The following is a 113,718-nucleotide window of genomic DNA, read 5'->3' on the forward strand; positions in this document are numbered from 1 at the left end:
GCGCGCTGGGCGATCCCGTTCGGGTTCCAGGCTTCGGCGGCGTCCAGAGACTTGAGCTCCGGCGGCGTCACCGGGAACAACGCCAATGCCGGAATCCCCAGCTCGACCCACTTGGCCGCTTCTTCAAGCAACAGATCGATGGTCAGGCGCTCGACGCCCGGCATAGACGCCACCGCTTCGCGACGGTTTTCACCGTCCAGCACGAACACCGGCAGGATCAGATCGTCGACGGTCAGAACGTTTTCACGGACCAGTCGACGCGAAAAATCATCACGGCGATTGCGACGCAGGCGGGTTGCTGGAAACAAACGGTTGGCGGGGGTAAAGCTCACGGCAGACTCCTGAGCCCGCGTTGGCGGGCGAGCGTGACAGTTATAAGCGGCCATTATGACGAACACATGACAGTTGTGCTTAGCCCTGTGACACGTAGCCGCATTCCATTGTCCTTGTAGGAAATGTTCACGTCGAGACACATTTGGACACTTTCATGAATGTTCCCGAAGGGTTAGGCTGCGCGTTCATTTCGCCAGCATCCAGACAATGCTCCAACAATTTCTTCAGGAATTCGGCTACTTCGCCCTCTTTCTCGGCACGTTTTTCGAAGGCGAAACCATTCTGGTGCTCGCGGGCTTCCTCGCGTTCCGCGGATACATGGACCTCAAAGTGGTCATGATCGTGGCGTTCCTCGGCAGTTATGCCGGTGATCAGCTGTGGTATTTCCTGGGGCGCAAGCACGGCCGCAAGTTGCTGGCGCGCAAACCGCGCTGGCAATTGATGGGCGACCGGGCGCTGGAACACATCCGCAGGCACCCGGACATCTGGGTACTGAGCTTCCGCTTTGTCTATGGCCTGCGCACGGTGATGCCGGTGGCGATCGGCCTGTCGGGCTATCCGCCGGGACGTTATCTGCTGCTCAACGGGATTGGTGCCGCGATCTGGGCCGCGGCGCTGGCCGCCGCCGCCTATCATTTCGGTGCGGTGCTCGAAGGCATGCTCGGCAGCGTCAAGAAGTACGAGCTGTGGGTACTCGGCGCCCTGCTGATACTGGGCTTTTGCCTATGGCTGCGCCGTCGCTTCAAGAACGCCCGTCTGGCGAAGAAGATCTACGCCGACGAGCAGGCCTTGAAAGCTGAACAAGCCAAAACCAACGAACCTACGACGCCAGCCGAGTGAAACGGTTTCTGCAACAGTAGAGACCGATACCACTGAGCAGGCTGTAACTCAGCAGGCCGACCCAACCTGCCGCGCTGGCCGGCCACAGCCCAACGACCGGCGCCAGCCACACCAGCGGCACATTCGACGCCAGGCGCAGCAGTTCCAGCTTCAGCGCCCACGGGCGATTCTCCAGGGCCACGCCCAACGTAAACAAACCCAGCGCCACAGCACTCCAGCCGAGCACCAGCGCGGCGGTTGGCAAACTCTGCTCCAGGTTCATCAAGTAGCTGCCCAGCGCGATGTAGACGCAGAACTGCAACACGACGTAAAGCTGCTGACGCCCGTCCAGCGGCACCTCGAATTTACGGAACTGACTCAGGTCTGGCTTGTTCATCGGGTACTTGGCCGCCACATCCACCGGCCGCCAACCGGTGCGCATGAACCAGATGCGCAGCTTGTCCCATTTGCTTTGCGCACGCCGCGCGTCATCCCACAGCTGCGCGTAGAACTGCACGTTCGCCCACACCGGATTCCAGCTCGCGAGAGGCGTGGTCACGCCGAAAATCACCGGTTCGTTGTCGTCCTCTTCCTGGAACGAGCCAAATAGACGGTCCCAAATAATGAACACCCCGCCGTAGTTGCGATCCATGTAGAGAGCGTTCTGTGCATGGTGAGCCCGATGATTGGACGGCGTGACAAAGAACCACTCGAACCAGCCGAGCTTGGGAATGTGTTTGGTATGCACCCAGAACTGGTACAGCAAGTTCAGCGAAGCGACGCTGATGAATACCAGCAGCGGCACGCCGAGCACGGCCATCGGCAGATAGAAAATCCAGCTCAACAGGAAGCCGGTACTGGTCTGGCGCAGCGCCGTGGACAGGTTGTAATCCTCGCTCTGGTGATGCACCGAATGCGCCGCCCAGAGGATGTTGCGTTCGTGGCCCATGCGATGCAGCCAGTAGTAGCAGAAGTCGTAGAGGACAAAGGCAAATACCCAGACCCAAACGCTGTCAGCCGAGAGCTCGAACAGCGCCAGGTGCTTGAGGGCAAACGCATACGTCACCAGGCCGACGCCTTTGGTCAACAGGCCGGTGGTGGTCGACAGCACGCCGGTGCTCATGCTGTTGATCGCGTCAGCCACACGATAATTGCTCACTCCGCGCCAACGGTCGGCCAGCAGTTCGACGGCAATCAGCACAAAGAAAAACGGCACCGCATACAGAATGAAGTCCATGACGCGCCCTGATCGGAATCTTGAGGACAGATCCTAGGTGTAGCCGCGAATTAACCCTATGGCAACGAGTGACAAATTAGTGGACATTTAACGCCATGAATCTGGAGAAAAGCCCATGAGCAAAAAAATTGCAGTGATCCTATCCGGCTGTGGCGTGTACGACGGCGCCGAGATCCACGAAAGCGTGATCACCCTGCTGCGTCTGGACCAGCGGGGGGCTCAGGTGCAGTGTTTCGCACCGAACATCGCGCAGCTACATGTGATCAATCACCTGACCGGCGAAGAAATGCCCGAGTCCCGAAACGTGCTGGTGGAATCGGCGCGGATCGCCCGGGGTAGTATCAAGGATATCCGCGAAGCGGACGTTGAAGACTTCGATGCGCTGATCGTTCCGGGCGGTTTCGGGGCGGCCAAGAACCTGTCGAACTTCGCCGTCGAAGGCGCCGGCTGCACCGTGCAACCGGAAGTCCTGGCACTGGCTGAAGCCTTTGCCGAGGCCGGTAAACCGGTCGGGCTGATCTGCATCTCGCCGGCGCTCGCGGCGAAGATCTATGGGCCGGGCGTGACCTGCACCATCGGCAACGACGCCGATACTGCCGCCGCCATGAACAAGATGGGCGCTACACACGCAGACTGCGCGGTAACTGACATCGTTGAAGACAAAGCACGCAAACTGGTCAGCACCCCGGCGTACATGCTGGCGCAGAGCATCAGTGAAGCGGCTTCGGGTATCAACAAACTGGTCGACCGCGTTCTGGAACTGACCCACGAGAATGACGTGTAAACACGGACAAATGTGGAAGCGAGCCTGCTCGCGAAGAGGCCGTTACCTTCAACGCCTATGTTGACTGTCAGGCCGCTTTCGCGAGCAGGCTCGCTCCCACAAGGGGTTCTGTGTCTGGCTCAGGTTTTGCGGGTAAGTCGCGTGAGGATCCGGTCCAGCGCATTGGCAAACGCCTGTTTCTCACGCTCGCCAAACGGCGCTGGCCCGCCGCTCATCTGCCCTTGTTCCCGCAGATCGGTGAACAGGTTACGCACCGCCAACCGATCGCCCATGTTCTGCGCATCGAACTCTTTGCCCCGTGGATCCAGCGCCGCAACACCCTTTTTCACCAGACGGTCGGCCAGCGGCACATCGCTGCAGATCACCAATTCGCCGGGGACCGCGTATTCCACCAGATAGTCGTCTGCGGCATCCGGACCGCTGGGCACCACGATCAGCTTCACCAGGGCCAAACCCGGTTTGATCTGTGGCTGTCCGGCCACCAGCACCACTTCGAACTGGCGCTTGAGGGCGAACTTCACCACCAGATCCTTGGCCGCCCGAGGGCAGGCGTCGGCATCGATCCACACACGCATTGTGTTGTCCTCTTCCAAAAAAAATCGCAAGCAAGCTCGCTCCCACAGGTTATACGCAATCCTGTGGGAGCGAGCTTGCTCGCGATTGTGAGCGAAGCGAATGCTGTTTAAGAAACCTGCACCCGCCGCTTCTCAGCCAGCCGACTACGGCTATACAGCACGATGATCGCGATGATCGCCACCGCCTGCGCACTCAGCGAATACGCATCAGCGTGGATCCCCAGCCAGTCGAAGTCAAAGAACGGCACCGGCCGGGTGCCGAAAACCCCGGCTTCCTGCAACGCCTTCACGCCATGCCCGGCAAACACCACCGACAACGCACACAACAGACCGGCGTTGATACTGAAGAACAACGACAGCGGCAGTTTCGCCGAACCGCGCAGAATCACCCAGGCCAGACCCACCAACATAACCAACGCCGTCGCACCACCCGCCAGTACCGCGTTATGGCCCGCTGGACCCGCCTGCAGCCACAAGGTCTCGTAGAACAGAATCACTTCAAACAGCTCGCGATACACCGAGAAGAACGCCAGCGTCGCAAACCCGAAACGCCCACCGCCGCCCACCAGACTGCTCTTGATGTAATCCTGCCAGGCCGCCGCGTGACGACGGTCATGCATCCACACGCCGAGCCAGAGCACCATGACGGCGGCAAACAACGCTGTCGCCCCTTCCAGCAATTCGCGTTGCGAGCCGCTGACATCAATTACGTACGCCGCCAGCGCCCAGGTCGCCAGACCCGCCAGCAGCGCCAGACCCCAACCGACGTTGACGCTGCGTACCGCCGATTGCTGGCCGGTATTGCGCAGGAACGCGAGGATCGCTGCCAGCACCAGAATCGCTTCCAGGCCTTCGCGCAACAGAATCAACAAACCTGAGATGTAGCTTAGGGACCAACTCAAGCCATCGCTGCCCAGCAGGCCGGCGGATTCCTTCAACTTGGCCTTCGCCGCGTCCAGGCGCAGTTGGGCCTGGGCCACCGGCAAACCATCCTGCAACGACTGACGGTAAGCCATCAGCGATTTCTCAGTGTCTTTGCGTACATTGGCATCGACGTTATCCAGAGAACTTTCGACCAGTTCGAAACCCTCCAGATAAGCCGCCACTGACAGGTCATAGGCCTGATCGTGATCACCCGCACGATAGGCAGCGATGCTCTTGTCCAGCGTTGCGGCCGTGTAGTCGAGCAATTGCGCCGGGCCACGCTTGACTTGCGGCGGTTGCGCTCGCTGCGCACGGAAGGTCGCCGCAGCTTGCGGCCCCTCGGCAGCCTGCACTTCTGCGGGAGTCTGACGGGCCAGGTCGCCGATGTTGTAGGTTTTTTCGGATTTTGCAGCCGCCGGGTCGGCGCTGAAGCTGGCGATGTAGGTCGCCAGGTCCCAACGCTGGCGATCGTCCAGTTGATCGGCGAAGGACGGCATGTCGGTGCCTTCCACGCCCATCCCCAAGGTGTTGTAGATCGCGTAGAGGCTCAGTCGGTCCAGTCGCGCAGCATCGCGCAGATTGGCTGGCGGCGGCGTCATGCCAACGCCTGCCGGGCCGTCACCGGCGCCCGCGTCGCCGTGGCACACCGAGCATTGCTGTGCATACAGCGGCGCACCACGGGTCGGATCTGGCGTAATGATCGGCGCCTGGCTGACTTCATAAGCCACCGCCAGTTTCGCCCCAAGCTGCCGAGCCTGGTTGGCGACGTCGGTGCCGTCCTTGCGCGCAGCGATTGCGCTGCGCAAGCCGCTGACGCCCTGCTCCAGCTCCGCGCGCTCGGGCCTGGCCGGCAATCCGGCGATCACGTCTTGCAGAACCCCGAGAAACTCCAGTTGTTCGCGGTATTCCGACTCATCAATGACCTTACCGGCCCGGACCGTTACCGGGTAATCGGCGCCAATGTAGTCGAGCAAATGCAGCGCCTTTGGCGCGCCTTCCGCCGTTTCGGCCAGCGCGTTGAAGCTGCAAAACGCAATAACAGGCAGCACTAGCCATGCCAGAAAGCGGGAGGAGGCAATCATGAACGAATCTCAAATGGAAATACGAAGTAACACATTGTTCACTTCCAATGCGTTTCACTCAAGCTTTGTTGATATTTCCTGCACGACAGCGTGCAAAGTCAGCGTGTCTAGTCCTGAAAAACAGATCAGAAGGTGTAAACCTTATTCAGGACGCAACAGCGACAAATAAAAAAGGCGACCTGAAAAGGTCGCCTTTTTAGTGCCTGACGGTTTTACACAGCCACTTTGCGAAGGGTCGCCATGAATGCCGCCGCACCAATGAACAGCCCGGCAAAGGTGCGGTTCATGCGTCTCTGCTGCTTGGGCGTGCGCAACATCCGCAGCACCTTCGATGCAAGTCCGGTGTAACCGGCCATGACGATCAGATCAACGCAGACCATGGTCACACCAATGATCAGGTACTGGATCAGCAGCGGCGCATGCGGATCAATGAACTGCGGCAACACCGCCAGCATGAACACCAGCGCCTTGGGGTTGCTGATGTTCACCAGAAAACCGCGGAACACCAGGGCCATCGGCTTGCCAATCTGACGCACGGCCGCGCCATCGCTCATGTCGCTGGGCAGCGCACGCCATTGCTTGATCGCAAGGTAAACCAGATAGGCGACACCGAACCATTTGATCGCATAGAAGGCCGTGGCCGACGCCGTGAGAATCGCGCCAACACCGGCACCGACAATCGCAATCTGCACCGCCAGACCCAGTTGCAGGCCCAAGGCGTTCCAATAACCGCGCCAGAATCCGTATCGCAGACCGCTGGACATCGACGCAATGGCGCCGGCACCAGGCGACAGACTGATCACCCAGCAGGCGGCAAAAAACGCCAGCCATGTTTGAAGCACCATCGCACACCTCGACTCAGACTCGTGACAGACGTCTAAGCTAATGCGGCTTTGGGCCGATGACTACCGATTTTTTGCAGGACAGAACAGCTGCCGACCAGCGTGGTCGGCGTTTCGGCTACTTTTCGAAACCGCTGGAAGGGAATACATCGCTGCCGCGCCAGCGTCGAACCGAGCGCTGGAAGAACAGGCTATTGGGCACTTGCACCATGGCGCTGCCGGTGCCGAGCTCTTCGGCTTCGATCAGCGTGGTGTAGAGCAGATTGATCGCAACGACCCGGCCTTTGACGCCAGGCTTGTCGGTTGTGTCCACCAACTCGACCACGTCACCGATGCGGAATGGGCCGACGGTGAAGATCAGGATTGCGCACAACAGATTCGAGAGCACGCTCCACATGGCGAAGAACGCCACTGCCGCTACCGCGACAAACCCGGACAACGCGGTCCAGAGCACCGTCGCCGACACCCCGAGGCGTTCCAGCACGAAGATCAGCGCACTGCCCATGATCAGCCAGCGCAGACCACCGCGCAGCGGCATCAGCAATTGCGGCGGCAACGGATAACGCTCACCCAGGCGAGTCAGGCACCTGGCGACGCAGCGTTGGGCAACATATCCCGCCAACAGGATCAGCAGGATTTGCACGAAGAGCCAGATCGGCTCGATCCACACGGCAGGCAATGGCAGCTTGAAGGCTTCCATCAAGACAGCGCCTCCAGCTCCGCCTGCATGCTTTCGAGCAGTTCCAGCGCTTCCATCCAGGCTTCTTCCAGCTCGGCTTCACGGACCTTCAGCTTGGCCTGTTCGGCCAGCAGATCACGCAAGTCGTTCTTGCGCGCCGGCTCGTATATGTCGCTGTCGCCGAGGCTGGTATCGATCTTCGCCAGTTTCTCGTGCAGCTTGCCCAGCTCGGCTTCGAGCTTGTCAGCCTCGCGCTTGTGCGGTGCCAGTTGCTGACGCAACGCGGCCGCCGCCTGGCGCTGGGCCTTCTTGTCGGTCTTGTCCGGATTGACCGGCGTATTGCTGACCGGGGCGTTGCGCTGACGGTAGTCCACCAGCCAACGGGTGTAGTCTTCCAGGTCGCCGTCGAACTCCTCGACCTTGCCGTCCGCCACCAGATAGAAATTGTCGGTGGTGCTTTTGAGCAAATGGCGATCGTGGGAGACCACCAGTACCGCGCCGCTGAATTCCTGAAGAGCCATGGTCAGCGCCAGGCGCATTTCCAGGTCCAGGTGGTTGGTCGGTTCGTCGAGCAGCAGCAGGTTCGGCCGGCCCCAGGCGATCAACGCCAGCGCCAGACGAGCCTTTTCGCCACCGGAGAAGTTCAGCACCGGCTCATCGATCCGCGCACCGCGGAAGTCGAAACCACCGAGGAAGTCGCGCAGCGTCTGCTCGCGCTCGGTCGGCGCCAGGCGCTGCATGTGCAGCAACGGGCTGGCCTTGGAATCCAGAGAATCAAGCTGATGCTGGGCGAAGTAGCCGACGACGGTGTTCTCGCCACGGGTCAGGCGGCCGGACAACGGCTCAAGTTCACCGGCAAGGTTTTTGATCAGGGTCGATTTACCGGCACCGTTCGGGCCAAGCAAACCGATCCGCGCACCGGGGGTCAGTTGCAGCTTGACCTTCTCCAGCACGGCTCGTTCGCCGTAACCCAGTCGGGCGTCGGAGAGGTCAATCAACGGGCTGGAGATTTTTACTGATTCGCGGAAAACGAAATCGAATGGCGAATCGACGTGGGCGGCGGACAGCTCTTCCATCCGCTCCAGCGCCTTGATCCGGCTCTGGGCCTGACGGGCCTTGGTGGCTTGGGCCTTGAAGCGGGCGATGTAGCTTTCCATATGCGCACGTTGCACCTGCTGCTTCTCGTAGGCCTGCTGTTGCTGGGCCAGACGTTCGGCACGGGCGCGTTCGAAGGCACTGTAACCACCGCGATACAGGGTGATCTTGCGCTGATCGACGTGGGCCACGTGATCGACCACGGCATCGAGGAAGTCCCGGTCGTGGGAAATCAGCATCAAGGTGCCGGGATAGCTTTTGAGCCATTCTTCGAGCCAGATGATGGCGTCGAGGTCCAAGTGGTTGGTCGGTTCGTCGAGCAACAACAAGTCCGAGGGGCACATCAAAGCCTGCGCCAGGTTCAGACGCATCCTCCAGCCACCGGAGAAGTCTCCTACCTGACGATCCATTTGCTCGTTAGTGAACCCAAGCCCTGCCAGCAACTTGCGGGCCCGGGCGTCGGCGGTGTAACCGTCGGCACTGTCGAGTTCCGAGTGCAGGCGGGCCTGAGCGGTACCGTCATGGGCCGCTTCGGCTGCCGCGAGGTCGCGTTGCACCTCGCGCAGGCGCAGGTCGCCATCGAGCACATAGTCGACCGCCACCCGATCGAGGGTGTCGATCTCCTGGCGCATGTGGGCGATGCGCCAGTCCGCCGGCAGGAAGCAATCACCCGAGTCCGGGTGCAGGTCACCCAGAAGCAAGGCGAACAGGCTCGATTTGCCGGCGCCGTTGGCACCGATGAGGCCGGCTTTGTGGCCGGCGTGCAGGGTCAGCTCGGCGTCTTCTAGCAGACGTTGAGGGCCACGCTGTAAAGTCAGGTTCTGAAGTCGAATCATAATGGCGGCGGAGTCTACCAGCTTCGCTCGCAACTGGCGCGAGTAGCACTATGTCCTCTGACCTGTGGAGCTTTTCCCTTAGTACTTACGCCCGTCCCGGCGTTGAACCCGCATGCCTGCAATTGCAGTCGGCGGGTATCAATGTGTGCTTGCTGCTCTGCGGGCTGTGGCTGGGAGAACGTGGCGTCGCCTGTAACGAACACCGATTGCAGCAATTGCGTAGCGTGGCCGAGCCGTGGGACGCAGACGTGGTGCGACCGCTGCGAGCCTTGCGGGTGAATTGGAAAGCCGTTGCCGCCGACGATGGCGAACTGAATGCTTTGCGCGAGCAAGTGAAGGCACTCGAGCTGGAAGCCGAGCGACATCTGTTGGTGCGACTGGAACGATCGGCGCAGAGTTGGCCGCAAGGTGAGGCGACCGATCTATCGGCCTGGCTGGAAGGTGTAACGGCAGGCGCCGCCCACCTGGACCGCGACGCGCTGCATCAGCTGCGCGTCGCGGTAAGCAGCACTTAGGAAGCGCTGGTTGGGGTGGTTGCTGCGATCGATGCGGCGGCCGGCGTTGGCGCTGGCGTGGCTGTCGAGGTGGCTGCTGCTAAAGCAGACGTTGCTACCGGAGCCGGGTTGGCTGGCTTGGCAACTGGCGCGGCGGCCGGCTTGGCGGCAACCGGTTTTTTCACTGCTGGTTTTGCAGCTGGCTTGGCGGCTGGTTTTGCAGCCGGTTTGGCAGCGGCAGGTTTGGCTGCTGGTTTCGCTGCGGCAGGTTTTGCAGCAGCAGTTTTGGCAGCCGGTTTGGCTGCAGCTTTTGCAGCTGGCTTGGCAGCAGTTTTAGTCGCGACTGATTTCGCGGCAGGCTTGGCAGCAGGTTTCGCAGCGGCAGTTTTAGCCGCTGGTTTGGCAGCCGGTTTAGCCGCTGCAGTTTTCGCCACCGCCGGTTTGGCAGCAGCAGTTCTTGCAGCCGGTTTAGCGGCAGCTGTTTTAGCAGCGGCTGGCTTGGCGGCAGGTTTGGCGGCGGCTGTTTTTGCAGCCGGTTTTGCAGCGCTAGCAGCGACTGGTTTTTTTGCCGCAGGTTTAGCGGCAGGTTTTGCTGCGGCTTTCACCGGTGCTTTGGCAGCCGGTTTGGCGGCAGACTTGGCCGGTGCTTTTGCAGCAGCCGGTTTGGCAGCGGCTTTCTTGGCAGGAGCCGCAGCAGGCTTGGCCGAACGCAGGGACAACGCCTTGCCGACAGCCTCTTGTACACGACCGACGCCCTGGGCCAGTTTCAGGCTTTCTTGAGCATCGCGCTTGAGTTGCAGAATGTAGCTGCGAGTTTCGGATTGACGATCCTTGAGGGCATCGAGCAAGTCCTCAAGCTCCTTCACCGCGCCCTTGGCTTTGGCTTGTGCCTTGGCCTTGCCGGCCGCCGCAGCGTCCTGCAATTTGGTACGGGACTTGTGCAGTTTTTCTTGCGCTTTTCCGCGTTGCTTTTCCAGTTTGGCGAGCAGTTTTTCAGCATCAGCCAAGGCTTGGGAACAAGCGTTTTCCAGATGCTCGAGCAAGCTGCCCGAGAGTTGTTGGAGTAAGTGCAACGGAGTATTTACAGGCTTCTTGGTGGCCGACATGATTTACCTCCTGGCTGACGTGGGTGCGGCTCATACTAGACCTCTGCTGCTACCGCCGCTAGGGCATGTTGACAGTATCCAAAGCGCTGCGTTGCAACGGATTGAAATTCTTCTGCGCTTGCGCAAAACCAGTTCACCGTCGAGCGCATTCACACTGGCATAATCCCCCGCATCTCAGGTCGGAGAGTGCCCATGTCGCGCTACCTTTTTTTATCACTGTGCGTGTTTTTTTCCGTGGCCCAGGCCGCCGAAAAAACCAAAGAAAATGACACTCATGATCTCTCTTACAGCCTGGGCGCAAGTCTCGGCGAACGCCTGCGCCAGGAGGTTCCCGATCTGCAACTTCAGGCGCTGATCCAAGGTTTGCAACAAGCCTATCAAGGCAAACCCCTGGCGCTGAAAGATGAGCAGATCGAACAGATTCTTGCCGAGCATGAAGCCCAGGTCGCCTTGCAACCGAGCACGCCGCAAAGTGAAATCGCCCTCGAAAAAGAGCAGGCCTTTCTCGCCGAGGAAAAAGCCAGACCGGGCGTTCGTGAGCTGGCCGATGGAATATTGCTAACGGAGTTGGCGCCAGGCACTGGTGCCAAAGCTGGCCCCAACGGCAAAGTCCAGGTGCTGTATATCGGTCGCCTTCCCGACGGCACGGTGTTCGATCAGAACAGTCAGCCGCAGTGGTTCAGTCTCGACAGTGTGATCAGCGGATGGCGCAGTGCGTTGCAGCAAATGCCGGTCGGTGCGAAATGGCGTCTGGTGATTCCATCGGCCGAAGCCTATGGCGCCGAGGGTGCCGGCGACCTGATTGCGCCGTTCACACCGCTGGTATTCGAAGTCGAATTGCGCGGTGCCACAAGCTGAATACCGGAAATGAAAAACGGCGCGCATAGCGCACCGTTTCTGGAGATCTTGCAGGAAAGGGGTTCAGGCCTGAACCGGATCCTCTTCCTTGTGAGCGGTGTGCAACACTTCGATCAGGCAGTCTTCCAGTTCGAAGCGCTCGTGCAACAGGCCACCCAGCTCTTTGAATTTCTCTGCCACGCATTGACCTGCATCACACAGGTCATTGAACGCTAGCAGCTTCTCGGTGATGACATCGATGCGAGGGTAGATAGTCTCGGCCAACTCAAGCCCGCGAGTGTCACCAAACGCTTTGGCTTCACCGGTCAGCTGTTCGTAGATCTCGAAGTGCCCGGCAGACACGTAATCGACCAGCACGCCGCAGAATTCCTGCAACGGCTTACGGTTCTCACCCAGTGCCTCAGGCTTGGCGCCGAGAGCATCATAGGCCCGAACCAGCTCGTGACGCTCCTGCAACCAGCGATCGATCAGCAGATGCACTCCACCCCAACGTTCCTGAGCATTCTGACAACTTTCGAGCATGGTGATCTCTCTTCCCTTGTGGGTCATGCTGCCCTACACCCGTCGCCACACTTGAAGGTCAAGTATCGGCCAGGCAGAGCGTCATTCGAGCAACATAATTCCAATGACACGTGCGGGCCAGATTATGCCCGCGCGACAATGGCTTCAAGGTACGCAGGAGATAAAGTTCATACAAGTGTTTAATCACCCGCCAGCGTCCGGTGCGACGAACCGCCGCTGAGCGGTCGCTGACAAGCTTTCCAGACAAGACGCAGCAACTGATAAATACCTAAAATCGTCATCGCCATGAAGAGCAGCAGACTCCATTCAGGAATGCTCAGGTCGAACAGTGTCCAGGAAATCTCCGCGCACTCCGCCTCCCCTTTAAACATCTGCGTGACCTGACACAACCAGGGCATGTCCACGTACTGAACTGCCAGATTGGGCGAGCACGTCAACAGCTGATGCGTTGGATCGCTCTGCAGCAATACCTGCCGCCACGCCGTGACCGTACCCGCCAGACTGCAAAACAGCCCGAGCATCCAATACAGGAAAGAGCCAAAGCGGCCCGGCCCATGAACTGAAGCTGTCAGGCAAATACCCGTGAGTAACGCGAGGCAAGATCGCTGCAACAGGCACAACCCGCAAGGCTTGAGGCCGACCGCATATTCCAGGTAATAGGACACGCCCAGGGCCAGGGCACCTGCAATGAAAGCCATGAAAAACAAGGAGCGTGAGCAGGCCAAAGACATGGCATTTCCGTAACAGTAGAGACAGGCGGTTACGGTAGAGGAAAGCGCGGCAGCCTTTCAAGGCAGGCTAGCGGGGACACTTCAACAGAGGTGTAGGGAATTCCCGACAGGAACGAGAGGATTAGGTGTAGTCCCCTGTAGGATTCTGCCGTTGACGGACTACAAAGGTAAAATCCCGACAGTTTGCAGGCGACTGGATCGCTCGTTCGAGCGACCCGTCATCCACTCTTCAAGCGTGAACAGGAACCGGCAACGGTGCCGCCAGCAAGCGCTCGTCCAGCAAGCCCAAGCCCTCCTGGAACAACTGATTGCTGCGCTCGGTGTCACCCAACTGCGCCAGCAGCCGCGCCAGTTCCGCGCAGGCTTCCGGGTTGCGCTGCACGCGCAAGCTGCTTTCCAGATAGTCCCGGGCCTTGCCCCAAAGGCTGCTTTGCAGACACAAGCGCCCCAGAGTCAGCAGCAGGCTCGGGTCGGCCGGATGTTCCTTGAGCCAGCTCTCGGCGGTGTGCAGTTGACGTGCCGGATCACTGCCGCGAACGAGTCCGTAGAGGCGCGCCAGATGACTGTCGTAGTTGCGCTTGAGCGCCGTTCGCAGGATCTCTTCGGCCTCGACCTGAGCACCCAGTTGCCGAAGTTGCTCGGCATAAGCGAGCACCAGTTGCGGCTCCTGACGCTGAGCAGAGGTCAACTGCTGCCAGGCGCGATTGAGCGATTGCAAGCCGACCGTCCCGTCTTCTTCCTGATGCGCCGCCAGAGACAGGTTCTCACCCCAAGCCCGGCGTTCCAGTTCCGCCAGCTCGGCCGGTGGCAGGACCTTGTCCTTGCGTAGCTCCGGCAGCAGGCGAATCACCGCCGACCAGTCGCCCCGCTGTTGGTGCAAGCGCTGCAACTGGCGCAAGGTCTGGACGTTATGAGGATGACGCTCGTGCATGGCTTGCAGGGTCACCAGGGCGCCTTCGGTATCGCCGCGGTCAGTCTGTAATTGCGCGTGGCTCAGGGCAATCGCCAACTCTGCCTGGGGCTGTCGCTCAAGAGCGCGCTCCAGCAGGTTGTCGCTTTCCTCGTATTGACCTTGTTCGTTCGCGGCCCGGGCAGCGCCGAGGTAGTAAAGCAAAGGCTGGCGCTCGGCTTCCGCTGCCCGATGCAGATGACGTTGCGCACTGGCCCAGCGACCTTCGGCCAGATCCAGTTGACCGTGTTCAATCGCCACCTGCACCCGACGGCTGCGATTGCGCCGCGACCAGGGATTGACCACGCCGCTGGAGGTCGTCACCAATTCGATCAACGCCTTGATGCCCCAAAACACCAGCCACAGCACGGCGACCAACGCCAGGGTTGCCCACAGGCTCGATTCGTAACGGAAGCTTTTGTAGGCGATCAGCACGTAACCGGAATGCTCGGCAATCGCCAGCCCCAGCGCGGCAGCAGCGGCGATCACCAGGAACACGATCACATAGAGGCGTTTCATGGCGTCGCCTCCTGAGCGGTGTCCGCGGCAGGTTTGGCCATCGGTTTGATCGAGTCCTCGGCGTTGACATTACGCCGCTCCAGATACCCCTGAACCGCACTCAGCGTGCCGGTCAGGTCTGGTGTGACAACGGTGACCGGTTGCTTGCTCAACTCGCCAACCTGCTCAAGCATCACTTTGCTCTGAGGGTTGTCCGGGTTGAAGTTGCCCTTGAGCACGTCCCGCGCTTCGGCCAGCGCCTGGGTATAAACCGCGGCCTGGCCATTGAGCGCGGCCCATTGCGCCTGCTCCAGCGCCAGGCTCAGGGCCAGGCGCACCTGGCTCAGGCTCTGCCCGGCCAGCAACGGACGCACATTTTTGTCGGCGTTGAAATCGATGCGGATGTAGCGCGAGACCTGATCCCACCATTGCGCCCAGCGACTGGCGCCGTCGCCATCGGCGGTGAGCCCCAACAGGGATTCGCCACGGTCCTTGTACTCAGGTGCCAGCTCGGTGAGGCTGATGACCTGATCGCGCAGCGCCCCCAGTCGCAGGAACAAACCGGTGCGATCCGGCTGTTGGGTGCTGCGCAATGACACCAGCGTTTTGGCCACTTGCTCGCGAGCGGCAAAGGAACCCGGGTCGTTCTGTTCGCGCAGAATTTCATCGGCGCCCTGCACCAAAGCCTGGGCACTGCTGATGTCCTGCAACGCGGAAAGACGCAGGCTGGCCAGACGCAGCAGGTGCTCGGCCTCGGCCAGACGCCAATCCTTGCGGCTGGCGCCGAGAACCGTTTCCAGACGCTGATTCAAGCGTTGCTGATCGCCTTGAAGTTGAGTGACCAAACGACTGCGCGCGTCGAGCTCGGCGGCGGCAGGCATTTGTTCCAGGCGAGCAGTCAGGCGTTGTTCATTGAGCTTCAGGTCCTGTGCCTGATCGTTCAATGCCTGGACCTGGCTCAACTGCAGTTGAGTATTGGCTTGCAGGTGACGCACCTGCCAGACACCCCAACTGCCCACGGCGACACCGGCAGCGCCCAGCAGCAGCGCGACGATTGCCAGCCCATTGCCTCGGCGCTGCTCTGCAGCAGACCCTGTTTCAACCGGTGCTTCAACCGGTGCATCGAGCACTGGCTGGACGTCATCTTTAGGCAAGGCTGTTTCGCTCACGTATCCATCCTTTGCATTAGAGAACGGGTCCGGGATGCTCCCGTAACGCCGTCAGCAAAGCCGCGGCACTGGCGCCACGACAATCCACAACTGTTTGGGCCCCGGCGGCACGTGCCAGCTCGGCGACCCTGGGGCTTGGAACAAACAACGGCAACCGCGCCAATTGCGGCCAGGCATCGCCGGCCAATTGATGCAGGTGCTCAAAACCCTGTCCACTGCTGACCACCAGCCCGTTCAAGCGTTCCGCTTCGATCAGGTCAGGCAGCGCTGCCGGCGGGTAGTGCGGCAGGTCGCGGCGGTACAACTCCAGATACTCGACACTAGCACCAAGCTCGCGCAAACGCTCAGCCAGCAACTCGCGCCCGCCCTCCCCGCGCAGAATCAGCACGCGTGGGTCGGGCCGCGCGATTGCCTCACGTAACTGAGGAAGTTCAAGCAAGGCTTCGCTGTCATCGCCATCCACCGGAAAGCGGATGTCCAACCCGCGATCCTCGAGGATCTGCGCGGTGGCTGCACCCACGCTGAACCACTTCAAACGAGGGGGCTGCGGCCGATACCGGTCGAGCAGATCCACAGCAATTCTGGCGGCCGGCTTGCTGACCACGATCACCGCGCAATAACGATCCAGCCCCTGAATCACCTCGCGCATTGTGTCAGAGGCAGGAATCGGCTCGATCTCCAAAAGCGGCAAACTGCTGCTGAAAATCCCCTTTTCAGCCAAAAGACTGCTCAGCGCCGCCGACTCATCCGCGGGACGCGTCAGCAGCAGGCGCCAACCCGTCACTCGTGACCTGCCTCGCCGTAAACTGCTTTCAGAATGTCGTTGGCGCCTTGACTCAGCAGGTCTTCAGCCACTTGCACGCCCAAGGCTTCGGCGTTGCTACGTGGCGCACGAGCCTCGGCGCTGAGCAGCAGACCGCCGTTCGGATCACCGACAAGACCACGCAACCAGATCTGCTCGCCTTCAAGCACGGCATAGCAGGCGATCGGCACTTGGCAGCCGCCATTCAGATGTTTGTTGAGAGCACGTTCGGCCGTCACGCGGGTGGCGGTGTCCTGATGGTGCAGCGGTGCCAACAGCGCGTGAATTTCGCTGTCGACGCTGCGGCATTCGATACCCACCGCGCCTTGGCCACCGGCCGGCAGACTGTCGTCGACGCTGATGGCCGAGGTGATCCGATCTTCAAAGCCGAGACGAATCAGGCCGGCAGCAGCGAGGATAATGGCGTCGTATTCGCCGGCATCGAGCTTGGCCAGGCGCGTGTTGACGTTGCCGCGCAGGAAGCGAATTTCCAGGTCCGGACGACGGGTCAGCAACTGGGCCTGACGGCGCAGGCTGGAGGTGCCGACGATGCTGCCTTGCGGCAATTCGTCCAGGCTGGTGTAGGTGTTGGAGACGAAGGCATCACGCGGGTCTTCTCGCTCGCAGATGCAAAACAGACCGAGGCCTTCAGGAAAGTCCATCGGCACGTCTTTCATCGAGTGCACCGCGATGTCGGCTTCGTTTTCCAGCAGCGCAGTTTCCAGTTCTTTGACGAACAGGCCCTTGCCGCCGATTTTCGACAGTGGCGAGTCGAGCAACTTGTCACCGCGACTGACCATGGGCACCAACGTCACGAGCAGACCCGGATGAGCCTCTTCCAGACGGGTTTTGACGTATTCGGCCTGCCACAGGGCGAGTGCACTTTTACGGGTGGCGATGCGGATTTCGCGAGAGGACATGGATCAATCCGTACTGAATAGATACGGCGGATAATAACAGCTCAGCCAAATCCACTTTGACTTGTATCAGAAACTGCGTGGCCTCCCTGGCCTCAGACGTCCAGCAATCGGGATGAAACCCGCCCGTAAATGACGGATTAAAGCTGTTGCATCATCTTGCGCACGCCGGCCACATGCCGTCGGCTGACGATCAGGGCGTCGCCGTTCAAGCCTTTGAGGAACAGCTGAAAATGCCCCAGAGGCGTGCGCTGCAGGCGTTCGATGCGTTCGCGGGCGACCAGCGCGTTGCGGTGGATTCGCACGAAGCGGTCGCCAAATTCATCTTCAAGGGCCTTGAGCGGCTCATCCAGCAGCACTTCGCCGCCTTCGTGGCGCAAGGTCACGTATTTGTGATCCGCAATAAAGTAGACCACCTGACCCAACGGGATCAGTTCGATACCTTTACGGGTACGGGCGCTGATGTGGCTGCGCGGGCCGCTGCCACTTTCGGCGGCGGGACGGGTCAGGGCCGCAAGCTGGACGCGATTGGGCCGCTCGGCTTTTTTCAACGCTTCATGCAATTGTTCTGTACGCACAGGTTTCACCAGATAGCCTACGGCGCTGGCCTGTAAGGCTTCCACGGCAAATTCATCGGGCCCTGCGCAAAACACCACGGCGGGTGGGGTTTCGCGTTCGCACAATCGTGCAGCCACTTGCAGGCCATCGAGGCCTGGCATGCCGATATCGAGCAGCACGATATCGGGTTTGTGGCTATCGATCAGAGCCAACGCCTCATCGCCGTTCGTGGCGCTAGGCTCCAGGACACTGTATCCCTCGAGTTCGCCAACCATTCGGCTCAGGCGCTCGCGGGCAAGGGGTTCGTCATCAACGATCAGGACATTCATATTGCGCTGGATTCCTGCGTGAGTCTCGCACAAGGATAGCGTAGACAGGTGAAGTGACGTCCGTCACCGCGATCCACGCTAAGACTAGCGCGAGGGCCAAAAAGTGCCGCCCGACCGACGGCTAAATTTTCATCTGTCGTGCGTTTGGCGGCCCAGGCCCGCGTTGGCGAGGCATCGCCGTAGGGTTTGTTGATACACAATATGAACACCCCCCTCTTCTTATAGTCAGCCGCAGCGTCTGGAAGTGCGCTGATCCTACTGTCCAACTGTAGACGGTTGCCGGCACGATATTGCTCAATTGAAAAATATCGTTGCGCAAATCCCCTCGGCGTTGACTCGAGTATGGACCGTCGCCTGAGAAAAAAACGTATCGACCAGTGCCAGCGACAGGATTGGCAACCCTGTTATTATCCGCGGCAGCTTTCTACGCCATCTTTCTTCAGCCGACACGAGCGAATTCATGAGCACTGACAAGACCAATCAGTCCTGGGGCGGCCGCTTCAGTGAACCCGTCGACGCCTTCGTCGCCCGCTTCACCGCCTCCGTCACTTTCGACCAGCGCCTGTATCGCCACGACATCATGGGCTCGATCGCCCACGCCACGATGTTGGCCAAGGTCGGCGTGCTGACCGATGCCGAGCGCGACAGCATCACCGATGGCCTGAAGACCATCCAGGGTGAAATCGAGGCCGGCCAGTTCGACTGGCGCATCGACCTCGAAGACGTGCACATGAACATCGAGGCGCGCCTGACCGACCGCATCGGCGTCACCGGTAAAAAGCTGCACACCGGCCGCAGCCGTAACGACCAGGTCGCCACCGACATCCGCCTGTGGCTGCGTGACGAGATCGACCTGATCCTGAGCGAAATCACCCGCCTGCAAAAAGGCTTGCTGGAACAGGCCGAGCGCGAAGCCGGCAGCATCATGCCGGGCTTCACTCACCTGCAAACCGCGCAGCCGGTGACCTTCGGGCACCACATGCTGGCCTGGTTCGAGATGCTTAGCCGAGACTACGAGCGTCTGGTCGACTGCCGCAAACGTACCAACCGCATGCCGCTGGGCAGCGCCGCACTGGCCGGCACTACCTATCCGATCGACCGTGAATACACCGCCCAACTGTTGGGCTTCGACGCTGTTGGCGGTAACTCACTGGACAACGTGTCCGATCGTGACTTCGCCATCGAGTTCTGCTCGGCCGCGAGCATCGCGATGATGCACTTGTCGCGCTTCTCCGAAGAACTGGTGCTGTGGACCAGCGCGCAGTTCCAGTTCATCGATCTGCCGGACCGTTTCTGCACCGGTAGCTCGATCATGCCGCAAAAGAAAAACCCGGACGTTCCGGAGCTGGTGCGTGGCAAGACCGGCCGCGTATTCGGCGCGCTGATGGGCCTGCTGACCTTGATGAAAGGCCAGCCCCTGGCCTACAACAAGGACAACCAGGAAGATAAAGAGCCACTGTTCGACGCCGCCGACACCTTGCGCGACTCACTGCGGGCCTTTGCCGACATGATCCCGGCGATCAAACCCAAGCACGCGATGATGCGTGAAGCAGCCCTGCGCGGTTTCTCCACCGCCACCGACCTGGCCGACTACCTGGTCCGCCGCGGGCTGCCGTTCCGTGACTGCCACGAAATCGTTGGCCATGCCGTGAAGTACGGCGTGGAAAGCGGTAAAGACCTGGCGGAAATGAGCCTGGAAGAGCTGCGCAAGTTCAGCGACCAGATCGATCAGGATGTGTTCGCAGTGTTGACGTTGGAAGGCTCGGTGAATGCCCGTGACCACATCGGCGGGACTGCGCCGGCACAGGTCAAGAAGGCCGTGGCTCGCGGCCAGGCATTGCTCGCCAGCCGCTAAACCGTCAAAAGCTTCGTCGGAACGCCGCCCGGAGCAGGCTCGCCCCCACATTTGGAATGCGTTCCCCTGTGGGAGCGAGCCTGCTCGCGAAAGCGGTCTTGAAGACGCGGTAAAACCTACTTCTTGGACGCGACCATCGCCAAAAACGCTGGCATTGCCGCGTCCTTGTCCTTTGCGATCCGCTGCACATTCGGATTTTTCCCCAGACGCTCCAGCAGCGCCTTGGCCGCCGGCATCTCAGCCAGCAAATCCAGGTCAAACAGCTTCTGCGCCACCGCACATGCCAACGGCACGCTGTAGAGGAAATACAAATCCGCAATGCTCAGGCTGTCACCTGCCACGTAAGGGGCGAATTTTCCGTGCCTGCCCAGGGACGCAAACCCCAGCAGCAATTCAGCCTTGGTCTTGTCCTTGATTGCCTCCGGCACCTGCATGCCGAAAAATGCTTCGGCGTAGCAGGCACGCCCCGGCAATTCGATATACAGCTCGATTTCCTTGGCCAGTGCCAGGACCTGCGATCGCTCAAAGGGATCGCTCGGCAACAGCGGCGTGCCTTTCTGGCTTTGTTCGAGGAACTCGAGAATCACGCTGGTTTCGTTGACGAAACCCTGTTCGACGCCCAGCACCGGCACCTTCCCGCGCGGGCTGATGGCTAATGCCTCGGGACTCGGTCCCGGGTAAAACAGCACCTCTTCAAACGGCAGTCCCTTCTCGAGCAGCGCCAGCTTGACCATGTTGTAGTAGTTGCTGACGGAGAATCCATAAAGCTTGAGCATCACATAGCCTCCAGGCCGTGCGGGGTTGGCAGGTGCCTTTTATAGAACGCCGCGACGTTTCTTGCCAGCAGCATCACAGCGCTGAATGCAGGTAAACTGGCTGCCTTAACTTGAGGAGCCTGCCATGAGCGAGCCAACCCCCGGCATCAACGACGACGACATCGACGAAGAAGAGTTCGCCGAAAACACCCTGGTCGAAGCCATCGAAAACCAGATCGAAAGCGACAACCCACCGGCCGCCAAGGCGACCTTCAACAAGCTGACGTTGGTGGGTTACGAACGTGAAGAAATCCTCAATCTGATGGCCCACGTTCTGGCGGTGGAAATCGACGCGATCCTCGAAGAAGACCGCGCGTTCAACACCGAATGGTACGAAGCTGCGTTGCGCGCATTGCCAGAGTTGCCACCCGAAAAGAAATAACTCCGACCTGAAGGGCGCAGGCTTCTGTGGCAATCTCCATAACCACAAAAGCCCGCTCCACACAGATTGTCACCAATCAGTCCCGCCTTCCCCCAGACCCTGACTACACTGGTACGCACCCCGCTGCCGCTCCACCCACCGGGGAATGCTTCCCAAGGCGAAAAAACCCTGTCGCGAGCACTGGACATGCCGCCCGAGTGGGATCACCTTAGGGACGCTGTCGTCCAATTCCTAGAAAGTCTGGAGTCCTTATGTCGCTTACCCCTGAGTTGGTTGCCGAACTGGAAATCCTCGCACTCTTCAACCTGGACAGTTCCCAGGAAGGTTTGAAAATTCATCAGACCGCTGCCCCGAAAGCCATTGCCGCCGCCCAACGCCTGTTCGACAAAGAACTGATCACTCAGCCCGATGGCGGTTATCTGACCAGCCTGGGCCGTGACGCCGCGCAAAATGTACAAACCGTTCTGACCATTTTGACCGTAGAAGAAACAGCCTGAGCATTACCGTAGCGCCCACGGAAACCCCTGCTACGGGATTTCCGCGGGCACATTTCGTTACCTGCCTGTTACCTGCCGTCGCCCCGTGATAAAAATCTGACGCCAGAAAAACAAAATCAGCTTAAAAGTCCTGGAGCCGAGGCGCTAAACTGCCCCTCATACGCAGACACCCACGTCTGAGCCCCGCGAGCCGGTTTGAGCTGACATGACCCGCACCCATGAAATCCGCCCCGATCTGGACGAGGGAATCGACCGCAAGGTTCTCAGCCAGCTGCGCGCACGTTTTCTGAAGCTCAACGAAGGCCGTATGGCCCGCGCCATGGAAGGGTTGTCGACCCGCCAGCAAGCGGTGCTGACCCTGTTGCCGCTGTTTTTCCACGTCAATCATCCGCTGTTGCCGGGGTACGTTTCGGGCAGCACGCCGGCCGGGCTGTCGAATTACGAGCCCGACGCCAACACCCTCGCCGAAGCCCAACGCCTGACCCGCTCGTTTTCCTATAAGCCCCGCCACGGCAGTAATCCGCCGCGACCGATTCACGGCCTGTTCCTGATGGGCAGCCTCGGAACCCTCGCCCAGGCCGACCAGAGCGACATGGACGTGTGGGTTTGTCACGGGCCGGACTTGAGCGAAAGCGAGCTCGTTGAACTGCGCAAAAAATGCCAGCTCCTCGAACTCTGGGCTGCCAGTCAGGGCGCCGAGGCGCATTTCTTCCTGATCGATCCGACCCGTTTCGTACGCGGCGAGCGTGATACGCAACTGAGTTCGGAAGACTGCGGCACCACCCAGCACTATCTGCTGCTGGACGAGTTTTATCGCACCGCGATCTGGCTGGCCGGACGCACGCCCGTCTGGTGGCTGGTGCCGGTCTACGAAGAAGCGAGCTACGACCGTTACACCCACACGCTGATGTCCAAGCGCTTCATCCGTGCCGACGAAACCCTGGACCTGGGACATCTGGCCTATATCCCGCCTGGCGAATTCATCGGTGCCGGGCTCTGGCAGTTGTTCAAGGGCATCGAGTCGCCGTACAAATCGGTCCTCAAACTGCTGCTGACCGAGGTCTATGCCAGCGAACACCCCAAGGTCCATTGCCTGAGCCTGCGCTTCAAGCAAGCGGTGTTTGCCAATCGGCTCGACCTTGATGAGCTGGATCCGTACGTCGTGGTCTACCGGCGCATCGAGGAATACCTGACCGCCCGTGGCGAGCCAGAACGGCTGGAACTGGTACGCCGGGCGTTGTACCTGAAGGTCAATCGCAAACTCACCGGCAGCAACAGTCGCACTCAGAGCTGGCAGCGTTCGTTGCTCAAACGCCTGGCCCACGAATGGCAGTGGGATCATCGTCAACTGGCCCTGCTCGATAGCCGCAGCCAGTGGAAAGTCCGTCAGGTCGGCTCTGAACGCAGGGCCTTGGTCAATGAGCTCAATTACAGCTATCGCTTCCTGACCCAGTTCGCCCGCAACGAACAGACCGCCAGCCTGATCAACAAGCGCGACCTCAACGTGCTGGGTCGACGGTTATACGCGGCCTTCGAGCGCAAGGCCGACAAGGTCGAGTTCATCAACCCTGGCATCGCCCCGGACTTGGCCGAAGACACACTCACGCTGGTGCACGCGCCGAACAAAAAAGAGTCGGGGCAAACTCAGTGGGGTTTGTACAACGGCAGCCTGACGGCCCTCGAGTGGGAGCATTTCGCACCGATCAAGCGCGGCCGCCAATTGCTGGAACTGCTGACCTGGTGTCACCGCAACGGCGTGATCGACAGCAGCACTCGCCTGGCCTTGCATCCCGGCAGCAGCGACCTGAGCGAGTTCGAACTGTTCAACCTGCTCGGCAGCCTGCAACAAAGCATCGTCCTGCCGCTGACGACTGTCGCCGAAGAACCGTTACTGCGCGCCAGTGTGCCGAGCGAAGTGCTGATCCTGGTGAACGTCGGCGTCGATCCACTCAAGCACCACCGCGACCTGAACATTCTGATGACCACCGAGCGCACCGATTCCCTGAGTTACGCCGGCGTCCGGGAAAACCTGGTGCTGACCCTGGATCAGGTCACGCTCAATAGTTGGAACGAAGTGCTGGTCAGCCGTTTCGACGGCCCTCACGCGCTGCTCGACTGCGTGCGCGATTACCTCAACAACCTGCCCGGCGGGCTACAACAGCCCACGTTGCGGGTTCGTTGCTTCTGCCACAACCGCGCACAGTTCATCGCCCGGCGGGTCGAAGAGATCCTCGACACCGCGCAGAACCTGCTGTTGAGCAAACTCAATCATCGCTACCTGATTCAGGTCCAGCAGCACTACCACGTACTGGAACTGGTGCCCGGCCAGGTCAATCATGTCGCCCTCGCCACGCTGCCGGCGCTGGTCGATTACCTGGGCGAAGAGCTGGCAAGCTACAGCCCGCTGCACCTGGACCCGATGGCACTGGAAGACCATGACCTGGCGCTGGTCCTGCCGATGGGTCAGCCCGAGTGCATTCAGGTGTTCTACCGGATCAACGAATACCACGCCGACCTGTACGTACTGGATGAATTCAATGCCCTGTGGCAGCAGCGCTTGCCCTACCACGATGAGCAAAGCCTGCTGGTGCCGGTGCAACGTTTCCTGCAATCGATCCAGTACCGGCGCGACGCCTTGCTGCCGATGGACGTCGCCCAGCCGCCGAGCCTGGACATCTTGTATTACCAACTGCTGCCCTCCGGCCCCGTACGGGCGCGTCGGGTCGAAGCTCGGCCAGCGCCGCAAACCCCGGCCAACAAACCGTTCTACGACGTGCAGGCGATTGTCGGCAAAGCCGCACCGGGGCAGGTGCAGGTCACGTTGTATTGCAATCAGCGGGAGTTTTCAGAGCTGGAACATGGCGACCGATTGTTTAGCGTGGTCGCCCGGGAAATCGTCGAGCAGCGCCGTGAAATCGAACGCTATCGCTGTTACATCACCGACCTGGACCTGTCGGGCCTGCTCGGTGATGGTCAGAGTTCAAGCATTTTGTATTTGCGCTACAAGGCTGACCTGGAGCGCGCATTGAACGAGGCGCTCGAGCAGGTCTGAGGGGACGTCATTCCGGGAAGGCCCCGCCATTGGCAGGCTGCGATTCGACTTCCAGCAGAGTCAGTTTGAGGGTCTTGCCGCCCGGAGCCGGCCAGTCGATGTGTTGACCCACCTTCATACCGAGCAAAGCACTGCCCACTGGCGCAAGAATGGAAATTTTGCCTTCGTCGGCATTGGCTTCCTTCGGGTAAACCAGCGTCAGGTGATAGTCCTTGCCGCTGATCTCTTCACGGCAATGCACACGGGAATTCATGGTCACGACATCGGCTGGCACGTCTTCGTGACCGACCAGGGTATCGGCGCGGTCCAGTTCGGTTTGCAGCGCGATAACGCCCGGCAGCGTGTCATCCAGGCTGTCGATCAGGCGCTCCAGACGTTGCACGTCCAGACGGGTAAGGGTAATTGAAGGTGCGGTCATGATTTGGGCAGACTCCTTTCTTCTGCACAGAAAAAGCAAAACCCCGCCAGAAAAAGGCGGGGTTTTCACGAGCCTCGATGGGTTGAGGCGTTTCTCGACACTATCACAGCTCAATAAATATACAAGTCAGGCCCCGCCGACCTGTTTGCGCTGTGCGGCCTGGGCGCAGATAACCCGACGCCGATCGTCATCGGCCGAGCGCCATTCGCGGATGTCTTCGACATGGCGAAAACACCCAAGGCAGACCTTTTGCTCATCCAGCCGACACACACCGCTGCACGGCGAAGCCACCGCCGGGCTGACATTGCTGTAGAGCGGTTTGGGCGGACGAACGGGCGCAGGCTGGGTCACGATCTCACAGACCTTCGAAATCGAGTTCGGCGTCAGCTTGCTGCTTGACGATGCGCTCGAGCATTTCGCCGAGTTGTTCGTCGCTCTTGTCACACATCCAGCGCTTGCTCTCTTCGTCGTAATCGAAGTGGAACCCGCCGGACACGGCCGCCAGCCACAGTTGCCGCAGCGGCTCCTGACGACTGAAAATCAACTGGCTGCCGTTTTCGAACTTGACGGTGAGCACACCGGCCGAGCTCTCCAGATCAATATCCAGGTCACACTCGTCAAAAATATCCTCCAGCGTCTGCTGGGTGGCATCGACCAGATCGTGGAAACGGGCTTCAGTCAAACTCATTGCGGGAACCTCAAAAAGTGTCTACTCACGCTCAAGCGCCGCAAGATACGGGCGAGCCCCGGTGATTGCAAAGGATAACGACCAAGGGCCCAATAGCGTTACGAAATATCCGTGTACGGCGCAGGATAAGTTACCGCGCCACGGTCCAAGCCCCGCCGGACGGGAGCCCCGTCGCATAGGCAAGCTGCCGGGTGGCCGGTATACTCCGGCGCAATTAACGCATTTTCAAGGATTTCGCCATGAAGCGCCTGATCTCTTCCCTTGCTGCGCTCGTCGCGGTTGCCTGCCTTGTGTCGGCCTGTGGTCAAAAAGGCCCGCTGTACCTGCCTGACGATAGCCAGGACCCTGCCGAGCAAGCCAAGTCGTCGCAGAAGTCTCCGTCGAAAGCACACAAGCACGACGTCTACCAATAAGGGAACGCCATGGACGCTTTTAACTACCGTGACGGCGAGCTGTTCGCGGAAGGTGTTGCCCTGTCCGCCGTCGCCGAACGCTTTGGCACACCGACCTACGTCTACTCCCGTGCGCACATCGAAGCCCAGTACCTGGCTTATGCCGATGCGCTGGCCGGCATGCCGCACCTGGTCTGCTTTGCGGTCAAGGCCAACTCCAACCTGGGTGTACTGAATGTCCTGGCCCGTCTCGGTGCCGGTTTCGACATCGTCTCCCGTGGCGAACTGGAACGCGTACTGGCCGCTGGCGGCAGCGCCGACAAAATCGTGTTCTCCGGTGTCGGCAAGACCCGTGACGACATGCGTCGTGCCCTGGAAGTCGGCGTGCATTGCTTCAACGTCGAATCCACCGATGAGCTGGAACGCCTGCAAGTGGTCGCCGCCGAGCTGGGCGTTCGTGCGCCGATCTCGCTGCGCGTGAACCCGGATGTCGACGCTGGCACTCACCCGTACATTTCCACCGGTCTTAAAGAGAACAAGTTCGGCATCGCCATCGCCGACGCCGAAGACGTGTACATCCGCGCCGCCCAACTGCCAAACCTGGAAGTGGTCGGCGTCGATTGCCACATCGGTTCGCAACTGACCACCCTGCCGCCCTTCATCGATGCTCTCGACCGCCTGCTGGGCCTGGTCGACCGCCTCGGCGATTGCGGCATTTATCTGCGTCACATCGATCTCGGTGGTGGTTTGGGCGTGCGTTATCGCGATGAAGAGCCGCCATTGGCTGCCGACTACATCAAAGCCGTGCGCGAGCGTCTCGACGGTCGTGACCTGGCGCTGGTGTTCGAGCCGGGCCGCTTCATCGTCGCCAACGCCGGCGTGCTGCTGACCCAGGTCGAGTACCTCAAGCACACCGAACACAAAGACTTCGCCATCGTCGACGCCGCCATGAACGACCTGATCCGCCCGGCGCTGTACCAGGCCTGGATGGACGTCACCGCCGTGCGCCCGCGCACTACCGCGGCTCGCGCCTACGACATCGTCGGCCCGATCTGCGAGACCGGCGACTTCCTGGCCAAGGATCGTGAGCTGGCCCTGGAAGAAGGCGACCTGCTGGCCGTGCATTCGGCCGGTGCCTATGGGTTTGTCATGAGTTCCAACTACAACACCCGCGGCCGTGCCGCTGAAGTGTTGGTGGACGGTGATCAGGCATTTGAAGTGCGTCGCCGTGAGACGGTAGCCGAGTTGTTTGCTGGCGAAAGCCTGCTGCCGGAGTAACCCCATGCTGCTGCGTTTTACCAAGATGCACGGCCTGGGCAATGACTTCATGGTCCTCGACCTGGTCAGCCAGCATGCGCACATCCTGCCCAAACACGCCAAGCAATGGGGCGATCGGCATACGGGTATCGGTTTCGATCAGTTGCTGATCGTCGAGGCGCCCAGCAACCCGGACGTGGATTTCCGCTACCGGATCTTCAACGCCGACGGCTCCGAAGTGGAACAGTGCGGCAACGGTGCGCGCTGTTTCGCGCGCTTCGTGCTCGACAAGCGTCTGACCGCGAAGCGGCAGATCCGCGTCGAGACCAAAAGCGGCATCATCGAACTGGATATCCGCAGCGACGGGCAGATCGGTGTCAACATGGGCGCACCGCGCCTGGTGCCGGCCGAGATTCCTTTTGAAGCGCCGGAGCAGGCCACGAGCTATCAGATTGACGTTGACGGCACCCTGGTCGATCTGGCCGCCGTGTCCATGGGCAACCCCCATGCCGTGCTGCGGGTCAGCGACATCAACAATGCACCGGTGCATGAACTGGGGCCGAAAATCGAAAACCATCCGCGCTTCCCGGCGCGGGTCAATGTCGGTTTTCTCCAGGTCATCGACCGCAACCGCGCGCAGCTGCGCGTCTGGGAACGCGGGACCGGGGAAACCCAGGCTTGCGGAACCGGCGCTTGCGCTGCCGCAGTGGCCGCGATCAGCCAGGGGTGGATGGATTCGCCACTATTGATCGACCTGCCCGGCGGGCGTCTGTCCATTGAATGGGCAGGCCCTGGCCAACCGGTCATGATGACCGGCCCGGCAGTGCGCGTTTATGAAGGACAAGTGCGTCTTTGAGAGAGTCGAATCCATGAAAGATAAGCCCCAGGTTCCCGCCCTACAGCCCGACGAATCCCCTTCCGAAAGCCTTGAGGCGGCGGCGATTGCCGCGTACCTGGAGGCTCATCCGGATTTCTTCGTCGAGCATGAAGAACTGCTCGCAACCTTGCGCATTCCGCACCAGCGCGGCGACACCATTTCGCTGGTCGAACGCCAGATGACCATCCTGCGCGACCGCAATATCGAGTTGCGGCATCGCCTCTCGCACTTGATGGACGTGGCCCGCGACAACGACCGCCTTTTCGACAAGACCCGCCGCCTGATTCTCGCGCTGATGGACGCCACCAGCCTGGAAGACGTGGTAATCAGTGTCGAAGACAGTCTGCGCCAGGACTTCCAGGTGCCCTTCGTCAGCCTGATCCTGCTGGGTGACAACCCGATGCCGGTGGGCCGCTGGGTGACCCATGCCGACGCGCAAACGGCCATCGGCGGCCTGCTCTCGGAAGACAAAAGCGTCAGCGGCAGCCTGCGTGAACATGAACTGGACTTCCTGTTCGGCGAAGAACAGCGCAAACAGATCGGCTCCACCGCCGTTGTCGCCATCAGCTACCAGGGCATCCACGGCGTCCTGGCCATCGCCAGCCGTGACCCGCAGCACTACAAGAGTTCGGTGGGCACGCTGTTCCTCAGCTACATCGCAGAAGTGATGGGCCGCGTGCTGCCACGGGTCAACACCTCCCTGCGCTCGGTACGCTGATCGTGGAGCGGCAACTGGACGCTTACTGCGAACACCTGCGCAGTGAGCGGCAGGTGTCGCCTCACACGCTATACGCCTACCGCCGCGACCTCGACAAAGTGTTGGGCTGGTGCGTCAAACAGAACATCAGCAGTTGGGCGGCCCTGGATATCCAGCGCCTGCGCAGCCTGATCGCTCGCCTGCATGCTCAGGGCCAATCTTCGCGCAGCCTGGCGCGGCTGTTGTCGGCGGTGCGCGGGCTCTATCACTATCTGAACCGTGAAGGCTTCTGCGATCACGACCCGGCCAACGGCCTGGCGCCGCCGAAGGGTGAACGTCGGCTGCCAAAAACCCTCGACACCGACCGCGCACTGCAACTGCTTGAGGGCGCGGTGGAAGATGATTTTCTGGCACGTCGGGATCAGGCGATTCTGGAGCTGTTCTATTCCTCGGGTTTGCGGCTGTCGGAGCTGACCGGGCTCAATCTGGATCAACTGGACCTGGCCGACGGCATGGTTCAAGTGCTCGGCAAGGGCAGCAAGACCCGACTGCTGCCGGTCGGCAAAAAAGCTCGCGAAGCATTGGAGTTATGGCTGCCGCTACGGGCCATGACCAACCCTGCGGACGACGCGGTATTTGTCAGCCAGCAAGGCCGGCGTCTTGGCCCTCGGGCGATTCAGGTGCGGGTTAAAGCCGCAGGCGAGCGCGAACTGGGGCAGAACCTGCATCCGCACATGCTGCGACACTCCTTCGCCAGCCATTTGCTGGAGTCCTCCCAGGACCTGCGCGCGGTTCAGGAATTGCTCGGCCACTCGGACATCAAAACCACCCAGATCTACACCCACCTGGACTTTCAGCACCTGGCGACGGTTTACGACAGCGCCCATCCACGGGCCAAACGCATCAAAGGCGATGAGTCATGAGAATTCAATTGATCACCTTCGACCTCGACGACACCCTGTGGGATACCGCCCCGGTGATCGTCAGCGCCGAAGCCATATTGCGTGAATGGCTGACCGAGCATGCACCGAATCTGGGCGCCGTGCCGGTGGAGCATTTGTGGGCGATTCGCGAGCGGATTCTGAGCAGTGAGCCGGGGCTCAAGCACCGCATCAGCGCCCTGCGCCGCCGAGTCTTGTTCCACGCGCTGGAAGAGGCCGGTTACGACCAGGGTCAGGCCTCAGACCTGGCCGATCAGAGTTTTGAAGTGTTTCTGCATGCGCGGCATCAGCTGGAAATCTTCCCGGAGGTGCAACCGACCCTGGAAACGCTGGCCAATCACTACGCCCTCGGCGTGGTCACCAATGGCAACGCCGATGTGCGTCGGTTAGGGCTGGCGGATTACTTCAAGTTTGCCTTGTGCGCCGAAGACATCGGCATCGGCAAGCCGGATGCGCGACTGTTTCATGAGGCGTTGCAACGTGGTGGTGCGACGGCCGAGACGGCCGTGCATATCGGCGATCATCCGGGTGACGACATTGCCGGCGCCCAGCAGGCGGGATTGCGGGCGATCTGGTTTAACCCGGCGGGTAAAGTTTGGGAAGCCGAGAAGGCACCGGATGCCGAGATTCGCAGTCTGAGCGAGTTGCCGGCGTTGCTGGCCCTCTGGAACGCCCAACACCAATCCTGAGATCACCGATATCCCACAGGGGATCACCGCAGGCTCACGATTTTATTCCGTGTCTAGTCCTGAAATAGGTTTACACCTGTTTCACCCTAACGCCCGATGCACCGCATCGGGCGTTTTGTATTTTAAGGACAGGTGCGGACGCTCCTGGTTGTAGATCGTAATTGCTTCTCTCACCATCCGTTCAGCCTGTGCCAGATTTGTTGGCCGGTAGAGCAGCAGTTCCGTTTTCAAAATGCCGTTTACCCGCTCTGCCAAGGCGTTTTGGCAGCAGTCGTAGCCATCGGTCATCGAGCATGTAACTCCGCTTTTCGCGTGCGGTTTTTGGTAGAGATCGGAGCAGTACTGGGCGGATTCAACCGGTCGTCGCAACACCTTTGATCGAGGTGTTTATGGGACGGTCTGCAGGCTGGATGCAAAAGTTGACGGGGCGTGGAGCGATGCGTTCGCCAGGTGCGCCGTCACTTCGTAATGAAATCGAGCGGCTATTCTGGAAACAAATCGCAACCGGGATCACAAGCGAAAAGGCAGCGGAGGCGACTGGCGTATCATCAGCGGTAGGCACACGCTGGTTCCGTCATCGGGGCGGGATGCCATTGTTCATGTCTAACCAAATATCCGGAAGGTACTTATCGTTCGCAGAGCGAGAAGAGATTGGGCTGCTTCGGGCGAAAGGTGTTGGCGTACGTGAGATTGCGCGTCTCCTTGGACGAAGCCCGTCGACAGTTTCACGGGAACTGACACGTAATGCTGCAACTCGTTGCGGTCGGCTTGAGTATCGTGCTTCAGTCGCACAATGGAAGGCAGAACTGGTTGCCAAAAGACCGAAGCCAGCGAAACTGTTGACTAACCCGCGGCTGTGTCACTACGTGCAAGACCGTCTGGAGGGTAAAGTTCACGGCGCTAATGGTCGCGAGATTGTTGGGCCTCGACAAGCTCCCTTCAAAGGCCGAAATAAACCACATCGCAGTGACCGTAAATGGGTCAATGGCTGGTCGCCCGAACAGATTACCAACCGGTTAAAGATCGATTTTCCGGACGATGAATCCATGCGCATCTCTCACGAAGCCATATATCAGGCCCTCTATATTCAGGGGCGAGGAGCTCTTAAGCGCGAGCTAGTGAGCTGCCTGCGCACAGGGCGAGCATTGCGTGTGCCGAGAGCTAGGGCGCAGGCCAAAACATGGGCGCACGTCAGCGAGGATGTCATGATCTCCAGTCGCCCTGCTGAGGTGGAAGACCGGGCTGTACCAGGGCATTGGGAGGGAGACCTGATCATCGGTCTGAACCGATCTGCGATTGGAACCCTGGTCGAGCGCTCAACTCGATTCACCATGCTCGTCCACCTGCCTCGCGAGGAAGGTTATGGGCTAATTCCTCGAACGAAGAACGGCCCGGCGCTGGCCGGCTACGGGGCTGTCACTATGGCCAATGCACTGAAGAAGACGGTGACTGACCTACCCATCGAATTGTGGCAATCTTTGACTTGGGATCGTGGAAAGGAACTATCTGATCACGCTCGATTTACCATCGAATCCGGAGTGAAGGTCTTTTTTGCTGACCCTCATAGTCCATGGCAGCGCGGCACGAACGAGAATACGAACGGTCTTCTGCGCCAATACTTCCCGAAAGGTACCGACCTGTCTCGCTGGAGTGCCCAAGAGATCCAAGCCGTAGCCCATGCGCTGAACACAAGGCCTCGGAAAACACTCGGCTGGAAAACACCTGCCGAAGCACTAAACAAGTATCTAAAATCAATTCAACAATCCAGTGTTGCGACGACCGGTTGAATCCGCCCTGCGCACCTCGATCAGAGTGATGTACCAGTTTCTGGTTCGTTCGACGCGTCTTTAAGGCCATGCGAAAGGCTTGAGCCACGGATTTGGCATGCAAGCTGTCATGCACGTGGTAGCCGACAATCTTTCTCGAGTAGGCATCCGTCACCAAACTCAAATAGGCGGGGCCTTCTCGCGTGGAGAGATAGGTGATATCAGCCACCCAGACCTGTTCCGGACCTGTGGCAACCACTTGCAGTGGGCCCGGCTTCAGGAGATTGGGATGACAGCGGAAGCGATGATGACTGTCGGTTGTCTTGTGATACGCCCGTTTTCTGCGAACCAGCTGGCGGTGATCGCGCAACACCTCGAACAAGCGATCCCGGCCGACATGCAGCTCCTGCCTGTCTTGTTTGGCGTTCATCATCGAGTGCAGCTTGCGAGCGCCTATGCAGGGCTGGCGCACGCGGATTTCCTGCACAAATTGGATGAGTTTTTGATCTTGCTCGACCCGGGCTCGATAGACCCGATCACGCTTGTAATAAGCTTGGCGGCTGATTCCCATGAACTGGCAAGCCCTGCTGACACTCAGGGTTTGGGTTTGCGCAACGACTTGCCGGGCCGCTTTTTTACGACAGATACGCCGTAGTCGTTTTTCAGAACCTCGACCACGTCTTCAAAGAACTTGGCTTTCTGATTGGCCAGCGCCAACTGTTCCTCAAGCTCTTTAATTCTCTGCTCGGGGGTCAATGGCAGGGTGGGCTCGTCCATTGCTCGGCTCCTCTGCGTTCGAATTGAGGCGCCCTGGCTCCAGTCCTGTCGACCATGCTTGCGTAACCAGACCAGCACCGTCGAGCGGCCCTGGATCCCGTAGCGCCGTTGAGCCTCTTTATAACTCAACTCGCCTTTTTCAACCTGATCGACGACCGACAATTTAAAAGTCAGTGTGTAATCGCGCTGACTGCGTTTTGCGCCCGTATCCATTGCACCGTCCTGATAAGAAGCCAGAAGGTGTAAACCTTATTCAGGACGAGACACCGCCCATGAAAAAGCCCGCAGCGACGGCGGGCTTTTTCAGCAAGCAAGTAGCAGGCTCAGATAGGCCGGCTGCCGTACTTGTTGTCAGGCTTCTTGGGCGGATCGGCGACCACATTGGCCTCCACTTCCTGCACCTTGCCGCCCTTGGCCAGGAACTCTTCCATGGCCCGCGCCAGAGCATCACGCTCCTTGTTTTTCGCTTCGACGCTCGGCAGCTCATCGACCGATACCGCTGCCTTGGCTTTGCCTTTGGCGGTCGGAACGGGCGTTTCACCGCCATCGTCGTCAGCAACGTCTTCCGCTGCTGTTTCCAGACCTTCTTCGGTTTCGTCGTCGTCGCCTACTTCGAGGTCGTCGTTTTCCAGATCATCGTCGCTCATGTTCTACCTCATGACTTGCGAAAAGCAGATTAGTTATAGCCCAGCTTCGCCGTCTGTCGAAGGCCGCCGGAAAAAATTCTACAACCGCTGGCATCCAGCGGCTTATGCCTCTTCACCGTGCACGGTGGCGAGGACTTTACGGGCACCGCCAAAATCACGGTGCTCGCCCAGATAAACGCCTTGCCAGGTCCCCAGCGCCAGTCGGCCTGCCGAAATCGGCAAACTGAGCTGACAGCCAAGCACGCTGGCCTTGAAGTGCGCCGGGAGGTCGTCCAGGCCTTCGTCGTTATGCTCATAGCCGTCTGTTCCTTGTGGGATCAGACGATTGAAAAATCGTTCGAAGTCGCGACGTACCGCCGGATCGGCGTTCTCGTTGATGGTCAACGACGCCGAGGTATGCTGCAGCCACAAATGCAACAGACCGACCCGACATGCCTTGAGTTCAGGCAGGCCGGCGAGTAACTCGTCCGTTACCAGATGAAAGCCCCGGGGCCTCGCCCGCAGGGTAATCAGAGTCTGTTGCCACATACAGTTCTCCGCACGTTCGGGGCGCATTCTAGCGCGCTCTGGGAAAAAACAAAGGCCCTAATATTCCTTCTATCATGTAAGCCATTGGCCGCAGAAAAACGCTCGTCGTAAACGCCACTAAACATGTACGAAAAAACCTTTCAGCAGTTCCTTCACTGACAAACTCCAGACAAAAAAATGCCCGGCAAGCCGGGCAAGTTTTTTTGTGCGCGTACTTACAAGTTGTAGCCGCGTTCGTTGTGGAGCGCCAGATCGATGCCGACCGCCTCTTCTTCCTCAGTGATGCGCAGACCCATGACGGCGTCCAGGACCTTGAGAATGATATAGGTGACGATCGCGGTGTAGATCACCGTGAAGCCCACGCCTTTCATCTGAATCCAGACTTGTGCACCGATGTCGGTGACAGTGCCGAAGCCACCCAGGGCCGGTGCAGCGAAGACACCGGTCAGGATCGCGCCGAGGATACCGCCGATGCCGTGCACACCGAAGGCGTCCAGGGAATCGTCATAACCGAGTTTGCGTTTCAGGGTGGTGGCGCAGAAGAAGCACACCACGCCGGCTGCCAGGCCGATGACCAGAGCCCCCATCGGGCCCACGGTGCCAGCGGCTGGCGTGATTGCAACCAGACCGGCCACAACACCCGAAGCGATACCCAGAGCACTTGGTTTGCCATGAGTGACCCACTCGGCGAACATCCAACCCAATGCAGCGGCGGCGGTTGCGATCTGGGTCACCAGCATCGCCATACCGGCAGTGCCGTTGGCCGCAGCAGCGGAACCGGCGTTGAAGCCGAACCAGCCGACCCACAGCATCGCAGCGCCCATCAGGGTGTAACCGAGGTTGTGCGGCGCCATCGGGGTAGTCGGGAAGCCTTTGCGTTTGCCCAGTACCAGGCAGGCAATCAGACCGGCCACACCGGCGTTGATGTGCACCACGGTGCCGCCAGCGAAGTCCAGCACGCCCCAGTCCCACATCAGGCCGCCGTTACCGGACCAGACCATGTGCGCAATCGGTGCATAAACCAGAGTGAACCAGACGCCCATGAAGATCAGCATCGCGGAGAACTTCATCCGCTCGGCGAAAGCACCGACGATCAGCGCAGGGGTGATGATGGCGAAGGTCATCTGGAAGGTGATGAACACCGCCTCAGGGAACAGCGCCGCGGGACCGGTCAGGCTCGATGGCGTGACACCGGCGAGGAATGCCTTGCCCATGCCGCCGAAGAATGAGTTGAAGTTGACGACGCCCTGTTCCATGCCGGTGGTATCGAACGCGATGCTGTAGCCATAAATGACCCACAGGATGCTGATCAGGCCGGTAATGGCGAAGCACTGCATCATCACGGAAAGAATGTTTTTCGACCGAACCATGCCGCCGTAGAACAGCGCGAGGCCGGGAATGGTCATGAACAGCACGAGGGCTGTCGAGGTCATCATCCAGGCGGTGTCGCCGGAGTTGAGGACTGGGGCTGCCACTTCGTCTGCCGCCATAACCAGGCCGGGCATTACGAGGGACAACAGGGCTCCTAGCCCTGCGAATTTACGCAGAGTCATATTGTTTTCTCCTGGGGCGTTGGGTTTGTGGCGGCTTAGATTGCGTCGGTATCGGTTTCGCCGGTACGGATGCGAATCGCCTGTTCCAGATTGACCACGAAGATCTTGCCGTCACCGATCTTGCCGGTGTTGGCAGCCTTGGTTATCGCCTCGATAACCCGGTCAAGATCCTTGTCGTCAATGGCGACATCAATCTTCACCTTTGGCAGGAAATCGACCACGTATTCCGCGCCGCGATACAGCTCGGTGTGACCCTTCTGCCGACCGAAGCCTTTGACTTCAGTAACGGTAATGCCCTGCACGCCGATCTCGGACAGCGACTCGCGTACGTCGTCCAGTTTGAACGGCTTGATGATGGCAGTGACTAGCTTCATGAAAACTCTCTCCCGAATTGGTGGACTTGCCCCAGGAAAACAAACCCGACTCAAGTCTAAGCGCAGTGCCTGGCTTTGTAACGCATCGTCGGCCTTACCTGCCCGTCCGACGCCTGCTAACCACTCCGCACGAAACACTTCCCCCGTTCCGCTTGGCGCACTGCATTCGTCACAGCGACTGCATCAGTGCATGGGTCACTAGCAACTAAGCAGAAAGCTTGCCATCTCGCCAAAACCCACTGATTTCAAGCCTTTGGCCGCTGCGGCAAGCTGCTTCGCGCAAATGGCCCGACGGATACGCACAACAACAGTGCGCAGCCGTCCGTCCCCATGCGCGAAAAGCGTGCGCCCCTGACTGCGAGATTGACTATAGACACTGCGTGGTACACTGCCCGCCATTGTTGACAGGACATTTCCCATGCTCGCACCCAAAGACTTCCTCGATGCCCTGAGCGGCACCGCCTCCCGCCTCTTCAGCGGCGACACCCCGCTGCCGAAAAGCGAAATCGAAAGCCAGTTCAAGGCTCTGTTGCAGAGCGGCTTCAGCAAGCTGGATCTGGTGAGCCGGGAAGAGTTTGATAGCCAGATGGTTGTGCTGGCACGGACGCGGGCTCGGTTGGAGAGTCTTGAGGCGAAGGTGGCGGAGCTTGAGGCGAAGCTGAATCCACCCACGGAGTAACACCACCGATTCCACTGTGAAACCCAATCCACTGTGGGAGCGAGCCTGCTCGCGATAAGGTCGGAACGACCTTCAGATTCAACTGTAGGAGCTGCCGAAGGCTGCGATCTTTTGATCTTTAAGCGCTCTAAAATCCAGGCACCTTCCTACAACAAAACCACCGCCGTCCGATTGCGCCGCAGAGCCCCGGTTCCTAAGCTCACCCTCAGCTGAATATTTCAGCACTGGGTTTGGCGACCTGGAACCAAGCAATGCAGCGCACCTCGTTCGATATCAGGTATTTCTTTCCCGATTCGAATTATGGCGGCTGTGTGTGGGAGACCTTAGGGTCTGCCGGTATTCGCTTGGCCGGTTCGCCAACCCGCACGCAGCTGCCACCCTTATTGTTTGGCGACGATAAGTGGCAGTCATCTACCAAGCGAAATTTGGGTACTGCTCGATGGACGAAAACTATCTGACTCCTCACGTCTTCACCCGCCACAAACTCCACCTCCACGCTCTCCTTCTACAAAACCAACCTTGGTTCAGCGCCCGCGACCTCGGCCGCCTCCTACGCCTCCACCTCGACGAACGAGCCGTCCGAAAACTCGACCCCGACCAACGCCAAACATTACGAACGCTCATCCACGGATGCATCGAAAACACCCTGCTAATCAGCGAGTCTGGCGTCTACGCATTGCTGGTCTATCACTACTGCCCCGAATACCGAACCCTGCGCGAATGGCTAACCCACGACGTAGTGCCAGCCCTCAGAGACGCCCAACAACCCACATCAACCGAACGCCCGATACTGAGCCTGCTGAACTGGCCAGAGATGTCGTTGAGTTTGCTGCACTGGAATAACCAGCCGTGGATTCGCTTGCAGGATGTTCCGCAGATGCTGGCGGATAGTGAACGGCCGCAGCGCTCGATCAATGCACCGTGGTGGAAGCGTGCTTCCCGAATACTCCAGGCATTCTGAACGACAAAAAAAACCCCACGTTATAGCGTGGGGTTCGTTCAGGAATTGAGGATCAGGCGCAGTGCGGAAGCCGCTCAACCTGATCCCGGATCGCTGCCCCTCGCTCAATCTCGGCTTTGCGCAAATCGTAAGTCGATTGCAGGTTCAGCCAAAATTCCGGGGTCGTGTCCAGACAGATAGATAGCCTTAGAGCCATATCAGCGCTGACACCCCGACGTTGGAGCACGATGTCGTTCACCGTTGGTGTCGAAACGCTCAATGCTCTAGCCAAGGCTGCCGCCGTAAGGCTCAGAGGCTCCAGGTATTCCTCTTTGAGGATCTCGCCGGGGTGAACCGGGCGCATACCATTCTTAGTCATTACTCACCTCAGTGATAATCGACGATTTCGACATTTTCTGGCCCGTTAAGACCCCAAACAAAGCAAATTCGCCATTGAGCGTTGATACGGATGCTGTGCTGACCTTTTCGGTTTCCCCCCAATGCCTCCAAGCGATTACCCGGCGGTGATCGAAGGTCAATCAGTACAGCAGCAGCATCAAGCATCGTCAGCTTTCGTTCCACGACACTCAGAATGGCTGACCACATACGGGTCTTACCGTTGCGAAACAGGTACTCGGTCTCAGAACACTTAAAGCTAACGATCATAATTTAAAGCTTAACGTTATGCATTAACCTTGAGTGTATAACCTGAACTCACTTATGCAAATGCGCCAATGCGACTCTTGGCCATCCCTTCAAAGCTTTAGGAAAAGGACTACCAAGGGCCTTCAGAACTCCTTCCAAACCAAGACGCTTCCTACAAAAAGGAGCACCAATTCTCATTGCATCACTACCGCGCTCACCTCTTAAGCTGACCGACCTGTAAAACCATCTTCAAATCCAGAAGAGATCGCTATGAAACCCGGAAAACGAAAAGCCAAACTGCTACTCATCGCTGGATATCATGCGGAGGCACTCCGGCTGGCCGGGAACGTATCAGCCACTCAACGTCGCTTTTTTGAGGTTGCTGCGGCTCGCGGTAAAGAATTGGAACCAAGCGGCTGGCTCGCCGGTTACAGAGCACCCGCTACGCCTGATTCGACAAAAAAAGGTGAACAACCTCAGCACCGTGAGTGTATTCACTAAGGACGCAGGCCTTGGCCTCCTCGAAACCTGCACACAAAAAACCGCTTCCTCAAGGCGGTTTTTTTTCGCCTTCGATTCAGCTTTCCCCGCCGTCCTTCATAGATCCAGGTAACGTCCTACAACAACCTCATCCCGCGACTGATTACGTCGCAAATCCCCACTCCCTTACGCTTCACCCATCAGAAAGACACTCGCAACATCCTGCGAAAATTTGGCGCCTGCGCCATTACGCGCCCCCGACTACCCTTCAAAAAACCGCAGGAAGCGGTTCCCGTAAAGCTCAAGGAACGACCATGTCCCTCTCCATCGTTCACAGTCGCGCCCAGATTGGCGTGGATGCGCCCGCCGTTACCGTAGAAGTCCATCTGGCCAACGGTTTGCCGTCATTGACGATGGTTGGTTTACCCGAAGCGGCAGTAAAGGAAAGCAAGGATCGGGTACGCAGCGCAATCATCAACTCGGGTCTGCAATTTCCGGCGCGGCGTATCACGCTGAATCTCGCGCCTGCGGACTTACCAAAGGATGGCGGACGGTTTGATCTGGCGATTGCCTTGGGGATTCTGTCCGCCAGCGTGCAGGTGCCGACGTTGACGCTGGATGACATTGAATGCCTGGGAGAGTTGGCGTTGTCCGGCGCGGTACGTGCCGTGAGAGGCGTGTTGCCGGCTGCGCTGGCTGCACGCAAGGCCGGACGCTCGTTGATGGTGCCGCGGGCGAACGCCGAGGAAGCGTGCCTGGCGTCCGGGTTGAAGGTGTTTGCCGTGGATCACCTGCTGGAAGCCGTTGCACACTTCAATGGACATACGCCGGTCGAGCCCTACGTTTCCAATGGCTTGCTCTACGCCAGCAAACCCTATCCGGACTTGAATGAGGTGCAGGGGCAAATCTCGGCCAAGCGCGCATTGCTGATTGCGGCGGCTGGGGCTCATAACCTGCTATTTAGCGGACCGCCGGGGACCGGGAAAACACTGTTGGCGAGTCGGTTACCGGGGCTGCTTCCCCCGTTAGCCGAAAACGAGGCGCTGGAAGTCGCAGCCATACAATCCGTCACCAGTTGCGTGCCCTTAAGCCACTGGCCGCAAAGACCATTCCGCCAACCCCATCACTCCGCCTCGGGCCCGGCGTTGGTGGGCGGTGGTTCGAAGCCGCAACCCGGCGAAATCACCCTCGCCCATCATGGCGTGCTGTTCCTCGACGAACTCCCGGAATTCGATCGCAAGGTGTTGGAGGTTTTAAGGGAGCCGCTGGAGTCTGGTCACATCGTGATTTCCCGCGCCAAGGATCGCGTGAGGTTTCCGGCGCGCTTTCAATTGGTGGCCGCAATGAACCCGTGTCCCTGTGGATATCTTGGCGAACCCAGCGGCAAATGCAGTTGTACACCGGACATGGTCCAGCGTTATCGCAACAAATTGTCGGGGCCTCTACTGGATCGGATCGACCTGCACCTGACCGTCGCTCGGGAAGCCACGGCGTTGAATCCTGCGCTCAAACCCGGTGATGACACCGCCACTGCTGCGGTACTGGTCGCCGACGCCCGGGAGCGTCAAAACAAACGCCAAGGCTGTGCCAACGCATTCCTTGATTTGCCAGGGCTGCGTCGACACTGCAAGTTATCCACAACCGACGAGGCGTGGCTGGAAACTGCTTGCGAGCGTTTGACCTTGTCACTCAGGTCGGCCCACCGTCTGCTCAAGGTAGCCCGTACATTGGCAGACCTTGAACAGGTGAATGCAATTACACGCGCGCACTTGGCGGAAGCATTGCAATATCGGCCTGCATCAGCGTGAAAACGTCAAAGAGAATCTTGAAAAGCTTCACCCGGCCAGAAGACGACAATATGTTACCGCCTAGATTTTTGAACTTTGTAAAAGCGTTAACCGAGAAGACGGAACAAGGCGAATTTTCCTGGAGTTATGACGACAACAATTCGTTCGTAAAACTAAAAGAAACAGGCTTTTCCCTTTCTCTGCGCTACAGCTTCAACTCCGATGAAAAATATGCGGAGTACGTCATCTATTACTTCGATGATATCGAAGACAAAGAATACCGGTTTTATACCAATCAAACCTGGAACGACTTCGACTTCATCCGGCGTTTGTTTGATGCCGCACAAGCTTCAAAAATGAGGCTTCCCTTTTGACACCTCAACGAGCAGTGAACACCTATCGCAGGCATTACTGCTCATCTCGCTCTCTCGACCGACAGGGAGTTAACGCGAGTTTACTCCTTGCTCAAATCCACCAACGGCGTTTGCCGCACCTCAGTCTCCCGACCACCCTGAATGTCGCTCACAGTTTTCAAAGCCTTATCCACAGCCCCCTTGTCCGCCAGCAAGCTGTAGCTGATCTGGAACTGCTTCTGCTCCTTGGCCGCAATCGTCGGCACCAGGCTCAGTGGCCGCTGATACCGACGGTTGTAGGAAAAGCTCGTCCCCGGCTCAAGACCCGTGACATAGCCCTGCCCTTGGGTGTCCGTGTTTTTCCACAGGGAGAACACCTGCAACTGTTGAGTATTGAAACCCACGGAAACCCCGAGGCTGCCTGCCTTGTTATGCAGCACGGTCAGCGTATCGCCCTTGGCGTCGGCATACGGCACGACGTTGTAAACCGTCTCGTCGTAGTCCTTGGTCGGCGCGCGGTAAGTCTGCCAGTCCGGCAAATCCCCTTTGGCCTTGTCATTGAACGGCGACACCTGTTTCACCGGTGCGACGAAACGGGCGCCTTGCTCCAGGAATGGGGTGCTGAAGTTGCTGTGGTACAGCGCCTGGTATTCCTTTGGATAATCGCCGTTGTTGGTCAGGGTGTCATTGAGGGTAAATGCAACGCTACCAGGTTCGGTGACCAGCTCAGTCATCACCGAGAAGTCGACTTTCTTGAACGCCTGCTCTTTGAGCTCGCCGCGCAGGCTGATCGCGTAAGGTGGTTTTTCATCGATGTGCAAAGTGACTTTGCTGGCCGGGATGTTGGCGGCACGGCCGTGGAGGGTCAGCAATTCCCCGTTATCCATGCCGGGGTGACCGACCCACTCGTAGCCGCAGCGGGTGACCAGCTCGTTAAAGCCCTCAAGCCAGCCCAACCCTCCACGACCGTTGAGTTCGATGAAGGACGGATTGACCACATCCTTGACCGGCGAATCCCAACCCATGCGCACATTACCGACCGACGCCTGCAGGACGTTCATGCCACGGGTCGGCACCACCGAGAGCTTCATCGTGCCGTTATCGATGTCGACGATGCTGACGCCCTCCTGCCGACCGCCGTGCAAGTTACGAAGGGTCACGGAGAAGGGTTTGTCGGTTTTTACACCGAGTTGCTGGCTGGTGACCTGCCAGTTTTGGGCAGCCTTGTCGCTGTCGAGCAGGACGTAATCCCAGGCCATGGCGTGGGAGGCGGACAGCGCGCCAAAGGCAACGACGAATTTGAGCGGAGTCATGGGGAAGCCTTTCTTGGAGTTGTGCATTTTTTATAGCGCTGATGAAACGATTCAGCAAGCTTAAAAAGCGAACACCCGAGCCTTCCCAAGCCAATTTAAATTGACCTCATGCAACCTCCGCACGCTTACGCTAGTCTCATACGGTTTTGAACCTCCGGCTGATTGACGGCGACATCATTATGACATTAAGGTCGCCAGCTAATTGCAGGAGCAAGAGCAGACACCTTTGTCTGTCATTTTTGCGCAGCGGAACATATGGAGTTTGAATGCGCGGGGCACTATTACGCAGCGGTAAGAGCGGGTCATTCACTGCCCTGGGCGAGACAGGTCAACCGGTCTACCGGGCGGCCCTGCAATTGCGCGAAGCCATTCGCCGCAAGAACCCTGAAATGGTCGATCACCTGGCCATCCCTCAAAGCGATGAACTCGGCAACCAGATTGACTGGTACAGCGGCCTCGACGGTGATGTGATCCCGTGGAGCAGCGCGACCGAAGAAGAACGCGCCCCAGCACGCCGCCAACTTGAAGCGCTGAAGACCTCGCTCGACGAATTGAGCCAGCGTTTCCTGGGCACTGATCCAGCCGAACAGCAGCAAGGCGACAAAGCCGTGTTCGGCAAGCTGCTCAAGCGTGTGATTCATTTCCCCGACGAAAACTTCGTCTACCTGGTGCAAGGCAAACCGGTGCTGACCTTTTGGGGCTTCGAGCATGCCGGTACCGGCAATCGCGATCCCCTGCACTGCCTCTATCAGGTTCCGCCCGCGTTTACGCTGCCACCCGTGGTCGAAGCCGCGCCCGTGGTTGCGCCGCCCGTCGTGCCGGTGATTGCTCGTCCGTGGTGGCGGCGCTGGTGGTGGCTGTTGCTGCTGCCTTTCTTGCTGCTGCTTTTGTGGCTATTACTGGGCTTGCGCGGTTGCGTGCCGATTCCGCTGGTGGCGGTCGATCTGCTCCCCGAGGGCGTCGTGCCTGTTGAAAGGCAACTGGAAGAACCACAACTGACCGGCCATGCCACGACGCTCAATGGCGTTCCTGTGACGGGCACCGTTGTAGGCTCCACCACGGGAACTGGCACCGCCGTGACCGGAACCCATGGCGTGGAAGCGCCGGCCGTCGAGGGCAACGAGGCTGATGCAGCGCCGGCCGACCTGGCCAAAGACCCAGCCAAAGACCCGGCAGCCGAAGACCCAACCGCGCCACCCGAAAACAAAACTGCGCCGCCGGATATCACATCGCCCGAGGCCGAAAAATCCGCCACCGCAAAACCCGGCCCTCCCCTGAGCATTCCGCCAGACGCCGCCGATGGTGCCGCCAAGTTCCTCGACGGTCAGTTCCGCGCCGGTGCCGGTATTCAGGATCGCCGAACCGGCAAACCCCTGCGTCTGGAATACCAGCTCAAGGACGGTAAAGGCGAAGTTACCGTACACCAGGCCGACGGTACGAAATGCAGCGGGCCGGTGAGCGCTACTATGAAGGGTGGCAGCCTGGCCATCGACAGTCAGGGCCAGGCCGTGTGCGCCGATGGCAGCACTTACGACATGCCCAAGGTCAACTGCCGCAAAGGGGCGACCACCGTCGCAGACTGCACCGGCGGTTACGGCAAAGAACAATTCCCCATGTCCATGCGGCACGTGGCCGAATAAAAACGGAATAACCCGACATGTTGCCTGAAGTCACCCAATTCGAAGACACCGTCACGCTGGTCAGCGACACCGGCATCCAGTTTATGGATTTCGCGCTGCGTCTGGATCCCCGCAAGGAACCGGCGGGCGAATTCGCGCCGATGATCAGCGGGCTGATCTGCCGCCTGTCGTACAACGAAGAGAAAGACTTCTTTTTCTACGAGCCGGAGCCGGAAAAGGTCGAAAAAGCCAAACCTGCGTTCAGCGTCGACATGAAAAGCAGCCTAGAGTTGCTGGACGGTATCTGGCTGCCGACCCCGTTTTTCCGCTTCATGCCGCCGCATCGCTTCGACGAAGGTCCCACCAACTGGTCGCGCATGCGTCTGGTGAAGCTGGCGACGCCCGACATTGACGGCAACACCCACCGCCTGACGATGGCCTTCGACAGCCGCGTGATGCCCAAGCGGGACGGCACCGCTTACCTGGCGCCGAACGAAGAAGACATCAGCTCCGGCGTGTCCTTCAAACTGGCAACGAAGGCCAGCGAAACCCGCTGGTTCCTGGCCCAGCCGTGGGTCAACGAGTGGCTGCTGGAAGTGTTCAACGAGGGCCATGCCCACCGCTCGCGCGCAGAGCTGGACACCGACATCCGCGCCAACTATCACTTGGCGCACTACCTCAACTTGCTCAGTCTGTTGAGCAAGCCGTCCGCCGCCCAGCAGTCGACGGCCCGTGCGAAAGTTGAAATCCCTGAGCTGAAAGTAGTCGCCAACGACAGCAATGGCCTGGTCAAACCGATTCCGGTGGACCTGGTGCTGGACGTCGGCAACTCGCGCACCTGCGGCATCCTGATCGAAAACCACGGTCAGGCCGGTTCCGGGTTGAAACAGAACTACGTGCTGGAACTGCGCGACCTGATCACCCCGGAACACACCTACAATCTGCCGTTCGAAAGCCGTGTGGAATTCGCCCAGGCGTACTTCGGCAAGGACCACTGTTCGGTCAAGAGCGGCCGTCACGATGCGTTCCAATGGGCGACGATTGCCCGCGTCGGCAATGAGGCCAGCCGTCTGGCCAGCCGTCGCCGTGGCACCGAAGGTTCCACTGGCCTGTCCAGCCCGAAACGTTATCTGTGGGACGAAAATGCTTACGGCCACGGCTGGCGTTTCAACTGCTCGTACATCAAGACCGACAGCGAGCCGTACGCCACGGCCGCGCCGTTCTCGCACCTGATCAATGAAACCGGCGAGGCGCTTTACAGCCTCGAAGAAGACGATCGTCTGCCGGTGTTCATGCCGCGTTATTCGCGCAGCTCGCTGATGACCTTCATGCTCGCCGAAGTGCTGGCCCAGGCGCTGTCGCAAATCAACAGCCCGGCCCAGCGTTCGCGGCAGGGACACACCCGCGTACCGCGTCAGCTCAACAGCATCACCCTGACCGTGCCGCCGGGCATGCCGCAGGCCGAGCGCAGCATCCTCAACGAACGCATGCTGCAAGCCATCGGCCTGGTGTGGAAGAGCCTCGGCTGGCATGCCGGCGAAGAGGATCCACATCAGGATCAGGCCGTCAGCCCGCGCACGCCGATCCCAAGTATCCGCGTGGAATGGGACGAAGCCTCCTGTGGCCAGTTGGTGTACCTGTACACCGAGGTCAACGAGAATTTCGCCGGTCACCCGGAAGAGTTTTTCGACACCATCGCCCGGCCAGACAAGACGGACCGCGAACGCATCACCCTGGCAACCATCGACATCGGCGGCGGCACCACGGACCTGGTGATCACCGACTATCGCCTCGACCGTGCCGGCAACACCGGCAGCGGCAGCAACGTGCACATCGTGCCCGAGCAGCGTTTTCGCGATGGTTTCAAAGTGGCCGGCGATGACATCCTGCTGGACGTGATTCAGGACTTCATCCTGCCAAGCTTCGAAAAAGCCTTGCAGAACGCCGGTGTGAAAGCCCCGGATTCGCTGATGTCACGGTTGTGCGGCGATGAGTCGGTCAGCGCCCAGGACATGATTCTGCGCCAGCAATTGAACCTGCAGGTGTTCGCACCGCTGGGCCTGGCGCTGCTCAAGGCGTACGAGCATTACGATCCGCAAGTGCCGCAAGAAGTCACCCCGCAAAGCTACCGTCAATTGATCGGTGACAACGCGATCAGCCAGACCGTGCTCGACTATGTCAACGCCGCCGTGCGCCGCGATGTCGGCGGTCAGAGCGGTTTCGACCTGTATGACGCTCCGATCAGTTTCGACCTGCAGAAGCTTCACGCCGCGTTCCTCAACGACCAGATCAACATCACCAAGATTCTCGGTGCGCTGTGTGAAGTGGTCGCGCATTACCCGTGCGATGTCTTGCTGCTGACCGGCCGCCCTTCGCGCCTGCCTGGCATCCAGGCGTTCATTCGCAAGGTGTTGCCGCTGCCACCGGGGCGCATTCTGGCGCTGCAAAACTACCGCACTGGCGGCTGGTACCCGTTCCACAAGAACGGCCGGATCGACGACCCGAAAAGCACCGCGTCGGTGGGCGCCATGCTCTGCCTGTTGTGCGCCAACCACAGCGTGCCGAACTTCTACTTCCGTGCTTCGGCGCTCAAGCCGTATTCGACCGTCAAGCACATCGGCGTGATCGACCTGAACAACGTGATCAAGGATGCCGACGTGCTGTACCGCGACATCCAGTCCGAAGACTACAAAATCAAGTTGCCGGAAATCGGCGTTGGCGATGCCGCCGACACGCCACAACTGGAAATGCGCGGCGATCTGCGCCTCGGTTTCCGTCAGTTGGCCGCTGATCGCTGGGCCGCCTCGCCGCTGTACACCTTGCGGTTCACCAAGGCCGGTCGGGAGAAGTTTTCCCGGGCGATCGGTGAAAACGGCAGCGCGCCGCTGCTCAAGGTGCGGTTCGAGGTCAAGCCGGCGGACAAGTACACACGCAAGCAGGATCTGGTCAGCGACCGCCTCTCGGTTCGCGACATCGAATCCAACTGTAACAACGTCAACTTCAACCCGCGCAGCGACCTCGAGCTGGAACTCAACACCATGCTCGACGCCGGCCTGAGCGAGACCAAGTACTGGCTCGACAGTGGAAGTGTGAAACGCAAATGAATGATCTGACCCCCGATCAAACTCAGCTCTCTGCCAGTTGGGCCGCTGTTTATAAAGGTGCCGGTCAGGCGCTGGACTGGATTGGCCAGACGCGCGGCAACGCGCCGCGCCTGGACAGCGAAGCCGACAATCTGAACATCCGTCTGCACCGCGCCCGCAACCTGGCTCACAGCCTCGGTCGCGTGGCCTGCACGCCGATGACCATTGGCTTTTTCGGCTTGTCCCAGGCCGGCAAGTCCTACCTGATCTCGGCCCTCGCCGCCGGTCAGAACGGCAAGCTGGAAACCGATTTCGGTGGCCAGCGACTGGACTTCATCAAGCACATCAACCCGGTGGGTGGCGGCAAGGAAGCCACCGGTCTGGTGACGCGCTTCAGCCGTCGGGCAACGGAAAGTCAGGACAATGACTTCCCGGTAGAGCTCACGCTGTTCAAGGAAATCGAGCTGGCGAAGATTCTCGCCAACTCCTGGTTCAAGGATTTCGACCTTGAGCGCATTTCCTACGAGATCGACGAAGAGCGCATCCAGCGCGTACTCAAACCGTTCGAAGGCCGTGAAACCGGGCCACTGCAAACGGGCGTCAACGCCGATGATCTGGTGTCGCTGTGGGATTACCTGCGGGACAACTTCCGTAACTCGGTGAAGAAACTTGAGCACCTGTACTGGCCCAAAGCACTGCAACTGGCGCCACGCCTGAATTTCCAGGAACGGGCCGAGCTGTTTTCGATCCTCTGGGGCGAGCAAAGCGAACTGACACGGGTGTATCAGCAACTGGCCGGCGCGCTGCACAAGCTAGGCCTGCCCGAGACCGTGTTCGCACCGTTGAAGGCCTTGGTGAGTTTCGAAAACGACACCTACAGCCAGCGCGACAGCATCATGAACGTCGACATTCTCGAACGCTTCGGCAGCCCACGGGACTTGCCGATCGACGTTCGACCACTGCTTGGCAATCGCCTGCAAAACAGTCAGGCGATTCCGGTTGCGCAATTGGCGGCGTTGACTGCCGAAATGACCTTCCGCCTGATCGAAGCGCCGGTGGATGACATCGTCAATCAGGTCGACCTGCTGGATTTCCCCGGTTATCGCGGGCGCAAGAAACTGCACGAGATCGCCGACTCCAACGACCCGCAATCCGCCACCAAGGACAACTCCGTTTCGCAGCTGGTCCTGCGTGGCAAGGTCGCCTACCTGTTCGAACGCTACACCGATAACCAGGAAATGAACGCGCTGGTGGTCTGCACCGGTTCGACCAAGCAGAGCGACGTCAACGACGTAGGCCCGGTGCTGACCCGCTGGATCGAAAAGACCCAGGGCGCCGACTCGGCCGCTCGCAGCAAGCGCGACACCGGTCTGATCTGGGCGTTGACCATGCTCGACCTGCGCATCACCAACTCCCTGAGCCTGACGCCTGATCAGTACGACGAGAGCTGGAACGGCATGGTCAAGCTGACCATGCTGGAGCGCTTCGGCAGCCTGAGCTGGATGAGCGACTGGGCCGGCACACCGTTCCAGAACACCTACCTGGTGCGCAAACCGCGCATGGACGCGGCGTTCATCGAACAAGACGTGACGGGTGCCGAAACGGGCCTCAATGCCAGCTATCAGGACCGTGTCAGCGCGCTGGGCACCAGCTTCGCCAGCAACGACCTGGTGTGCAAACACGTCCACGATCCTGCCAACGCCTGGAAAGAAATGCTGCGCAACGATGACGGTGGCATCAGCCACTTCAGCGGTAGTTTCAAGGGCGTGGCCAATATCGAATTCAAATTGCAGCGCATCCGCGAGCAATTGAGCGAATGCCTCGAAGGCCTGACCACTCACGGTCTGAGCACCTGGTACCACGCCGACGGCGACGGTGCCGCTGCCGCCAAGAAAGCCCAGGCGCAGATGATTCTGACCGGCCTGGGCCGTCGCCCGGCAGTGCTCGGCGAGCTGATCGATCAACTCGACATGCCGAGCGAAGAGGTCCGCGACCTATACCTCAGTGGTGTGTACGAAACCGATGACGAGCCGGCCGCGAACGATGAACCGGTCGCCCCGACACCGAGCCAGAGCCTGTACGGCAACGACGCCGGTTTCGATTTCGATTTCGGCGACGACCTGAGCCCTGACGCGCCAGCCAGCAGCAACACCGGCACCCCGGCGCCCGAACTGCAAAGCAACGAACACCGATTCGCCAAAGCGGCATTCAAGGCCTGGATTGCGCACCTGCGTGAACTGACCACCCGGCAAAGCCTGCTCAACCTCCTGGGGCTGGAAAAAGCTTTGCTGGAAGCGGTGGTCGACGAACTGATCACCGCCGGCTATCGCCAGGACCTGCCGGGCCAACTGAGCCGCGCAGTACTCAAGCGAGCACAAAGCGGCGCACGGCGCGATCAACTGGTCGAGCGCCAGGTCCTGGAAGTGCAACGGGTACTGCGCGATTTCGTGTCCTGGTTCGGCTACCTCCAGAAGCCGGTGAGCGAGCGCCCGAACAGCCGCGCCGGTGCCAAGGCGCCGCTGTTCTCGTTCTACACCGACATCAGTCCGGGACAAGTGCCCGTGCTACCGGCGCAACCGGCGAATCAGGCGCAGCGCTATCTCGGCGATTGGCTCTCGGGCCTGGCCTACCTCACGCAGGACAATGCCGGCCATGGTGCCGGACGTGAAATCACCCCTGAACAGAACGAACGGCTGGGCCAAGTGCTCACAGCCTTCACAGCGAGATAAGCAATGCCAATTCGTGTCGACCTGCTCGCGTTAGAGCCCAATGTGCCTGGTCAGGCCCGCCTCACTGTGAAGAAATGGCAGGGTGGCGAGGAACAGCTGGAGTTTTCCATTCAGCGTAACCAGGACGGTTTTTACCTCCAGGACCACAAGGCCTGGAGCAACAATCCATTCTGGTTCAAGGTCTCGCGTTTCAACGTCACGGCCAGCGGCGAAGGCCTGGAAGCACAGGTCGGCCCGGACGTGGTCGACCCGCTGCTGGAAGGCGGCGCCAACTCGCAATTCCAGATCGAACTGCGTGAACAAAGCCAAGGCCACACCGACAGAGGCGTGGTTCGGCCAGGCGTTGGCGTTTTGCCGTCCACGGCTGGCGGTCAGACGCGCTCGACGTATGGCGGCGCCGAGCTGACGGCACCGAGTGCACCGGCACCCGAGATCCCGGAACTGCCTGAACTGATCCTGTCCACCGCCGAACCAGAAGTGGAATTGGAGTCAGTGCTCACCGAGCGCGCCTACACACCGCCTCCCGCACCGGTGAAGAAAAGCAACAAAGGCCTGATCGGCCTGTTGATTGTCGTGTTGTTGCTGCTGGCCGCGGGCGGCGGATTCTGGTTCTACAAACGCACCCCGGCGACTGCCCCGGTGGCCACAGCCGCTGCCGCCGCACCGGCCGGCGCCGACGCTCAAGCCTGCACCCTCGAGAGCATGAACAGCCTGCCCGAATTGACCTTCGTCCAGACCTGCATCAAGGCTGCGCCCGACAGTGCCAAGTTGCTGGAGATCATCAACCAGGCCAAGGCCGGCAAACACTGCGGTGTTGCCCAGCGCCTGTACGCCAACCGTGCCCAGGCCGGTGACGCGCTGATCGCCAACGCCTATGCCCGCGAATACGACCCTAAATACCTGAAGGCCAGCGAGTGCTTCCCGGTCGCGGACAACGCCACGGCGGCCTATTGGTACGAAACCATCCTCACCCAGGACCCGAACAACGCCGAAGCCAAGCAGCGTTTCGAGGAGTTGCAGAAGTGATGCGTTCGCCCGTGAGTCGATTCCTGCTGAGCGGTGCCGCGTTGCTGGCGCTGTGCATCAGCCCGCTGTCCCAGGCCGATGACAAACCGCTGATCCAGGCCGGTAAAAAGACCTTGTTCCAACGTGTGCTGACCACCCCGGGCTGCAAGATCAGCCCGACAGCGGGCGGTGCCGCCGGTGACGCACAACCTGTCTTCAGCCGCTTTTATGTGTACGAGCGTGCTCAAGCGGCAAACGCCGAGTGGCTGAAAGTCGGCCCCGACAGCTACGGCAAAACCATTGGCTGGCTGCCTGCCAGCTGCACCACCGACTGGAAGATGCAGCTGACACTGGCCTTCACCAACCCGGCCAACCGCGACCGGTTGCTGTTCTTCAAGGACCGCGCCACCGTCGAAGGCATCCTCGATGCGCCGGACCCGGTCAGCAAAGTCGCGCCGCTGCGGGCCACGCTGAAAAAGGGCCAACAAGCACCGGGCGTACTGGCTGAAGAACCTGAATACTTCGTCGACCTGCAAAAGCAGTTCTACCTGCTGCCGGTACTCAGCGGCGAAGAAGTCATGACCGAAAGCGGTTTCCGCACGCGCCTGCTCAACGTCGCGTCGGTCAGCAAGCCGGATGACAAGAATGCCAAGGGCGGTGCTGCCAACAGTGCTACCGGTGGCAAGGAAGCCGAAGACAAAACCGCCAGCCAACTGAAGGAATTCAGTGCGGCGGTGGTGTTTGTCATCGACTCGACGATCTCGATGGACCCGTACATCGACCGCACCCGCGAGGCGATCCGCAAGGTCTATCAGCAGATCGAAGCACAGAACCTCGGCAAGCAGGTCAAGTTCGGTCTGGTGGCTTTCCGCTCCAACACCCAGGCGGTCCCGGGGCTGGAATACACCACCAAGATGTACGCCGACCCTACCAAAGTGAAAGACAGCGCCGACTTTTTCGCCAAGATCGCCGACCTCAAACAGGCCTCCGTGTCGAGCAGCAGCTTCGATGAGGACGCCTTTGCCGGCGTTATGGAGAGCATCGACAAGGTCGACTGGAGCCAGTTCGGCGCGCGCTACGTGGTGTTGATTACCGACGCGGGCGCCATCGAAGGTGACGACAAACTGTCGAAAACCGGTTTGAGCGCCGCGCAGGTGCGCATCGAAGCCGCCAATCCGGGCGTGGCGATTTACACCCTGCACTTGAAAACCCCGGCCGGGGTCAAGGACCACGCCAAGGCCGAGGCGCAGTACCAGAACCTGTCGACCTACCCGGGCACCAACACCTCGCTGTATTACCCGGTCAACGCTGGCGATATTCATGAATTCGGGCGCAAGGTCGACGCACTGGCCGCCGCGATCACTACACAAGTGAAAGCCGCCTACATGGGCGAGGACGCCATCGGCAGTGCGGCGAACGCCAAGCAGGACCCGGCCGAGAAGAAAATGCTCGAAGACGCGGCGCTGATCGGCCACGCCATGCAACTCGCCTACCTCGGCGAGAAGACCAACAGCAAGGCCCCGCCGGTGTTCAAGGCGTGGATCACCGACCGCGACCTGATCAAGCAGAACATCCCGACCACCGATGTGCGGGTGCTGCTGACCAAGTCACAGCTCAGCGACTTGAGCGACGTGATGAAGCAGATTCTCGATGCAGCCAACGAAGGCTTGATTTCACCCACGGAAATGTTCGATCGCCTGCGTTCGGTGGCGGCGACCATGGGCGCCGATCCCAATCAGCTCAAACAGAACAGCAACGCCAAACTGGCGGACATGGGCGTGCTCGGCGAGTACCTCGAAGACCTGCCCTATCAGAGTGAAGTGCTGAACCTGGATGAAGAGACCTGGAAGAGCTGGGACGGTCTGGCGCAAGAGAAATTCATCCGCACGCTGAACACCAAACTGCGGCATTACCAGCGTTACAACGCGGATGTCGACCGTTGGGTCGCTTTAGCCAAGGACAGTGATGCACGGGACAACGTGTATCCCGTGCCACTGGAAATGATGCCTTAACGAGACGCCGATGCTCGATATCAAGAACCTGCTGGTGCGCCGTGGTGAAGGCGCGCTGGCCCACCACGTGCGCCTGCCGCACTTGCAGGTCGGCGCCGGAGAAATCCTCGCCATCACCGGCGAGAGCGGCAGCGGCAAAAGCACGTTGCTCGAAGCCATCGGCCTGTTACTCGCGCCGGTGGAACTCGAGCGCTTTCGCCTGGGCGCGGCGCAAGCCCAAGACATTGCCCAATTGCTCGCCACTGATGACCAGCCGGCTCTCGCGGCGGTGCGTTCACGGCATTTGGGGTTCATTTTGCAGAGCGGCGGCTTGCTGCCGTTCCTGAGCGTGCGGGACAACATCAGCCTGCCGCGCCGTTTGCTCGGGATGTCGGTGAAGAGCGAGCACATCGACCACGCCATTGACGTGCTGCGCCTGCAAGGATTGCTGGATAAACAACCTCAGGCGTTGTCGATCGGCGAACGCCAGCGCGTTGCCTGTGTGCGCGCCATTGCCCATGAGCCGCTGCTGCTGCTGGCCGACGAGCCGACCGCCGCGCTCGACCCCCACAGCGCCCGGCGCTTGTTCGAGTTGCTACTGAGCCTGGTGTCGAGCATGGGTTTGAGCGCGCTCGTTGTGTCCCATGACTGGGCCTTGCTGAAAGATTTCGGCTTGCCGCGACTCGGCGCTATCAGCCGTCAGGGAGAGACACTGTTTGAACCGATGGACTGATCGCTTGCGCCTGCTGGGCTCACTGGCGCTGCAAGACCTCTGGCACGACCGCAAGGTCTCGCTGTGCATCGCCGCCTCCCTGGTGGCGGTGATCGCGCCGTTATTGCTGCTGTTCGGGCTCAAGCACGGGGTGGTCAGCCAGTTGCAGGGCGAACTGCTGCGCGACCCGCGCAACCTTGAAGTGAAGATGCTCAGCAACGGCAACTACGACACGGCCTGGATCGAGCGTTTGCGCCTGCGCCCCGAAACCGGTTTTGCTCTCGGCCAGACGCGCTCGCTCAATACCCAGGCAGACCTGCTGATCGGCATGCAACGGTTTGTCGAAGGTGCGGAAATCATCGCCACCGAACCGGGCGACCCACAACTGAACCTGGCGTCGCTTACCCCCGTCGGCAATCAAGTGATCCTCAGCGCCAGCGCCGCGCAGCGCTTGCAGGCCAAGGTCGGCGACAGTGTGCAGCTGAGGGCGTTGCGTCGTCTGGAAGGTGTTAACGAGCGCGGCGAGATGACGCTGACGGTGCTGGCGGTGCTCGACGGCGCCCGCTTCGGCCGCGCGGCCGGGTTTGTCGCCCCGCCGCTGCTGCTGGATCTGGAGCGCTTTCGCGACGGTTATCAGGTCAGTGCGTTCGGCGTTGTTACCGGCAAGCCTCAGGGCAATCTGCAACCGCTGTATGCCCGCGCCCGTGTGTATGCGCGCGACATCGATCAGGTCGCACCGCTGGAGCACTGGCTCAACGAACAACACATCGAAACCTCGAGCCGGCTGGCCGACATCGACAACGTCAAAGCCATCAATCATGTACTGGGGCTGATCTTCGGCGTGATCGCCGTGGCGGCGCTGATTGGCTGCGTGGCGTCGATGGTCGGCGCATTCCTGGCCAACATCGACCGCAAACGCAAAAGCCTCGCGGTCCTGCGTTTGCTGGGTTTCAAACGCCGAGCCGTCGGCGGTTTCGTGGTCCTGCAAGCGCTGGTGCTGAGCCTGGCCGGCTACGTCGGCGGGCTGGGGTTTTATGCCGTAGGCAGTCATCTCTTCGACTACCTGCTCGGCAGCAGCCAGGCCACCGGCACCTTCGTTTGCCACATCACTGTCTGGCATGGCGTTGCCGCCCTGCTCTTGACCTTTCTGGTCGCAGCATTGGTGGCCGTGATCGGCGCCCTGCGAGCCATCAACATCCAACCTGCGGAGAGTCTGCGTGAGCTATAAACGTTTTGGCTTGCTGTTGCCCCTGAGCCTCGGCTATATGCTCGACGCCTCGGCGGCGGGCTGGGAAGAGAAATTTTATAACCCGATGCCGGACGCCGCCGACGTGGTATTGCCGATGCCCTGCGAAGGCTCGATGGTATTTCGCAAAGTGTTTATTCCGGTGGCCGGCCCGCTCGACGATTACCCGATCAACATTGGTCAGGACGGCGCGGAATATGGCTACGTCGAACAGACCCGACCGACGTTCATCGCCGGCAGTTTCACTGCCGCGAAGAACGACAAGTCCCGCTACTTCCTGATGGCCAAGTACGAGATGAGTCAGCTGCAATACGCCGCACTGACCGAAGCAACCTGCCCCACCGCCGCCACCAAAATGCGCGTGCCGCAAACGGCCGTGAGCTGGATGCAAGCCATCGAAGCCGCCGACAAGTACAACCTGTGGCTGCGCAAAAACGCCGCCGACAAGTTGCCCAAGGAGGACGGCGCACAGGGCTTCCTGCGCCTGCCGACTGAAGTCGAGTGGGAGTTCGCCGCGCGCGGCGGGCTGGAAGTCGGTGCCGCTGAATTCCGCGACACGCATTACCCCATGCCGGAAGGCATAAACGCCTACGAGTGGTTCGCCGGGGCGCAATCGTCCAACGGCAAAGTGCAGTTGTCCGGCCTGCAAAAGCCCAATCCTCTGGGCCTGCACGACATGCTCGGCAACGTCGACGAAATGATGTTCGAGCCGTTTCGCCTGAACAAACTTGATCGCCAGCACGGTCAGGCCGGCGGCTATGTGGTCCGTGGCGGCAACTACCTGACCGCCCAGGCCGACCTGCGTACGGCGTTGCGCAAGGAACAGCCGTACTACAACACCGACGGCCAGGTGAAAAACAAAACCACCGGCCTGCGCCTGGTCATGGTCTCACCGACCCTCACCTCTCGCGAACGTGTCGCCAGCATCGAAAGCAGCTGGAAGAAACTCGGCACCGGCAGCAAGGAAACCGAATCCGCCGACAAAGGCACCGTTCAATCTCTGAACAGCCTGGCCTCGGGCGTCGAAGACAAAGCGCTCAAGGAAAAACTCCAGGCCTTGGAAAACCAGTTGCGCGCCAGTAACCAGCAGCAGGAAGAAACCCGCGACCAGGCGATTCGCGCCAGCCTCAATCTGGGCGCATTCTTGTGCACCAAGATGCTCGACGACGGCCAGTACGTGGACTTCCTGCAAAAGAACTACAAGCTCAATTGCGAAAGCGCGGACAAAGACGCCAGTTGCGACATGCGCAAAGGCAAGCTCGACGAGCAGAAGGATCGCCTGCACAAGCTCAGCCGCTACTATGCCAGCAGCCTGGTGGAATCGGCGACCTTGTACGGCCAGCCATTGCTTGAAACGCAGGTCCCGGTGATGGAAGAAATCATCACCCGCAACAAACAGCTGCAAGACCTCAAACCTTACTTGCGCACCCACTGGACCAATCAGAAGGCGTTCCTGCAAAAGCAGAAGATCGACACTGAAGCCTGGCTGAACAGCTGCAAAACCGTTACTCAATAACTCACCTTAATAACAACACGTCAACACCGTCACCTAGGAGTTTCACCATGTCGCGCAGCCTTTGGACTCGCTTCAAGCTACAGATCGCTTTCGTTGTCGCCGGCAGCCTGCTGCTGACCGGTTGCGCCAACACCGGTAGCTCCATGCTCGGCGACAACGAGGGGGCCGACCCGCGCCTGACCCAGGGCCAGGACGCAGAGTTCTTCAGCAAGTCCGGCTACCAGGCCTGCGCCGTCGGCGCCGGTGTCGGCATTCTCGCTTGCGCACTGTCCAACAGCAGCAACAAGGGTGTCTGCGCCGTCGCCGCCGGTATTACTGCGTGTGGCGTGGCCATGGGCGCGAACTACTACTTGGATCAGCGTCGCAGCGAATACTCCGACACCACCACCCGCTTGGCTAAAATGAACAGCGACGTCGAACAAGACACCCAGAACGTGATCGCCCGTACCGCGACCGCTCAGCAAGTGATCAAGGATGACCAGGCGCAAATCGCCCAGATCAAAAAGGACATCGCCAACAAGAAAGTCGACAAGGCCAAGGCCCAGGTGCAAATCGCCGAGATCGATTCGAACATCGCACGCCTGCGTAAAGACCTCGGCAACATGCGTATCAAAGTCACCGAATACACCAAAGTGGCAGACGCCGAGCGTGCACAAGGCGCCACCGGCGCCGAGATCAAGCAGGTGGACATGAACATTATGAAAATGAACCAGAAAGTCGCTGCCCTGCAGAAGGAAGTCGACGGTCTGTACAGCCAACGCTCCGCCATCACCCTGGGCTAAGCACATGACGCTACGACAACTGGCGGTCCTCTCCGCCGTCCTGACCTTGAGCGGTTGCGCGACCAAGCCGGGCGAATGCGATGCGACCAATCGCGACAGCAGCATGCTGACCAAGATGAACTGCGACTACTCCGGTGGTTACAGCGATCAGGTCAAGCAGAAGGAACTGGCGCTGAGCGAGTCCCGTCAGCAAAACGCAATGTTCCGTCAGGTGTACGAGAACATTCAGGCCCAGCAGCTCAGCACTAAAACCGACCTGGCCAGCCAGCAGAAAGCCCAGGCGGCGCTGAGTCAATCGCTGGGGCAATTGCTGACCTCGCTCAAGGCCCGGCATGGCAATGAAAGCCAGGTGCAAAAGCAGATTGCCGGCCTCGAGCAGCAGCTCAAGGCTTCAAAAGCGCCAACGGCCAAGTCAACGCCAGCGACGCTGGCGGCCAAACAGGAAGAGCTGAAGGCGTTGCAGAAGAAGGTCAACCAGCTGCAATTCAGCCTCGGCTACGAAGAATAACTTTTCACCCCGCAGGCCTCCCGATGGAGGCCTGCACTTTTTCAGGAATCGTCGTCATGCAGCGGGTCATCAGGGATGCGCAAGCCACACCGGAGGGGATGAGTGCGCTGCAAGCTAAAGTCGCCCTCATCCAGAAACACTTTCCGCCGACCGTCGCCAGCCTTTTTGCCATCCCGCGGATGGGCAGCGGCGACGTGCTGGAATGGTGGACCGAACTGGGTGGGCAACCCACGCCCTACGCCGACCTCAACGAGGACGCGCAACGACGTTTGCTGGAAACCTATGAAGTACGTCAGACGTCCCTTGGACAGCTGGCGGACGAACTGCAAAAACGCGGTCAACCGACGGAAGCCGAAGACCTGCGCAGCCTGCTCGGCACACCGGAGCTGGACAAACTCTACAGCCTCAACGGTGAGCCTTTGGTGGTGCGCTGGAACCAGCGTCCGCCCAAACCGATCGTGCCGCCGGTTGTTCCGGTGGTGCCGGTTGTTCCGCCATCGCGTCGTGGCTGGTGGATCGCGGCGGCCTTGCTTGCGCTGCTGTTGCTGCTGCTTGCGCTGTGGCTCTGGTGGTTCCTGCACCGTGAGCCGGTTGTCGTGGCTCCACCGGTTGCGCCCGTGGTGACGCCCATCGAGAAACCGGTTGAACCTGTTCCCGAGCCTGTCGTGGAACCGGAACCGGCTCCGGAACCAGAGCCCGTACCCGAACCAGCTCCAGTGCCGCCACCCAAGCCGGTCCCACCACCAAAACCGGTCGTGGCCGCGCCGCCACCACCACCACCACCACCGCCGCCACCGCCACCGCCACCGCCACCGCCAGCCCCGACGCTGGACAACTACGCATGCCGCAAAAAAGCGCCTGATGCCGTGCCCCCGCAATTTGTGGTGGTACTCGACACCTCGGGCTCGATGGACTTGAACATCAAGTCGGTGAAAGCCGACGAAGATTGGTTTTACAGCAATGAGATGAACAAGTACCTGGACCCGAACCGCACCATGCGGATCTTCACCAAACCCAGCCGCATGGACGTCGCCAAGGACTCGCTGGCCGGCATGATCAATGGGCTGGACCCGAAGATCAACACGCGCCTGATCACCTTCGCCGGTTGCGAAAGAACACCGGACCAGGGCGTGTTCAAGTTTGGCGACCGCCCGCGGCTGATCAACGGGATTCGCGGTCTGGTTCCCGACGACGGCACACCGCTGGCCGACAGCCTGGCCTACGCGGCGAGCACGGTCGACGGGCGCAATAACGATGCCGTGATCGTGATGTTCGTCGACGGTGAAGACGGTTGCGGGCAGGACGTTTGCGCGGTATCCCGTCGAATCGCCAGGGAACAACCGCGCCTGCGGGTCAACGTGGTGAAAATCGGTGCCGGTGGCCCGTCACGTTGCATCGCTGAAAACACCGGTGGCCGGGTTTACAGCAGCACCAATGCGGCGGAGCTGGGTAGCCAGCTGAAACAGGCAACCAAGGAAGTGTCCAGCAATGCCAAGTGCAACTGACTTGGGTGCGGATCCTGAATTGAGGTGACCCCATCGCGAGCAAGCTCGCTCCCACAGGGTTTTGTGTCGATCACAAATCCAGTGTGGGAGCGAGCTTGCTCGCGATAGCTATTTCAAAGGCGCCTCAACGAAACCGGTCAACCTCTTGGCGCAAGTCCGCCGCGAGCTTCTCCAGCTCCTTGGCCGTCACCGCCAGGTTCGACACCACCTCACGCTGCTCACTGTTCGCCAGGGCAATGCTTTGCAGGTTGCTGCTCAGCAAGGTGGCGGTACTGCTTTGCTCTTGAGTCGCGGTGGTGATCGCCGCGAATTGCTGACCGGCCGAGCGGCTTTGCTCATCGATCCGCGCCAGGGCCGAAGCCACGTTGGCGTTGCGCGACAGGCCTTCCTGCATCAACAGGTTGCCCTGCTCCATGGTGCTGATGGCGTTACCGGTTTCCTGCTGAATGCTTTGGATCATGCCGGAAATTTCGTCGGTCGCTTCGCGAGTGCGTGAGGCCAGGTTACGAACTTCATCGGCCACGACTGCAAAACCACGCCCCTGCTCACCGGCACGAGCGGCTTCGATAGCGGCGTTGAGGGCCAGCAGGTTGGTTTGATCGGCGATCGAAGTAATCACACCGACGATGCCGCCGATTTCCTGGGAGCGCTGACCCAAGGTATTGATCACCGTCGCCGTGCTGTTCAGCGCGCCGGCGATTTGTTCCAGGGACGAGGACGCTTCGTCCATCGACGTACGACCGATCTGGGTTTGCTGTGCGTTTTCCTGGGCCAGACGCTGAGTGCTGCCCATGTTGTCGGCAATGTTCAGGGACGTTGCGCTGAACTCTTCCACCGCACCGGCCATGCTGGTGATTTCGCCCGACTGCTGCTCCATCCCTTCATAGGCGCCACCGGAAAGACCGGACAAGGCCTGGGCGCGGCTGTTGACCTCTTGCGAGGCCTTGCGGATGTGCTCGACCATGGTCGACAGCGCCTGGCTCATCTGGTTGAACGCGCGGGCCAGCTGACCGATTTCGTCATTGCTCGATACGTTCAGACGCACGCTCAAATCACCGGCGCCCAAGGCTTCCGCCTGACGCACCAAATCACCCAGCGGCGCGAGTTTGCTGCGCAGCAACCAGACCGCCGCCCCCACCGCGATCAACATCGCCAGCAGACTGCCAATCGCCAATTGAATCCCGACACTCCAGGTCACGGCACGAATTTCGGTTTTCGGCATGCTCGCCACGACCGACCATGGGCCGCCTTCAAACGGTACGGCAATGCTGTAGAAATCTTCGGACTTGTCGCTCCAGAACTCGCCCTTGCCCGGCGTTTTCGCCAAACCAACGATGGTCGGAGTCGCCTGATCCAGCGCTTGTACGCCCGCGATCGGCACCAGCCATTTGCTCTGTTCATCCAGCAGCGCCAGGGAACCGGTCTGGCCGATACGGAAGCGCTTGAGGTTGGCGAACTGCGCGTTCTGCGCGTCGGTGTAGTCAAATCCTACGAACAGAACGGCAATCACCTTACCGCCGCTGTCACGTACGGGAGTGTACTGAGTCATGTAGGAGCGTTCGAACAGCAAGGCGCGACCGACGTAGGCCTGCCCCGCCATCAAGCGGGCATAGGCCGGGTTCGCGTGATCGAGCAGCGTGCCGATGGCTCGGGTGCCGTCCTGTTTGCTCAGGGACGTGCTGACCCGAATGAAGTCTTCGCCGCTGCGCACAAACACAGTCGCAACGCCGGCGGTCATTTGCTTGAACTCGTCCACTTCCTTGAAATTGTTGTTCAGCACTTCGCTGCCCAGGTGCAGGCCCGGCGTCTGCGCGCCCGCTACCGCCACCGGTTCATCCGGGTGCACGCTCAAACCGGCGCTGAAGCGCTTCTCGAACAGGCCGCTCAGGCGCTGGGTGCTTTCACGCAACGTGCCGTGAAAGGTACTCAACTGATCGGCCAGCAACCGGGCTTCACTGGCCAGGTGCTCTTCGCGGGTGGCGAGGTTGGCGGTATCCAGCGAACGCAGGGCGAACACGCTACTGCCGCTGATGACAATCGCCAGTATCACGGCAAGCGCAAGACCAAGCTGTGAGGCGATCCGGGCACGAGGTTGAGACATGACAGCTCCTGGCCGAGCGACCGGATCCTCCTTGATCTGGCTGCACACTCAGCAAAATTCTAATAATGGGAATTGCGTCGAACCTGCACGAAGGTTCCACCTGCATTTTCGGCGGTAAATCGGAATACTTGAGTAATTAACCGGGATATGGCTCAAGGCCGCCATTGCGGCGGCTCTATCGATTCAGCCCAAGTGTTGAACGTCGGGCAATTCCATTGCTCGGGCTTCGCCTTGCAGGAAGTCGCTGAGCCTGCGCAAACGTTCACCACCGGGGCGGGTTTTCGGCCAGACCAGGTAATATTTTTCACCGCTGGCGACGGCCGTCGGCCACGGCAGACTCAGACGTCCCTGAGCGACATCTTCCGCCACCATCAGCAAATCGCCCATGGACACGCCATAACCTCGGGCGGCGGCGATCATGCCCAGCTCCAGCGTGTCGAACACCTGCCCGCCCTTGAGCGACACCTGATCCGCCAGCCCCATGCGTTCCAGCCAACTGCGCCAGTCACGACGATCCGGCGTCGGGTGCAGCAGTTCGGTATTGGCCAGCCGTGCGACGTCCCACGGTTGATCCTGCAGTAGATTCGGCGCGCCGACTGGAATCAGCTCTTCCGGGAACAGGAAACTCGCTTCCCAGTCCGGCGGAAAATGCCCGTTGCTGAGGATGACGGCGCAGTCGAACGGTTCATGGTTGAAGTCCACCGAATCGACGTCCATCCAGGCGCTGGTCAATTGCACCTCGTTGCCAGGTTGCAGGTGCCGAAAGCGGCTGAGCCGTGCCAGCAGCCAGCGCATGGTCAGGGTCGACGGCGCTTTCATGCGCAGGATGTCATCTTCGGCGCGCAAGGTATTGCAGGCCCGCTCCAGGGCAGTGAAGCCTTCGCGAATACCGGGCAGGATCAACCGCGCCGACTCGGTCAGTTGCAGATTGCGCCCACTGCGGTGAAACAGCCGACAGGCAAAATGCTCTTCGAGCGTACGAATGTGTCGGCTGACCGCGCTTTGGGTGATCGATAGTTCTTCGGCCGCACGGGTAAACGAACTGTGCCGCGCCGCCGCTTCGAATGCGCGCAGGGCATACAAGGGAGGAAGACGACGGGACATTCGGAAAGCTCCTATAGCGGGATTCGGTCACCCTAGCAGAAACTCTCCAGCATGAGTTTGAATCATGCAACCCATCCTTTTTATCCCTTTGTGCAAACCCCGTAGAGCGCCGAGAATCGACGCTTTCCTGTCCTCTCTGATAATCGAGCGTGATGACCATGCAGCATCCAGCACGTACCGAACTCTGGGCCATCCTGCGGCTGGCGGGGCCGTTGATTGCCTCGCAGTTGGCGCACATGCTGATGGTCCTCACCGACACCTTGATGATGGCGCGCCTGAGTCCAGAGGCGCTGGCCGGTGGCGGCCTGGGCGCAGCAACTTACTCGTTCGTGTCGATTTTCTGCATTGGCGTGATCGCCGCGGTCGGCACCCTCGTGGCAATCCGTCAGGGCGCCGGCGACATCGTCGGCGCCGCCAGGCTGACCCAGGCAGGGTTATGGCTGGCGTGGTTGATGGCCTTGGTGGCCGGGCTGCTGCTGTGGAACCTCAAACCGGTGTTGCTACTGTTCGGCCAGACCGAAACCAACGTCCACGCGGCCGGGCAGTTCCTGCTGATCCTGCCGTTCGCCCTGCCCGGCTACCTGAGCTTCATGGCCCTGCGTGGCTTCACCAGCGCCATCGGCCGGGCAACACCGGTGATGGTCATCAGCCTCGGCGGCACCGTGGCCAACTTCCTGCTCAATTACGCATTGATTACCGGCATGTTCGGCCTGCCGAAACTGGGGCTGATGGGCATCGGGCTGGTTACCGCTGTTGTCGCCAACTGCATGGCGCTGGCGCTGGCCTGGCACATCCGTCGGCATCCGGCCTACGACGCTTATCCCTTGCGCCAAGGCCTGTCGCGGCCTAACCGTCAGTATCTGAAGGAACTGTGGCGCCTGGGCCTGCCGATTGGTGGCACCTACGCGGTGGAAGTCGGACTGTTTGCGTTCGCCGCGCTATGCATGGGCACCATGGGCAGTACGCAAATGGGCGCACACCAGATTGCCCTGCAAATCGTCTCGGTGGCGTTCATGGTTCCGGCGGGGATTTCCTATGCGATCACCATGCGCATCGGGCAGCACTACGGCGCCGGGCAGCTGCTGAATGCACGGCTGGCCGGACGGGTCGGCATCGCTTTTGGCGCGGCGGCGATGCTTGCCTTCGCCATGGTCTTCTGGTTGCTGCCGAATCAGTTGATCGGTTTGTTCCTGGACCACAACGACCCGGCGTTTCGCGACGTCATCAACCTGGCCGTGAGCCTGTTGGCGGTCGCCGCGTGGTTCGAGCTGTTCGACGGCACGCAAACCATCGCCATGGGCTGCATTCGCGGGCTTAAGGATGCCAAGACAACGTTCCTGGTAGGTTTGGGCTGCTATTGGCTGATTGGTGCGCCAGCCGCCTGGTGGATGGCCTTCCATTTGAATTGGGGGCCGACAGGCGTCTGGTGGGGGTTGGCGCTGGGGCTGGCGTGCGCGGCGGTGAGCCTGACGTGGGCGTTTGAGTGGAAGATGAAGCGGATGATCAGACAGGAGCCGTCGTCAGGAACAAGTTTCCAAATCGCTCAGCCAGACTGAGATCCCCCTGTGGGAGTGAGCCTGCTCGCGATGGCGGAGTGTCAGTCAACATCATTGTTAACTGACAGGGCCTCATCGCGAGCAGGCTCGCTCCCACATTGAGTCCGCGTTTAAACCACGACCTCCAGTGCGGGCTGTTGGCTGCTGCCAAAGGTCAAATACTCAACCAGCTCCGCCAACGGCAGTGGCTTGCTGATCAAATATCCCTGCACCTGATCGCAGCCAAACCCGCGCAACAGATCCAGTTGCTCCGGCGTTTCTACGCCTTCGGCGACCACTTCAAGATTGAGGTTGTGCGCCAGATTGATCATCGCGTGGACCAGTTTGCGATTCTCTTCGCGCTGTTCCATGCCGCCGACAAAGCTCTTGTCGATCTTCAATAAGGCAATCGGCAGGCTGTTGAGGTGCACGAACGAAGAGAAACCGGTGCCGAAGTCGTCGAGGGAGAAGCGCACACCCAGACGCCCCAAGGCATCCATGGTCTGCTTCACAAGATCGCTGCGGCGCATGACCGCGGTTTCGGTCAGTTCGAACTCCAGCCACTGCGCCTCGACGCCGCGCTCGGCGATCAGCCGGCTCAGGGTCGACAGCAATTGGCTGTCCTGAAACTGCCGGAACGACAGGTTGATCGCCATGTGCAGCGCTGGCAAACCGCGTTCGCGCAGCGCCTGCATGTCCCGCAGGGCCCGGGAAATCACCCAGTAACCCAACGGCACGATCAAACCGCTCTGCTCGGCCAGCGGCACGAACTCGCTGGGCGCCAGCAACCCGCGCTCGCCATGGCGCCAGCGCACCAAGGCTTCGAGGCCGACGATCTGGCCGTCCTCAAGGTTCAGGCGAGGCTGGTAATGCAGTTCCAGTTCATCCCGGCGCAACGCCCGGCGCAGCTCGCTTTCGAGGTCGGCCATGCTGCGGGCATTGCGATTGATGCGTTCGTTGAAGATGTGAAAGGTACAGCCCTGAGTACTTTTGGCTTGTTGCATGGCGATGTGTGCGTGCCACATCAGCGGGTCGGCGCCGGCCTGAGCCCGGGCGTGGGCAATACCGAGGCTGGAGCCGATCAGCAGGCTTTCGCCGTCGACCCAGTAAGGCTCGGCCAGCGCTTCGGTAATGCGCTCGGCCATCCATTCGGCGCGCTGAGGCGCGCGGCGGGTGTCGATTAGCAGGGCGAACTCATCACTGCCCAGTCGCGCCAGTTGATCGCCGGCCTCAAGCTGGCTTTTCAGCCGCGCGACTACTTGCAGGATCAACCGGTCGCCGGCCTGGTGGCCGAGGGCGTCGTTGGCGTGACGGAAGTTGTCGAGGTCGAGATGACCGAGGGCCAGGCCGCGGCCGTCGTTTTCCGCCAGGCGTGCCGCCAGCAAGGTCTGGAAACCCTGGCGGTTGGCGATGCCAGTAAGCGGGTCTTGCTCAGCCAGGCGCTGCAGGGTGTTTTCCAGCACGCCACGCTCGCGCACATGCCGCAGGCACCGGCGCAACATGCCGGGATCAAGGTGATCGCGTACCAGCCAGTCGCTCACCCCATCGGGCGGCGCCAGTGGTTCGTGCTCGAGCAGCAATACCGTTGGCAGGCTGCAACGGCCAGGTAGAGGTTGAAGCGCTGGAATCGTCAACAACACCGCGCTGCGGTTGTCATCGAACAGACTGCTGACCGACTCCCAGCTCGGCGCGCTGATTAGCACGGTCGAGCTCCCCATCGGAGCCAGACACTCGCGCAACAACGCTGCCCACGCTGGCTCTTCGGCCAGTAGCAGCAAACGCAAGGGTTCGACAGGCGTAGACAAGCTAGCTCCCTAGACTCTGCAAAGATGTAGGCGGCGGGCATTATGCAGCGCCGGTAACCAATGACCAAATGACCTCGGTTATGAAACGCGGCTTTGTATCTTGAATAACGAACAATAGACGCACATTCATCGCGCATCCTGCGTGAAAGTATCAAAACCGGCAAATATAGATAGCGTGCTGCGTCACAAGTCGGAGAGAGCAGCACAATTCGCTGAGCCTGTTAAAATGCCGGCCCATTTCGCAAACGACTCCCTGATTTCGTATGTCCCGACTCAATCCCCGGCAGCAAGAAGCCGTGAGCTACGTCGGCGGCCCTCTTTTGGTGCTCGCCGGTGCAGGCTCCGGCAAGACCAGCGTGATCACCCGCAAAATTGCGCACCTGATCCAGAATTGCGGCATTCGCGCCCAGTACATCGTCGCCATGACCTTTACCAACAAGGCAGCGCGCGAGATGAAGGAACGGGTCGGCACCTTGCTCAAGGGCGGCGAAGGCCGCGGCCTGACCGTCTGCACCTTCCACAATCTGGGCCTGAACATCATCCGCAAGGAACACGTGCGGCTGGGCTACAAGCCGGGTTTCTCGATCTTCGACGAGACTGATGTCAAAGCCTTGATGACCGACATCATGCAGAAGGAATACTCGGGCGACGACGGCGTCGACGAGATCAAGAACATGATCGGCTCGTGGAAAAACGACCTGATCCTGCCGCCCGAAGCCCTGGAAAACGCCCGCAACCCCAAGGAACAGACCGCCGCCATCGTCTACACCCACTATCAGCGCACGCTCAAGGCGTTCAACGCGGTGGACTTCGACGACCTGATCCTGCTGCCGGTGAAACTGTTCCAGGAACACGCCGACATCCTCGAAAAATGGCAGAACAAAGTCCGCTACCTGCTGGTGGACGAGTACCAGGACACCAACGCCAGTCAGTATTTGCTGGTGAAGTTGCTGATCGGTACGCGCAACCAGTTCACCGTGGTCGGCGACGATGACCAGTCGATCTACGCCTGGCGCGGCGCCCGTCCGGAAAACCTGATGTTGCTCAAGGACGATTACCCGTCCCTGAAAGTGGTGATGCTGGAGCAAAACTATCGCTCCACCAGCCGCATCCTGCGGTGTGCCAACGTGCTGATCTCGAACAACCCACACGAATTCGAAAAGCAGCTGTGGAGCGAGATGGGCCACGGCGACGAGATCCGCGTGATCCGTTGCCGCAACGAAGACGCCGAAGCCGAACGCGTGGCCGTGGAACTGCTGACTCTGCACTTGCGCACGGACCGGCCGTACAGCGATTTTGCGATTCTGTACCGCGGTAACTACCAGGCCAAGCTGATCGAGCTGAAGCTGCAACACCACCAGATTCCGTATCGCCTGTCCGGCGGCAACAGCTTTTTCGGTCGTCAGGAAGTGAAAGACCTGATGGCCTACTTCCGCCTGATCGTGAACCCGGACGACGACAACGCCTTCCTGCGGGTGATCAACGTCCCACGCCGGGAGATCGGTTCGACCACGCTGGAAAAGCTTGGCAACTACGCCACCGAACGCAAAATCTCGATGTACGCCGCCACCGACGAAATCGGTCTGAGCGAGCATCTGGATACGCGCTTCACCGATCGGCTGTCGCGCTTCAAGCGCTTCATGGACAAGGTCCGCGAGCAGTGCGCCGGTGAAGACCCGATCTCGGCGCTGCGCAGCATGGTCATGGACATCGACTACGAGAACTGGCTGCGCACCAACAGCTCCAGCGACAAGGCCGCCGATTACCGCATGGGTAACGTCTGGTTCTTGATCGAGGCGTTGAAGAACACCCTCGAAAAAGACGAAGAAGGCGAGATGACCGTCGAAGACGCCATCGGCAAACTCGTCCTGCGCGACATGCTGGAACGTCAGCAGGAAGAGGAAGACGGCGCCGAAGGTGTGCAGATGATGACCCTGCACGCCTCCAAAGGCCTGGAATTCCCTTACGTGTTCATCATGGGCATGGAAGAGGAAATCCTCCCGCACCGCTCCAGTATCGAAGCCGACACCATCGAAGAAGAACGTCGCTTGGCCTACGTCGGCATTACCCGCGCGCGTCAGACCCTGGCCTTCACCTTCGCCGCCAAGCGTAAGCAATACGGCGAGATCATCGACTGCGCCCCGAGCCGCTTCCTCGATGAACTGCCGCCGGACGACCTGGCCTGGGAAGGCACCGACGACACACCCGTTGAAGTCAAAGCCGTTCGTGGCAATACCGCATTGGCGGATATACGCGCGATGTTAAAGCGCTAGAATCGACTACTTTTTAACCAGCCTTAGACGCACAGCCGTCCTTAGAGGAAAGCTTCATGGAAGCACTGCACAAGAAAATTCGCGAAGAAGGCATCGTGCTTTCCGACCAGGTCCTGAAAGTCGACGCCTTTCTGAACCACCAGATCGACCCGGCCCTGATGAAGCTGATCGGCGACGAATTCGCCACGCTGTTCAAGGATTCGGGCATCACCAAGATCGTCACCATCGAAGCCTCGGGCATTGCCCCGGCGATCATGACCGGTCTGAACCTCGGCGTGCCGGTGATTTTTGCGCGCAAGCATCAGTCCCTGACCCTGACTGAAAACCTGCTGTCGGCGACCGTTTACTCGTTCACCAAACAGACCGAAAGCACTGTGGCGATCTCCCCGCGCCACCTGACCAGCAGCGACCGCGTGCTGATCATCGATGACTTCCTGGCCAACGGTAAGGCGTCCCAGGCGCTGATCTCGATCATCAAACAGGCCGGCGCGACCGTGGCCGGTTTGGGGATCGTGATCGAGAAGTCGTTCCAGGGCGGCCGTGCGGAACTGGATGCGCAGGGTTATCGGGTTGAGTCCCTCGCCCGCGTTCAGTCGCTGGCTGGCGGCGTCGTAACCTTCATCGAATAACCCGCCACACCGCATTTCCCCTGTGGGAGCCAGCCTGCTGGCGATGGCCGTCTGTCAGTCATGAAGGTTTTGACTGACACGACGCCATCGCCAGCAGGCTGGCTCCCACAGTTGTTTTTTGTTGGCTGTTATGGCGCGGTGGCTTTTAGGCCGGTGAGCAACAGTCGCTGAAACAAGTCCTCTTTCAAACCTTCCGGGCTGGTCAGCTGCATGCGTTCTAGATGTTCGGGAAACTCCGAAGGCTCTGGCGCATCCAGCGCCGCCTTGCCCAACTCCAGAATCTCGCTGAGCTTGAACTTGCTCTTCAGCCAATTCAGCGCCCGCAATAGATCCTTCTCCTCAGCGGTGAAATCACAGCCCAACGGATACTCCGGAAACAACTGCGGATGCCGCGCCTGAATGGCCTGCAAGCGCTTCGGACTGTTGTCGGCGAAGCGTGGATCAATGCGGAAATTCTTCGGTAACTTGTCGACTGCCTGAGCCTGTTCGATCAACCCCGGCTGGAAACGTGAGTCGCTGATGTTCAGCAACGCCTCGATCACCGCCGCATCGGTCTTGCCCCGCAGGTCGGCGATGCCGTACTCGGTGACCACGATGTCTCGCAGGTGTCGCGGGATCGTGCAATGGCCGTACTCCCAGACAATGTTCGAACTGACCTCACCGCCTGATTCGCGCCAGCTGCGCAGAAGCAACACTGAACGCGCCCCTTCCAGTGCATGTCCTTGCGCAACGAAGTTGTACTGCCCGCCGACACCGCTGAGTACTCGCCCGTCTTCGAGCTGATCGGCCACGCCGGCACCCAGCAAGGTCATGGTGAACACGGTGTTGATGAAACGCGCATCGAGGCGCTGCAAGCGTTTGAGTTCTTCCTGACCGTAGAGCTCGTTGATGTAGCTGATGCGGGTCATGTTGAATTCGAGCCGCTTGCTTTGCGGCAACTCGTGCAGGCGCTCATAGAAACTGCGCGGCCCAAGGAAGAAACCGCCATGCACCGAGATGCCGTCAGTCTGCGCGGCTTCGTCCAGGGTGCCGGCATTCGCTTGTTGCTGGGTCGGCACATCGGGGTAGACCTTGCGCCGCACAATCCCGGCATCAGCCAGCACCAGCAAGCCGTTGACGAACATTTCGCTGCAACCGTACAAGCCCTTGGCGAAAGGTTCGACACCGCCTTCGCGGTCGATGAGTTGCGCCCACTGGCTGAGATTCACGTCCGCCAGCAATGCCTTGTAACCGTCATTGTCGGCCTGCCGTGCCAGCAGCGCAGCGGTCAGGGCATCACCCATGGCGCCGATGCCGATCTGCAAGGTGCCGCCGTCACGCACCAGCGTGCTGGCGTGCAGCCCGATGAAGTGATCCTGGAAACCCACCGGCATGTTAGGCGTGGAGAACAGCGTGGTGCTGTCCTTCTCATCGATCAGCAGGTCGAAAGCGTCCATGCCGACTTCCGCGTCCCCCGGCATGTAGGGCAAATCGTTGTGCACCTGGCCCACCAGCAGAATCGTCTCCCCCGCCGCCCGACGCTTGGCGATCATCGGAAACAGGTCGAGGGTGATGTCCGGGTTGCAGCTCAGGCTCAGGCGGTCGGGATGTTCGCTGTGGCTGGCCACCAATTGCGCCACCAGGTTCAATCCGGCGGCGTTGATGTCTCGAGCCGCGTGGCTGTAATTGCTGCTGACGTAATCCTGCTGGGCCTGTGCGCTGTGGAGCAGGCTGCCGGGCTGCATGAAGAATTGCTGAACATGGATGTTAGGCGGCAAGCTGTCGCGATGCAGGTTGGCCAGGAAATCCAGTTCCGGATAATCGCCAAAAACCCGCTCGATGAAGGGCTCGAGAAAGCGCTTTTGCAAACCGTCGCCCAAGGAAGGACGGCCCAGGCACAGGGCGGTGTAGATCGTCAGCTGACGCTCGGGCAACTGCGCGATGCGTTGAAACAGCGCGTTGACGAAGTGGTTGGGTTTGCCCAGACCGAGGGGCAGGCCCATGTGGATATGCGCTGGCAACCGTGCCAAGACGTCATCGACCGCTTGCTCGATAGAACACAGCTGCACCATCTGATCCTCCCTTACATTCCGTGAATTGGGGTTGGACCGAGCTTGCCGGGTCTTTGCTGCAATGAACAGTCAAAGCCGCAAATCGCAGGCACAAAAAAGCCGCTCGAAAGCGGCTTTTTGATGAAGATGAAGGCTTATTTCAGGCCGGACATCTTCTGGATAGCGCCCTTGAGGTCGGCATCAGAGCAGTCGGCGCACGTGCCTTTAGGCGGCATCGCGTTGACGCCGGAGATTGCCTTCGCCAGCAAGCCATCAAGGCCGCCTTCTTTCTTGGCTCGGTCGCCCCAAGCTGTGGCATCACCGACTTTGGGCGCGCCCAGCAGGCCGGTGCCGTGGCAAGCGTTGCAATGTTTTGCAATCACTGAGTCAGGGGTTTTGGCATCTCCACCACCCGCAGATGCAGCGACTTCCATCCCCTTGCACTCTTTACCCTGAACGCAAACCTGGCCGACTGGCTCAAGGCGTTTAGCAATATCGTCGTTGGTCGCAGCTTGTGCGCTGACTGCCCATAGGGCCAATACGGTTGCTGGTACAGCCAGCATTTTCTTAATTAGATTCACGCGTTCACCCTCAATGGTGGCTAGTCACGCCCACGGCCACGGTTCGCAGGCGGGCGCAAGTATAACGGTAAGCCCGCCACACTGAAACAACCCTAAAGTCGGAGGGGTCTTATGCGTGGCGGAAAAACAACTCGGGCACCTGCGCAATGCTGGCGGGACGTCTCTTTTCTTAGAAGTTCGCTGGAGTAGCTGCGCTGATTAGTCGCGCTGGCGCATCGAACGGATTACGGAAACGGTGCGGTTTAGTACTTTCAAAGTAGTAGCTGTCGCCGGCTTCGAGCACAAAAGTTTCAAGCCCCACCACCAGTTCAAGTCGACCTTCGAGCAAAATCCCGGTTTCCTCGCCCTCATGGGTGAGCATCTCGTCACCGGTGTCGGCGCCTGGCGGGTAGATTTCGTTGAGGAACGCGATGGCCCGGCTCGGATGAGCCCTGCCGACCAGCTTCATGGTCACTGCGCCATCGGAAATATCGATCAGCTCGTTGGCTTTGTAGACGATCTGAGTCGGTTTTTCCTGCAGGATCTCTTCGGAAAAGAACTCGACCATGGACATGGGAATCCCGCCCAGTACCTTCCTCAGCGAACTGATCGAGGGGCTGACGCTGTTCTTCTCGATCATCGAAATGGTGCTGTTGGTGACGCCCGCGCGTTTGGCGAGTTCACGCTGGGAAAGTCCTTTGAGCTTACGGATGGATTGCAGTCGTTCACCGACGTCCAATGCTGGAGCCTCCAGGGATTCAGGTTGTTGGAATATTGAGCGTTATCATGGCGACAGCGTTCAGTATTTACAACACTTGGACCTGAATCCTGTTCGGTGAAGCGACTTTCGGTCGGGACGCTTTGACCTAAGCCCCGGAATAGAGCATTGGCACCCGGCGCAGGTTGCAGAAGATCTGGTAAGGAATCGTGCCCGCGGCCGCCGCCACGTCACTGGCGAGGATATTTTTGCCCCACAACTCGACGGTCGAACCGAGACCGGCTTGCGGCACATCGGTCAGGTCGATGCAGAGCATGTCCATCGACACCCGGCCAATCAACTGGCTGCGCTGCCCGGCAACCATCACGGGCGTACCGGTCGGCGCCTGACGTGGGTAGCCATCGGCGTAACCCATGGCCACCACGCCCACGCGCATCGGTTTCTGGGTGATGAATGTGGCGCCGTAACCGATCGGCTCGCCGGCCGGCAGTTCACGCACGCAAATCACTTTCGATTCGAGGGTCATCACCGGTTGCAGGCGGGACGCCACGGCATTGGCTTCTTCAAAGGGTGTTGCGCCGTAGAGCATGATGCCCGGGCGAACCCAGTCACTTGGAATTTGTGGCCAACCGAGCACTGCCGGCGAGTTGCGCAGGCTGACCTCGGCCGACAAGCCCTGGCGCGCCGCTTCGAACACCGCGACCTGTTCGGCACTGGCCTGACTGTGTAGCTCATCGGCCCGGGCGAAGTGGCTCATCAGTACAATCTTCGCCACCTTGCCGCTGGCCAGCAGCCGTTGGTAGCCCGCCTGATAATCCTTTGGATGCAAGCCCACCCGATGCATGCCCGAATCGAGTTTGAGCCAGACCGTGATCGGCTTGCTCAGTGCAGCGTTCTCGATGGCTTCGAGCTGCCACAGCGAATGCACCACGCACCAGAAATCATGCTCGACGATCAGCGACAACTCATCGGCTTCGAAAAAACCTTCCAGCAATAACACCGGCGCACGAATGCCCGTGGCTCGCAGCTCCAATGCTTCTTCGATGCAGGCCACGGCAAACCCGTCCGCCTCAGCTTCCAGCGCCTGGGCGCAGCGCACCGCGCCATGACCGTAGGCATCGGCCTTGATCACCGCGAGGGCCTTGGCCCCCGTGACTTCACGGGCGATTTGGTAGTTGTGACGCAGGGCTTGAAGGTCGATCAGGGCACGGGCTGGACGCATGGCGGCAGACTTCTAGGCGGTCATGGGAAGAAAAACCGGCGCTGGCTGACGGCGTGAACCGCCAGTAGCACCGGGAGAGGGATCTTTCTGACGGGTTTATGGCAGAGCGGCGACAACCGACAGCTCGACCAGGATTTCCGGTTCGCACAACTTCGATTCAACGGTGGCACGGGCCGGGGCGACGCCTTTTGGCAGCCACTTGTCCCAGACGGCGTTCATGCCTTCAAAGTGTGCATCAATGTCTTTCAAGTAAATCGTCACCGACAGCAAACGGCTCTTGTCGGTCCCGGCCAGATCCAGCAAACGCTCGATGTTGGCAAGTGTTTCACGGGTCTGCTGTTCAATCCCGGCGTTCATATCGTCGCCGACCTGCCCTGCCAGATACACGGTACCGCTGTGGACTACGATCTGGCTCATGCGCTCATTGGTGAGCTGGCGCTGGATTGACATGTTTTGCAGACTCCTGAATTTTTTTGCCGTAACGGGAAATATCGAGGCCTTCGGCACTGATCTGCGGCGTTTTCTTCGCCATCAGATCGGCCAGCAAGCGACCGGAACCGCACGCCATGGTCCAACCAAGCGTGCCGTGACCCGTGTTCAAAAACAGATTGCTGAACGGCGTAGCACCCACGATCGGCGTACCGTCCGGGGTGGTCGGACGCAGTCCGGTCCAGAAGCTCGCCTGGGCCAGATCGCCGCCCTGAGGATAAAGGTCGTTGACGATCATCTCCAGGGTTTCGCGCCGACGCGGGTTCAGCGACAGGTCAAAACCGGCTATTTCAGCCATGCCGCCGACGCGGATACGGTTGTCGAAACGGGTGATCGCGACCTTGTAGGTCTCGTCGAGAATAGTCGAAGTCGGGGCCATCGCCGGGTTGGTGATCGGCACGGTCAGGGAGTAACCCTTGAGCGGATACACCGGCGCCTTGATGCCCAGCGGCTTGAGCAGTTGCGGTGAGTAGCTGCCCAGGGCCAGCACGTAGCGATCAGCGGTTTCCAGCTTGCCGTCGATCCATACGCCGTTGATTCGATCACCGGCGTAGTCGAGGCGCTGAATGTCCTGGTCGAAGCGGAATTCCACACCCAGTTTGGTAGCCATTTCGACCAGGCGGGTGGTGAACATCTGGCAATCGCCGGTCTGGTCGTTCGGCAGGCGCAGCGCACCGGCGAGGATGTCGGTGACGCTGGCCAGCGCCGGCTCAACGCGGGCAATGCCGGCGCGGTCGAGCAGTTCGAACGGCACGCCGGACTCTTTCAGCACGGCGATGTCTTTCCAGGCCCCGTCGAGTTGAGCCTGGGTGCGGAACAGTTGGGTAGTACCGAGGCTGCGCCCTTCGTAGGCAATGCCAGTTTCGACGCGCAATTCGTCGAGGCAGTCACGGCTGTACTCGGACAGACGGACCATGCGCTCCTTGTTCACCGCATACCGGCTGGCGGTGCAGTTGCGCAGCATCTGCGCCATCCACAGGTATTGACCGATGTCGGCGGTGGCCTTGATCGCCAGCGGTGCGTGGCGCTGCAACAGCCACTTGATGGCCTTGAGCGGCACGCCCGGCGCGGCCCATGGCGAGGCATAACCCGGCGACACCTGCCCGGCGTTGGCGAAACTGGTCTCCATGGCAGCGGCCGGCTGACGGTCCACGACCACCACTTCAAACCCGGCACGCGCCAGATAGTAAGCACTGGTGGTACCGATGACGCCGCTACCCAAGACCATAACGCGCATTTTCATATCCCTCATCGCGGCTTGCCGCTGACGTTCGTAGTTGTCGAGCATTGATGTGCGCAGTGTAAAAAAGATTAGGCAGTGCTTTTCACTATATAAGTGCCTATATTTGGCGAGAATTCTCGGCAAAAACGCTTTTCACGGAGGCGCATCCCCTATGCGTACCAACACTCAGACCAAACGTGAGCTGGACAAGATCGACCGCAACATCCTGCGGATCCTGCAAGCAGACGGGCGTATCTCCTTCACCGAGCTGGGGGAAAAGGTCGGGCTCTCGACCACGCCGTGTACCGAACGGGTCCGGCGGCTGGAGCGCGAAGGGATCATCATGGGCTACAACGCCCGGCTCAATCCGCAGCACCTCAAGGGTAGTCTTCTGGTGTTCGTCGAGATCAGCCTCGACTACAAATCCGGTGATACTTTCGAAGAGTTCCGACGCGCGGTCCTGAAACTTCCCCACGTGCTGGAGTGCCATTTGGTGTCAGGGGATTTCGACTATCTGGTGAAGGCGCGGATTTCCGAGATGGCCTCGTACCGCAAACTGCTGGGCGACATCCTGCTCAAGCTGCCGCATGTGCGCGAATCCAAGAGCTACATCGTGATGGAAGAGGTAAAAGAGAGCTTGAATCTGCCGATTCCGGATTGAAGTATGCGGCGTCTGTTCGGCCGCCTTCGCGAGCAGGCTCGCTCCCACAGTGATCTGCGTCTTACACGAGATTTGTGTTCACTGAAGATCTAATGTGGGAGCGAGCTTGCTCGCGATGGCAGGCGACTCGGTCTCCGCTTAGACGAGGACTTGTCGGGTGCTGGCCATGTACTCGTGAATCTGCTTCTCCACCCGCGGATGAATCAGCTCCACCGGTCCCCGTCCATTCGGGCACGGTAAGGTCTTTGTGGTGCCGAACAACCGGCAGATCAACGGTCGCTCGTCATACACAGTGCAACCGTTGGGCCCCAGGTGGACGCAATTGAGCTCATCCATCGCCGCATCCTGCTCGGCCCGGGTCTTGCGCGGCAGGCGGGACATTTCTTCCGGTGAGGTGGTCACCGGCCCACAGCAGTCATGGCAGCCGGGCACACACTCGAACGAGGGAATCTGCTGCCGTAGCGTGCGAATTTTCTGACTGTTGCAGCTCATCGAAGCGGTAACCAAAAGCGGAATAGAGCGGGATTCTGACGCAAAAGCCCCGATCCAGACAGCACCAACCGACCAATGTTGCCCACCTCCGAAGGTCCGGCTTATGCTCCGTCAACTTTTTCAAACACAAGAATCAGGATCACGCACATGAATGCCCGTGCTCAGCAACCTGCCCCGAACCACCAGCACACTGCCTCTTATTACGCCGCCAGCAGCCTTCCGCAGCCCGATCATCCGGTGCTCACAGGCGACCTGGTGGCTGACGTGTGCGTGGTCGGTGGCGGGTTCTCCGGGTTGAACACGGCGCTCGAACTGGCCGAACGCGGCTTCAGTGTGATCCTGCTCGAAGCCCACAAAATCGGTTGGGGCGCCAGCGGACGCAATGGCGGACAGTTGATTCGTGGCGTCGGCCATGGCCTCGATCAGTTCGCTAACGTGATCGGTGCGGACGGTGTGCGTCAGATGAAACTCATGGGCCTGGAAGCGGTGGAAATCGTCCGACAGCGCGTCGAGCGTTTTCAGATCCCTTGCGACCTGACCTGGGGTTATTGCGACCTCGCTAACAAGCCTCGCGACCTTGAAGGTTTCGCTGAAGATGCCGAAGAGCTGCGCAGTCTCGGTTACCGTTACGAAACCCGTCTGCTGCAGGCCAGTGAAATGCATTCCGTAGTGGGTTCTGACCGCTACGTCGGCGGATTGATCGACATGGGCTCGGGGCATCTGCACCCGCTGAACCTGGCACTGGGCGAAGCGGCCGCCGCGCAGCAGTTGGGAGTGAAGCTGTTCGAACAATCGGCAGTCACCCGCATCGATTATGGCCCCGAGGTCAAGGTCCATACCGCCCAGGGCTCGGTTCGCGCCAAGACGCTGGTGCTGGGCTGCAACGCCTACCTCAATGAACTCAATCCCGAACTCGGCGGCAAGGTGCTGCCCGCCGGCAGCTACATCATCGCCACCGAACCCTTGAGTGAAGCGCTGGCTCACTCGCTGCTGCCGCAGAACATGGCGGTCTGCGATCAACGGGTCGCGCTGGATTACTACCGGCTCTCGGCGGACCGACGCTTGCTGTTTGGCGGCGCCTGCCATTATTCAGGTCGCGACCCGAAGGACATCGCCGCCTACATGCGGCCGAAGATGCTGGAGGTTTTCCCGCAACTGACCGGCGTGAAGATCGACTATCAATGGGGCGGGATGATCGGCATTGGCGCTAATCGCCTGCCGCAGATCGGGCGGTTAAAGGATCAGTCGAATGTGTATTACGCCCAGGCTTATTCCGGTCATGGCGTGAATGCCACGCACCTCGCGGGGAAGTTGTTGGCTGAGGCTATCAGTGGTCAGCAGGGTGGTGGGTTTGATCTGTTTGCCAAGGTGCCGCATATCACGTTCCCCGGCGGCAAACATTTGCGTTCGCCACTACTGGCGCTCGGGATGTTGTGGCATCGGCTTAAAGAGTTGGTCTGAAAGATTTTCAGTGCCTGTACCGACGCCTTCGCGAGCAGGCTCGCTCCCACAGGATCAGTGTCGTTTACAAATCCCCTGTAGGAGCGAGCCTGCTCGCGAATCGATTTAAACAACACCGCAAAACTCAGATCCGCCAAAAGGGTTTAAGCCCCTCCTCCCGCGCCTGCTCCCGACTCAACCCGACATCCCTGAGCTGCTCAGTCGTGAGCTCCAGCAACGCCTTGCGCGTGTGCAAACGATGCCAGAACAGGCCACAGCGACTCAGGCCGGACGGTGCGTTGCGCATGACCGCCTCGCGTGCGCCGTTGTTTTGCCCTGCCGCCAGTTCCTGACTGTGTAACGTCAGCCGCACATCGCTCAAGCCGTTCATGTTGATTGCTCCTGTTTACTTGGGTAGCCAGAGCTTTCATGATGCGCGGACGGCAAAAAGCATTACAGATTCAACGAAGCTGTATTAACTCCATACAGATTTTGCATTTCAGCGTCTGAATCCCCTATTTTCAACACATCTGTACTGGTTAACCGAATCACCCACACCGAGACTGCGCCATGACCCTTTACGTCAACCTCGCCGAACTACTGGGCACGCGTATCGAACAGGGCTTCTATCGCCCCGGAGACCGGCTGCCGTCGGTGCGGGCGTTGAGTGTTGAACACGGCGTCAGCCTGAGCACGGTGCAGCAGGCGTATCGCGTGCTGGAAGATAGCGGTCTGGCGACACCCAAACCCAAGTCGGGTTACTTCGTACCGGTAGGTCGCGAACTGCCGGAGCTTCCGGCCATTGGCCGCCCGGCGCAGCGGCCGGTGGATATTTCCCAGTGGGATCAGGTGCTGGAGCTGATCCGCGCGGTGCCACGCAAGGATGTTGTGCAACTGGGTCGCGGCATGCCGGACATCACCACGCCGACCATGAAACCGCTGCTGCGCAACCTGGCGCGAATCAGCCGGCGGCAGGACATGCCCGGTCTGTATTACGACAACATCTACGGCACCCTCGAACTGCGCGAACAGATCGCCCGCCTGCTGCTCGATTCCGGCTGTCAGTTGAGCGCCAGCGACCTGGTGGTCACCACGGGTTGTCACGAAGCGCTGTCCACCAGCATCCGCGCCATCTGCGAGCCGGGCGACATTGTCGCCGTAGACTCGCCAAGCTTTCACGGTGCCATGCAAACCCTCAAGGGCCTGGGCATGAAAGCCCTGGAAATCCCCACCGACCCGCTCACCGGGATCAGCCTCGATGCCCTCGAACTGGCCTTGGAACAATGGCCGATCAAGGCCATACAGTTGACCCCCAACTGCAACAACCCGCTGGGCTACATCATGCCGGAGTCACGTAAACGCGCATTGTTGACACTCGCACAGCGTTTCGACGTGGCGATCATCGAGGATGATGTGTATGGCGAACTGGCTTACACCTACCCACGCCCACGCACGATCAAATCCTTCGACGAAGACGGCCGCGTCCTGCTGTGCAGTTCCTTTTCCAAGACCCTGGCGCCGGGGCTGCGTATCGGCTGGGTGGCGCCGGGACGGTATCTGGAACGGGTGCTGCACATGAAATACATCAGCACCGGCTCCACCGCGCCGCAACCGCAGATCGCGATTGCCGAATTTCTCAAGGCCGGGCACTTCGAACCGCATTTGCGGCGGATGCGCACGCAATACCAACGCAATCGCGATGTGATGATCGATTGGGTCAGCCGCTATTTTCCGGCCGGTACCCGCGCCAGCCGTCCCCAGGGCAGTTTCATGCTTTGGGTCGAACTGCCAGAAGGCTTCGATACCCTGAAACTGAATCGTGCGCTGCACGATCAAGGCGTACAGATTGCCGTCGGCAGCATCTTTTCCGCCTCGGGCAAGTACCGCAATTGCCTGCGCATGAACTACGCTGCCAAGCCTACGCAGCAGATTGAAGAAGCAGTGCGCAAGGTCGGCGCCGCGGCAATCAAACTGCTGGCGGAAACCGACTGCATCACCGACTGACCTTTCTCGGGAATCCAGCGTCCATATGCCGACACCTGCCGCCAATCGGAACGATCCCACGTGAGAGTCAGACAGCCCCTGCTCGCTCTACTGTTACTCGCCTCGTTCCTCGGCGGCTGTGCGACGTTCAACGTTCCGCGCGAACCGAGCCAGGCGCTGCCCGCTAGTGACTCGGCGTTCGGTCGCTCGATTCAGGCTCAGGCTGCCCCCCACGAAGGGAAATCCGGCTTTCGCCTGCTGTCCGACAGCACCGAAGCCTTCACGGCCCGCGCAGAGCTGATCCGCAACGCCCAAAGCAGCCTGGATTTGCAGTACTACATCGTTCACGACGGCATCAGCACGCGGATGCTGGTGGACGAACTGCTCAAGGCCGCCGACCGCGGCGTGCGCGTGCGCATACTGCTCGACGACACCACCAGCGATGGCCTGGATCGGATCATCGCCACGCTGGCGGCACATCCGCAGATCCAGATCCGTGTGTTCAACCCATTGCACCTTGGCCGCAGTACCGGCGTGACACGAACGGTAGGACGGTTGCTCAACCTGTCGCAGCAACACCGGCGCATGCACAACAAGCTGTGGCTGGCCGACAACAGCATGGCCATCGTCGGTGGACGCAATCTGGGGGATGAGTACTTCGATGCCGAACCCAACCTGAATTTCACTGACATCGACATGCTCGGCGTCGGCCCGGTCGCCGAACAGCTGGGGCACAGTTTCGACCAATACTGGAACAGTGCGCTGAGCAAGCCGATCGACGAGTTCCTCTCGAGCAAACCGACGGCCAGGGACTTGGAAAACACCCGGACCCGACTGGAAGAATCGCTTGAGGAAACGCGCAAACAGAATCACGCGCTCTACCAGCAGTTGATGACCTACACCACTCACCCGCGCCTGGCGGTCTGGCGTCGGGAGCTGATCTGGGCCTGGAACCAGGCGCTGTGGGACGCGCCGAGCAAGGTGCTGGCCGACGGCGAGCCCGACCCACAGTTGCTGCTGACCACGCAGTTGGCGCCCGAACTCAATGGCGTCAGCAAAGAGCTGATCATGGTTTCGGCCTACTTCGTACCCGGTCAGCCGGGGCTGGTGTACCTGACCGGGCGCGCCGATGCCGGGGTGTCGGTGAAATTTCTGACCAACTCACTGGAAGCCACTGACGTGCCGGCGGTGCATGGCGGTTACGCGCCGTATCGCAAGGCACTGCTGGAGCATGGCGTGCAGCTATTCGAAATGCGTCGCCAGCCTGGCGAAGGTGGCGGTAGCGGCCCGCATGTCTTTTACAGCAAGTCCTACCACGGCTCCGACTCCAGCCTGCACAGCAAGGCGATGATCTTCGACCAGCAGAAGTCTTTCATCGGCTCGTTCAATTTCGACCCACGCTCAGTGCTGTGGAACACCGAAGTCGGGGTACTGGTGGACAGCCCGGAACTCGCCGCGCGCGTGCGTGAACTGGCGTTTCAAGGCATGGCGCCGGCCCTGAGTTATCAGGCCAAGCTGGAAAATGGCCAGATTGTCTGGGTCACCGAAGATGACGGCAAACTGCACACCCTGACCAAGGAACCCGGGAGCTGGTGGCGACGCTTCAATGCGTGGATGAGCACCACCGTTGGCCTGGAGCAGATGCTCTAGGCAGGTTCAGCCACCGAGCCAAATGCCCCTTGCCGCGACAGCAGAATCACCAACCCCAGCGCACCGGCCGCCATCAGCAGCGGCAACGCATGCCCGCTGATCCACTGACTGCCGGCACCGGCCGCCAGCGGTCCGACCAGGCAACCGATCCCCCACAGCTGCGCGATATGCGCATTGGCGCGCACCAGTGCATCGTCGCGATAGCGCTCGCCGATCAGAATCAACGACAAGGTGAACAAGCCGCCGGCACTGGCACCGAACAACACCCACAACGGCCAGATCAGCAACGTATCGATCAACAACGGGATGGCCAGGCTCGATATCAGCAGGACCACCGCACAGCCGGTGAATAACGTACGTCGCGACAAGCGATCAGCCAGTGCGCCAATCGGCAATTGCAGCAAGGCATCACCCACCACCACCGTGCTGACCATCGCCAACGCAATTTCCGTCGTAAAGCCCTGACGCAGGCAATAAACCGGCAACAACGTCAGGATCATCGCTTCGAACGCTGCGAACAGCGACACCGCCCAGGCAATCGCCGGCAGACCACGGCAGAAGCCCAGCAAGTCGCTGAAGGTCACGCTGCAGGCTTCGCTGGTCGGTGCGCCGCTGCGGCCCAACAACAGGAACGGTGCCGCCATCAGCAAACCGACGCCGACCCAGAATCCGTAATCGTGTTCGGTGCCCACAACGCCAAGCAGCAACGGCCCGGCCAGCTGACTCAGCGCATAGCTGCTGCCATACAACGCCACCAATCGCCCGCGCCATTGCTCGATCACCAATTGGTTGATCCAGCTTTCGCCGAGGATGAAGACGAGGGTCAGGATTACCCCGATCATCAGCCGCAATACCAGCCAAATCGGATAGCTTGGCAACAGCGCCAGCAAACCGATGGACAAAGCCCCGGCCCACAGGCACAAACGCATCAGATTGGCCGTGCCCAGACGCGCGGCCAGATGGCTGGAGATCTTTGCCCCCAGCAATACGCCAATCGCGGGCATCGCTGCCATCACGCCGATGGCGAACGAGCCGTAACCCCAGCCTTCCAGGCGAAACGACACCAACGGCATGCTGACGCCCAAGGCCAGGCCGACACTCAAGACAGACGCCAACACGGCGAAATAAGTCGCCCAACGCATTTCCCACGCTCCTGTGGATATTATTTTTCACAAACAACACAAAACAAATGTGGGAGCGAGCTTGCTCGCGATAGCAGTTTCACATTCAACATTGACGTCGACTGTCAGACCGCTATCGCGAGCAAGCTCGCTCCCACAGGGGATCTTCGTTGCGTGCTGCTTACAACTTGATCCAGGTCGCCTTCAGCTCGGTGTATTTGTCGAACGCATGCAGCGACTTGTCGCGACCGTTGCCGGACTGCTTGAAGCCACCGAACGGGGCCGTCATGTCGCCGCCGTCATACTGGTTGACCCACACGCTACCGGCACGCAGTGCCTTGGCAGTCAGATGGGCCTTGGAAATATCCTTGGTCCACACCGCTGCGGCCAAGCCGTAAGGGGTGTCGTTGGCAATTGCAATGGCTTCTTCGGCGGTATCGAAAGTGATCACCGACAGCACTGGGCCGAAGATTTCTTCCTGAGCGATTTTCATCGCATTGCTGACGCCGTCGAAAATCGTCGGCTCAACGTAGGTGCCACCGGTTTCCTGAAGAATGCGTTTGCCGCCCGCCACCAGTTTGGCGCCGTCGGTGTGGCCGGATTCGATGTAGGACAGCACGGTGTTCATCTGCTGGGTATCCACCAGCGCGCCGACGTTGGTTGCCGGGTCCAGCGGGTTGCCCGGTTTCCAGGTTTTGAGGGCCTCGATCACCAGCGGCAGGAATTTATCCTTGATCGAGCGCTCCACCAACAGGCGCGAGCCGGCGGTGCAGACTTCGCCCTGGTTGAAGGCGATGGCGCCGGCAGCCGATTCAGCGGCAGCTTGCAGATCCGGCGCATCGGCGAACACGATGTTCGGGCTCTTGCCGCCGGCTTCGAGCCAGACGCGTTTCATGTTCGATTCGCCGGAGTAGATCAGCAGTTGCTTGGCGATTTTGGTCGAACCGGTGAACACCAGGGTGTCCACATCATTGTGCAGGGCCAGGGCCTTGCCGACGGTGTGACCGAAACCTGGCAGGACGTTCAACACACCTTTCGGGATGCCGGCCTCAACGGCCAGCGCAGCGATGCGGATGGCGGTCAACGGGGATTTTTCGGATGGCTTGAGGATCACCGAGTTACCGGTGGACAGCGCCGGGCCGAGTTTCCAGCAAGCCATCATCAACGGGAAGTTCCACGGCACGATCGCGCCAACTACGCCGACGGGTTCGCGGGTCACCAGACCCAGCTGGTCATGGGGAGTCGCGGCGACTTCGTCGTAGATCTTGTCGATGGCTTCGCCGCTCCAGCTCAGGGCTTGCGCCGCGCCTGGAACGTCGATGTACAGGGAATCGCTGATCGGCTTGCCCATGTCCAGGGTTTCAAGCAGGGCCAACTCTTCGGCGTGCTGTTTCAGCAGGCCGGCGAAACGAATCATGGTGGCTTTGCGTTTGGTCGGCGCCAGACGCGACCAGACGCCGGAATTGAAGGTGGTGCGGGCATTTTCAACAGCGCGCTGGGCATCGGCGGCGTCACAGCTGGCAATCTTGCCGAGCAGACGGCCATCGACCGGGCTGATGCACTCGAAGGTCTCGGCGGAGACAGCATCGGTGTATTCGCCATTGATGTAGGCGCGGCCTTCGATCTTCAGATCGCGAGCCCGTTGTTCCCAATCGGCACGAGTCAGGGTGGTCATACGAGTGTCCTCCTCTTGTTGAATACGAGCGCCCCGCGGTCTTCGCGAGCGTCCTCAGGAATTCTGCCCGGCCAGCCTGCATTTTCGGCCCAAGGCAACTGCCACCCTAAACCAGTGGCCGGGGTTGTTTCAATATATTTGACACAAGGTCGGAAAACGGCCTTGCGGTGTTCATTTTAATAAACATAGACTTTGGACTTTCCAGTCACTTGCGCCGCAATTGCGGGGGATAACAACAATGAGCATCCAGGACATCGTCGACTTCAACCAGGCCACCACACAGCCCGATCGCTATCGACCAGACCCGGCGAAAGTCCTCAAGGGCGACCCTGAACAAGCAGTGTACAACCACTACAACAGTCCTTGCGGCCAGATGAGCGCAGGTGTGTGGGAAGGCGAAGTCGGCCAGTGGCATGTGAACTACACCGAGCATGAATACTGCGAAATCGTTCAGGGCGTTTCAGTGCTGCGCGACAACGAAGGCAACGGCAAGACCCTGCGCGTGGGCGATCGCTTCGTGATCCCGGCCGGGTTCAGAGGCACCTGGGAGGTGCTGGAGCCGTGCCGCAAGATCTATGTGGTATTTGAACAGAAGACCTGAGGATTTGGGTTGCCCCGGCCGCCCTCATCGCGAGCAAGCTCGCTCCCACAGGGGAGTTGTGTCGATCACAAAACCTGTGGGAGCGAGCTTGCTCGCGATGGGGCCTGACAGCCAACACAAAACCTGCAGGCAACAAAAAAGGCCCGTATCTCGCGATACGGGCCTTTTTCGTAAGGAGGAAAAATCAATTACTTGATTTTGCCTTCTTTGTAGATCACGTGCTTGCGAACAACCGGATCAAATTTCTTGATCTCGATTTTGTCCGGAGTAGTGCGCTTGTTCTTGTCGGTAGTGTAGAAGTGACCAGTACCGGCGCTCGAAATCAAACGAATCAATTCACGCATGATTAGCTCCCTTAGATCTTGCCAGCTTTGCGGATTTCGGCCAGCACGACAGTGATGCCACGCTTGTCGATGATACGCATGCCTTTGGCAGATACGCGCAGACGCACGAAACGTTTCTCTTCTTCAACCCAGAAGCGGTGATGCTGCAGGTTCGGCAGGAAACGACGACGGGTTTTGTTGTTTGCGTGGGAAATGTTATTCCCAGTCACCGGACCCTTACCGGTAACTTGACATACTCTCGACATGCCTCAGCCCTCTAAAACCACATGCCCAACCCGGCATGGGTTGGCCGCTTAATCTCTCAGTCATTTGGCGCCAGGCGCCGCGTTTCTTTAGAGGTCTTACCGGCTACACCTACAAGTGAAGGAACCGGGCCCCTAGAAAAGAGCGCTGCTTTATACCAGAAAGACTAGAGAGCAACAACATTCCGTGTGCACAGACTTAATAAAAACCCCGTTTTTCTGGCCACGAGCGCCTTGGATAAAGGCTATCGTCGACGAAGACCGCTCGTCGCAGAGAATCGGCCAACAGGCCAATCCAGGGTTTTGCTCAACCGGTACTCACCGAAAACAATCGCCTATAGTCCCCTTAAAATGAAAAAGGGGATAGTCATTTACAAAAGAGCCCACTAGGGTAAGCCTTTTCCAGACTGCACTTGCAGATGGGCCTTCGATCTGTAAAGGAATCCGACCATGCGCCTCGCTGCCCTACCGCTGTTGCTCGCCCCTCTTCTGCTGAGCCCATTGGCCCATGCCGCCGCTCTGAGCGTTTGCACTGAGGCAAGCCCGGAAGGGTTCGACGTGGTGCAATACAACTCGCTGACCACCACCAACGCCTCGGCTGACGTGCTGATGAACCGTTTGGTGGACTTCGATACCGCCAGCGGCAAAGTGGTCGCCAGCCTCGCCGACAGCTGGGAAGTCACGCCCGACGGCCTGACCTATGTCTTCAAATTGCATCCGCAGGTGAAATTCCACCGTACCGAGTACTTCAGTCCGACGCGTGACCTGACCGCCGAGGACGTGAAGTTCAGCTTCGACCGCATGCTCGAACCGGCAAACCCGTGGCACAAGGTCGCCCAAAGCGGCTTCCCGCACGCCCAGTCGATGCAATTGCCAGCGCTGATCAAGAAGATCGACGCGTTGGACCCGCTGACCATACGATTCACCCTTGACCACCCGGACTCGACCTTCCTCCCGACGCTGAGCATGGGCTTCGCCTCGATCTACTCCGCCGAATACGCCGACAAACTGATGAAGGCCGGCACCCCGGAGAAGCTCAATAGCCAGCCAATCGGCAGCGGGCCGTTCATCTTCACGCGCTTCCAGAAAGATGCCTCGATCCGCTACAAGGCCAACCCGGACTACTTCCGCGGCAAGCCTTCGGTGGATCCACTGATTTTCGCCATCACCCCTGACGCCAATGTGCGCTTGCAGAAATTGCGCCGCAACGAGTGCCAGATCGCCCTGTCGCCCAAGCCTCTGGACGTACAGGCAGCGCTGAAAGAACCGACCCTGAAAGTCGAAAAGACTGACGCCTTCATGACCGCATTCGTCGGCATCAACAGCCAGCATCCACCGCTGGATAAACCCGAGGTGCGCCAGGCGATCAACCTCGCGTTCGACAAGGCCAACTACGTCAAAGCCGTGTTCGAAGACACCGCCGAACCTGCCAACGGTCCATACCCGCCGAACACCTGGAGCTATGCCAAAGGCCTGCCGGGTTATCCGCATGACGTCGAAAAAGCCAAAGCACTCATGGCGAAGGCCGGGCTCAAGGACGGTTTCCAGACCACCATCTGGACCCGACCTTCTGGCAGTCTGCTCAACCCAAACCCGAGCCTCAGCGCTCAAATGCTGCAATCGGACCTCGCGGAAATCGGCATCCAGGCCGAGATTCGGGTGATCGAATGGGGCGAGCTGATTCGCCGCGCCAAGGCTGGCGAGCACGACCTGCTGTTCATGGGCTGGGCCGGCGACAACGGAGACCCGGACAACTTCCTCACGCCGCAGTTTTCCTGCGCCGCGGTCAAATCCGGCACCAACTTCGCCCGTTACTGCAACCAGGACCTGGACAAGCTGATCAGCGCCGGCAAGACCACCGGCGAGCAAGGCGTGCGCACCAAGCTCTACGAACAGGCCCAGGCACAGATCCAGCAGCAGGCGTTGTGGCTGCCGCTGGCCCACCCGGCCGCCTTCGCGCTGACGCGCAAGGACGTTGAGGGTTATCAGGTCAGCCCGTTTGGTCGCCAGGATTACTCGAAGGTCATCCTCAAGTAATCAGCGTCACCACAAACCCTGTGGGAGCGAGCTTGCTCGCGATGGCGTCGTGTCAGTCACCCTATTCAGTGATTGAAGGGACGCCATCGCGAGCAAGCTCGCTCCCACAGGGACTCACTTAATTCCGAAAACCTCTTTCACATCCACCCGTACTCAGCCATGGACAGCGGATCGCCGTCACCGATGATGAAATGGTCGAGCACCCGCACATCGATCAGGTCCAGCGCCTCTTGCAGGCGCTTGGTCAGCGTTCGGTCGGCTTGACTGGGGTTGGTATTACCCGACGGATGGTTATGGCAGAGGATCAACGCTGCGGCGTTGTGGGCCAACGCGCGTTTAACCACTTGCCTCGGATAGACACTGGTGCTGTCGATGGAGCCGCGAAACAGCACTTCAAAGGTCAGCACTTGATGCCTGGAATCCAAAAACAGACAGCCGAACACCTCGTGAGGCTCATGGCGCAACATTGACTTCAGGTAATCACGAACCGCCTGCGGATTTTCCAGCGCCGATTTTTGGCGCGCACGTTCGGCCAAATGCCGCCGGCTCATTTCCTGGACCGCTTGCAACTGTGCGAATTTCGCCGGCCCGAGCCCCAACTGCCTGCTGAACGCTTCCTGATCGGCCTCGAGCAGTGCACGCAGACTGCCAAACTGATTTAACAGGTGTCGCGCCAGATCTACCGCGCTTTTACCCGACACACCGGTTCGTAAAAAAATCGCCAGCAGTTCAGCGTCCGAAAGGCTCCCCGAGCCCAACTCAAGCAACCTCTCCCGCGGCCGTTCCGCCGCCGGCCAATCACGAATACTCATAGCACCTCCCTGGTCTGTGGGCGCCGCTGTTCCGTAGCGGTCGCTGTGATATCGTAGCCCATCTTTTTTGCTGGCGATTTCATCCCTGGGGAGGGGGTATCGCCATGCAGTCATCAACGAAATGAAAGGCAGACCTATGCAGCGGCTGTATCGGAAACGCATCGTTCTGGGCGTCGGCGGCGGCATTGCTGCCTACAAGAGCGCCGACCTGGTTCGCCGCCTGATCGACCAGGGCGCCGAAGTGCGCGTGGTCATGACCCGCGGCGGCAGCGAGTTCATCACACCGTTGACCATGCAGGCCTTGTCCGGGCATCCGGTCCACCTCGATTTGCTCGACCCGGCGGCCGAAGCTGCCATGGGCCACATCGAGCTGGCCAAATGGGCCGACCTGGTGCTGATCGCCCCCGCCACCGCGGACCTCATTGCCCGTCTGGCCCAAGGCATTGCCGACGACCTGCTGACCACGCTGGTGCTGGCCACCGACGCCGTGGTCGCCGTTGCCCCGGCGATGAACCAGGCCATGTGGCGCGACCCGGCCACCCAGGCCAACCTGCAAACCCTCGAAAGCCGCGGCCTGAAAACCTTCGGCCCAGCCTCCGGCAGCCAGGCCTGCGGCGATGTCGGTATGGGGCGCATGCTCGAAGCCACCGACCTCGCCCAGTGCGCGGCGGACTGCTTCCAGCGTCAAGCGCTGACCGGCAAACACGTGCTGATCACCGCCGGCCCGACCCAGGAAAACATCGACCCGGTACGCTACATCACCAACCACAGCTCCGGAAAAATGGGCTTTGCCCTGGCCGAAGCCGCGGTGGAAGCCGGCGCCCGCGTAACCCTGATCACCGGCCCGGTGCACCTGCAGACCCCGGATCGCGTCACACGCATTGACGTGGTCAGCGCCCGCGACATGCTTGCCGCGTGTGAAGCCGCGATTCCTTGCGACCTGTTCATCGCCTCGGCAGCGGTCGCGGATTACCGTCCGGAAGTCGTCGCCCCACAGAAACTCAAGAAAGACCCTACGAACGGCGACGGCTTGTTGCTACAGATGGTGCGTAACCCAGACATTCTGGCCACCATTGCCACTCGCCCCGACCGTCCGTTCAGTGTCGGGTTCGCCGCCGAAACCGAACACTTGCTCGATTACGCTGCACGCAAGTTGAAAGACAAGAACCTCGATTTGATCGTCGCCAACGACGTCGCCAACCCGAGTATTGGCTTCAACAGCGAAGAAAACGCGTGCAGCGTGATCGACCGCCAGCTACACGCCACACTTTTCGCCCAGACCAGCAAGAGCAAGATTGCTCGCCAGCTGATCACTTTTATCGCCGAACGTCTGAACCAGGTTTAATTTACATGCACGCTTTGCAAGCCAAGATCCTCGACCCTCGCATCGGTACCGATTTCCCGCTGCCGCAGTACGCCACGCCAGGCTCCGCCGGCCTCGACCTGCGCGCCATGCTGGAAAAAGACACCGTCATCAAGCCGGGCGAAACCCTGCTGATCCCGACAGGCCTGTCCGTCTACATTGGCGATCCGGGTTTGGCGGCGCTGATTCTGCCGCGCTCGGGCCTGGGCCATAAGCACGGCATCGTGCTGGGCAACCTGGTCGGCCTGATCGACTCCGATTATCAAGGCCCGCTGATGGTGTCGTGCTGGAACCGTGGCCAGACCGATTTCAACATCGTGGTCGGCGAGCGTTTGGCCCAGCTGGTTTTGGTGCCGGTGGTTCAAGCGCACTTCGAGATGGTCGAGGAGTTCGTTGAAACCGAACGCGGCACCGGCGGTTTCGGGCATTCCGGCAGCCATTGATCGAAAAGCTGACGACCTTGTGGTGAGGGAGCAAGCTCTCTCACCACAAATTGCACAGACGTCATCTGGAAGGTTTATCACTGAAAATCAACGCATTGGCCGTTCCATAACACGCTGATGTCGGGGTCATGGCCTTTACACACCACGAACTCTCAGTGGAAAACGCCGTCATACCCTTCAGTTTGAACCTGCTGACGAGTTCTTCGCGGCAGGTCCAGCCACTTTCGAGATGGAGCATTTCTACAGATGAGCACCCCAGCCCAAGTCGCACCCAAGTTTCCCGACAGCATCTTCCGCGCCTACGACATTCGCGGCACCGTCCCGGAATTCTTGAACGCTGAAACCGCTTATTGGCTCGGTCGCGCCATCGGCTCCCAGAGCCTGGCCCAGGATGAACCGAACGTTTCCGTCGGCCGTGACGGTCGCCTGTCCGGTCCGGAACTGGTCGAACAACTGATCAAAGGCCTCGCCGACAGCGGTTGCCACGTCAGCGACGTCGGCCTGGTGCCAACGCCTGCGCTGTACTACGCCGCCAACGTCTTGGCCGGCAAATCCGGCGTGATGCTCACCGGCAGCCACAACCCGTCGAACTACAACGGCTTCAAGATCGTGATCGCTGGCGACACTTTGGCCAACGAACAGATCCAGGCCCTGCATGAACGCCTCAAGACCAACAACCTGAGCAGCGGCAAGGGCAGCATCACCCAGGTCGAAATCCTCGACCGCTACAACACCGAAATCGTCCAGGACATCAAACTGGCTCGCCGCCTCAAAGTCGTGGTCGACTGCGGTAACGGCGCGGCCGGCGTGATCGCCCCGCAACTGATCGAAGCGCTGAACTGCGAAGTCATCCCGCTGTTCTGCGACGTCGACGGCAACTTCCCGAACCACCATCCAGATCCGGGCAAGCCTGAAAACCTCGTGGACCTGATCGCCAAGGTCAAGGAAACCAACGCTGACCTGGGCCTGGCCTTCGACGGCGACGGCGACCGTGTCGGCGTGGTGACCAACACCGGCAGCATCGTTTATCCGGACCGTCTGCTGATGCTGTTCGCCCGCGACGTGCTGGCGCGCAACGCTGACGCGGAAATCATCTTCGACGTCAAATGCACCCGTCGCCTGACGCCACTGATCAAGGAATACGGCGGCCGTCCGCTAATGTGGAAGACCGGTCACTCGTTGATCAAAAAGAAAATGAAACAAACCGGCGCCCTGTTGGCCGGCGAAATGAGCGGCCACATCTTCTTCAAGGAGCGCTGGTTCGGTTTCGACGACGGCATTTACAGCGCCGCGCGTCTGCTGGAGATCCTCAGCAAAGAAAAATCCACCGCGGAAGAGCTGTTTGCGACCTTCCCGAACGATATTTCTACGCCGGAAATCAATATCCATGTGACCGAAGAGAGCAAATTCAGCATCATTGATGCTCTGCACGACGCGAAGTGGGGCGAAGGCGCCGACCTGACCACCATTGACGGCGTGCGAGTCGACTACGCCAAAGGCTGGGGCCTGGTTCGCGCGTCCAACACCACACCGGTGCTGGTGCTGCGCTTCGAGGCCGATGACGAGGCGGAATTGCAGCGCATCAAGGACGTATTCAAAGTCCAGTTGAAGCGTGTTGCACCTGATCTCCAATTACCGTTTTGATTTAACGAAGCACCCGGAGCCCTGAATGACCCTCGAACGCGAAGCCGCCGCCAACACCGCCAAGGTCCTGTCCGAAGCGCTGCCTTACATTCGCCGCTATGTCGGCAAGACGCTGGTGATCAAATACGGCGGCAACGCGATGGAAAGCGAGGAGCTGAAAACCGGCTTCGCCCGCGACATCGTACTGATGAAAGCCGTCGGCATTAACCCGGTGGTGGTTCACGGCGGCGGCCCGCAAATCGGCGACCTGCTCAAGCGTCTGTCGATCGAGAGCCACTTCATCGATGGTATGCGCGTGACTGACGCGCAAACCATGGACGTGGTGGAAATGGTCCTCGGCGGCCAGGTCAACAAGGACATCGTCAACCTGATCAACCGTCATGGCGGCAGCGCCATCGGCCTGACCGGTAAAGACGCCGAACTGATTCGTGCGAAGAAGCTCACCGTGACCCGCCAAACGCCGGAGATGACCCAGCCGGAAATCATCGACATCGGCCAGGTGGGCGAAGTGGTCGGGATCAACACCGACCTGCTGAACCTGCTGGTCAAAGGTGACTTCATCCCGGTGATCGCGCCGATCGGCGTGGGTGCCAACGGTGAGTCGTACAACATCAATGCTGACTTGGTGGCGGGCAAAGTTGCTGAAGCGCTGAAAGCTGAAAAGCTGATGCTGCTGACCAACATCGCCGGCCTGATGGACAAGTCGGGCACGGTCCTGACCGGCCTGACCACCCAACAGGTCGACGACTTGATCGCCGACGGCACCATCTACGGCGGCATGCTGCCGAAGATCCGTTGCGCGCTGGAAGCCGTGCAAGGTGGCGTGGGTAGTTCGTTGATCATCGATGGCCGGGTGCCGAATGCGATTCTGCTGGAAATCTTCACCGACACCGGTGTGGGTACTTTGATCAGCAATCGCAAGCGTCACTGATTCAAGAACGTCAAAAGATCGCAGCCTTCAGCAGCACCTATGGATGTACGAATATTCCGTAGGAGCTGACGAAGTCTGCGATCTTTTTTATGCGCGCAGGAAATGCCTGACCTGACAAAGCGAAACGTCCTACATCCAGCCAGCATCAGTCCGCATAGGATCTTCCCTGTATCCACAGGAGAACGACCTCATGCAAAAAAACTACGTTCCTTACGGCAGCGATGTTTCAGCAGGCACCTTTGAATGCGTGGACTGCGGACATCGATATTCGAATCAGGCAAAAACCTCGATCCCGCCGTGCCCTCAGTATCAGAAATCAATCCATACGCTTAATGGATGGAAGGTTCTGACCGGCCAGGGCGACGCCGTGAATGATCCATACCCGAAGAAAACCGACAAACCCGTCGAGATCAAAAAGGCCGAGACATCCAGCCCCGCCAGCAAAAAATAACCTTAGGGGAATGAGTCATGCAGATCTCGTTCACGATCGACGCCCAGGCCTTCGACCTCGAACAAAAGGAACCGGTCAAAAAGACGTTGAGGATTTCCGACAACGAAATTGCCCACGCGCTACAGCGAATAGCCAAAGCGAGTCTGACCGAATACCTGAAAATGCTAGTTGAAGGCGGCATGCCCAGTAGAGCAGATGAGGCCAAGCAGGATCGATTGCTGTATCTGATTCAAAGCTACTTCGGGCAAACGCTGCCGACCGAATCGCAGATATCAACGATCTTTCAACTGACCCAGAGCCAAAGCAAAACGCTCCTGAAGAACACCGTCTCGCGGTTTCGTAACCAACTCGACGAAATCCTGCACAACAGCATGCGGGCCGTGATCGAAACCGCAGACCATGCGCAGACGGTTTACCTGGTGGTCATCAGCTCCGACGTCATTCGTGATGAACTGAACATGCTGATCACCCAGAACGAGCCGACCTTCAAACCCATCACCAAACGCAAAGGCAGCGCCGGGCTGTTCGAAATCAGCGAAGACTCTCACGACTTGTTGTGCAGAACGCTTGGTCTGAATGCCGTTCAGTGACATTGTCGCGGTCAGCGGTTTGCTGCTGACTCTGACCACTTTCATGTTCAATCTGGCTTGGCCCAGGCTGCATGAAGCGTTGGAGCTGGATGAAAGACAATCAGGTCCGCAGGCGAGAAAACGCAGCCGGAAGCAGGTGAGAAATGTTTTCTTCAGCTGTGCATTGCCGCTGACTTGCACCTTCGTGGCGCTGTTTTACGTCAATCTGCCGGCCGCCGTGCGGATCACACGCAGCAGCACGCTGGATCTGTGGGATTTCGATGTGGATCGCACGCTTTACGTGTTAGTCGTCCTGGCACTGCTGGTGTTTGCTCTGTTTAACCTGGGATTGACACTCAAACTAATAGGAAAATGGCGAAGACTGCACTGACAAAAAAAGACCCCGCTCAGCCTGGCTGAGCGGGGTCTTTTGTTTGCCCACAGGTGATTGTGGTCAGACGCCGAACTGCGCGCGGTAGGCTTCAACCGCTGGCAGGTGTTGCTTGAGCTGCGGATCGTCAGCCAGGAATTCCAGCACCTGGTTCAGCGAAACAATGCTGATCACCGGAATGCCGAAGTCACGTTCCACTTCCTGGATCGCCGACAACTCGCCGTTGCCACGCTCCTGACGGTTCAGGGCGATGAGCACACCCGCCGCCTTGGCGCCGTCCTGGGAAGCGATGATCTGCATCACCTCGCGGATGGCAGTGCCCGCGGTAATCACGTCGTCGATGATCAGCACGTCGCCGGTCAACGGTGCGCCGACCAGACTGCCGCCTTCGCCGTGAGCCTTGGCTTCCTTGCGGTTGAAGCACCATGGCAGATCACGTTCGTGATGTTCGGCCAGGGCCACTGCGGTGGTCGCCGCCAAAGGGATGCCTTTGTACGCCGGGCCAAACAATACATCGAACGAAATGCCGCTCTCGACGATGGCTGCCGCGTAGAAACGACCCAGCTGCGCAAGGGCCGAACCTGAGTTGAAAAGGCCGGCATTAAAGAAGTAAGGACTGGTGCGCCCGGACTTCAGGGTGAACTCGCCGAAGCGCAAAACGCCGCGATCGATGGCAAAACGAATGAAATCGCGCTGATACGCTTGCATGAAAAAAACCCCAAATACCACGGATTTAGCTAATTAGGTTGACGCCGTGTATCATACACGCACGCGATTTTTGGGGCCATTTATGCGGATCATCAGTGTGAACGTCAATGGTATTCAGGCTGCAGTGGAGCGAGGGTTGCTCAGTTGGCTGCAAGCACAGAATGCCGACGTCATCTGCCTGCAGGACACCCGCGCCTCCGCCTTTGAACTGGACGATCCAGCCTTCCAACTGGATGGCTACTTCCTTTATGCCTGCGAAGCCGAAGTTCCCGCCCAAGGTGGCGTGGCTTTGTATTCGCGGCTGCAACCGAAGGCAGTCATCAGCGGTCTCGGCTTCGAGACGGCCGACCGCTACGGGCGCTACCTGCAAGCCGATTTCGACAAGGTCAGCATCGCGACCTTACTGCTCCCTTCGGGGCAGAACGGCGATGAAGACTTGAACCAGAAGTTCAAGCTAATGGACGATTTCGCCCGTTATCTGGATAAACAGCGACGCAAACGTCGCGAGTACATTTACTGTGGCTCGCTGTACGTTGCGCAACAGAAGCTGGATATCAAAAACTGGCGTGACAGCCAGCAATCCCCGGGCTTCCTGGCACCTGAACGTGCCTGGATGGACGAGATTGTCGGCAACATGGGCTATGTCGATGCCCTGCGTGAAGTCAGCCGTGAAGGTGACCAGTACAGCTGGTGGCCGGATAACGAACAGGCTGAAATGCTCAACCTCGGTTGGCGTTTCGACTATCAGTTGCTGACGCCGGGTCTGCGCCGTTTCGTACGTAGCGCGCGCTTGCCTCGTCAGCCACGGTTCTCACAGCACGCACCGCTGATCGTGGACTACGACTGGACGCTGACTATCTAGGTTTTCGCTGACTCGAAAACCTGCTGACCGGTTGACGAAAATGCCCGTATCGAAAGATACGGGCATTTTTCTTATGCGTTATACCTTCAAACAGCGGCGAAAAATGGCAGCGCCAGATACAACTTGATCACGATGACATTAATAATGTCGATGAAGAAAGCACCCACCATTGGCACCACTAGAAACGCAATCTGCGAAGGTCCGTAACGCTGTGTCACCGCTTGCATGTTAGCGATGGCAGTTGGCGTTGCCCCTAGTCCGAAACCGCAGTGCCCCGCTGCCAGAACTGCCGCATCGTAGTTGCTGCCCATCATTCTGAATGTCACGAAAATCGCAAACAGTGCCATGACCAACGCTTGCGCAGCCAGGATGATAAAGATCGGCAAAGCCAGTGCTGCCAGATCCCACAGTTTGAGCGACATCAGAGCGATCGCCAGAAACAGCGATAAGCTGACATTCCCCAACACGGAAACTTCACGCTCAAACACCTGATACAAGCCAAGCGCTGAAAGCCCGTTCCGTAAAATCACACCCACGAACAAGACGCAAACGAACGTCGGCAGCTCAAATGCAGTTCCTTGGAGCAGACCATTCAGGAGAGAACCAACCAGCAAGCTGACCGCGATCAGAGCGAGTGTCTCGATAAACGAAAATGGCGTGATCGAGCGCTCTTTGTTCGGTTGCTCAAAGCCCTTTGGCAGCCGTGGCTTTTCTTGCTTGAGGCCGGGCACCTGGACACGTTTGATGAGCAGGCGAGCGACCGGACCACCAATCAAGCCACCCAACACCAGGCCAAACGTCGCAGAGGCTATCGCGAGCTCAGAGGCAGAAGCCAGACCGTACTTCTCACTGAACACCGCTCCCCACGCAGCGCCTGTACCATGACCGCCCGCCAACGTAATCGAACCTGTCAGCAAGCCCATCAAAGGATCAAGCCCCAACGCCGTTGCGAGCCCGATGCCCATGGCATTCTGGACCACCAAAAGCGTGGTGACCGCTAGTAGAAAGATTCCCACTACGCGCCCGCCTTTCTTCAGGCTGGCGAAGTCTGCGCTCAAGCCGATGGTGGCAAAAAAAGCCAACATCAAGGGAGTTTGCAGCGAGGTGTCAAATCGGACGTCAATATCAAGTCCCCGCAAAGCCAGGAGAAGCAGAGCAACCACCAGGCCACCGGCTACAGGTTCAGGGATATTGTAGTTGCGTAAAAAACCGATTCGGGTGACTAGTCCGCGCCCCAATAACAGCACTAAAGAGGCGGCCACAAGTGTTCCATAAAAATCGAGCTGAACCATTGGGATTATTCTTTTACATATATTCAGGGGCGAACTTTTTACCTGGACACGCCTCATGAACAGGCTGATCTTCTCAACACTGATTTGCTTTAAATTCAAGGACCTTCAATGGTCTGAATATATCGAAATATTTCTGAATGAATATTACTTGGGGCAACTTTATCAACCGCGAAGTCTCATTGCCAAGCACATAGGCGGCGCTGAGACGAAGCAGTTGTGACTAGAAGTGTAAGTGCGATAGTGCGCAGCAATACCTGCGGCAGCTGGATATTGCTAACGGCAACGTTTGGGAAGTTAATCCAATTAAAAAAAGCAAATGCCCCGACAAGTCAGGGCATTTGCTTTAAAGCGTGGCGAACTGCATTTTCACACAGCGGTCGCTCCCACAAGGGAATCTAGCGCTGAGCGTTATTTGATCAGCCGCCAAGTGAACGGATACCGGTACGGCACCCCTTCATTGGCCTTCACGCCGCCGATAATCGTCAGCACCAGCGCACCAATCGCCAACAGACCGAACAGGAAGAACCCGACGATCACCACCATCAGCAGCAAGCAGATGGCGGAGGCAATGGCGACGGTGATCTGAAAGTTCAGCGCCTCCTTGCCCTGCGCATCGATGAATGGGTCCATTTCGCGCTTCATCTGCCAGAGAATCAGCGGGCCGATCAACGTGCCGAACGGAACCCAGATCCCCAGCAAGGCGGACAGGTGACAAAACATCGCCCACTGCCGAACCTCTTTGCTCGGGGTGGGAAGCAACTGTTGCTCGTCACTCATAACGCCCTCCTTGCCTGGAGCAGTCCGATCAGTCGGCCAGTGCAGCCTTTTGCAGCTCGAAGATTTCGGTCATGCCTTTCTTCGCCAACTCAAGCATAGCGTTCAGTTCTTCCGGCTGGAACGGAGCGCCTTCGGCAGTGCCCTGGACTTCAATGAAGCCGCCAGTGCTGGTCATCACCACGTTCAGGTCGGTCTCGGCAGCCGAGTCTTCCAGGTAGTCGAGGTCGAGTACCGGCTCACCCTGATACATGCCCACCGATACGGCAGCAATCATTTGCTTCAGCGGGTCGCCGCCTTTCAGGCCGCCGCGCTTCTTGATCACTTTCAAGGCATCGACCAGTGCAACCATGGCGCCGGTGATGGACGCGGTGCGGGTGCCACCGTCAGCCTGGATCACGTCGCAGTCGACGTACAGAGTGACGTCGCCCAGCTTGGACATGTCCAGCGAAGCGCGCAGGGAACGACCGATCAGACGCTGGATTTCCAGGGTGCGGCCGCCTTGCTTGCCGCGGCTCGCTTCACGCTGGTTACGCTCGCCAGTAGCGCGCGGCAGCATGCCGTATTCAGCGGTCAACCAGCCTTGGCCCTGACCCTTGAGGAAACGCGGCACGCCGTTCTCGACGCTGACGGTGCAGATGACTTTGGTATCACCGAACTCGACCAGTACAGATCCCTCGGCGTGTTTGGTGTAGTTGCGGGTAATGCGGATCGAGCGGAGCTGATCGGCAGCGCGACCACTTGGACGTTTCATAGGGAGTACCTGTACTGGGGACGGAAAACTGCGGAGCATTATAGAGCCGCAGGGCCGCGAGTGGGCACTTCTAAAAAAATCCCCCGACGACTGAAGGCCCTGAATAGCGCTTTACCGACGGCCTGCAGCCCTTTGTCACACCGTGTGTTTGGGCGCATCCGTCCCACTGAGCTACAATCCTGCGCCTTTGCTGCCTCTGGGCTTAAATTCATATAGATCAGGCCTGCGAAACCTTTGGTAACGCATGAACCTGCATTGCGAGGTACCTCCATGGTGCACAGCATGACCGCCTTCGCCCGCGTCGAAAAAGCCGGCGCCCAAGGCACCCTGAGCTGGGAACTGCGCTCGGTCAACAGCCGCTACCTGGAGCCGCATTTGCGTCTGCCTGAGTCCTTTCGCGACCTCGAAGGCGCGGTCCGCGAAGCGCTGCGTCAGGGAATCTCCCGGGGCAAGCTCGAATGCACCCTGCGCTTCACCGAAGAAAATACCGACAAGCCACTGCAAGTGGACCGCGAGCGCGCCGCGCAATTGGTCGCCGCCGCCGAGACCATCGCCGGCCTGATCAAAAATCCGGCCGCGCTGAACCCGCTGGAAGTCCTGGCCTGGCCCGGCGTGCTGGTGGGCGATGCGACCGACCCGCAAGCCCTGAATGCCGAAGCCCTGGCGCTGTTCAACGAAGGCCTGAAAGAACTCAAGGCCGGCCGCGAGCGCGAAGGCGCGGAGCTGGCGCGGTTGATCAACGATCGCCTGACCTCCATTGAAGAAGACGTGGTGACCCTGCGTGAACTGGTCCCGCAGATGCTCGCCACCCAGCGCCAGAAAGTGCTCGACCGCTTTGCCGACATGAAGGCCGAGATGGATCCGCAGCGGCTGGAGCAGGAAATGGTCATGCTCGCGCAAAAGAGCGACGTCGCCGAAGAACTGGATCGCCTGAGCACTCACATCATCGAAGTTCGCCGGGTGCTCAAATCCGGTGGCGCTGCCGGTCGGCGCCTGGACTTCCTGATGCAAGAGCTCAACCGCGAAGCCAACACACTGGGCTCCAAAGCCTTCGACCCGCGCAGCACCCAGGCGGCGGTCAACCTCAAAGTGTTGATCGAGCAGATGCGCGAACAAGTGCAGAATATTGAGTAAGGCAACCCTGACATGACCCACAGCACCGGCACCCTGTACATCATTTCCGCACCTTCGGGCGCGGGTAAAAGCAGCCTGGTCAAGGCCCTGACCGACGCTGATCAGGAGATCCGCGTCTCCGTCTCCCACACCACCCGCGCCATGCGCCCCGGCGAAGTGAACGGCGTGAACTATCACTTCGTCTCCCGCGAAGCTTTTGTGAAGATGGGCGAACATGGCGACTTCCTGGAGCGCGCCGAAGTGTTCGGCAATCTCTACGGCACCTCGCAAAGCCACTTGCAGCAGACCCTCGACGCAGGCCACGACCTGATCCTGGAAATCGACTGGCAAGGCGCCGAGCAAGTGCGCAAGTTGATGCCCCAGGCTCGTTCGATCTTCATTCTGCCGCCGTCCCTGCAAGCCTTGCACCAGCGCCTGACCAATCGCGGTCAGGACAGCGACGAGATCATCGAAGGCCGGATGCGCGAAGCCGTCAGCGAAATGAGCCACTACGTCGACTACGACTACCTGATCATCAACGACGATTTCGCCCACGCACTGCGCGATTTGCAGGCGATTTTCCGTGCCAATCAGCTGCATCAGAAGCGCCAGCAGCAGCGCCACGGAAAACTTTTGGCCGAATTGCTCGGCTAAACAGCGCTTCCCAAAACCGCTGCAAGGGCTTTACATTGGCACTTGCAGCGCGTTGAAGGGCTTGGTCAAAAAATCAGCGCTTCCCTAATCGCTGGTGATTTTTTAAACTGTTGAGTCCGCTCGCCCAACCGGGCAGCGCGCATATTGCATTCGCTCCGAGGAATACCATGGCCCGCGTAACCGTTGAAGATTGCCTAAACCACGTGGAAAACCGCTTTGAGCTGGTCATGCTGTCTACCAAGCGTGCCCGTCAACTGGCCACCGGCGGCAAAGAGCCACTGGTTCAGTGGGAAAACGACAAGCCTACCGTTGTAGCCTTGCGTGAAATCGCTGAAGGCCTGATGAGCTACGAGTTCATCGCCAACGCTGAAATCGTCGAAGACGAACCGCTGTTCGCAGCGTTCGAGGACGAGTCCAACGAGGCAGTCTAAGCCATGCCTGGTCGACGTAGCACGGCGCGGGGTCACAGAGAACGGCAGGTTTCATCATGCCGAGCATAGACGCCCTCGCCGATCGCTTATCGACCTACCTCGGCAAGGACCAGGTCAACCTGGTCCGCCGAGCGTACTTCTACGCCGAACAAGCCCACGACGGCCAACGCCGCCGTAGCGGTGAGGCGTACGTCACGCACCCACTCGCGGTTGCGAATATTCTTGCCGACATGCACATGGACCATCAGAGCCTGATGGCTGCGATGCTGCATGACGTGATCGAAGACACCGGTATTGCCAAGGAAGCGCTGCAAGCGCAATTCGGCGAAACCGTGGCCGAACTGGTCGACGGGGTCAGCAAACTGACCCAGATGAACTTCGAGACCAAGGCCGAAGCCCAGGCTGAAAACTTCCAGAAAATGGCCATGGCCATGGCCCGCGATATTCGCGTGATCCTGGTCAAACTGGCCGACCGCCTGCACAACATGCGGACCCTGGAAGTCCTGTCCGGCGAAAAACGCCGACGGATCGCCAAGGAAACCCTGGAAATCTATGCGCCTATCGCCAACCGGTTGGGCATGCACGCCATCCGCATAGAATTCGAAGACCTCGGCTTCAAGGCGATGCACCCGATGCGTTCCGCACGGATCAACCAGGCGGTCAAACGCGCCCGGGGCAACCGCAAGGAAATCGTCAACAAGATCGAAGAGTCACTCAGCCACTGCCTGGCCATCGACGGCATTCAGGGCGAGGTCAGCGGTCGTCAGAAACACCTCTACGGCATCTACAAGAAAATGCGCGGCAAGCGTCGGGCCTTCAATGAGATCATGGACGTCTATGCGTTCCGGATCATCGTCGACAAGGTCGATACCTGCTACCGCGTGCTGGGTGCTGTGCATAATTTGTACAAACCGTTGCCGGGGCGCTTCAAGGATTACATCGCGATCCCCAAGGCCAACGGCTACCAGTCGCTGCACACCACGCTGTTCGGCATGCACGGTGTACCGATCGAGATCCAGATCCGCACCCGTGAAATGGAAGAGATGGCCAACAACGGCATCGCCGCGCATTGGCTCTACAAATCCAGCGGCGACGAGCAGCCAAAAGGCACTCATGCCCGCGCCCGTCAGTGGGTCAAAGGCGTGCTGGAGATGCAGCAACGGGCCGGCAACTCGCTGGAATTCATCGAGAGCGTGAAGATCGACCTGTTCCCGGACGAGGTCTACGTGTTCACGCCCAAAGGCCGGATCATGGAGCTGCCCAAAGGCTCCACGGCGGTCGACTTCGCTTACGCGGTGCACACCGACGTGGGCAACAGCTGCATTGCCTGTCGGATCAATCGTCGTCTCGCACCGCTGTCCGAACCGCTGCAAAGCGGCTCCACGGTCGAGATCGTCAGCGCCCCCGGCGCGCGGCCAAATCCGGCGTGGCTCAACTTCGTGGTCACCGGCAAGGCGCGGACTCACATCCGCCATGCGCTGAAACTGCAACGCCGCTCCGAATCCATCAGCCTCGGCGAACGCCTGCTGAACAAGGTCCTCAACGGTTTCGACAGCTCGCTGGAGAAAGTCGCAGCCGAGCGCGTCAAAGCGATGCTCACCGAGTACCGCCTCGAACTGATCGAAGACCTGCTCGAAGACATCGGCCTGGGCAATCGTATGGCTTACGTGGTCGCCCGCCGACTGCTTGGCGAAGGCGAACAGCTGCCAAGTGCGGAAGGCCCTCTGGCGATTCGCGGCACCGAAGGCCTGGTGCTCAGTTACGCCAAGTGCTGCACACCGATCCCGGGCGACCCGATTGTCGGCCACCTGTCCGCAGGCAAAGGCATGGTCGTGCACCTGGACAACTGCCGCAACATCAGCGAAATCCGCCACAACCCGGAAAAATGCATCCAGCTCTCGTGGGCCAAGGATGTCACCGGCGAATTCAATGTCGAGCTGCGCGTCGAGCTGGAACACCAGCGCGGCCTGATCGCTCTGCTGGCCAGCAGCGTCAACGCGGCCGACGGCAATATCGAAAAAATCAGCATGGACGAACGCGATGGTCGCATCAGCGTGGTCCAACTGGTGGTCAGTGTGCACGACCGCGTGCACCTGGCTCGCGTGATCAAGAAACTGCGCGCTCTGACCGGGGTGATTCGCATCACTCGCATGCGTGCGTAAGCCACTCATTACAAGGAGTCATTCATGACCAAAACAGTTATCACCAGCGACAAGGCCCCGGCCGCTATCGGCACGTACTCCCAGGCGATCAAGGCCGGCAACACCGTTTACATGTCGGGTCAAATTCCTCTGGACCCAAAAACCATGGAACTGGTAGAAGGCTTCGAAGCCCAGACCGTCCAGGTGTTCGAGAACCTCAAAGCCGTGGCCGAAGCTGCCGGCGGTTCGTTCAAGGACATCGTCAAACTGAACATCTTCCTCACCGACCTGAGCCACTTTGCCAAGGTCAACGAGATCATGGGCAAGTACTTTGACCAGCCTTATCCTGCCCGCGCCGCCATCGGCGTTGCTGCCCTGCCAAAGGGTTCGCAGGTTGAGATGGATGCCATTCTGGTCATCGAGTAATACATCCGGCGCAGCCCAAGGGTTGCGCCGACTTCGTTTCTGAAAGGATTCCACCATGCGCCAAGCGCTAGCTCTCTCGCTGGTCGCCCTACTCTTGGGCGGTTGTGCCAGCAACCCTGCCGACCGTGACATCAGCGGCACCTGGATCAATCAGGTGGCGATCGATGCAGCAGCCAAAGGCGGCCCCCTGCGCGAAGCGCTCCAGGCCTATGGCCCGAACCTGGAATGGGACGTCAACACCAAGGCCGGTCAGGCCCGCTACACCAACGGTTTTGAAAATGTCGACGGCAAGCTGCTGGGCACAGAGTCTGGCGCCTGGAAAGTCGATTTTTATGGCAGCTCCGCCAGTGAGCTGAAGCGTGACGGCAAGCAACTGAGTCAAGTCGCCAGCGACAATGAGCCGGAGCAAGTCTTCGACCGCGCGCAGGTTACGGTGCCGGACGGGGCACCGATGGGCGCCAGTTTTGAACGCGCACTGTATTCGGCCTACATGGGCGGCAGCTGGAAAGTCGTCAGCGGTCCCGGTGAAGGCAATACCGTGCAATTCCAGGCTGACGGCCAGGTTGCAGGTCTGCCGGGGGCGGATCGTTATGCCTTGTGTCTGGCGGGCGATTGCGCGTCGATGAGCGGCGGCAATGACAACATGTGGCTACAGGCGAATGGTCAGGGCAACACCTGGATCTTTGCGCGCAAGGGCAAGGAACTGGAAATCCTCCAGGCAGTGAACACCGCACAGGCGGATGAAATGCCGCAGTTCACCCCGGGTGATCGCAAGTGGTTGCTGGAAAAGCAGTAATCCGGCCTTAAAGCCAACACAAAACCAATGTGGGAGCGAGCTTGCTCGCGATGGCGGCATAACAGTCAACGATGATGTTGAACGTTAGGGCCTCATCGCGAGCAAGCTCGCTCCCACATTTGGTTAGCGGTATCTGGAAGTCAGCTGCGCCCTTCGAGGATGGCAGCATAGCCTTCGCGATAACTTGGGTACTTCGGCGTCCAGCCCAAGGCTTTCGCCCGAGCATTGCTGCATTGCTTACTGCCAGTGCGGCGCACGCTCGCGTCTTCGGCCCATTCGGTCACGCCCAGATACTCACGCAACCAGCCCACCACTTCGGCCAGCGGTGCAGGCGCATCGTCCACACCAATGTAGACGTCATCCAGCGCCACACCGCGACGATCCGCTTCAAGCAGACACGCCATCAACCCCGCCGCGTCGTCGGCGTGAATGCGATTGCCGTACAACGGTGGATCGATGGCCACGCGATAACCCCGACGGACCTGAGTCAGCAGCCATTCGCGACCTGGGCCGTAAATGCCGGTCAAACGTACGATGCTGGCCGGGATGCCACTATCGAGCGCCACTTGCTCCGCCTCTAGCATCAATCGACCCGAATAGCCTGTTGCAATGGTCGGCGAAGTCTCATCGACCCACTCGCCATCCTGCTGGCCATACACACTGCTGCTGGAAACAAACAGCAGGCGATTGGGCACCTGCCCGTAGTCGTTCAGCCACTCCAGCACATGCTGCAAACCCTGGACATAGGCCGCGCGGTAACCGGCTTCGTCGTGATCGGTGGCGGCCGCGCAATACACCAGGTAATCCACCGCTCCGACTGGCCAGGTCGCTGGACAGTCTTCATTGAACAAGTCACCGGCAACGCCGATCACGCCCTTTGGCAGACGCGAGACGTCACGCCGCAAGCCGTGAACCTCCCATCCGCCAGCCAACAATTGCGTGGCCAGACGACTACCAACATCACCACAGCCGGCGATCAAAACAGAGGGCGCGGACATCAGAAAACTCCCATCAGAAAGGCACAGACTAGCGCTGGCAATGGACGAGCGGCTAGCAATGAAGGAAAAAAAGATACTCTATTACTTTTGTTAACAAGAATTAATTGCAATAATGCCTGCCACTTTTGTTCTCGGCCTCGCGAGGCCTGGAAGAACATTTACCCTTTTTCTTTCTCAGGTCCGGCCAGCATGACACGCAATCAATTCCCCGCTTCGCCAACCAAACGACCTCGCGCCTGGAGCGCAGTGGCCGCCCTGCTGCTCAGCCTGATGCTGGCGCCGACCGCCGCTTTCGCTGACGCACAAGCGCCAGCCGCTCCGGCAGCCACTGCAGCTCCAGCCGATCATGTTACCCCGGCTGCGACCGACCCGGCCCAAGCCATAGACACCACCGCCGAAGCCGTTCCCGAAGTCCTCGAAGCCGACAACTCCCTGGGCATGGCCCACGACCTGTCGCCGTGGGGCATGTACCAAAACGCTGACATCATCGTGAAAATCGTGATGATCGGTCTGGCCATCGCCTCGATCATCACCTGGACCATCTGGATCGCCAAGGGCTTCGAGCTGATGGGCGCCAAGCGTCGTCTGCGCAGCGAAATCGTCCACCTGAAAAAAGCCACCACCCTTAAAGAAGCCAGTGTGACAGCCACCAAGCAAGGCACCCTCGCCAACTTGCTGGTGCATGACGCCCTGGAAGAGATGCGCTTGTCGGCCAACAGCCGCGAGAAAGAAGGTATCAAGGAACGCGTCGCCTTCCGCCTTGAGCGCCTGGTTGCAGCCTGCGGTCGCAACATGAGCAGCGGCACCGGCGTCCTCGCGACCATCGGTTCCACTGCGCCGTTCGTGGGTCTGTTCGGCACCGTGTGGGGCATCATGAACAGCTTTATCGGCATCGCCAAAACCCAGACCACCAACCTCGCCGTCGTGGCTCCCGGCATCGCCGAAGCCCTGCTGGCGACCGCGCTGGGTCTGGTTGCGGCGATTCCGGCCGTTGTGATCTACAACGTCTTTGCCCGTTCCATCGCCGGTTACAAGGCGCAGGTGTCCGATGCGTCGGCAGAAGTCCTGCTGCTGGTCAGCCGCGACCTCGACCACCAGCCGTCCGAGCGCAGCTCGCAACCGCACATGGTGAAAGTGGGGTAATCGGCCATGGGCTTGCATTTGAGAGAAGGCGCAGACGACGATCTGGCCGAGAACCACGAAATCAACGTCACACCGTTCATCGACGTGATGCTGGTGCTGTTGATCATCTTCATGGTGGCGGCCCCGCTCGCCACCGTGGACATCAAGGTCGACCTGCCCGCTTCCAGCGCCAAACCGGCACCACGGCCAGAGAAACCGGTGTTCCTCAGCGTCAAGGCTGACCAACGCCTGTTCCTCGGCGAAGACGAAGTGAAGGCCGAAGCACTTGGCGCCACCCTCGACGCCAAGACCAAAGGCAAGAAAGACACGACGATCTTCTTCCAGGCCGATAAAGGCGTGGATTACGGCGACCTGATGAGCGTGATGGACAACCTGCGCTCTGCCGGTTACCTGAAGGTGGGCCTGGTCGGACTCGAGACGGCAGTCAAGAAATGATCACGACGCGCCAAAAGCTGACGCGTTACAGCGGGAGCCTGGCCGTGGTGCTGGGCGTCCATGCGCTAGCCATTGCGCTGGCGCTGAACTGGACGTCGCGTCCACCGATCGAGCTGCCGCCGCAGGCGATGATGGTCGAGTTGGCACCGGTTCCGGCCCCGCCACCGCCGGCACCGCCGAAGGTCATAACGCCGCCACAGCCACCCGCCCCGGTGGAAGAACTGCCGATACCGAAGCTGGCTGAAGTGCCGAAGGCCGAGATCGCCGTGCCGAAACCGGTCAAACCCAAGCCAAAGCCTCAACCGCCCAAGCCTGTGGAGAAAAAGCCGGAACCGCCTAAAGAGAAGCCGTCCGAGGAAAAACCGAGCGACGCGCAACCGACTCAGGCGCCAACAGAGAAATCCGCTCAGCCGGCACCGGGCCCATCACCGGCACAGCAAGCGGCCAAGGCCAGCTGGCAAGGCACCCTGCTCGCTCACTTGGCCAAGTACAAGAAGTACCCGGCCAGTGCACAGGCGCGGAACAAGGAAGGCATGAACCGTCTGCGCTTCGTGGTGGATGCCGAAGGTAACGTGTTGTCGTTCGAACTGGTGACCGCTTCCGGTAACACCGATCTGGACCGGGCCACCCTGGAAATGATCCGCCGCGCCCAACCGCTGCCCAAGCCACCGGCCGACATGTTGACCAACGGCGCAATCGAAATCGTTGCACCGTTTGTTTACTCGCTGGAAAAACGCCGGCGTTAAGCCGAACACCGAAACCCATGTGGGAGCGAGCTTGCTCGCGATGAGGCCATTACATTCAACATCTTCGTTGACTGTTCCACCGCTATCGCGAGCAAGCTCGCTCCCACAAAGTTATGCAGCAGCCACAAAGGCACCCGAAAGGTGCCTTTTGCATATCCGCCAGCGGCAAACCTGCTTTGCCCTGTGTCACTCAACACACTCAGTCTGATAACGTGCGTCTATCGATTGCAGCCGGTATGCTTGGCTCGCAACTTCATGGACGCTTGCTATGACTCTTACAGAATTACGCTACATCGTTACCCTCGCCCAAGAGCAGCACTTCGGCCACGCGGCCGAGCGTTGCCACGTCAGTCAGCCGACCCTGTCGGTGGGCGTGAAAAAGCTTGAAGACGAACTCGGTGTGCTGATTTTCGAGCGCAGCAAGAGTGCCGTGCGCCTGACCCCGGTCGGCGAAGGCATTGTCGCCCAGGCGCAAAAAGTCCTGGAACAGGCCCAAGGCATCCGCGAACTGGCCCAGGCCGGCAAGAACCAGCTGACCGCGCCGCTGAAAGTCGGCGCCATCTACACCGTCGGCCCGTACCTGTTTCCGCACCTGATTCCACAACTGCACCGGGTCGCCCCGCAGATGCCGTTGTACATCGAAGAAAACTTCACCCACGTGCTGCGCGACAAACTGCGCAACGGCGAGCTCGACGCGATCATCATCGCCCTGCCGTTCAACGAAGCCGACGTGCTGACCCTCCAGCTCTACGACGAACCGTTCTACGTCCTGATGCCGGCCCAGCACCCGTGGACCCAAAAAGAATCCATCGACGCCGCCCTGCTCAACGACAAGAGCCTGCTGCTGCTCGGCGAAGGCCACTGTTTCCGCGATCAAGTGCTGGAAGCCTGCCCGACCCTGGCCAAAGGCAACGACGGCGCCAAGCACACCACGGTGGAATCCAGTTCCCTGGAAACCATCCGCCACATGGTTGCGTCCGGCTTGGGTATCTCGATCCTGCCGCTGTCGGCGGTCGACAGCCATCACTACGCTCCCGGCGTGATCGAAGTGCGTCCACTGACGCCTCCGGTGCCGTTCCGCACAGTGGCCATCGCCTGGCGCGCGAGCTTCCCGCGGCCGAAGGCAATTGAAATCCTCGCTGACTCCATTCGCCTGTGCTCGGTGGCCAAGCCGCAAGCACCGGTGGTTGCGGCCTAAGTCGCTGCCATGACGGAGTTGTCGCAAGTGTCGGTGACGGCACTCAAGGGTGTCGGCGAAGCCATGGCCGAGAAGCTGGCCAAGGTCGGCCTGGAGAATCTCCAGGACGTGCTTTTTCACCTGCCGCTGCGTTATCAGGACCGCACTCGCGTGGTCCCGATCGGCCATTTGCGACCCGGGCAAGACGCCGTGATCGAAGGCACCGTCAGCGGCGCCGACGTGGTCATGGGCCGGCGCCGTAGCCTCGTCGTTCGCTTGCAGGACGGCACCGGCGGGCTCAGCCTGCGCTTCTACCATTTCAGCAACGCCCAGAAAGAAGGCCTCAAACGCGGCACGCGCATTCGCTGCTACGGCGAAGCACGGCCCGGTGCGTCGGGGCTGGAAATCTACCACCCGGAATACCGCGCCATCACCGGCGACGAACCGCCGCCGGTGGACGAAACCCTGACCCCGGTCTACCCGCTCACCGAAGGCCTAACCCAACAGCGCTTGCGCCAGTTGTGCATGCAGACCCTGACGATGCTCGGCCCGACCAGCCTGCCCGATTGGCTGCCGACCGAACTGGCGCGGGACTATCAACTGGCGCCGCTGGCCGATGCGATCCGCTACTTGCACCACCCGCCCGCCGATGCCGACGTCGACGAACTCGCCCTCGGTCATCACTGGGCGCAGCACCGTTTGGCTTTCGAGGAACTGTTGACCCATCAACTGTCCCAACAGCGCCTGCGCGAGAGCATGCGTTCCCTGCGCGCACCGGCAATGCCGAAAGCCACAAAGCTGCCGGCCCAGTACTTGGCCAATCTGGGTTTTACACCGACCGGCGCCCAGCAGCGCGTCGGCAACGAAATCGCCTACGACCTCAGTCAGCACGAGCCCATGCTGCGGCTGATTCAGGGCGACGTCGGCGCGGGCAAAACCGTGGTCGCTGCCCTCGCTGCACTCCAGGCCTTGGAGGCCGGTTATCAAGTGGCGCTGATGGCGCCCACCGAGATTCTCGCCGAGCAGCACTTCATCACCTTCAAGCGCTGGCTCGAACCGCTGGGCATCGAAGTCGCGTGGCTGGCCGGCAAGCTCAAAGGCAAGAACCGCGTGGCCGCACTGGAGCAGATCGCCAACGGCGCGCCGATGGTGGTCGGCACCCACGCGCTGTTCCAGGACGAAGTGCAGTTCAAGAACCTCGCGCTGGCGATCATCGACGAACAGCACCGTTTCGGCGTGCAGCAGCGCCTGGCCCTGCGCCAGAAAGGTGTCGGCGGGCGGATGTGTCCGCACCAGCTGATCATGACCGCGACTCCGATTCCCCGGACGCTGGCCATGAGCGCCTACGCCGACCTCGACACCTCGATCCTCGACGAACTGCCGCCCGGCCGGACCCCGGTGAACACCGTGCTGATCACCGATACCCGGCGCGTCGAAGTCATCGAGCGGGTGCGCGGCGCCTGTGCCGAAGGGCGGCAGGCCTATTGGGTGTGCACGCTGATTGAAGAGTCGGAAGAGCTGACGTGCCAGGCTGCCGAAACCACCTACGAAGACCTCACCGCCGCCCTCGGCGAGCTGAAGGTCGGGCTGATCCACGGTCGCATGAAGCCCGTCGAAAAAGCCGCGGTCATGGCCGAATTCAAGGCCGGCAACCTGCAACTGCTGGTCGCCACCACGGTGATTGAAGTCGGCGTCGACGTGCCAAACGCCAGCCTGATGATCATCGAAAACCCAGAACGCCTCGGCCTCGCGCAGCTGCACCAATTGCGCGGTCGTGTGGGTCGGGGCAGCGCCGCCAGCCATTGCGTGCTGCTTTACCATCCGCCGCTGTCACAGATCGGTCGTCAGCGGTTGGGCATCATGCGCGAAACCAACGACGGGTTTGTCATCGCCGAAAAAGACCTTGAGCTACGCGGTCCCGGCGAAATGCTCGGTACGCGTCAAACCGGCCTGCTGCAATTCAAGGTCGCCGACCTGATGCGCGACGCCGATCTGCTGCCCGCCGTGCGCGACGCCGCCCAGGCGCTGCTGGAACGCTGGCCGGATCACGTCAGCCCACTGCTCGACCGCTGGCTACGTCATGGGCAGCAATACGGCCAAGTGTGAGCACCGTCGCAGTTTCTGAACCACCGTTCTGAGCAAGCTGGTTATACTCCTGCCATTGTTTTAAAACGGATACAGACCATGACCGAAGTTGCCCTCGCACCCGCCACCCCGCACGCTCCGTCGGTTATTCGGCTGATGCTGGGCAAACTGGGTATCGCCTACGAAGAAGTCCTCGACCACCACAGCCTGAACGCCGCACGCAAAGTGCAGGCAGTTCTGCTCGATGACGCGGTGGGCACGCTCATGGTGCTGTTCCCGCAGAGCCAATTGCTGGACCTCAATAGCCTCGCCGAATTGACCGGCCGCCGCCTCACCGCCGTGTCCACCGAACGCCTGGTAAAAATGCTCGGCAAACACAACCTGAGTCTGCTGCCCGGCATGCCGGCGCTGACCAGTACACCGTGCCTGTATGAAGAAAGCCTGCTGCGCGAGCCGAAGTTGCTGATCAACTCGGGCGAGCCGGGCATGTTGCTGGAGATCACCAGCGAAAACTTCAAGAGCATGCTGACCAAGGCCAGCGCCGCCAACTTCGGCGAAGCGCTGACCAGCATTCGCCCGAACCTCGACCGCCCTCACGATGACCGCGAGGAAATCACCCAGGCCGTTCAAGCGTTCACCGCGCGGCGCATCCAGCAACGCCTGGAAGAGACCATCGAGATTCCGCCGCTGGCCGAGACCGCGCAGAAAATCATCAAACTGCGCGTTGATCCCAACGCCACCATCGACGACATCACCGGCGTCGTCGAAACCGACCCGGCCCTGGCCGCACAAGTCGTGAGCTGGGCAGCGTCGCCGTACTACGCTTCGCCGGGCAAGATTCGTTCAGTGGAAGACGCGATCGTGCGGGTGCTGGGCTTCGACCTGGTGATCAATCTGGCGCTGGGCCTGGCCCTGGGCAAAACCCTGAGCCTGCCAAAAGACCATCCGCAACACACCACGCCGTACTGGCAGCAATCGATCTACACCGCCGCCGTCATCGAAGGACTGACCCGCGCCATGCCGCGCGCCCAGCGCCCGGAAGCCGGCCTGACCTACCTCGCCGGCCTGCTGCACAACTTCGGCTACTTGCTGCTGGCGCACGTGTTTCCGCCGCACTTCTCGCTGATCTGCCGCCACCTGGAGGTCAACCCGCACCTGTGCCACAGCTACGTCGAGCAACACTTGCTGGGCATCAGCCGTGAACAGATCGGCTCGTGGCTGATGCGCTACTGGGACATGCCCGAAGAGCTGGCCACCGCGCTGCGCTTCCAGCACGATCCGGGCTACGACGGCGATTACGCCGAATACCCGAACCTCGTCTGCCTGGCTGTGCGTCTGCTGCGTAGTCGCGGCATCGGCTCCGGCCCGGACGAAGACATCCCGGACGCCTTGCTGGAGCGTGTCGGCCTGACTCGCGACAAAGCCAATGACGTCGTCAGCAAAGTGCTTGAAGCTGAAGTACTGCTGCGCGAACTGGCTTCGCAATTCACCCAGGTCTAATAGCATCGTCGCTCCCACAAGGATCACCTAAATCCTGTGGGAGCGTGGCTTGCCCGCGATGAATCCACCTCGATCTGACTGACAGACCTCAAGCCTTGGCTTTTACCTTCGCCTTCCTAGGCTTCAAATACTTGGTCAACCCCTGAAACCAGATCACCAGCGCCGGGTTGCCCTTGATCTGAATCGACTTGTCCTGAATCCCCGTCATAAACGCCAACTGCTTGTTCTTCGCCTGCATCGTGGCAAAGCCATACGCCGCATCTTTAAACGCAATCGCAAACGCAGGCTCGGCATACACGCCAGACTTGCTGGTAATACGCTGATCCTTCACAAAGAAATGCCGCGCCACTTTCCCGTCCTGGGTCTGTAGTTGGAACACCAATTCCTTGTCACCCAACTGCTGTTGAAATGCAGGATTAGTCCGACTGGCCTTACCCATCAACAAACCCAGCATCCACAGAAGAAAACGAAATTTCATGCGCACAGCCTCAAAAGGAAAATGAACGGCCGGCGCAGTGTAGCGGCTTCATGCAAGAACGCCACTATCTGGTTGCGTTAGAAGAAGATGTCGTACTTTTTGACGCTGATGACTACCAAGTCATTGCCGAAACGTCGCTGTTTAACTGCCGAGGTTTTTTGAGCTTTCTACGCTCGGGTCTATCGGACATTTCCTTCAACACGCGGCGTCGTTCATGAACTAGGCAGGCATAGGCTGCACCGATAGTCTTTGTTCGTTACCTCAAAAACGGTGACACGGACGTGCAAGTCCGGTACATATCGCCGCACACTCGCCAATCGAACGTCGAGCGTTTTTCATGCTCGCTGTAAATGCTTTATGGCGGCTGTGCGTGGGAGGTCCCTTTGGGGTCTGCCGGGGTCCGATATGCCCGGTCTTGCACACCTGCGCACGGCTGCCACCTTATTCGAATGCAAGCGAAAGGGAGACAGCCACATCCAAAATACATATCGGGACATACCAATGATCAAACCAACACCGAATCCCCCCGAAGACGAAGCCACATCTCCCTACGAATCCTTCGATTCCAAAAAACTCCACGAAGCCGCCGAACGCGCTCTAGATCTTCACCTCGGCACACCTGCGGATAAAAAACCTAAACGTCGCAATGGCGACCTCTTCATCGTCGCTCCCGACCTCCACACCGAAACCGTCCTGGCCAACGCCTCGGAAGACCTGCTGTCCATCAGCGCCATCGCCGCCGACCTGGCCGACAGCGTAGAAGGCTCACGCCGCTCCGTCGCACTGGCACTCAGCAGAATGGCGGTCGGCGTGCATCTGTTAGTGGAGCGAGCGCTGGACCATATTGATTCGCCGAATCCGGCGGAGCATCGGGCGAAGGTGTAGAAGGAAATGAGGGGATGGGTTTCGTCTTAAAACTCATCCCCTTTTATCTAATTCGCCAACTTCAAAAGCCGGTGCACCAACGTCTCGCCGGGACTCCAATCACGCAGGGTCGGCAACAACCCCTTGTTCCGGCTTTTTTCATAATCATCCGCGCCGTCCGGAACGACCAACTCATCCCACACAAAGTAAACATTCGCAGCGACACCTGTCTTTACGTAGTACTTGGGCGATTCACCCCGCGCATCCGTTTCGAAATAGGCAGGAAGCGGATTATCTGAAAATACCATCGCCGCGTTCACGTAAGTCACGGGCGAGTCTGGGCCAGCGAGAAACCTAACCTGGACCACCGAAGTCGGAGGAAACACCGACATCCAAAGGTCATCAACTTGTCCAAGATCTACGATGCCCGGAAGAACTGGAGCAAGCAGACTGAGATTCACCAAATCCCAATCGTCGCCACCCGCACGTAGAGACATGATGGGTTCCTGATCAGAAAAATCGGGTATCTCCTGGGATACCAGCGCAGCCGCTGCTTTGGAAGAGTC

108 protein-coding genes and 3 pseudogenes (2 of these 111 only partly in view) are annotated in these 113,718 nt (G+C 59.7%); 60 read left to right on the forward strand and 51 right to left on the reverse strand.

All coding sequences use genetic code 11. The features are described from left to right. Nucleotides 1–332 carry the 5' end (the start) of a porphobilinogen synthase gene (gene hemB, locus ACA056_RS27780; RefSeq protein WP_497269237.1) on the reverse strand. The gene continues 682 nt to the left of window position 1, outside the view, so the window shows 332 of its 1,014 coding nt (coding positions 1–332); its start codon is at nt 330–332; the stop codon falls past the left edge of the window. Nucleotides 333–540: 208 nt separating this feature from the next. Between hemB and ACA056_RS27785 the strand changes: the two genes are divergently transcribed. Then, entirely contained in the window at nt 541–1,173 is a 633-nt protein-coding gene (locus tag ACA056_RS27785; RefSeq protein ID WP_497269239.1) for a DedA family protein, read from the forward strand. Here the strand turns inward: ACA056_RS27785 and ACA056_RS27790 are convergent. Beyond that, nucleotides 1,154–2,389 carry a sterol desaturase family protein gene (locus ACA056_RS27790; protein WP_497269241.1) on the reverse strand — a complete coding sequence of 412 codons (1,236 nt, stop codon included), beginning with the start codon at nt 2,387–2,389 and terminating at the stop codon, nt 1,154–1,156. The two genes, ACA056_RS27785 and ACA056_RS27790, sit on opposite strands and share 20 nt — an antisense overlap. Before the next feature lie 115 nt (nt 2,390–2,504). Between ACA056_RS27790 and elbB the strand changes: the two genes are divergently transcribed. Beyond that, nucleotides 2,505–3,173, forward strand: coding sequence for an isoprenoid biosynthesis glyoxalase ElbB (elbB, locus tag ACA056_RS27795; protein WP_497269243.1), 669 nt, complete (start codon nt 2,505–2,507; stop codon nt 3,171–3,173). Between the two features lie 119 nt (nt 3,174–3,292). Here the strand turns inward: elbB and ACA056_RS27800 are convergent, their stop codons facing one another. The 5 genes from ACA056_RS27800 to ACA056_RS27820 all read right to left on the reverse strand — a co-directional run bounded on the left by ACA056_RS27800 (nt 3,293) and on the right by ACA056_RS27820 (nt 9,206). Further along, entirely contained in the window at nt 3,293–3,748 is a 456-nt protein-coding gene (locus ACA056_RS27800) for a YaiI/YqxD family protein (RefSeq protein WP_497269245.1), read from the reverse strand. A 107-nt stretch (nt 3,749–3,855) separates the two neighbouring features. Then, nucleotides 3,856–5,754, reverse strand: a complete 1,899-nt coding sequence (locus ACA056_RS27805; protein ID WP_497269247.1) for an FTR1 family protein — start codon at nt 5,752–5,754, stop codon at nt 3,856–3,858. Nucleotides 5,755–5,966: 212 nt separating this feature from the next. Continuing rightward, nucleotides 5,967–6,599, reverse strand: coding sequence for a LysE family transporter (locus ACA056_RS27810; RefSeq protein ID WP_497269249.1), 633 nt, complete (start codon nt 6,597–6,599; stop codon nt 5,967–5,969). A 115-nt stretch (nt 6,600–6,714) separates the two neighbouring features. Beyond that, the gene (locus ACA056_RS27815; protein WP_497269251.1) at nt 6,715–7,296 is read right to left on the reverse strand and encodes a mechanosensitive ion channel domain-containing protein; all 582 of its coding nucleotides are present in this window, start codon (nt 7,294–7,296) and stop codon (nt 6,715–6,717) included. Then, the gene (locus ACA056_RS27820; protein ID WP_309678287.1) at nt 7,296–9,206 is read right to left on the reverse strand and encodes an ATP-binding cassette domain-containing protein; all 1,911 of its coding nucleotides are present in this window, start codon (nt 9,204–9,206) and stop codon (nt 7,296–7,298) included. The genes ACA056_RS27815 and ACA056_RS27820 overlap by 1 nt, the downstream gene beginning before the upstream one ends. Nucleotides 9,207–9,256: 50 nt before the next feature. Between ACA056_RS27820 and ACA056_RS27825 the strand changes: the two genes are divergently transcribed. Continuing rightward, complete coding sequence (locus ACA056_RS27825; protein WP_497269254.1) at nt 9,257–9,721, forward strand: TIGR02444 family protein; 465 nt, start codon at nt 9,257–9,259, stop codon at nt 9,719–9,721. Here the strand turns inward: ACA056_RS27825 and ACA056_RS27830 are convergent. Continuing rightward, a complete protein-coding gene (locus tag ACA056_RS27830) occupies nt 9,718–10,806 on the reverse strand; it encodes an AlgP family protein (protein WP_497269256.1) in 1,089 nt (362 codons plus the stop codon). The two genes, ACA056_RS27825 and ACA056_RS27830, sit on opposite strands and share 4 nt — an antisense overlap. Nucleotides 10,807–10,998: 192 nt before the next feature. Between ACA056_RS27830 and ACA056_RS27835 the strand changes: the two genes are divergently transcribed. Continuing rightward, nucleotides 10,999–11,664: an FKBP-type peptidyl-prolyl cis-trans isomerase gene (locus ACA056_RS27835; RefSeq protein WP_282479547.1), complete on the forward strand. Its 666-nt coding sequence runs from the start codon at nt 10,999–11,001 to the stop codon at nt 11,662–11,664. Between the two features lie 63 nt (nt 11,665–11,727). Here ACA056_RS27835 and ACA056_RS27840 read toward each other — a convergent pair whose 3' ends face one another. From ACA056_RS27840 to ACA056_RS27870, 7 genes are all read right to left on the reverse strand, one after another. Continuing rightward, a complete protein-coding gene (locus ACA056_RS27840; RefSeq protein ID WP_033053386.1) occupies nt 11,728–12,186 on the reverse strand; it encodes an Rsd/AlgQ family anti-sigma factor in 459 nt (152 codons plus the stop codon). A gap of 179 nt (nt 12,187–12,365) precedes the next feature. After that, entirely contained in the window at nt 12,366–12,917 is a 552-nt protein-coding gene (locus tag ACA056_RS27845) for a disulfide bond formation protein B (RefSeq protein WP_497269259.1), read from the reverse strand. A gap of 229 nt (nt 12,918–13,146) precedes the next feature. Next, nucleotides 13,147–14,385: a heme biosynthesis protein HemY gene (locus ACA056_RS27850; protein ID WP_497269261.1), complete on the reverse strand. Its 1,239-nt coding sequence runs from the start codon at nt 14,383–14,385 to the stop codon at nt 13,147–13,149. Continuing rightward, nucleotides 14,382–15,533, reverse strand: a complete 1,152-nt coding sequence (locus ACA056_RS27855) for a uroporphyrinogen-III C-methyltransferase (protein ID WP_497269263.1) — start codon at nt 15,531–15,533, stop codon at nt 14,382–14,384. Before ACA056_RS27855 ends, ACA056_RS27850 begins: the two co-directional genes overlap by 4 nt. A 16-nt stretch (nt 15,534–15,549) precedes the next feature. Beyond that, nucleotides 15,550–16,317, reverse strand: coding sequence for a uroporphyrinogen-III synthase (locus ACA056_RS27860; RefSeq protein ID WP_497269265.1), 768 nt, complete (start codon nt 16,315–16,317; stop codon nt 15,550–15,552). Then, on the reverse strand, nt 16,314–17,255 hold the full coding sequence (gene hemC, locus ACA056_RS27865; protein WP_497269267.1) for a hydroxymethylbilane synthase: 942 nt from the start codon (nt 17,253–17,255) through the stop codon (nt 16,314–16,316). Before hemC ends, ACA056_RS27860 begins: the two co-directional genes overlap by 4 nt. Before the next feature lie 137 nt (nt 17,256–17,392). Further along, nucleotides 17,393–18,139 carry a LytR/AlgR family response regulator transcription factor gene (locus tag ACA056_RS27870; RefSeq protein WP_033060674.1) on the reverse strand — a complete coding sequence of 249 codons (747 nt, stop codon included), beginning with the start codon at nt 18,137–18,139 and terminating at the stop codon, nt 17,393–17,395. 460 nt (nt 18,140–18,599) lie between these two features. On the opposite strand from ACA056_RS27870, the gene argH reads away from it, so the two are divergent. Next, nucleotides 18,600–19,994, forward strand: coding sequence for an argininosuccinate lyase (argH, locus tag ACA056_RS27875; protein ID WP_033060676.1), 1,395 nt, complete (start codon nt 18,600–18,602; stop codon nt 19,992–19,994). A 116-nt stretch (nt 19,995–20,110) separates the two neighbouring features. Here the strand turns inward: argH and ACA056_RS27880 are convergent, their stop codons facing one another. After that, entirely contained in the window at nt 20,111–20,770 is a 660-nt protein-coding gene (locus tag ACA056_RS27880; RefSeq protein WP_497269270.1) for a glutathione S-transferase family protein, read from the reverse strand. A 124-nt stretch (nt 20,771–20,894) separates the two neighbouring features. Between ACA056_RS27880 and ACA056_RS27885 the strand changes: the two genes are divergently transcribed. The 3 genes from ACA056_RS27885 (at nt 20,895) to ACA056_RS27895 (ending at nt 24,740) form a co-directional block, all read left to right on the forward strand. Then, nucleotides 20,895–21,191: a hypothetical protein gene (locus tag ACA056_RS27885; protein WP_415758651.1), complete on the forward strand. Its 297-nt coding sequence runs from the start codon at nt 20,895–20,897 to the stop codon at nt 21,189–21,191. A 251-nt stretch (nt 21,192–21,442) separates the two neighbouring features. Further along, entirely contained in the window at nt 21,443–21,688 is a 246-nt protein-coding gene (locus ACA056_RS27890) for a TIGR02647 family protein (RefSeq protein WP_149631213.1), read from the forward strand. Nucleotides 21,689–21,893: 205 nt separating this feature from the next. Further along, nucleotides 21,894–24,740, forward strand: a complete 2,847-nt coding sequence (locus ACA056_RS27895) for a class I adenylate cyclase (RefSeq protein ID WP_497269273.1) — start codon at nt 21,894–21,896, stop codon at nt 24,738–24,740. Nucleotides 24,741–24,747: 7 nt separating this feature from the next. On the opposite strand, the gene rnk is transcribed toward ACA056_RS27895, so the two are convergent. From rnk to cyaY, 3 genes are all read right to left on the reverse strand, one after another. Next, nucleotides 24,748–25,158 (reverse strand): nucleoside diphosphate kinase regulator, encoded by a 411-nt coding sequence (rnk, locus tag ACA056_RS27900; protein WP_497269275.1) that lies wholly within the window; start codon nt 25,156–25,158, stop codon nt 24,748–24,750. Between the two features lie 126 nt (nt 25,159–25,284). Next, the gene (locus ACA056_RS27905; protein ID WP_082555745.1) at nt 25,285–25,509 is read right to left on the reverse strand and encodes a DUF1289 domain-containing protein; all 225 of its coding nucleotides are present in this window, start codon (nt 25,507–25,509) and stop codon (nt 25,285–25,287) included. A gap of 4 nt (nt 25,510–25,513) precedes the next feature. Next, on the reverse strand, nt 25,514–25,846 hold the full coding sequence (cyaY, locus tag ACA056_RS27910; protein ID WP_008150266.1) for an iron donor protein CyaY: 333 nt from the start codon (nt 25,844–25,846) through the stop codon (nt 25,514–25,516). Nucleotides 25,847–26,085: 239 nt separating this feature from the next. Here cyaY and lptM point away from each other — a divergent pair, with 239 nt between their 5' ends. From lptM to ACA056_RS27940, 6 genes are read left to right on the forward strand one after another with little or no spacing between them, the layout of a single operon-like run. After that, nucleotides 26,086–26,259: an LPS translocon maturation chaperone LptM gene (lptM, locus tag ACA056_RS27915; protein ID WP_497269277.1), complete on the forward strand. Its 174-nt coding sequence runs from the start codon at nt 26,086–26,088 to the stop codon at nt 26,257–26,259. Nucleotides 26,260–26,268: 9 nt separating this feature from the next. Further along, nucleotides 26,269–27,516, forward strand: coding sequence for a diaminopimelate decarboxylase (lysA, locus tag ACA056_RS27920; RefSeq protein WP_497269279.1), 1,248 nt, complete (start codon nt 26,269–26,271; stop codon nt 27,514–27,516). A gap of 4 nt (nt 27,517–27,520) precedes the next feature. Continuing rightward, nucleotides 27,521–28,351: a diaminopimelate epimerase gene (gene dapF / locus ACA056_RS27925; protein WP_497269281.1), complete on the forward strand. Its 831-nt coding sequence runs from the start codon at nt 27,521–27,523 to the stop codon at nt 28,349–28,351. Between the two features lie 13 nt (nt 28,352–28,364). Beyond that, complete coding sequence (locus ACA056_RS27930; protein ID WP_129440062.1) at nt 28,365–29,090, forward strand: DUF484 family protein; 726 nt, start codon at nt 28,365–28,367, stop codon at nt 29,088–29,090. Nucleotides 29,091–29,092: 2 nt separating this feature from the next. Beyond that, the gene (xerC, locus tag ACA056_RS27935; RefSeq protein WP_497269283.1) at nt 29,093–29,992 is read left to right on the forward strand and encodes a tyrosine recombinase XerC; all 900 of its coding nucleotides are present in this window, start codon (nt 29,093–29,095) and stop codon (nt 29,990–29,992) included. Beyond that, entirely contained in the window at nt 29,989–30,699 is a 711-nt protein-coding gene (locus ACA056_RS27940; protein WP_497269285.1) for an HAD family hydrolase, read from the forward strand. Before xerC ends, ACA056_RS27940 begins: the two co-directional genes overlap by 4 nt. Before the next feature lie 53 nt (nt 30,700–30,752). On the opposite strand, the pseudogene ACA056_RS27945 reads toward ACA056_RS27940, so the two are convergent. Continuing rightward, nucleotides 30,753–31,044, reverse strand: a pseudogene (locus ACA056_RS27945) (integrase core domain-containing protein); the annotation flags it as partial. Nucleotides 31,045–31,109: 65 nt separating this feature from the next. Here ACA056_RS27945 and ACA056_RS27950 point away from each other — a divergent pair. Then, nucleotides 31,110–32,486 (forward strand): IS30 family transposase, encoded by a 1,377-nt coding sequence (locus ACA056_RS27950; protein WP_497266487.1) that lies wholly within the window; start codon nt 31,110–31,112, stop codon nt 32,484–32,486. Between the two features lie 7 nt (nt 32,487–32,493). Here the strand turns inward: ACA056_RS27950 and ACA056_RS27955 are convergent. The 5 genes and pseudogenes from ACA056_RS27955 to glnK all read right to left on the reverse strand — a co-directional run. After that, nucleotides 32,494–33,455: pseudogene (locus tag ACA056_RS27955) on the reverse strand (IS3 family transposase); the annotation flags it as partial. A gap of 110 nt (nt 33,456–33,565) precedes the next feature. Beyond that, entirely contained in the window at nt 33,566–33,889 is a 324-nt protein-coding gene (gene sutA, locus ACA056_RS27960; RefSeq protein ID WP_415758644.1) for a dormancy-specific transcriptional regulator SutA, read from the reverse strand. A 102-nt stretch (nt 33,890–33,991) separates the two neighbouring features. Next, the gene (locus ACA056_RS27965) at nt 33,992–34,417 is read right to left on the reverse strand and encodes a secondary thiamine-phosphate synthase enzyme YjbQ (RefSeq protein WP_008030499.1); all 426 of its coding nucleotides are present in this window, start codon (nt 34,415–34,417) and stop codon (nt 33,992–33,994) included. Nucleotides 34,418–34,632: 215 nt separating this feature from the next. Beyond that, the gene (locus ACA056_RS27970) at nt 34,633–35,970 is read right to left on the reverse strand and encodes an ammonium transporter (RefSeq protein ID WP_497269288.1); all 1,338 of its coding nucleotides are present in this window, start codon (nt 35,968–35,970) and stop codon (nt 34,633–34,635) included. A 35-nt stretch (nt 35,971–36,005) separates the two neighbouring features. Further along, the gene (gene glnK, locus ACA056_RS27975; protein WP_002555808.1) at nt 36,006–36,344 is read right to left on the reverse strand and encodes a P-II family nitrogen regulator; all 339 of its coding nucleotides are present in this window, start codon (nt 36,342–36,344) and stop codon (nt 36,006–36,008) included. Between the two features lie 418 nt (nt 36,345–36,762). Here glnK and ACA056_RS27980 point away from each other — a divergent pair, with 418 nt between their 5' ends. Together ACA056_RS27980 and ACA056_RS27985 are read left to right on the forward strand one after the other, a co-directional pair. Next, entirely contained in the window at nt 36,763–37,023 is a 261-nt protein-coding gene (locus ACA056_RS27980) for an accessory factor UbiK family protein (RefSeq protein WP_008007559.1), read from the forward strand. 439 nt (nt 37,024–37,462) lie between these two features. Next, nucleotides 37,463–37,984 carry a BRO-N domain-containing protein gene (locus ACA056_RS27985; RefSeq protein WP_497269291.1) on the forward strand — a complete coding sequence of 174 codons (522 nt, stop codon included), beginning with the start codon at nt 37,463–37,465 and terminating at the stop codon, nt 37,982–37,984. A gap of 52 nt (nt 37,985–38,036) precedes the next feature. Here the strand turns inward: ACA056_RS27985 and ACA056_RS27990 are convergent, their stop codons facing one another. Together ACA056_RS27990 and ACA056_RS27995 are read right to left on the reverse strand one after the other, a co-directional pair. Next, nucleotides 38,037–38,342, reverse strand: a complete 306-nt coding sequence (locus tag ACA056_RS27990) for a HigA family addiction module antitoxin (protein ID WP_030129123.1) — start codon at nt 38,340–38,342, stop codon at nt 38,037–38,039. A gap of 8 nt (nt 38,343–38,350) precedes the next feature. Continuing rightward, complete coding sequence (locus tag ACA056_RS27995) at nt 38,351–38,629, reverse strand: type II toxin-antitoxin system RelE/ParE family toxin (RefSeq protein ID WP_150631401.1); 279 nt, start codon at nt 38,627–38,629, stop codon at nt 38,351–38,353. A gap of 773 nt (nt 38,630–39,402) precedes the next feature. On the opposite strand from ACA056_RS27995, the gene ACA056_RS28000 reads away from it, so the two are divergent. Beyond that, nucleotides 39,403–40,896: a YifB family Mg chelatase-like AAA ATPase gene (locus tag ACA056_RS28000; RefSeq protein ID WP_497269294.1), complete on the forward strand. Its 1,494-nt coding sequence runs from the start codon at nt 39,403–39,405 to the stop codon at nt 40,894–40,896. Between the two features lie 17 nt (nt 40,897–40,913). Then, entirely contained in the window at nt 40,914–41,249 is a 336-nt protein-coding gene (locus ACA056_RS28005; protein WP_497269296.1) for a hypothetical protein, read from the forward strand. Between the two features lie 80 nt (nt 41,250–41,329). Here the strand turns inward: ACA056_RS28005 and ACA056_RS28010 are convergent, their stop codons facing one another. Next, nucleotides 41,330–42,541, reverse strand: coding sequence for an aldose 1-epimerase family protein (locus ACA056_RS28010; RefSeq protein ID WP_497269298.1), 1,212 nt, complete (start codon nt 42,539–42,541; stop codon nt 41,330–41,332). A 266-nt stretch (nt 42,542–42,807) separates the two neighbouring features. Here ACA056_RS28010 and ACA056_RS28015 point away from each other — a divergent pair, with 266 nt between their 5' ends. Genes ACA056_RS28015 through ACA056_RS28065 form a run of 11 tightly spaced genes read left to right on the forward strand, consistent with a single transcriptional unit; the run spans nt 42,808 to nt 59,237 of the window. Beyond that, a complete protein-coding gene (locus tag ACA056_RS28015) occupies nt 42,808–44,181 on the forward strand; it encodes an SrfA family protein (protein ID WP_497269300.1) in 1,374 nt (457 codons plus the stop codon). 17 nt (nt 44,182–44,198) lie between these two features. Next, nucleotides 44,199–47,264: a virulence factor SrfB gene (locus tag ACA056_RS28020; protein ID WP_497269302.1), complete on the forward strand. Its 3,066-nt coding sequence runs from the start codon at nt 44,199–44,201 to the stop codon at nt 47,262–47,264. Beyond that, nucleotides 47,261–49,972 (forward strand): putative virulence factor, encoded by a 2,712-nt coding sequence (locus ACA056_RS28025; RefSeq protein WP_497269304.1) that lies wholly within the window; start codon nt 47,261–47,263, stop codon nt 49,970–49,972. Before ACA056_RS28020 ends, ACA056_RS28025 begins: the two co-directional genes overlap by 4 nt. A 3-nt stretch (nt 49,973–49,975) precedes the next feature. Then, complete coding sequence (locus ACA056_RS28030; RefSeq protein ID WP_497269306.1) at nt 49,976–50,998, forward strand: hypothetical protein; 1,023 nt, start codon at nt 49,976–49,978, stop codon at nt 50,996–50,998. Beyond that, nucleotides 50,998–52,989, forward strand: coding sequence for a vWA domain-containing protein (locus tag ACA056_RS28035; RefSeq protein WP_497273607.1), 1,992 nt, complete (start codon nt 50,998–51,000; stop codon nt 52,987–52,989). Before ACA056_RS28030 ends, ACA056_RS28035 begins: the two co-directional genes overlap by 1 nt. A gap of 10 nt (nt 52,990–52,999) precedes the next feature. Then, entirely contained in the window at nt 53,000–53,701 is a 702-nt protein-coding gene (locus ACA056_RS28040) for an ABC transporter ATP-binding protein (protein WP_497269308.1), read from the forward strand. Further along, a complete protein-coding gene (locus tag ACA056_RS28045; RefSeq protein WP_497269310.1) occupies nt 53,685–54,908 on the forward strand; it encodes an ABC transporter permease in 1,224 nt (407 codons plus the stop codon). The genes ACA056_RS28040 and ACA056_RS28045 overlap by 17 nt, the downstream gene beginning before the upstream one ends. Beyond that, nucleotides 54,898–56,442, forward strand: a complete 1,545-nt coding sequence (locus tag ACA056_RS28050; RefSeq protein WP_497269312.1) for an SUMF1/EgtB/PvdO family nonheme iron enzyme — start codon at nt 54,898–54,900, stop codon at nt 56,440–56,442. The genes ACA056_RS28045 and ACA056_RS28050 overlap by 11 nt, the downstream gene beginning before the upstream one ends. Nucleotides 56,443–56,489: 47 nt before the next feature. Next, on the forward strand, nt 56,490–57,224 hold the full coding sequence (locus tag ACA056_RS28055) for an OmpA family protein (RefSeq protein WP_497269314.1): 735 nt from the start codon (nt 56,490–56,492) through the stop codon (nt 57,222–57,224). Between the two features lie 4 nt (nt 57,225–57,228). Beyond that, entirely contained in the window at nt 57,229–57,732 is a 504-nt protein-coding gene (locus ACA056_RS28060) for a hypothetical protein (RefSeq protein ID WP_497269316.1), read from the forward strand. Between the two features lie 56 nt (nt 57,733–57,788). Further along, complete coding sequence (locus ACA056_RS28065) at nt 57,789–59,237, forward strand: vWA domain-containing protein (RefSeq protein WP_497269318.1); 1,449 nt, start codon at nt 57,789–57,791, stop codon at nt 59,235–59,237. 124 nt (nt 59,238–59,361) lie between these two features. Here ACA056_RS28065 and ACA056_RS28070 read toward each other — a convergent pair whose 3' ends face one another. Together ACA056_RS28070 and ACA056_RS28075 are read right to left on the reverse strand one after the other, a co-directional pair. Next, nucleotides 59,362–61,338, reverse strand: a complete 1,977-nt coding sequence (locus tag ACA056_RS28070; protein ID WP_497269320.1) for a methyl-accepting chemotaxis protein — start codon at nt 61,336–61,338, stop codon at nt 59,362–59,364. Between the two features lie 183 nt (nt 61,339–61,521). Continuing rightward, nucleotides 61,522–62,442, reverse strand: a complete 921-nt coding sequence (locus ACA056_RS28075; RefSeq protein WP_497269322.1) for a LysR substrate-binding domain-containing protein — start codon at nt 62,440–62,442, stop codon at nt 61,522–61,524. Nucleotides 62,443–62,600: 158 nt separating this feature from the next. On the opposite strand from ACA056_RS28075, the gene ACA056_RS28080 reads away from it, so the two are divergent. Then, nucleotides 62,601–63,998 (forward strand): NorM family multidrug efflux MATE transporter, encoded by a 1,398-nt coding sequence (locus ACA056_RS28080; RefSeq protein WP_497269324.1) that lies wholly within the window; start codon nt 62,601–62,603, stop codon nt 63,996–63,998. 110 nt (nt 63,999–64,108) lie between these two features. Here ACA056_RS28080 and ACA056_RS28085 read toward each other — a convergent pair whose 3' ends face one another. After that, nucleotides 64,109–65,782 (reverse strand): putative bifunctional diguanylate cyclase/phosphodiesterase, encoded by a 1,674-nt coding sequence (locus ACA056_RS28085; protein WP_497269326.1) that lies wholly within the window; start codon nt 65,780–65,782, stop codon nt 64,109–64,111. Nucleotides 65,783–66,045: 263 nt separating this feature from the next. On the opposite strand from ACA056_RS28085, the gene rep reads away from it, so the two are divergent. Together rep and ACA056_RS28095 are read left to right on the forward strand one after the other, a co-directional pair. Then, complete coding sequence (gene rep / locus ACA056_RS28090; protein ID WP_497269328.1) at nt 66,046–68,055, forward strand: DNA helicase Rep; 2,010 nt, start codon at nt 66,046–66,048, stop codon at nt 68,053–68,055. 56 nt (nt 68,056–68,111) lie between these two features. Beyond that, nucleotides 68,112–68,684, forward strand: coding sequence for a xanthine phosphoribosyltransferase (locus ACA056_RS28095; protein WP_020799401.1), 573 nt, complete (start codon nt 68,112–68,114; stop codon nt 68,682–68,684). Between the two features lie 128 nt (nt 68,685–68,812). On the opposite strand, the gene ACA056_RS28100 is transcribed toward ACA056_RS28095, so the two are convergent. The 6 genes from ACA056_RS28100 to dadA all read right to left on the reverse strand — a co-directional run bounded on the left by ACA056_RS28100 (nt 68,813) and on the right by dadA (nt 74,940). Continuing rightward, nucleotides 68,813–70,735 (reverse strand): acetyl-CoA hydrolase/transferase C-terminal domain-containing protein, encoded by a 1,923-nt coding sequence (locus ACA056_RS28100; protein ID WP_497269331.1) that lies wholly within the window; start codon nt 70,733–70,735, stop codon nt 68,813–68,815. A 134-nt stretch (nt 70,736–70,869) separates the two neighbouring features. Continuing rightward, nucleotides 70,870–71,295 (reverse strand): c-type cytochrome, encoded by a 426-nt coding sequence (locus tag ACA056_RS28105; protein WP_497269333.1) that lies wholly within the window; start codon nt 71,293–71,295, stop codon nt 70,870–70,872. Between the two features lie 169 nt (nt 71,296–71,464). Next, the gene (locus ACA056_RS28110; protein WP_008150195.1) at nt 71,465–72,013 is read right to left on the reverse strand and encodes a cupin domain-containing protein; all 549 of its coding nucleotides are present in this window, start codon (nt 72,011–72,013) and stop codon (nt 71,465–71,467) included. A gap of 127 nt (nt 72,014–72,140) precedes the next feature. After that, nucleotides 72,141–73,214 (reverse strand): alanine racemase, encoded by a 1,074-nt coding sequence (gene alr / locus ACA056_RS28115; RefSeq protein ID WP_497269335.1) that lies wholly within the window; start codon nt 73,212–73,214, stop codon nt 72,141–72,143. A gap of 96 nt (nt 73,215–73,310) precedes the next feature. Further along, complete coding sequence (locus ACA056_RS28120; RefSeq protein ID WP_008150191.1) at nt 73,311–73,664, reverse strand: RidA family protein; 354 nt, start codon at nt 73,662–73,664, stop codon at nt 73,311–73,313. Further along, on the reverse strand, nt 73,636–74,940 hold the full coding sequence (dadA, locus tag ACA056_RS28125) for a D-amino acid dehydrogenase (protein WP_497269337.1): 1,305 nt from the start codon (nt 74,938–74,940) through the stop codon (nt 73,636–73,638). The genes ACA056_RS28120 and dadA overlap by 29 nt, the downstream gene beginning before the upstream one ends. Before the next feature lie 157 nt (nt 74,941–75,097). Between dadA and ACA056_RS28130 the strand changes: the two genes are divergently transcribed. Then, nucleotides 75,098–75,586 (forward strand): Lrp/AsnC ligand binding domain-containing protein, encoded by a 489-nt coding sequence (locus ACA056_RS28130; protein ID WP_003206849.1) that lies wholly within the window; start codon nt 75,098–75,100, stop codon nt 75,584–75,586. Between the two features lie 138 nt (nt 75,587–75,724). Here ACA056_RS28130 and ACA056_RS28135 read toward each other — a convergent pair whose 3' ends face one another. Further along, nucleotides 75,725–76,078: a YkgJ family cysteine cluster protein gene (locus tag ACA056_RS28135; protein WP_007947437.1), complete on the reverse strand. Its 354-nt coding sequence runs from the start codon at nt 76,076–76,078 to the stop codon at nt 75,725–75,727. Nucleotides 76,079–76,225: 147 nt separating this feature from the next. Between ACA056_RS28135 and ACA056_RS28140 the strand changes: the two genes are divergently transcribed. After that, on the forward strand, nt 76,226–77,539 hold the full coding sequence (locus tag ACA056_RS28140) for an NAD(P)/FAD-dependent oxidoreductase (protein WP_497269340.1): 1,314 nt from the start codon (nt 76,226–76,228) through the stop codon (nt 77,537–77,539). Nucleotides 77,540–77,663: 124 nt separating this feature from the next. Here the strand turns inward: ACA056_RS28140 and ACA056_RS28145 are convergent, their stop codons facing one another. Then, entirely contained in the window at nt 77,664–77,909 is a 246-nt protein-coding gene (locus ACA056_RS28145) for a DUF1127 domain-containing protein (protein WP_497269342.1), read from the reverse strand. A gap of 179 nt (nt 77,910–78,088) precedes the next feature. Here ACA056_RS28145 and ACA056_RS28150 point away from each other — a divergent pair, with 179 nt between their 5' ends. Both ACA056_RS28150 and ACA056_RS28155 read left to right on the forward strand, forming a co-directional pair. Next, nucleotides 78,089–79,522: an aminotransferase-like domain-containing protein gene (locus ACA056_RS28150; RefSeq protein ID WP_497269344.1), complete on the forward strand. Its 1,434-nt coding sequence runs from the start codon at nt 78,089–78,091 to the stop codon at nt 79,520–79,522. Nucleotides 79,523–79,582: 60 nt separating this feature from the next. Next, nucleotides 79,583–81,151, forward strand: coding sequence for a phospholipase D family protein (locus ACA056_RS28155; protein WP_497269346.1), 1,569 nt, complete (start codon nt 79,583–79,585; stop codon nt 81,149–81,151). On the opposite strand, the gene ACA056_RS28160 is transcribed toward ACA056_RS28155, so the two are convergent. Then, nucleotides 81,148–82,293 carry an MFS transporter gene (locus ACA056_RS28160; RefSeq protein ID WP_497269348.1) on the reverse strand — a complete coding sequence of 382 codons (1,146 nt, stop codon included), beginning with the start codon at nt 82,291–82,293 and terminating at the stop codon, nt 81,148–81,150. The genes ACA056_RS28155 and ACA056_RS28160 overlap by 4 nt on opposite strands. Nucleotides 82,294–82,453: 160 nt before the next feature. Next, on the reverse strand, nt 82,454–83,947 hold the full coding sequence (locus ACA056_RS28165; RefSeq protein WP_497269350.1) for an aldehyde dehydrogenase: 1,494 nt from the start codon (nt 83,945–83,947) through the stop codon (nt 82,454–82,456). A gap of 238 nt (nt 83,948–84,185) precedes the next feature. On the opposite strand from ACA056_RS28165, the gene ACA056_RS28170 reads away from it, so the two are divergent. Beyond that, nucleotides 84,186–84,548: a cupin domain-containing protein gene (locus tag ACA056_RS28170; RefSeq protein ID WP_497269352.1), complete on the forward strand. Its 363-nt coding sequence runs from the start codon at nt 84,186–84,188 to the stop codon at nt 84,546–84,548. Between the two features lie 188 nt (nt 84,549–84,736). Here the strand turns inward: ACA056_RS28170 and rpmG are convergent, their stop codons facing one another. Both rpmG and rpmB read right to left on the reverse strand, forming a co-directional pair. Further along, nucleotides 84,737–84,892 carry a 50S ribosomal protein L33 gene (gene rpmG / locus ACA056_RS28175; RefSeq protein WP_007894709.1) on the reverse strand — a complete coding sequence of 52 codons (156 nt, stop codon included), beginning with the start codon at nt 84,890–84,892 and terminating at the stop codon, nt 84,737–84,739. An 11-nt stretch (nt 84,893–84,903) separates the two neighbouring features. After that, entirely contained in the window at nt 84,904–85,137 is a 234-nt protein-coding gene (gene rpmB, locus ACA056_RS28180) for a 50S ribosomal protein L28 (protein WP_007894701.1), read from the reverse strand. Nucleotides 85,138–85,584: 447 nt separating this feature from the next. Between rpmB and ACA056_RS28185 the strand changes: the two genes are divergently transcribed. Next, entirely contained in the window at nt 85,585–87,171 is a 1,587-nt protein-coding gene (locus tag ACA056_RS28185; protein ID WP_497269356.1) for an ABC transporter substrate-binding protein, read from the forward strand. A 137-nt stretch (nt 87,172–87,308) separates the two neighbouring features. Here ACA056_RS28185 and radC read toward each other — a convergent pair whose 3' ends face one another. Further along, entirely contained in the window at nt 87,309–87,983 is a 675-nt protein-coding gene (radC, locus tag ACA056_RS28190) for a RadC family protein (RefSeq protein WP_497269358.1), read from the reverse strand. Nucleotides 87,984–88,119: 136 nt separating this feature from the next. Here radC and coaBC point away from each other — a divergent pair, with 136 nt between their 5' ends. The 7 genes and pseudogenes from coaBC (at nt 88,120) to ACA056_RS28225 (ending at nt 93,775) form a co-directional block, all read left to right on the forward strand. Then, nucleotides 88,120–89,328: a bifunctional phosphopantothenoylcysteine decarboxylase/phosphopantothenate--cysteine ligase CoaBC gene (coaBC, locus tag ACA056_RS28195; protein WP_123367155.1), complete on the forward strand. Its 1,209-nt coding sequence runs from the start codon at nt 88,120–88,122 to the stop codon at nt 89,326–89,328. Nucleotides 89,329–89,333: 5 nt separating this feature from the next. Beyond that, nucleotides 89,334–89,789, forward strand: a complete 456-nt coding sequence (gene dut / locus ACA056_RS28200) for a dUTP diphosphatase (protein ID WP_497269360.1) — start codon at nt 89,334–89,336, stop codon at nt 89,787–89,789. 267 nt (nt 89,790–90,056) lie between these two features. Then, nucleotides 90,057–91,433, forward strand: a pseudogene (locus tag ACA056_RS28205) (phosphomannomutase/phosphoglucomutase); the annotation flags it as partial. A 25-nt stretch (nt 91,434–91,458) separates the two neighbouring features. Further along, a complete protein-coding gene (gene argB, locus ACA056_RS28210; protein ID WP_008007602.1) occupies nt 91,459–92,364 on the forward strand; it encodes an acetylglutamate kinase in 906 nt (301 codons plus the stop codon). Between the two features lie 190 nt (nt 92,365–92,554). After that, complete coding sequence (locus ACA056_RS28215; RefSeq protein ID WP_497269363.1) at nt 92,555–92,815, forward strand: hypothetical protein; 261 nt, start codon at nt 92,555–92,557, stop codon at nt 92,813–92,815. 17 nt (nt 92,816–92,832) lie between these two features. Continuing rightward, on the forward strand, nt 92,833–93,405 hold the full coding sequence (locus tag ACA056_RS28220) for a hypothetical protein (protein ID WP_497269365.1): 573 nt from the start codon (nt 92,833–92,835) through the stop codon (nt 93,403–93,405). Beyond that, nucleotides 93,392–93,775 (forward strand): hypothetical protein, encoded by a 384-nt coding sequence (locus ACA056_RS28225; protein ID WP_497269367.1) that lies wholly within the window; start codon nt 93,392–93,394, stop codon nt 93,773–93,775. Before ACA056_RS28220 ends, ACA056_RS28225 begins: the two co-directional genes overlap by 14 nt. A 63-nt stretch (nt 93,776–93,838) precedes the next feature. On the opposite strand, the gene pyrE is transcribed toward ACA056_RS28225, so the two are convergent. Beyond that, nucleotides 93,839–94,483, reverse strand: coding sequence for an orotate phosphoribosyltransferase (pyrE, locus tag ACA056_RS28230; RefSeq protein WP_054048446.1), 645 nt, complete (start codon nt 94,481–94,483; stop codon nt 93,839–93,841). Between the two features lie 82 nt (nt 94,484–94,565). Here pyrE and crc point away from each other — a divergent pair, with 82 nt between their 5' ends. Next, nucleotides 94,566–95,345, forward strand: coding sequence for a catabolite repression control protein Crc (gene crc / locus ACA056_RS28235; RefSeq protein WP_007934608.1), 780 nt, complete (start codon nt 94,566–94,568; stop codon nt 95,343–95,345). An 86-nt stretch (nt 95,346–95,431) separates the two neighbouring features. Here crc and gltS read toward each other — a convergent pair whose 3' ends face one another. The 3 genes from gltS to rph all read right to left on the reverse strand — a co-directional run bounded on the left by gltS (nt 95,432) and on the right by rph (nt 98,165). Continuing rightward, nucleotides 95,432–96,637: a sodium/glutamate symporter gene (gltS, locus tag ACA056_RS28240; RefSeq protein ID WP_497269370.1), complete on the reverse strand. Its 1,206-nt coding sequence runs from the start codon at nt 96,635–96,637 to the stop codon at nt 95,432–95,434. A 408-nt stretch (nt 96,638–97,045) separates the two neighbouring features. Continuing rightward, complete coding sequence (locus ACA056_RS28245; protein ID WP_140675527.1) at nt 97,046–97,414, reverse strand: DUF4870 domain-containing protein; 369 nt, start codon at nt 97,412–97,414, stop codon at nt 97,046–97,048. Between the two features lie 28 nt (nt 97,415–97,442). Next, nucleotides 97,443–98,165, reverse strand: a complete 723-nt coding sequence (gene rph, locus ACA056_RS28250; RefSeq protein ID WP_010465211.1) for a ribonuclease PH — start codon at nt 98,163–98,165, stop codon at nt 97,443–97,445. 270 nt (nt 98,166–98,435) lie between these two features. Here rph and ACA056_RS28255 point away from each other — a divergent pair, with 270 nt between their 5' ends. The 6 genes from ACA056_RS28255 to ACA056_RS28280 all read left to right on the forward strand — a co-directional run bounded on the left by ACA056_RS28255 (nt 98,436) and on the right by ACA056_RS28280 (nt 103,726). Beyond that, the gene (locus tag ACA056_RS28255; protein WP_008150145.1) at nt 98,436–99,299 is read left to right on the forward strand and encodes a YicC/YloC family endoribonuclease; all 864 of its coding nucleotides are present in this window, start codon (nt 98,436–98,438) and stop codon (nt 99,297–99,299) included. Nucleotides 99,300–99,311: 12 nt separating this feature from the next. After that, a complete protein-coding gene (gmk, locus tag ACA056_RS28260) occupies nt 99,312–99,932 on the forward strand; it encodes a guanylate kinase (protein ID WP_076029287.1) in 621 nt (206 codons plus the stop codon). Between the two features lie 167 nt (nt 99,933–100,099). Further along, nucleotides 100,100–100,363, forward strand: a complete 264-nt coding sequence (gene rpoZ, locus ACA056_RS28265) for a DNA-directed RNA polymerase subunit omega (RefSeq protein ID WP_007894670.1) — start codon at nt 100,100–100,102, stop codon at nt 100,361–100,363. A 56-nt stretch (nt 100,364–100,419) separates the two neighbouring features. After that, the gene (gene spoT, locus ACA056_RS28270) at nt 100,420–102,525 is read left to right on the forward strand and encodes a bifunctional GTP diphosphokinase/guanosine-3',5'-bis pyrophosphate 3'-pyrophosphohydrolase (RefSeq protein WP_033059343.1); all 2,106 of its coding nucleotides are present in this window, start codon (nt 100,420–100,422) and stop codon (nt 102,523–102,525) included. Nucleotides 102,526–102,549: 24 nt separating this feature from the next. Further along, nucleotides 102,550–102,930, forward strand: a complete 381-nt coding sequence (locus ACA056_RS28275; protein ID WP_003229509.1) for a RidA family protein — start codon at nt 102,550–102,552, stop codon at nt 102,928–102,930. Between the two features lie 55 nt (nt 102,931–102,985). Continuing rightward, on the forward strand, nt 102,986–103,726 hold the full coding sequence (locus ACA056_RS28280) for a hypothetical protein (protein ID WP_497269374.1): 741 nt from the start codon (nt 102,986–102,988) through the stop codon (nt 103,724–103,726). Nucleotides 103,727–103,866: 140 nt separating this feature from the next. On the opposite strand, the gene ACA056_RS28285 is transcribed toward ACA056_RS28280, so the two are convergent. Continuing rightward, a complete protein-coding gene (locus ACA056_RS28285) occupies nt 103,867–104,724 on the reverse strand; it encodes an SDR family oxidoreductase (protein ID WP_497269376.1) in 858 nt (285 codons plus the stop codon). Between the two features lie 189 nt (nt 104,725–104,913). Here ACA056_RS28285 and exbB point away from each other — a divergent pair, with 189 nt between their 5' ends. The 6 genes from exbB (at nt 104,914) to ACA056_RS28315 (ending at nt 111,810) form a co-directional block, all read left to right on the forward strand. Next, the gene (gene exbB / locus ACA056_RS28290; protein WP_497269378.1) at nt 104,914–105,867 is read left to right on the forward strand and encodes a tonB-system energizer ExbB; all 954 of its coding nucleotides are present in this window, start codon (nt 104,914–104,916) and stop codon (nt 105,865–105,867) included. Nucleotides 105,868–105,873: 6 nt separating this feature from the next. Next, nucleotides 105,874–106,302, forward strand: coding sequence for a TonB system transport protein ExbD (exbD, locus tag ACA056_RS28295; protein ID WP_149630664.1), 429 nt, complete (start codon nt 105,874–105,876; stop codon nt 106,300–106,302). Continuing rightward, a complete protein-coding gene (locus ACA056_RS28300; RefSeq protein WP_497269381.1) occupies nt 106,299–107,048 on the forward strand; it encodes an energy transducer TonB family protein in 750 nt (249 codons plus the stop codon). Before exbD ends, ACA056_RS28300 begins: the two co-directional genes overlap by 4 nt. 268 nt (nt 107,049–107,316) lie before the next feature. Next, a complete protein-coding gene (locus ACA056_RS28305; RefSeq protein WP_008150125.1) occupies nt 107,317–108,246 on the forward strand; it encodes a hydrogen peroxide-inducible genes activator in 930 nt (309 codons plus the stop codon). Between the two features lie 9 nt (nt 108,247–108,255). Further along, nucleotides 108,256–110,331, forward strand: a complete 2,076-nt coding sequence (gene recG, locus ACA056_RS28310) for an ATP-dependent DNA helicase RecG (RefSeq protein ID WP_497269383.1) — start codon at nt 108,256–108,258, stop codon at nt 110,329–110,331. 78 nt (nt 110,332–110,409) lie between these two features. After that, the gene (locus ACA056_RS28315) at nt 110,410–111,810 is read left to right on the forward strand and encodes an aminoacyl-tRNA deacylase and HDOD domain-containing protein (RefSeq protein ID WP_497269385.1); all 1,401 of its coding nucleotides are present in this window, start codon (nt 110,410–110,412) and stop codon (nt 111,808–111,810) included. Between the two features lie 88 nt (nt 111,811–111,898). On the opposite strand, the gene ACA056_RS28320 is transcribed toward ACA056_RS28315, so the two are convergent. Next, nucleotides 111,899–112,288, reverse strand: a complete 390-nt coding sequence (locus tag ACA056_RS28320) for a helicase (protein ID WP_497269387.1) — start codon at nt 112,286–112,288, stop codon at nt 111,899–111,901. A gap of 501 nt (nt 112,289–112,789) precedes the next feature. Here ACA056_RS28320 and ACA056_RS28325 point away from each other — a divergent pair. After that, the gene (locus ACA056_RS28325; RefSeq protein ID WP_497269389.1) at nt 112,790–113,173 is read left to right on the forward strand and encodes a DUF6124 family protein; all 384 of its coding nucleotides are present in this window, start codon (nt 112,790–112,792) and stop codon (nt 113,171–113,173) included. A gap of 47 nt (nt 113,174–113,220) precedes the next feature. On the opposite strand, the gene ACA056_RS28330 is transcribed toward ACA056_RS28325, so the two are convergent. Then, nucleotides 113,221–113,718, reverse strand: partial view of a hypothetical protein gene (locus ACA056_RS28330; protein WP_497269391.1) — the 3' portion only. The gene runs 96 nt beyond the window's last position; the window shows 498 of its 594 coding nt (coding positions 97–594); its start codon lies beyond the right edge, outside the window; its stop codon occupies nt 113,221–113,223.

The organism is Pseudomonas sp. LBUM1666 (assembly GCF_059695775.1).

Bases quoted from the DNA above. Each gene is read 5' to 3' on its own strand.
- ACA056_RS27785 (WP_497269239.1), top strand. From the start codon at position 541: ATGCTCCAACAATTTCTTCAGGAATTCGGCTACTTCGCCCTCTTTCTC.
- ACA056_RS27790 (WP_497269241.1), bottom strand. From the start codon at position 2,389: ATGGACTTCATTCTGTATGCGGTGCCGTTTTTCTTTGTGCTGATTGCC.
- elbB (WP_497269243.1), top strand. From the start codon at position 2,505: ATGAGCAAAAAAATTGCAGTGATCCTATCCGGCTGTGGCGTGTACGAC.
- ACA056_RS27800 (WP_497269245.1), bottom strand. From the start codon at position 3,748: ATGCGTGTGTGGATCGATGCCGACGCCTGCCCTCGGGCGGCCAAGGAT.
- ACA056_RS27805 (WP_497269247.1), bottom strand. From the start codon at position 5,754: ATGATTGCCTCCTCCCGCTTTCTGGCATGGCTAGTGCTGCCTGTTATT.
- ACA056_RS27810 (WP_497269249.1), bottom strand. From the start codon at position 6,599: ATGGTGCTTCAAACATGGCTGGCGTTTTTTGCCGCCTGCTGGGTGATC.
- ACA056_RS27815 (WP_497269251.1), bottom strand. From the start codon at position 7,296: ATGGAAGCCTTCAAGCTGCCATTGCCTGCCGTGTGGATCGAGCCGATC.
- ACA056_RS27820 (WP_309678287.1), bottom strand. From the start codon at position 9,206: ATGATTCGACTTCAGAACCTGACTTTACAGCGTGGCCCTCAACGTCTG.
- ACA056_RS27825 (WP_497269254.1), top strand. From the start codon at position 9,257: ATGTCCTCTGACCTGTGGAGCTTTTCCCTTAGTACTTACGCCCGTCCC.
- ACA056_RS27830 (WP_497269256.1), bottom strand. From the start codon at position 10,806: ATGTCGGCCACCAAGAAGCCTGTAAATACTCCGTTGCACTTACTCCAA.
- ACA056_RS27835 (WP_282479547.1), top strand. From the start codon at position 10,999: ATGTCGCGCTACCTTTTTTTATCACTGTGCGTGTTTTTTTCCGTGGCC.
- ACA056_RS27840 (WP_033053386.1), bottom strand. From the start codon at position 12,186: ATGCTCGAAAGTTGTCAGAATGCTCAGGAACGTTGGGGTGGAGTGCAT.
- ACA056_RS27845 (WP_497269259.1), bottom strand. From the start codon at position 12,917: ATGTCTTTGGCCTGCTCACGCTCCTTGTTTTTCATGGCTTTCATTGCA.
- ACA056_RS27850 (WP_497269261.1), bottom strand. From the start codon at position 14,385: ATGAAACGCCTCTATGTGATCGTGTTCCTGGTGATCGCCGCTGCTGCC.
- hemC (WP_497269267.1), bottom strand. From the start codon at position 17,255: ATGTCCTCTCGCGAAATCCGCATCGCCACCCGTAAAAGTGCACTCGCC.
- ACA056_RS27870 (WP_033060674.1), bottom strand. From the start codon at position 18,139: ATGAATGTCCTGATCGTTGATGACGAACCCCTTGCCCGCGAGCGCCTG.
- argH (WP_033060676.1), top strand. From the start codon at position 18,600: ATGAGCACTGACAAGACCAATCAGTCCTGGGGCGGCCGCTTCAGTGAA.
- ACA056_RS27880 (WP_497269270.1), bottom strand. From the start codon at position 20,770: ATGCTCAAGCTTTATGGATTCTCCGTCAGCAACTACTACAACATGGTC.
- ACA056_RS27885 (WP_415758651.1), top strand. From the start codon at position 20,895: ATGAGCGAGCCAACCCCCGGCATCAACGACGACGACATCGACGAAGAA.
- ACA056_RS27890 (WP_149631213.1), top strand. From the start codon at position 21,443: ATGTCGCTTACCCCTGAGTTGGTTGCCGAACTGGAAATCCTCGCACTC.
- ACA056_RS27895 (WP_497269273.1), top strand. From the start codon at position 21,894: ATGACCCGCACCCATGAAATCCGCCCCGATCTGGACGAGGGAATCGAC.
- rnk (WP_497269275.1), bottom strand. From the start codon at position 25,158: ATGACCGCACCTTCAATTACCCTTACCCGTCTGGACGTGCAACGTCTG.
- cyaY (WP_008150266.1), bottom strand. From the start codon at position 25,846: ATGAGTTTGACTGAAGCCCGTTTCCACGATCTGGTCGATGCCACCCAG.
- lptM (WP_497269277.1), top strand. From the start codon at position 26,086: ATGAAGCGCCTGATCTCTTCCCTTGCTGCGCTCGTCGCGGTTGCCTGC.
- lysA (WP_497269279.1), top strand. From the start codon at position 26,269: ATGGACGCTTTTAACTACCGTGACGGCGAGCTGTTCGCGGAAGGTGTT.
- dapF (WP_497269281.1), top strand. From the start codon at position 27,521: ATGCTGCTGCGTTTTACCAAGATGCACGGCCTGGGCAATGACTTCATG.
- ACA056_RS27930 (WP_129440062.1), top strand. From the start codon at position 28,365: ATGAAAGATAAGCCCCAGGTTCCCGCCCTACAGCCCGACGAATCCCCT.
- ACA056_RS27940 (WP_497269285.1), top strand. From the start codon at position 29,989: ATGAGAATTCAATTGATCACCTTCGACCTCGACGACACCCTGTGGGAT.
- ACA056_RS27950 (WP_497266487.1), top strand. From the start codon at position 31,110: ATGCAAAAGTTGACGGGGCGTGGAGCGATGCGTTCGCCAGGTGCGCCG.
- sutA (WP_415758644.1), bottom strand. From the start codon at position 33,889: ATGAGCGACGATGATCTGGAAAACGACGACCTCGAAGTAGGCGACGAC.
- ACA056_RS27965 (WP_008030499.1), bottom strand. From the start codon at position 34,417: ATGTGGCAACAGACTCTGATTACCCTGCGGGCGAGGCCCCGGGGCTTT.
- ACA056_RS27970 (WP_497269288.1), bottom strand. From the start codon at position 35,970: ATGACTCTGCGTAAATTCGCAGGGCTAGGAGCCCTGTTGTCCCTCGTA.
- glnK (WP_002555808.1), bottom strand. From the start codon at position 36,344: ATGAAGCTAGTCACTGCCATCATCAAGCCGTTCAAACTGGACGACGTA.
- ACA056_RS27980 (WP_008007559.1), top strand. From the start codon at position 36,763: ATGCTCGCACCCAAAGACTTCCTCGATGCCCTGAGCGGCACCGCCTCC.
- ACA056_RS27985 (WP_497269291.1), top strand. From the start codon at position 37,463: ATGGACGAAAACTATCTGACTCCTCACGTCTTCACCCGCCACAAACTC.
- ACA056_RS27990 (WP_030129123.1), bottom strand. From the start codon at position 38,342: ATGACTAAGAATGGTATGCGCCCGGTTCACCCCGGCGAGATCCTCAAA.
- ACA056_RS27995 (WP_150631401.1), bottom strand. From the start codon at position 38,629: ATGATCGTTAGCTTTAAGTGTTCTGAGACCGAGTACCTGTTTCGCAAC.
- ACA056_RS28000 (WP_497269294.1), top strand. From the start codon at position 39,403: ATGTCCCTCTCCATCGTTCACAGTCGCGCCCAGATTGGCGTGGATGCG.
- ACA056_RS28010 (WP_497269298.1), bottom strand. From the start codon at position 42,541: ATGACTCCGCTCAAATTCGTCGTTGCCTTTGGCGCGCTGTCCGCCTCC.
- ACA056_RS28015 (WP_497269300.1), top strand. From the start codon at position 42,808: ATGCGCGGGGCACTATTACGCAGCGGTAAGAGCGGGTCATTCACTGCC.
- ACA056_RS28020 (WP_497269302.1), top strand. From the start codon at position 44,199: ATGTTGCCTGAAGTCACCCAATTCGAAGACACCGTCACGCTGGTCAGC.
- ACA056_RS28025 (WP_497269304.1), top strand. From the start codon at position 47,261: ATGAATGATCTGACCCCCGATCAAACTCAGCTCTCTGCCAGTTGGGCC.
- ACA056_RS28030 (WP_497269306.1), top strand. From the start codon at position 49,976: ATGCCAATTCGTGTCGACCTGCTCGCGTTAGAGCCCAATGTGCCTGGT.
- ACA056_RS28035 (WP_497273607.1), top strand. From the start codon at position 50,998: ATGCGTTCGCCCGTGAGTCGATTCCTGCTGAGCGGTGCCGCGTTGCTG.
- ACA056_RS28040 (WP_497269308.1), top strand. From the start codon at position 53,000: ATGCTCGATATCAAGAACCTGCTGGTGCGCCGTGGTGAAGGCGCGCTG.
- ACA056_RS28055 (WP_497269314.1), top strand. From the start codon at position 56,490: ATGTCGCGCAGCCTTTGGACTCGCTTCAAGCTACAGATCGCTTTCGTT.
- ACA056_RS28060 (WP_497269316.1), top strand. From the start codon at position 57,229: ATGACGCTACGACAACTGGCGGTCCTCTCCGCCGTCCTGACCTTGAGC.
- ACA056_RS28065 (WP_497269318.1), top strand. From the start codon at position 57,789: ATGCAGCGGGTCATCAGGGATGCGCAAGCCACACCGGAGGGGATGAGT.
- ACA056_RS28070 (WP_497269320.1), bottom strand. From the start codon at position 61,338: ATGTCTCAACCTCGTGCCCGGATCGCCTCACAGCTTGGTCTTGCGCTT.
- ACA056_RS28075 (WP_497269322.1), bottom strand. From the start codon at position 62,442: ATGTCCCGTCGTCTTCCTCCCTTGTATGCCCTGCGCGCATTCGAAGCG.
- ACA056_RS28080 (WP_497269324.1), top strand. From the start codon at position 62,601: ATGCAGCATCCAGCACGTACCGAACTCTGGGCCATCCTGCGGCTGGCG.
- rep (WP_497269328.1), top strand. From the start codon at position 66,046: ATGTCCCGACTCAATCCCCGGCAGCAAGAAGCCGTGAGCTACGTCGGC.
- ACA056_RS28095 (WP_020799401.1), top strand. From the start codon at position 68,112: ATGGAAGCACTGCACAAGAAAATTCGCGAAGAAGGCATCGTGCTTTCC.
- ACA056_RS28100 (WP_497269331.1), bottom strand. From the start codon at position 70,735: ATGGTGCAGCTGTGTTCTATCGAGCAAGCGGTCGATGACGTCTTGGCA.
- alr (WP_497269335.1), bottom strand. From the start codon at position 73,214: ATGCGTCCAGCCCGTGCCCTGATCGACCTTCAAGCCCTGCGTCACAAC.
- ACA056_RS28120 (WP_008150191.1), bottom strand. From the start codon at position 73,664: ATGTCAATCCAGCGCCAGCTCACCAATGAGCGCATGAGCCAGATCGTA.
- dadA (WP_497269337.1), bottom strand. From the start codon at position 74,940: ATGCGCGTTATGGTCTTGGGTAGCGGCGTCATCGGTACCACCAGTGCT.
- ACA056_RS28130 (WP_003206849.1), top strand. From the start codon at position 75,098: ATGCGTACCAACACTCAGACCAAACGTGAGCTGGACAAGATCGACCGC.
- ACA056_RS28135 (WP_007947437.1), bottom strand. From the start codon at position 76,078: ATGAGCTGCAACAGTCAGAAAATTCGCACGCTACGGCAGCAGATTCCC.
- ACA056_RS28140 (WP_497269340.1), top strand. From the start codon at position 76,226: ATGAATGCCCGTGCTCAGCAACCTGCCCCGAACCACCAGCACACTGCC.
- ACA056_RS28145 (WP_497269342.1), bottom strand. From the start codon at position 77,909: ATGAACGGCTTGAGCGATGTGCGGCTGACGTTACACAGTCAGGAACTG.
- ACA056_RS28150 (WP_497269344.1), top strand. From the start codon at position 78,089: ATGACCCTTTACGTCAACCTCGCCGAACTACTGGGCACGCGTATCGAA.
- ACA056_RS28160 (WP_497269348.1), bottom strand. From the start codon at position 82,293: ATGCGTTGGGCGACTTATTTCGCCGTGTTGGCGTCTGTCTTGAGTGTC.
- ACA056_RS28165 (WP_497269350.1), bottom strand. From the start codon at position 83,947: ATGACCACCCTGACTCGTGCCGATTGGGAACAACGGGCTCGCGATCTG.
- ACA056_RS28170 (WP_497269352.1), top strand. From the start codon at position 84,186: ATGAGCATCCAGGACATCGTCGACTTCAACCAGGCCACCACACAGCCC.
- rpmG (WP_007894709.1), bottom strand. From the start codon at position 84,892: ATGCGTGAATTGATTCGTTTGATTTCGAGCGCCGGTACTGGTCACTTC.
- rpmB (WP_007894701.1), bottom strand. From the start codon at position 85,137: ATGTCGAGAGTATGTCAAGTTACCGGTAAGGGTCCGGTGACTGGGAAT.
- ACA056_RS28185 (WP_497269356.1), top strand. From the start codon at position 85,585: ATGCGCCTCGCTGCCCTACCGCTGTTGCTCGCCCCTCTTCTGCTGAGC.
- radC (WP_497269358.1), bottom strand. From the start codon at position 87,983: ATGAGTATTCGTGATTGGCCGGCGGCGGAACGGCCGCGGGAGAGGTTG.
- coaBC (WP_123367155.1), top strand. From the start codon at position 88,120: ATGCAGCGGCTGTATCGGAAACGCATCGTTCTGGGCGTCGGCGGCGGC.
- dut (WP_497269360.1), top strand. From the start codon at position 89,334: ATGCACGCTTTGCAAGCCAAGATCCTCGACCCTCGCATCGGTACCGAT.
- argB (WP_008007602.1), top strand. From the start codon at position 91,459: ATGACCCTCGAACGCGAAGCCGCCGCCAACACCGCCAAGGTCCTGTCC.
- ACA056_RS28215 (WP_497269363.1), top strand. From the start codon at position 92,555: ATGCAAAAAAACTACGTTCCTTACGGCAGCGATGTTTCAGCAGGCACC.
- ACA056_RS28220 (WP_497269365.1), top strand. From the start codon at position 92,833: ATGCAGATCTCGTTCACGATCGACGCCCAGGCCTTCGACCTCGAACAA.
- ACA056_RS28225 (WP_497269367.1), top strand. From the start codon at position 93,392: ATGCCGTTCAGTGACATTGTCGCGGTCAGCGGTTTGCTGCTGACTCTG.
- pyrE (WP_054048446.1), bottom strand. From the start codon at position 94,483: ATGCAAGCGTATCAGCGCGATTTCATTCGTTTTGCCATCGATCGCGGC.
- crc (WP_007934608.1), top strand. From the start codon at position 94,566: ATGCGGATCATCAGTGTGAACGTCAATGGTATTCAGGCTGCAGTGGAG.
- gltS (WP_497269370.1), bottom strand. From the start codon at position 96,637: ATGGTTCAGCTCGATTTTTATGGAACACTTGTGGCCGCCTCTTTAGTG.
- ACA056_RS28245 (WP_140675527.1), bottom strand. From the start codon at position 97,414: ATGAGTGACGAGCAACAGTTGCTTCCCACCCCGAGCAAAGAGGTTCGG.
- rph (WP_010465211.1), bottom strand. From the start codon at position 98,165: ATGAAACGTCCAAGTGGTCGCGCTGCCGATCAGCTCCGCTCGATCCGC.
- ACA056_RS28255 (WP_008150145.1), top strand. From the start codon at position 98,436: ATGGTGCACAGCATGACCGCCTTCGCCCGCGTCGAAAAAGCCGGCGCC.
- gmk (WP_076029287.1), top strand. From the start codon at position 99,312: ATGACCCACAGCACCGGCACCCTGTACATCATTTCCGCACCTTCGGGC.
- rpoZ (WP_007894670.1), top strand. From the start codon at position 100,100: ATGGCCCGCGTAACCGTTGAAGATTGCCTAAACCACGTGGAAAACCGC.
- spoT (WP_033059343.1), top strand. From the start codon at position 100,420: ATGCCGAGCATAGACGCCCTCGCCGATCGCTTATCGACCTACCTCGGC.
- ACA056_RS28275 (WP_003229509.1), top strand. From the start codon at position 102,550: ATGACCAAAACAGTTATCACCAGCGACAAGGCCCCGGCCGCTATCGGC.
- ACA056_RS28280 (WP_497269374.1), top strand. From the start codon at position 102,986: ATGCGCCAAGCGCTAGCTCTCTCGCTGGTCGCCCTACTCTTGGGCGGT.
- ACA056_RS28285 (WP_497269376.1), bottom strand. From the start codon at position 104,724: ATGTCCGCGCCCTCTGTTTTGATCGCCGGCTGTGGTGATGTTGGTAGT.
- exbB (WP_497269378.1), top strand. From the start codon at position 104,914: ATGACACGCAATCAATTCCCCGCTTCGCCAACCAAACGACCTCGCGCC.
- exbD (WP_149630664.1), top strand. From the start codon at position 105,874: ATGGGCTTGCATTTGAGAGAAGGCGCAGACGACGATCTGGCCGAGAAC.
- ACA056_RS28300 (WP_497269381.1), top strand. From the start codon at position 106,299: ATGATCACGACGCGCCAAAAGCTGACGCGTTACAGCGGGAGCCTGGCC.
- ACA056_RS28305 (WP_008150125.1), top strand. From the start codon at position 107,317: ATGACTCTTACAGAATTACGCTACATCGTTACCCTCGCCCAAGAGCAG.
- recG (WP_497269383.1), top strand. From the start codon at position 108,256: ATGACGGAGTTGTCGCAAGTGTCGGTGACGGCACTCAAGGGTGTCGGC.
- ACA056_RS28315 (WP_497269385.1), top strand. From the start codon at position 110,410: ATGACCGAAGTTGCCCTCGCACCCGCCACCCCGCACGCTCCGTCGGTT.
- ACA056_RS28320 (WP_497269387.1), bottom strand. From the start codon at position 112,288: ATGAAATTTCGTTTTCTTCTGTGGATGCTGGGTTTGTTGATGGGTAAG.
- ACA056_RS28325 (WP_497269389.1), top strand. From the start codon at position 112,790: ATGATCAAACCAACACCGAATCCCCCCGAAGACGAAGCCACATCTCCC.